This window comes from Thioalkalivibrio sp. AKL10, assembly GCF_000381845.1.
Classification (GTDB): Bacteria; Pseudomonadota; Gammaproteobacteria; order Ectothiorhodospirales; family Ectothiorhodospiraceae; genus Thioalkalivibrio; species Thioalkalivibrio versutus.
The window spans coordinates 112557-227272 of record NZ_KB907145.1 but is presented as its reverse complement, the minus strand read 5'-3'; the positions used below and the strand labels follow the sequence as shown (position 1 = coordinate 227272).

At 65.9% G+C, this 114716-nt stretch carries 107 protein-coding genes, 8 tRNA genes and 1 pseudogene (2 of these 116 cut by a window edge); 20 read left to right on the top strand and 96 right to left on the bottom strand.

Annotation, left to right across the window (positions count from 1 at the left end; translation table 11 throughout):
- From G333_RS0112150 to G333_RS0112125, 6 genes are all read right to left on the bottom strand, one after another.
- On the bottom strand, positions 1-966 hold the 5' portion of the coding sequence (locus G333_RS0112150) for a YhdP family protein (protein WP_038038361.1). The gene continues 2946 nt to the left of window position 1, outside the view; the window shows 966 of its 3912 coding nt (coding positions 1-966); its start codon is at positions 964-966; its stop codon lies off the left edge, out of view.
- A 146-nt stretch (positions 967-1112) separates the two neighbouring features.
- Positions 1113-2654: an Rne/Rng family ribonuclease gene (locus G333_RS0112145; RefSeq protein ID WP_018143931.1), complete on the bottom strand. Its 1542-nt coding sequence runs from the start codon at positions 2652-2654 to the stop codon at positions 1113-1115.
- A 77-nt stretch (positions 2655-2731) separates the two neighbouring features.
- Entirely contained in the window at positions 2732-3841 is a 1110-nt protein-coding gene (locus G333_RS0112140) for an AI-2E family transporter (RefSeq protein ID WP_018951100.1), read from the bottom strand.
- Positions 3838-4326 (bottom strand): hypothetical protein, encoded by a 489-nt coding sequence (locus G333_RS0112135; RefSeq protein WP_018951101.1) that lies wholly within the window; start codon positions 4324-4326, stop codon positions 3838-3840. Before G333_RS0112135 ends, G333_RS0112140 begins: the two co-directional genes overlap by 4 nt.
- Entirely contained in the window at positions 4323-5069 is a 747-nt protein-coding gene (locus tag G333_RS0112130) for a type 1 glutamine amidotransferase (protein WP_018143934.1), read from the bottom strand. The genes G333_RS0112135 and G333_RS0112130 overlap by 4 nt, the downstream gene beginning before the upstream one ends.
- Before the next feature lie 6 nt (positions 5070-5075).
- On the bottom strand, positions 5076-6008 hold the full coding sequence (locus G333_RS0112125) for a LysR substrate-binding domain-containing protein (protein WP_019628567.1): 933 nt from the start codon (positions 6006-6008) through the stop codon (positions 5076-5078).
- Positions 6009-6195: 187 nt separating this feature from the next.
- Here G333_RS0112125 and G333_RS0112120 point away from each other — a divergent pair, with 187 nt between their 5' ends.
- From G333_RS0112120 to rpmG, 3 genes are all read left to right on the top strand, one after another.
- Positions 6196-7941, top strand: coding sequence for a bifunctional diguanylate cyclase/phosphodiesterase (locus G333_RS0112120; RefSeq protein WP_019628566.1), 1746 nt, complete (start codon positions 6196-6198; stop codon positions 7939-7941).
- A gap of 169 nt (positions 7942-8110) precedes the next feature.
- Positions 8111-8347 (top strand): 50S ribosomal protein L28, encoded by a 237-nt coding sequence (gene rpmB, locus G333_RS0112115; protein WP_018143937.1) that lies wholly within the window; start codon positions 8111-8113, stop codon positions 8345-8347.
- A 12-nt stretch (positions 8348-8359) separates the two neighbouring features.
- Entirely contained in the window at positions 8360-8530 is a 171-nt protein-coding gene (rpmG, locus tag G333_RS0112110; RefSeq protein WP_017941410.1) for a 50S ribosomal protein L33, read from the top strand.
- 246 nt (positions 8531-8776) lie between these two features.
- Here the strand turns inward: rpmG and G333_RS0112105 are convergent, their stop codons facing one another.
- A complete protein-coding gene (locus G333_RS0112105; protein ID WP_018143938.1) occupies positions 8777-9007 on the bottom strand; it encodes a hypothetical protein in 231 nt (76 codons plus the stop codon).
- 374 nt (positions 9008-9381) lie between these two features.
- On the opposite strand from G333_RS0112105, the gene G333_RS0112100 reads away from it, so the two are divergent.
- The 3 genes from G333_RS0112100 to mutM are packed head-to-tail and all read left to right on the top strand — an operon-like array spanning position 9382 to position 12355.
- Positions 9382-10596 (top strand): EAL and HDOD domain-containing protein, encoded by a 1215-nt coding sequence (locus G333_RS0112100; protein WP_019628565.1) that lies wholly within the window; start codon positions 9382-9384, stop codon positions 10594-10596.
- Complete coding sequence (locus G333_RS0112095) at positions 10597-11547, top strand: hypothetical protein (protein WP_019628564.1); 951 nt, start codon at positions 10597-10599, stop codon at positions 11545-11547. It begins immediately after the preceding gene.
- Positions 11540-12355: a bifunctional DNA-formamidopyrimidine glycosylase/DNA-(apurinic or apyrimidinic site) lyase gene (gene mutM / locus G333_RS0112090; protein ID WP_019628563.1), complete on the top strand. Its 816-nt coding sequence runs from the start codon at positions 11540-11542 to the stop codon at positions 12353-12355. The genes G333_RS0112095 and mutM overlap by 8 nt, the downstream gene beginning before the upstream one ends.
- A 158-nt stretch (positions 12356-12513) precedes the next feature.
- On the opposite strand, the gene G333_RS0112085 is transcribed toward mutM, so the two are convergent.
- From G333_RS0112085 to G333_RS0112070, 4 genes are read right to left on the bottom strand one after another with little or no spacing between them, the layout of a single operon-like run.
- Positions 12514-14130 carry an ABC transporter ATP-binding protein gene (locus tag G333_RS0112085; protein WP_018951106.1) on the bottom strand — a complete coding sequence of 539 codons (1617 nt, stop codon included), beginning with the start codon at positions 14128-14130 and terminating at the stop codon, positions 12514-12516.
- Between the two features lie 2 nt (positions 14131-14132).
- Entirely contained in the window at positions 14133-15401 is a 1269-nt protein-coding gene (locus G333_RS0112080; protein ID WP_019628561.1) for an ABC transporter permease, read from the bottom strand.
- Positions 15394-16773: an ABC transporter permease gene (locus G333_RS0112075; RefSeq protein WP_018143944.1), complete on the bottom strand. Its 1380-nt coding sequence runs from the start codon at positions 16771-16773 to the stop codon at positions 15394-15396. Before G333_RS0112075 ends, G333_RS0112080 begins: the two co-directional genes overlap by 8 nt.
- Before the next feature lie 47 nt (positions 16774-16820).
- Positions 16821-18680, bottom strand: coding sequence for an ABC transporter substrate-binding protein (locus G333_RS0112070; RefSeq protein WP_019628560.1), 1860 nt, complete (start codon positions 18678-18680; stop codon positions 16821-16823).
- 253 nt (positions 18681-18933) lie between these two features.
- Here G333_RS0112070 and G333_RS0112065 point away from each other — a divergent pair, with 253 nt between their 5' ends.
- On the top strand, positions 18934-19734 hold the full coding sequence (locus tag G333_RS0112065; RefSeq protein WP_018938774.1) for an enoyl-ACP reductase: 801 nt from the start codon (positions 18934-18936) through the stop codon (positions 19732-19734).
- Positions 19735-19854: 120 nt separating this feature from the next.
- On the opposite strand, the gene G333_RS0112060 is transcribed toward G333_RS0112065, so the two are convergent.
- The 22 genes from G333_RS0112060 to prmB all read right to left on the bottom strand — a co-directional run bounded on the left by G333_RS0112060 (position 19855) and on the right by prmB (position 39839).
- A complete protein-coding gene (locus G333_RS0112060) occupies positions 19855-21744 on the bottom strand; it encodes a SurA N-terminal domain-containing protein (RefSeq protein WP_019628559.1) in 1890 nt (629 codons plus the stop codon).
- A 484-nt stretch (positions 21745-22228) separates the two neighbouring features.
- Positions 22229-22305, bottom strand: a tRNA-Asp gene (locus G333_RS0112055).
- 36 nt (positions 22306-22341) lie between these two features.
- Positions 22342-22417: transfer RNA gene (locus G333_RS0112050), tRNA-Val, on the bottom strand.
- Between the two features lie 11 nt (positions 22418-22428).
- A complete protein-coding gene (locus G333_RS0112045; protein ID WP_018143948.1) occupies positions 22429-22701 on the bottom strand; it encodes an HU family DNA-binding protein in 273 nt (90 codons plus the stop codon).
- Positions 22702-22961: 260 nt separating this feature from the next.
- A complete protein-coding gene (gene lon, locus G333_RS0112040; RefSeq protein WP_019628558.1) occupies positions 22962-25427 on the bottom strand; it encodes an endopeptidase La in 2466 nt (821 codons plus the stop codon).
- Between the two features lie 82 nt (positions 25428-25509).
- Positions 25510-26790, bottom strand: coding sequence for an ATP-dependent Clp protease ATP-binding subunit ClpX (gene clpX / locus G333_RS0112035; RefSeq protein ID WP_018143950.1), 1281 nt, complete (start codon positions 26788-26790; stop codon positions 25510-25512).
- A gap of 141 nt (positions 26791-26931) precedes the next feature.
- The gene (clpP, locus tag G333_RS0112030) at positions 26932-27570 is read right to left on the bottom strand and encodes an ATP-dependent Clp endopeptidase proteolytic subunit ClpP (RefSeq protein WP_018938883.1); all 639 of its coding nucleotides are present in this window, start codon (positions 27568-27570) and stop codon (positions 26932-26934) included.
- Positions 27567-28874 carry a trigger factor gene (gene tig / locus G333_RS0112025; RefSeq protein WP_018951111.1) on the bottom strand — a complete coding sequence of 436 codons (1308 nt, stop codon included), beginning with the start codon at positions 28872-28874 and terminating at the stop codon, positions 27567-27569. The genes clpP and tig overlap by 4 nt, the downstream gene beginning before the upstream one ends.
- Before the next feature lie 82 nt (positions 28875-28956).
- A tRNA-Leu gene (locus tag G333_RS0112020) sits at positions 28957-29043 on the bottom strand.
- Between the two features lie 392 nt (positions 29044-29435).
- Positions 29436-29511: transfer RNA gene (locus G333_RS0112015), tRNA-Lys, on the bottom strand.
- Between the two features lie 139 nt (positions 29512-29650).
- A complete protein-coding gene (locus G333_RS0112010) occupies positions 29651-30922 on the bottom strand; it encodes a YeeE/YedE family protein (protein ID WP_018951112.1) in 1272 nt (423 codons plus the stop codon).
- Between the two features lie 124 nt (positions 30923-31046).
- Positions 31047-31733, bottom strand: a complete 687-nt coding sequence (queC, locus tag G333_RS0112005) for a 7-cyano-7-deazaguanine synthase QueC (RefSeq protein ID WP_019628557.1) — start codon at positions 31731-31733, stop codon at positions 31047-31049.
- A 1-nt stretch (position 31734) separates the two neighbouring features.
- Positions 31735-32430 (bottom strand): 7-carboxy-7-deazaguanine synthase QueE, encoded by a 696-nt coding sequence (gene queE, locus G333_RS0112000; RefSeq protein WP_019628556.1) that lies wholly within the window; start codon positions 32428-32430, stop codon positions 31735-31737.
- Complete coding sequence (ybgF, locus tag G333_RS0111995; RefSeq protein ID WP_018951115.1) at positions 32427-33269, bottom strand: tol-pal system protein YbgF; 843 nt, start codon at positions 33267-33269, stop codon at positions 32427-32429. The genes queE and ybgF overlap by 4 nt, the downstream gene beginning before the upstream one ends.
- Positions 33270-33284: 15 nt before the next feature.
- A complete protein-coding gene (gene pal / locus G333_RS0111990; RefSeq protein ID WP_018168451.1) occupies positions 33285-33839 on the bottom strand; it encodes a peptidoglycan-associated lipoprotein Pal in 555 nt (184 codons plus the stop codon).
- A 46-nt stretch (positions 33840-33885) separates the two neighbouring features.
- Entirely contained in the window at positions 33886-35172 is a 1287-nt protein-coding gene (gene tolB / locus G333_RS0111985) for a Tol-Pal system beta propeller repeat protein TolB (RefSeq protein WP_019628555.1), read from the bottom strand.
- 34 nt (positions 35173-35206) lie between these two features.
- Positions 35207-36220, bottom strand: a complete 1014-nt coding sequence (gene tolA, locus G333_RS0111980; RefSeq protein ID WP_019628554.1) for a cell envelope integrity protein TolA — start codon at positions 36218-36220, stop codon at positions 35207-35209.
- Positions 36221-36231: 11 nt separating this feature from the next.
- Complete coding sequence (tolR, locus tag G333_RS0111975; protein ID WP_018143960.1) at positions 36232-36684, bottom strand: protein TolR; 453 nt, start codon at positions 36682-36684, stop codon at positions 36232-36234.
- 3 nt (positions 36685-36687) lie between these two features.
- On the bottom strand, positions 36688-37362 hold the full coding sequence (gene tolQ, locus G333_RS0111970; protein WP_018168448.1) for a protein TolQ: 675 nt from the start codon (positions 37360-37362) through the stop codon (positions 36688-36690).
- A gap of 32 nt (positions 37363-37394) precedes the next feature.
- Entirely contained in the window at positions 37395-37814 is a 420-nt protein-coding gene (ybgC, locus tag G333_RS0111965; RefSeq protein ID WP_019628553.1) for a tol-pal system-associated acyl-CoA thioesterase, read from the bottom strand.
- Positions 37811-38854, bottom strand: coding sequence for a Holliday junction branch migration DNA helicase RuvB (gene ruvB, locus G333_RS0111960; protein WP_038038349.1), 1044 nt, complete (start codon positions 38852-38854; stop codon positions 37811-37813). The genes ybgC and ruvB overlap by 4 nt, the downstream gene beginning before the upstream one ends.
- An 88-nt stretch (positions 38855-38942) precedes the next feature.
- Positions 38943-39839 carry a 50S ribosomal protein L3 N(5)-glutamine methyltransferase gene (prmB, locus tag G333_RS0111955; protein ID WP_018951118.1) on the bottom strand — a complete coding sequence of 299 codons (897 nt, stop codon included), beginning with the start codon at positions 39837-39839 and terminating at the stop codon, positions 38943-38945.
- A gap of 78 nt (positions 39840-39917) precedes the next feature.
- Here prmB and asd point away from each other — a divergent pair, with 78 nt between their 5' ends.
- A complete protein-coding gene (gene asd, locus G333_RS0111950; RefSeq protein WP_018938874.1) occupies positions 39918-40772 on the top strand; it encodes an archaetidylserine decarboxylase in 855 nt (284 codons plus the stop codon).
- A gap of 181 nt (positions 40773-40953) precedes the next feature.
- Here the strand turns inward: asd and G333_RS0111945 are convergent, their stop codons facing one another.
- Together G333_RS0111945 and recQ are read right to left on the bottom strand one after the other, a co-directional pair.
- A complete protein-coding gene (locus G333_RS0111945; protein ID WP_019563439.1) occupies positions 40954-41709 on the bottom strand; it encodes a DUF3581 family protein in 756 nt (251 codons plus the stop codon).
- Positions 41710-41752: 43 nt separating this feature from the next.
- Positions 41753-43642, bottom strand: coding sequence for a DNA helicase RecQ (gene recQ, locus G333_RS0111940; protein ID WP_019563440.1), 1890 nt, complete (start codon positions 43640-43642; stop codon positions 41753-41755).
- A 199-nt stretch (positions 43643-43841) separates the two neighbouring features.
- Here recQ and G333_RS0111935 point away from each other — a divergent pair, with 199 nt between their 5' ends.
- The 3 genes from G333_RS0111935 to G333_RS0111925 all read left to right on the top strand — a co-directional run bounded on the left by G333_RS0111935 (position 43842) and on the right by G333_RS0111925 (position 47299).
- A complete protein-coding gene (locus tag G333_RS0111935) occupies positions 43842-44303 on the top strand; it encodes a c-type cytochrome (RefSeq protein WP_019628552.1) in 462 nt (153 codons plus the stop codon).
- Between the two features lie 5 nt (positions 44304-44308).
- Positions 44309-45307, top strand: a complete 999-nt coding sequence (locus G333_RS0111930; protein ID WP_019628551.1) for a diguanylate cyclase — start codon at positions 44309-44311, stop codon at positions 45305-45307.
- 171 nt (positions 45308-45478) lie between these two features.
- Positions 45479-47299: an ABC transporter ATP-binding protein/permease gene (locus G333_RS0111925; RefSeq protein WP_019628550.1), complete on the top strand. Its 1821-nt coding sequence runs from the start codon at positions 45479-45481 to the stop codon at positions 47297-47299.
- 245 nt (positions 47300-47544) lie between these two features.
- On the opposite strand, the gene arfB is transcribed toward G333_RS0111925, so the two are convergent.
- The 17 genes from arfB to G333_RS0111840 form a co-directional block, all read right to left on the bottom strand.
- Positions 47545-47961: an alternative ribosome rescue aminoacyl-tRNA hydrolase ArfB gene (gene arfB / locus G333_RS0111920; RefSeq protein ID WP_018143971.1), complete on the bottom strand. Its 417-nt coding sequence runs from the start codon at positions 47959-47961 to the stop codon at positions 47545-47547.
- A 7-nt stretch (positions 47962-47968) separates the two neighbouring features.
- Entirely contained in the window at positions 47969-48283 is a 315-nt protein-coding gene (locus G333_RS0111915) for a hypothetical protein (RefSeq protein WP_018951125.1), read from the bottom strand.
- A 182-nt stretch (positions 48284-48465) separates the two neighbouring features.
- The gene (locus G333_RS0111910; protein WP_018143973.1) at positions 48466-50058 is read right to left on the bottom strand and encodes a peptide chain release factor 3; all 1593 of its coding nucleotides are present in this window, start codon (positions 50056-50058) and stop codon (positions 48466-48468) included.
- Between the two features lie 131 nt (positions 50059-50189).
- A complete protein-coding gene (locus G333_RS0111905; protein ID WP_038031762.1) occupies positions 50190-50996 on the bottom strand; it encodes a tetratricopeptide repeat protein in 807 nt (268 codons plus the stop codon).
- 174 nt (positions 50997-51170) lie between these two features.
- Positions 51171-51650 (bottom strand): ribosomal protein S18-alanine N-acetyltransferase, encoded by a 480-nt coding sequence (gene rimI / locus G333_RS0111900; RefSeq protein WP_018938867.1) that lies wholly within the window; start codon positions 51648-51650, stop codon positions 51171-51173.
- 91 nt (positions 51651-51741) lie between these two features.
- Positions 51742-52485, bottom strand: a complete 744-nt coding sequence (locus G333_RS0111895; protein ID WP_019628549.1) for a uracil-DNA glycosylase family protein — start codon at positions 52483-52485, stop codon at positions 51742-51744.
- 4 nt (positions 52486-52489) lie between these two features.
- Positions 52490-53320 carry a CDP-diacylglycerol--serine O-phosphatidyltransferase gene (gene pssA / locus G333_RS0111890; protein WP_018176075.1) on the bottom strand — a complete coding sequence of 277 codons (831 nt, stop codon included), beginning with the start codon at positions 53318-53320 and terminating at the stop codon, positions 52490-52492.
- Positions 53317-53991 (bottom strand): phosphatidylserine decarboxylase, encoded by a 675-nt coding sequence (locus tag G333_RS0111885; RefSeq protein WP_018938865.1) that lies wholly within the window; start codon positions 53989-53991, stop codon positions 53317-53319. Before G333_RS0111885 ends, pssA begins: the two co-directional genes overlap by 4 nt.
- 61 nt (positions 53992-54052) lie before the next feature.
- The gene (gene ilvC, locus G333_RS0111880; protein WP_018168432.1) at positions 54053-55069 is read right to left on the bottom strand and encodes a ketol-acid reductoisomerase; all 1017 of its coding nucleotides are present in this window, start codon (positions 55067-55069) and stop codon (positions 54053-54055) included.
- Positions 55070-55154: 85 nt separating this feature from the next.
- Entirely contained in the window at positions 55155-55649 is a 495-nt protein-coding gene (gene ilvN, locus G333_RS0111875) for an acetolactate synthase small subunit (protein ID WP_018143980.1), read from the bottom strand.
- A 22-nt stretch (positions 55650-55671) separates the two neighbouring features.
- Positions 55672-57390: a biosynthetic-type acetolactate synthase large subunit gene (gene ilvB, locus G333_RS0111870; RefSeq protein ID WP_018938863.1), complete on the bottom strand. Its 1719-nt coding sequence runs from the start codon at positions 57388-57390 to the stop codon at positions 55672-55674.
- A gap of 330 nt (positions 57391-57720) precedes the next feature.
- Positions 57721-59304, bottom strand: coding sequence for a DNA mismatch repair protein MutS (locus G333_RS0111865; protein WP_019628548.1), 1584 nt, complete (start codon positions 59302-59304; stop codon positions 57721-57723).
- A 193-nt stretch (positions 59305-59497) separates the two neighbouring features.
- On the bottom strand, positions 59498-60667 hold the full coding sequence (locus G333_RS0111860; RefSeq protein WP_019628547.1) for an aldo/keto reductase: 1170 nt from the start codon (positions 60665-60667) through the stop codon (positions 59498-59500).
- Positions 60668-60913: 246 nt separating this feature from the next.
- A complete protein-coding gene (locus G333_RS0111855; protein WP_019628546.1) occupies positions 60914-61804 on the bottom strand; it encodes a PEP-CTERM domain protein in 891 nt (296 codons plus the stop codon).
- Between the two features lie 303 nt (positions 61805-62107).
- Positions 62108-63325 carry an acetoin utilization protein AcuC gene (locus G333_RS0111850; protein ID WP_019628545.1) on the bottom strand — a complete coding sequence of 406 codons (1218 nt, stop codon included), beginning with the start codon at positions 63323-63325 and terminating at the stop codon, positions 62108-62110.
- Positions 63322-65877 carry a nitric oxide reductase activation protein NorD gene (locus G333_RS0111845; protein WP_019628544.1) on the bottom strand — a complete coding sequence of 852 codons (2556 nt, stop codon included), beginning with the start codon at positions 65875-65877 and terminating at the stop codon, positions 63322-63324. The genes G333_RS0111850 and G333_RS0111845 overlap by 4 nt, the downstream gene beginning before the upstream one ends.
- A complete protein-coding gene (locus G333_RS0111840; RefSeq protein ID WP_018168425.1) occupies positions 65874-66734 on the bottom strand; it encodes a CbbQ/NirQ/NorQ/GpvN family protein in 861 nt (286 codons plus the stop codon). The genes G333_RS0111845 and G333_RS0111840 overlap by 4 nt, the downstream gene beginning before the upstream one ends.
- Before the next feature lie 251 nt (positions 66735-66985).
- Here G333_RS0111840 and G333_RS0111835 point away from each other — a divergent pair, with 251 nt between their 5' ends.
- Positions 66986-67303: a hypothetical protein gene (locus G333_RS0111835; RefSeq protein WP_018143988.1), complete on the top strand. Its 318-nt coding sequence runs from the start codon at positions 66986-66988 to the stop codon at positions 67301-67303.
- A 578-nt stretch (positions 67304-67881) separates the two neighbouring features.
- Here G333_RS0111835 and G333_RS0111830 read toward each other — a convergent pair.
- From G333_RS0111830 to G333_RS0111720, 23 genes are all read right to left on the bottom strand, one after another.
- Positions 67882-68751: a glycine betaine ABC transporter substrate-binding protein gene (locus G333_RS0111830; protein WP_019628543.1), complete on the bottom strand. Its 870-nt coding sequence runs from the start codon at positions 68749-68751 to the stop codon at positions 67882-67884.
- A gap of 50 nt (positions 68752-68801) precedes the next feature.
- Entirely contained in the window at positions 68802-69644 is an 843-nt protein-coding gene (locus tag G333_RS0111825; protein ID WP_018143990.1) for a proline/glycine betaine ABC transporter permease, read from the bottom strand.
- A gap of 1 nt (position 69645) precedes the next feature.
- Complete coding sequence (gene proV / locus G333_RS0111820) at positions 69646-70851, bottom strand: glycine betaine/L-proline ABC transporter ATP-binding protein ProV (RefSeq protein ID WP_019628542.1); 1206 nt, start codon at positions 70849-70851, stop codon at positions 69646-69648.
- A 53-nt stretch (positions 70852-70904) separates the two neighbouring features.
- A complete protein-coding gene (locus tag G333_RS0111815; RefSeq protein ID WP_019628541.1) occupies positions 70905-71288 on the bottom strand; it encodes a hypothetical protein in 384 nt (127 codons plus the stop codon).
- Positions 71289-71327: 39 nt separating this feature from the next.
- Positions 71328-72371: a lipoate--protein ligase family protein gene (locus tag G333_RS0111810; RefSeq protein ID WP_018143993.1), complete on the bottom strand. Its 1044-nt coding sequence runs from the start codon at positions 72369-72371 to the stop codon at positions 71328-71330.
- 3 nt (positions 72372-72374) lie between these two features.
- Positions 72375-72803 (bottom strand): hypothetical protein, encoded by a 429-nt coding sequence (locus G333_RS0111805; protein WP_018143994.1) that lies wholly within the window; start codon positions 72801-72803, stop codon positions 72375-72377.
- Between the two features lie 154 nt (positions 72804-72957).
- Positions 72958-73914 (bottom strand): hypothetical protein, encoded by a 957-nt coding sequence (locus G333_RS0111800; protein WP_019628540.1) that lies wholly within the window; start codon positions 73912-73914, stop codon positions 72958-72960.
- 205 nt (positions 73915-74119) lie between these two features.
- On the bottom strand, positions 74120-75472 hold the full coding sequence (locus tag G333_RS0111795) for an OmpP1/FadL family transporter (RefSeq protein WP_019628539.1): 1353 nt from the start codon (positions 75470-75472) through the stop codon (positions 74120-74122).
- Positions 75473-75756: 284 nt separating this feature from the next.
- A complete protein-coding gene (locus G333_RS0111790) occupies positions 75757-76929 on the bottom strand; it encodes a radical SAM protein (RefSeq protein ID WP_019563458.1) in 1173 nt (390 codons plus the stop codon).
- A gap of 54 nt (positions 76930-76983) precedes the next feature.
- A complete protein-coding gene (locus tag G333_RS0111785; protein ID WP_019628538.1) occupies positions 76984-78066 on the bottom strand; it encodes an NAD(P)/FAD-dependent oxidoreductase in 1083 nt (360 codons plus the stop codon).
- A gap of 25 nt (positions 78067-78091) precedes the next feature.
- Positions 78092-79183: a biotin/lipoate A/B protein ligase family protein gene (locus G333_RS0111780; protein ID WP_019628537.1), complete on the bottom strand. Its 1092-nt coding sequence runs from the start codon at positions 79181-79183 to the stop codon at positions 78092-78094.
- Positions 79176-80357 (bottom strand): radical SAM protein, encoded by a 1182-nt coding sequence (locus G333_RS0111775; RefSeq protein ID WP_018144000.1) that lies wholly within the window; start codon positions 80355-80357, stop codon positions 79176-79178. The genes G333_RS0111780 and G333_RS0111775 overlap by 8 nt, the downstream gene beginning before the upstream one ends.
- A 105-nt stretch (positions 80358-80462) precedes the next feature.
- Positions 80463-80900 (bottom strand): glycine cleavage system protein H, encoded by a 438-nt coding sequence (locus tag G333_RS0111770; protein WP_077276997.1) that lies wholly within the window; start codon positions 80898-80900, stop codon positions 80463-80465.
- Positions 80901-80936: 36 nt separating this feature from the next.
- Positions 80937-81344 (bottom strand): DsrE family protein, encoded by a 408-nt coding sequence (locus G333_RS0111765; protein ID WP_026287984.1) that lies wholly within the window; start codon positions 81342-81344, stop codon positions 80937-80939.
- 8 nt (positions 81345-81352) lie between these two features.
- Positions 81353-81799, bottom strand: a complete 447-nt coding sequence (locus G333_RS0111760) for a glycine cleavage system protein H (protein WP_018168416.1) — start codon at positions 81797-81799, stop codon at positions 81353-81355.
- 111 nt (positions 81800-81910) lie between these two features.
- Positions 81911-82822 carry a CoB--CoM heterodisulfide reductase iron-sulfur subunit B family protein gene (locus tag G333_RS0111755; protein WP_018144004.1) on the bottom strand — a complete coding sequence of 304 codons (912 nt, stop codon included), beginning with the start codon at positions 82820-82822 and terminating at the stop codon, positions 81911-81913.
- Entirely contained in the window at positions 82815-83531 is a 717-nt protein-coding gene (locus G333_RS0111750) for a 4Fe-4S dicluster domain-containing protein (protein ID WP_018938848.1), read from the bottom strand. The genes G333_RS0111755 and G333_RS0111750 overlap by 8 nt, the downstream gene beginning before the upstream one ends.
- Before the next feature lie 49 nt (positions 83532-83580).
- A complete protein-coding gene (locus G333_RS0111745) occupies positions 83581-84453 on the bottom strand; it encodes a hypothetical protein (RefSeq protein ID WP_018938847.1) in 873 nt (290 codons plus the stop codon).
- A complete protein-coding gene (locus G333_RS0111740; protein WP_018168414.1) occupies positions 84392-85420 on the bottom strand; it encodes an FAD-dependent oxidoreductase in 1029 nt (342 codons plus the stop codon). The genes G333_RS0111745 and G333_RS0111740 overlap by 62 nt, the downstream gene beginning before the upstream one ends.
- Before the next feature lie 23 nt (positions 85421-85443).
- Positions 85444-86850 (bottom strand): heterodisulfide reductase-related iron-sulfur binding cluster, encoded by a 1407-nt coding sequence (locus G333_RS0111735; RefSeq protein ID WP_018938846.1) that lies wholly within the window; start codon positions 86848-86850, stop codon positions 85444-85446.
- A 43-nt stretch (positions 86851-86893) separates the two neighbouring features.
- The gene (locus G333_RS0111730; RefSeq protein ID WP_019628536.1) at positions 86894-87568 is read right to left on the bottom strand and encodes a 4Fe-4S dicluster domain-containing protein; all 675 of its coding nucleotides are present in this window, start codon (positions 87566-87568) and stop codon (positions 86894-86896) included.
- 187 nt (positions 87569-87755) lie between these two features.
- Positions 87756-87986 carry a sulfurtransferase TusA family protein gene (locus G333_RS0111725; protein ID WP_018144009.1) on the bottom strand — a complete coding sequence of 77 codons (231 nt, stop codon included), beginning with the start codon at positions 87984-87986 and terminating at the stop codon, positions 87756-87758.
- Between the two features lie 136 nt (positions 87987-88122).
- Positions 88123-88452 (bottom strand): rhodanese-like domain-containing protein, encoded by a 330-nt coding sequence (locus G333_RS0111720; RefSeq protein ID WP_019563460.1) that lies wholly within the window; start codon positions 88450-88452, stop codon positions 88123-88125.
- Between the two features lie 198 nt (positions 88453-88650).
- Here G333_RS0111720 and G333_RS0111715 point away from each other — a divergent pair, with 198 nt between their 5' ends.
- The 3 genes from G333_RS0111715 (at position 88651) to soxB (ending at position 92421) form a co-directional block, all read left to right on the top strand.
- Positions 88651-89004 carry a hypothetical protein gene (locus tag G333_RS0111715; RefSeq protein WP_018144011.1) on the top strand — a complete coding sequence of 118 codons (354 nt, stop codon included), beginning with the start codon at positions 88651-88653 and terminating at the stop codon, positions 89002-89004.
- A gap of 55 nt (positions 89005-89059) precedes the next feature.
- Positions 89060-90502 carry a M48 family metalloprotease gene (locus tag G333_RS0111710; protein WP_019571179.1) on the top strand — a complete coding sequence of 481 codons (1443 nt, stop codon included), beginning with the start codon at positions 89060-89062 and terminating at the stop codon, positions 90500-90502.
- A 110-nt stretch (positions 90503-90612) separates the two neighbouring features.
- On the top strand, positions 90613-92421 hold the full coding sequence (soxB, locus tag G333_RS0111705) for a thiosulfohydrolase SoxB (protein ID WP_026340959.1): 1809 nt from the start codon (positions 90613-90615) through the stop codon (positions 92419-92421).
- 126 nt (positions 92422-92547) lie between these two features.
- Here the strand turns inward: soxB and G333_RS0111700 are convergent, their stop codons facing one another.
- From G333_RS0111700 to G333_RS0111680, 5 genes are all read right to left on the bottom strand, one after another.
- Positions 92548-93003 carry an RT0821/Lpp0805 family surface protein gene (locus tag G333_RS0111700; RefSeq protein ID WP_038038336.1) on the bottom strand — a complete coding sequence of 152 codons (456 nt, stop codon included), beginning with the start codon at positions 93001-93003 and terminating at the stop codon, positions 92548-92550.
- Between the two features lie 170 nt (positions 93004-93173).
- A tRNA-Lys gene (locus tag G333_RS0111695) sits at positions 93174-93249 on the bottom strand.
- Between the two features lie 18 nt (positions 93250-93267).
- A tRNA-His gene (locus G333_RS0111690) sits at positions 93268-93343 on the bottom strand.
- A 40-nt stretch (positions 93344-93383) separates the two neighbouring features.
- A tRNA-Arg gene (locus tag G333_RS0111685) sits at positions 93384-93460 on the bottom strand.
- A gap of 67 nt (positions 93461-93527) precedes the next feature.
- Positions 93528-93604: transfer RNA gene (locus tag G333_RS0111680), tRNA-Pro, on the bottom strand.
- A 173-nt stretch (positions 93605-93777) separates the two neighbouring features.
- Here G333_RS0111680 and G333_RS0111675 point away from each other — a divergent pair.
- Together G333_RS0111675 and folD are read left to right on the top strand one after the other, a co-directional pair.
- Positions 93778-94653 carry a GGDEF domain-containing protein gene (locus G333_RS0111675; protein ID WP_018938842.1) on the top strand — a complete coding sequence of 292 codons (876 nt, stop codon included), beginning with the start codon at positions 93778-93780 and terminating at the stop codon, positions 94651-94653.
- A gap of 122 nt (positions 94654-94775) precedes the next feature.
- Positions 94776-95639 (top strand): bifunctional methylenetetrahydrofolate dehydrogenase/methenyltetrahydrofolate cyclohydrolase FolD, encoded by an 864-nt coding sequence (gene folD, locus G333_RS0111670; protein ID WP_018144036.1) that lies wholly within the window; start codon positions 94776-94778, stop codon positions 95637-95639.
- A gap of 50 nt (positions 95640-95689) precedes the next feature.
- Here folD and gltX read toward each other — a convergent pair whose 3' ends face one another.
- Positions 95690-97120, bottom strand: a complete 1431-nt coding sequence (gene gltX / locus G333_RS0111665; protein ID WP_019628533.1) for a glutamate--tRNA ligase — start codon at positions 97118-97120, stop codon at positions 95690-95692.
- 199 nt (positions 97121-97319) lie between these two features.
- On the opposite strand from gltX, the gene G333_RS0111660 reads away from it, so the two are divergent.
- The 3 genes and pseudogenes from G333_RS0111660 (at position 97320) to G333_RS15405 (ending at position 99301) form a co-directional block, all read left to right on the top strand.
- Positions 97320-97835, top strand: coding sequence for a peptidylprolyl isomerase (locus G333_RS0111660; RefSeq protein ID WP_026182001.1), 516 nt, complete (start codon positions 97320-97322; stop codon positions 97833-97835).
- Between the two features lie 7 nt (positions 97836-97842).
- Positions 97843-98598 (top strand): UDP-2,3-diacylglucosamine diphosphatase, encoded by a 756-nt coding sequence (locus G333_RS0111655; RefSeq protein WP_019628532.1) that lies wholly within the window; start codon positions 97843-97845, stop codon positions 98596-98598.
- Between the two features lie 447 nt (positions 98599-99045).
- Positions 99046-99301 (top strand): annotated as a pseudogene (locus G333_RS15405) (hypothetical protein).
- A gap of 294 nt (positions 99302-99595) precedes the next feature.
- On the opposite strand, the gene G333_RS0111645 reads toward G333_RS15405, so the two are convergent.
- The 15 genes from G333_RS0111645 to rnr form a co-directional block, all read right to left on the bottom strand.
- A complete protein-coding gene (locus tag G333_RS0111645) occupies positions 99596-100432 on the bottom strand; it encodes a ferritin-like domain-containing protein (RefSeq protein WP_019628530.1) in 837 nt (278 codons plus the stop codon).
- Between the two features lie 25 nt (positions 100433-100457).
- Positions 100458-102041: a multicopper oxidase family protein gene (locus G333_RS0111640; protein WP_019628529.1), complete on the bottom strand. Its 1584-nt coding sequence runs from the start codon at positions 102039-102041 to the stop codon at positions 100458-100460.
- Positions 102038-104557, bottom strand: a complete 2520-nt coding sequence (locus G333_RS0111635; RefSeq protein ID WP_019628528.1) for a heavy metal translocating P-type ATPase — start codon at positions 104555-104557, stop codon at positions 102038-102040. The genes G333_RS0111640 and G333_RS0111635 overlap by 4 nt, the downstream gene beginning before the upstream one ends.
- Positions 104558-104568: 11 nt before the next feature.
- A complete protein-coding gene (locus G333_RS15335; RefSeq protein WP_018949867.1) occupies positions 104569-104700 on the bottom strand; it encodes a hypothetical protein in 132 nt (43 codons plus the stop codon).
- A gap of 109 nt (positions 104701-104809) precedes the next feature.
- Entirely contained in the window at positions 104810-105166 is a 357-nt protein-coding gene (locus G333_RS15100; RefSeq protein WP_019628527.1) for a hypothetical protein, read from the bottom strand.
- Between the two features lie 91 nt (positions 105167-105257).
- Positions 105258-106730: a cardiolipin synthase gene (cls, locus tag G333_RS0111620; RefSeq protein ID WP_019628526.1), complete on the bottom strand. Its 1473-nt coding sequence runs from the start codon at positions 106728-106730 to the stop codon at positions 105258-105260.
- A 7-nt stretch (positions 106731-106737) separates the two neighbouring features.
- Complete coding sequence (locus G333_RS0111615) at positions 106738-107931, bottom strand: O-succinylhomoserine sulfhydrylase (protein WP_018952220.1); 1194 nt, start codon at positions 107929-107931, stop codon at positions 106738-106740.
- Positions 107932-107984: 53 nt separating this feature from the next.
- Positions 107985-109094: an alanine racemase gene (alr, locus tag G333_RS0111610; protein WP_026340958.1), complete on the bottom strand. Its 1110-nt coding sequence runs from the start codon at positions 109092-109094 to the stop codon at positions 107985-107987.
- Positions 109095-109101: 7 nt separating this feature from the next.
- Entirely contained in the window at positions 109102-110460 is a 1359-nt protein-coding gene (dnaB, locus tag G333_RS0111605) for a replicative DNA helicase (protein ID WP_018144046.1), read from the bottom strand.
- A gap of 79 nt (positions 110461-110539) precedes the next feature.
- Positions 110540-110989: a 50S ribosomal protein L9 gene (rplI, locus tag G333_RS0111600; protein ID WP_018144047.1), complete on the bottom strand. Its 450-nt coding sequence runs from the start codon at positions 110987-110989 to the stop codon at positions 110540-110542.
- Between the two features lie 68 nt (positions 110990-111057).
- Positions 111058-111993 carry a hypothetical protein gene (locus G333_RS0111595; protein ID WP_018176110.1) on the bottom strand — a complete coding sequence of 312 codons (936 nt, stop codon included), beginning with the start codon at positions 111991-111993 and terminating at the stop codon, positions 111058-111060.
- Between the two features lie 32 nt (positions 111994-112025).
- A complete protein-coding gene (gene rpsR / locus G333_RS0111590) occupies positions 112026-112250 on the bottom strand; it encodes a 30S ribosomal protein S18 (RefSeq protein ID WP_018144049.1) in 225 nt (74 codons plus the stop codon).
- Positions 112251-112292: 42 nt separating this feature from the next.
- On the bottom strand, positions 112293-112697 hold the full coding sequence (gene rpsF, locus G333_RS0111585; RefSeq protein WP_018168152.1) for a 30S ribosomal protein S6: 405 nt from the start codon (positions 112695-112697) through the stop codon (positions 112293-112295).
- Between the two features lie 171 nt (positions 112698-112868).
- Positions 112869-113645: a 23S rRNA (guanosine(2251)-2'-O)-methyltransferase RlmB gene (gene rlmB, locus G333_RS0111580; RefSeq protein WP_018176111.1), complete on the bottom strand. Its 777-nt coding sequence runs from the start codon at positions 113643-113645 to the stop codon at positions 112869-112871.
- A 106-nt stretch (positions 113646-113751) separates the two neighbouring features.
- A protein-coding gene (gene rnr, locus G333_RS0111575; protein ID WP_019628525.1) for a ribonuclease R crosses the window boundary here: on the bottom strand, positions 113752-114716 show its end. It continues 1924 nt past the right edge of the window; only the last 965 of its 2889 coding nucleotides appear in the window; its start codon lies beyond the right edge, outside the window; it ends in the stop codon at positions 113752-113754.

The following is a 114716-nucleotide window of genomic DNA, read 5'->3' as shown; positions in this document are numbered from 1 at the left end:
GTCCACCACCAGCCCCTCCGGCTTGCCCTCCAGGCGATAGGCGAGTCGCAGATCGCCGGAACCGGGCTGGGTCCCGCTCCAGGACGAGCGGTGGCGATCCTCCTGCACCCGCCAGTCGAAACGATGTCCGATGGCCGGGCCGACCGGTTCCCCGGCCAGGTTGAGGGTGGTTTCGTGCTCCCCGCGCAGCCAGGCCATGCGCCCGTCGTCGAGTCCGCCCCACAGACGCAGTGCGGCCGTGCCCTCGGGCGCGGGCCAGCCGAGGTAGGCCAGCCACGGCTGCCAGGCGGTCAGGTCGACCGCATCGGCCCGCAGGAAGAAGCGCGCATCACGCAAATCCGCAGCGGGGGCCTTCAGCCCCAATTCGAAGTGCCCGCCCGCGGCCTCGCCTTCCAGCACCCCTTCGAGGTGCATTCGCAGCGACCCGTCATGCGCCGTGCGCAGGGCGGCCCGGTCCAGTCGCGCATCGGACTCCAGGCCGGCGCTGCGATCGTCCCAGACCAACCGGATGGCCTCGGCCTCGACATCCGGCCACTGCTCCACGGGGAGCGTGAACAAGCGGCCCTCGCCCATGCCAAGCTCGCGACCGTGCAGGGAAAAGCGTCCGTCGGCGTGGCGTACCAAGCGCAGCTCGACGCCCCGAACATGCACTGTGAAGGATGGATGGCGACTACGCAGACTGGCCCCGACGCTCAGCGCGACCCCGAGGTGGTCGATGGCGACCGGTTCACCATCCGGCATCGCCACGCGGACATCGCGCGCCACCAGCGCCGGCGACCAGCCGGTCCAACCGAGCTCGATCCCTGCGGCCGTGACCTCGCGCTCGAGCTGCTCGCTGGCGGTATCCTCCACCCAGGCGTGCAGGCCATCCCAGTGCGGAAGCGCCAGGCGCAGCAGCACGATCACGATGATCAGCGCCAGGAGGGCGCCCAGCGCCACCCTCAGGAGTTGTGACAGGCGTCTCATTTCTCCACCGGGAAGGCGCAATCCGACCCGCCCGGCCGACCGGGACCCGTATCCGTGCTGGGTCCGCACTGGCGATTCATCTTCGCGCCTCTTCCTCCCTGACGGAGACGGGGACCGGGTGCCTGTCTACTTAATCTACTTGTAGATCAGACGAAGACCACGTCGAACTGTTCCTGGGTGTACAGCGTTTCCACCTGGAAGCGGATCGGGATGCCGACAAAGCTCTGCAGCTCGGCCAGGCTGGCGGATTCCTCGTCCAGCAACAGGTCGATCACGTTCTGCGAGGCCAGCACGCGCAGCTCGCGCGCATCGTACTGACGCACCTCGCGCAGGATCTCGCGGAACAGCTCGTAGCACACCGTCTCGGCCGACTTCAGATAGCCACGCCCGCTGCACACCTGGCAGGGCTCGCACATCTGGTGCTCCAGGCTCTCGCGGGTGCGCTTGCGGGTCATCTCCACCAGGCCCAGCGGCGACACGTCGCAGGTCTGGGTCTTCACATGATCGCGTTCCAGGGCCTTTTCCAGCGCGCGGATCACCTGGCGCTTGTGCTCGTCGTCCTGCATGTCGATGAAATCGATAATGATGATCCCGCCGAGATTGCGCAGGCGCAGCTGGCGACCGATCGCCTGCGCGGCCTCCAGATTGGTCTTGAAGATGGTCTCTTCGAGCTTGCGATGGCCGACGAAACCGCCGGTGTTGATGTCCACCGTGGTCATCGCCTCGGTCTGGTCGAAGATCAGGTAGCCACCGGATTTCAGTTCCACCTTGCGCTCCAGGGCACGGTGGATCTCCTCCTCGACGTTGAACAGGTCGAAGATCGGGCGCTCGCCCGGATAGTGTTCGATCCGGCCGATCAGCTCCGGCAGGTAGCGCTCGACGAAGCCGCAGACCTTCTGATAGGTCTCGCGCGAATCGATGCGGATACGCTCGATATCGCCCCCCACCATGTCGCGCAGGATGCGCTCCACCAGCGGCAGATCGGCGTAGACCTCGGTCCCCGGCGGGGCTCCGACAGCCTGCTCCTGCAGGGTATCCCAGACCTTCTTCAGGAACGCCGTGTCGTTATACATGGCCTCGTGGTCGGCCAGCTCTGCGGCCGTGCGCACGATAAAGCCGTGCTGCGGCGCCAGCTCGTCACGCAACTGCTCGATGGATGCACGCAGCCGTGCGCGCACGCCCTCGTCCTCGATGCGCGTACTCACACCGACATTGGACTGGTTCGGCATCAGCACCAGATTGCGCGACGGCAGGGTGATATAGGTGGTAAGCCGCGCGCCCTTGGAGCCCAGCGGGTCCTTGACTGCCTGCACCAGGACCTCCTGCCCCTCGCGCAGCAGCTCGCGGATACCCTCGCGCACCACCGGGGCCGGCGTGCCGGTGCCATTGCCGCCGGCCACGGGCGCCGCAGGGGCGTCGCTGGCAGACGGGCCGTTGCCATTGAGCTCCTCGCGCTCCACCGGGGCCACGTCGGAGGCATGCAGAAAGGCCGTGCGTTCCAGCCCGATATCGACGAAGGCCGCATCCATGCCCGGCAGTACCCGCACCACGCGGCCCTTGTAGATGTTCCCCACGATCCCGCGGCGGCGGGCGCGCTCCAGGTGCAGCTCGGTCAGGACGCCATTCTCCACCAGGGCCACTCGGCTCTCCTGGGGCGTCACGTTCATCAGGATCTCGGTTCCGGTCATGCGTTCTTCTTGTTCTTGATGTCACGGGCAGACCGCCGAACCCGCACACGGGCGGGCCGGCGATCAGGGATGTCGGGCTACTTGGTGGCGGCTTCGGCCGCGGCGGCCGCCGGCTCTCCAGAGGACTCCGGCGGCGGCCGCTGGGCGCGCGGCCAGGACTTGATCACCGCATGTACCAGCGTCGCCAGCGGGATGGCAAAGAATACCCCCCAAAGCCCCCAGATGCCGCCGAACACGAACACCGCGGCGATGATCGCCACCGGGTGCAGGTTGACGACCTCCGAAAACAGCAGCGGCACCAGCACGTTGCCGTCGATGAACTGGATCACCCCGTAGGCAATCAGTACCCAGGCGAACTCGGAGCTCAGACCGAACTGGAAGTATGCGACCGCCGCCACCGGGATGGTCACCACGGCCGCGCCGATGTACGGAATGATCACCGAGATGCCCACCATGAACGACAACAGCACGGCGTATTCCAGCCCGAACCAGTTGAAGGTAAGGAAGGTGACCGCCCAGACGATCACGATCTCGATGAATTTGCCGCGCACGTAGCTGGCGATCTTCAGGTTCACCTCGGTCCAGACCTCGCTGGCCAGGTGGGTGTCCTGGGGCATGAAGCCGCGGATCCAGTTCAGGATCAGATCGCGGTCCTTCAACATGAAGAACACCATCAGCGGGACCACGATCAGGTAGATCACCACGTCCACCAGGTGCCGTGCCGAGGACAGCGAGAACGACACCACGCGTTGCCCCAGCAGGGTCGCCTCGGCGCGAATGGCCCCCATCAGCTCGAACACCTGATCGTCACTGATCAGTTGCGGGTAACGCTCGGGCAACTGCAACAGCAGGTTCTGGCCCTCGGAGATCATCCCCGGCAGCTCGCGCACCAGCTGGGTCACCTGGGCCGACATCAGCGGGACCACGCTGAACAGCGCCGCCACCGTCAGCGCCAGGAAGGCCAACAGCACAAGGGTGACCGCGAGGATGCGCGGGATGTGCAAAAAGACCAGCTTGCGCACCGCCCCCTCCAGCAGGTAGGCAATGATTAGCGAAGCCAGCAGCGGCGCCAGGATGCGCCCGGCAAAGACGATGATCAGGAATCCCGCGAGCAGCAGAAACGCCAGGATCACCACCTGCGGGTCGGTGAAATGACGCTGGTACCACTGGCGCAGGATATCGATCATTGCGAGGCCCCTCCCGGCGCCTCGTCATGGTCGGCATCCGTCTGTCGGGTCGGATCCTGGACGACGGCCTTCTCGTAATGAGTCCGAAAGACCACCTCCAGCTCGTCGATCACCTCCACCGCCGGGCGCCCCTGCATCACGTGCTGGCCCATCAGGGCCGAGGTCTCGTTCAGCAGCTTGGAGCGATCCAGCATGGGATAGGTCGCCGAAAGCCGGCGCATCGCCTTGATGACGGACTCGCTCTCCGGACGCGGGATCGGCTCCGGCTCGGGGACCGGTTCCGGCGCGGGGGCCGGCGACTCCTGCTCCAGAAAACGGGCGAATTTCAGCAGGCTGGCCTGATCCTCGGTCGACAGCCGCGCGGCGATCTCGGCGATCGCCTTGGCCGGGTCCTCCCGGCCCTTCTTGCGCGCACCGCCGAGCACCGACCCGAGATCGCCCCCGGACAGGCCCCCCTCGTTGCCCATGCCCAGGGGTGGGATCATCCCTCGTCCTCGATCTTCAGGCTGAACACCGGCATCTTGCGGCGTTCCTGCATAAGGCCCAGCGTCTTCACCAGGGCCACCAGCACGTCCTCGGTCACCTTCTGCATCTCGCCCCATTCCATGCGCGCCTCGCCCAGGAGCTCGCCCATGTTCGGCGGCGGATTGTGCCGCGCCTCCATGATGATGTCCTCGAGCATCCCGGGCTTCACCTCGGGTCGGAACAGCATGCCATAGGTCAGCTCGTCCGGCCGGATCGCCAGCCAGTCGCCGTCGTCGTCCACCAGGATCGGCTGCACGTCCTCCGGCAGGTCGACGCGGCCGTTGACCAGCTGCAGCACCCGCCGGCCATCCAGGGCCTCGGCCAGTGCGTCGCCTTCCCCGGCCGCGGTCTTGTGCGCGGTCACGAAGCGGGCGCGGTACATCGGGTCCTCGTGCGCCGTGCCACCGGCCTGCTCGGCCACCAGCAGCCCGCCCATGCCGACGCCCACCACCGGACGCTTCGAGCGGCGGAAGATATCGATCAGCGACAGCTCGTCCGGGACCTGCGGATTCTCCTCGTGATCCGCCGTCGGCCAGGCGCCGCCCAGCAGCCACAGCCCGTCGAACTGGGCCGCGGAGCCCGGCAGGTCCTGACCCACGAACGGTCGGTAGTAGGAGAAGCCGATGTCGCGCTTCTCCAGCTGCGACTCGATCAGGCCGAGAAACTCGGAATAGGTATGCTGCACCACGCAGTAGTTCTTCATGTCACGTCAATCCTGTTTGAGTTCTGATGCGGGGGCGAGCGGACGCTGACCGGTGCAGTACCCGCGCAGGAACTGCATCAGCACCTCCAGCGTGGGTACGCGGAACTTCTGCCGCGCATGCACCAGCGAGATCGGCCGTTCCAGCGGCGGCGACAGCGGCAACGCCACCAGTTCGCCAAGGGCCAGTTCCTTGGCCACCACCGCCTCGGACAGCACCGAGACCCCCATGCCGGCCACCACCGCGCCCTTGATTGCCTCCGGGCTGCCCAGTTCCATGCAGCCGCGCAGACTGCTGCGGTCGTATCCGGCGCGCCCAAGGTACTCCATGATGACCTCGCGGGTCCCGGAACCCTCCTCGCGGCATATGAATGGGCGTTCGATGAAGTCGGCGACGGTCACCGTGTCGCGCCTGGCCAGCTCGTGTTCCGGCGGCACGATCAGCCGCAGCTGGTCCACCAGACAGGGCTGGACCTGCAGGCTGCGGTGGGTCACCGGGGCCTCGACGATGCCGAGATCGACACTGCCCTCCTCGACCATCACCACGACACTCTCGGTATTGCCCACCCGCAGGCGTATGCCGATATCCGGATGCTCGCGGCGGAATGCACCCAGCAGCGCCGGCAGCATGTATTCCGCCACCGTGGTACTGGCGCCGATCACCAGCGCCCCGCCGTCCGCGCCCTTCAGTTCGCGCAGCGCGGCCTCCATCTCGCCATAGGTATCAAAGATGCGTTCGGCATATCGTTGTACCAGCCGTCCGGCATCGGTCAGGGTGACTCGATTGTGGTTGCGGTCGAACAGTCGGGTATCCAGCTGTTCCTCCAACTGGCGCACCTGAAAGGTGACCGCGGGCTGCGTCATGTGCAGCACCTCGGCGGCGCGGGTGAAGGACAGCAACCGTGCCACCGTAAGAAAGACCTGCAAACGCCGATCGGCCATGCCGCTCCGCCAAGTAGAAGGTTCCAGACAATCAGGGAAACCCTGGTCGAGGAATGCTACCAAGCCCCCGCGACCGGCAACAGCGACCACTTCTCGCGACGCGGCGATTCCCGCCCCTGCACGCAAACCGGCCCACTACGTCGATAACCGTGGCGGCACCCGAATGGCACAAACCGAAGGAACCGGAATGGCGCCGACCCCGTTTTCCACCTGGTCACATGCCCGCTCACAGGGGATCCCCGGAGGCTGGCGACTCGCCGGGGCCGCTGCCGTCCCGCTCCTGATGGCGCTGGTCGCGCTGATCGTATACGAGACCGGCGGCACCTCCACTGCCTACCTCAACTTCATCCTCATCCCGGTGCTGCTGGGGGCCGCCCTGTTCGGGCTGTGGGGCGGGCTGGCCTTCGGGCTGCTGGCGGGGCTGCTCCTGGGGCCGCTCATGCCCCTGGATACCGCCACCGGGGCGGCTCAACCCGCATTGAACTGGCTCACGCGCACCGGCATCTACATCGTCCTCGGGGGATTCTCCGGCTGGCTGTTCGACACCTTGCGCCGCCACTCGGAACGGCTTCTGGAACAGGCCTACAACAATCCGGTTACCGGCCTGCCGAATCGCGAGTCACTGGAACAATACGCCCGGCAACTGATGCACCAGGCCGACGCCCCGCAAACCGCCGCCACCCGCGTGTTCGTCATCAGCCTGCAGATGGACAACTACCCGGACAGCATTGGCGCCCTGGGCTTCGCCGCCGAGCGTCCGCTGCTGCGATCCATTGCCGAGCGCCTGCAGGCAGTGGCCGAGCCCGCCGGGGCGACCGTGTTCCACATTCACGACGATCACTTTGCCCTGATCCTGCCGCACCGCAGCCGCAAAGAGACCCTCGCCGTCACACGCGCCGCGATCGAATGCCTGCAAACACCTTTCGAGGTCTTCGAGATCCCGGTCTACCTCGGGGCCCACGCGGGCGTCTCCTCCTTCCCCTTTCACGAACAGGATGAACCCTCCCGACTGCTGACCAAGGCCTGGATGGCGATGCACGAGGCCAGTCACTCGGGGCGCCGCTATCGCAGCTACAACCGCCGCAGCAACGAGCACAGCCTGTACACCGTGGAACTCCTGGGCGAGTTGCAAAGCGCACTGGACGACGGCCAGCTAAGCCTGCACTACCAGCCGAAGATCAATCTCGCGAGCGCTCAGGTGATGGGCCTGGAGGCCCTGCTACGCTGGGAACACCCGGTTCGCGGCCGCATCGCTCCCGACCGGTTCATCCCATCGGCCGAGCGCACCGGACTGATCCACAGCCTCACCGACCGGGTCCTTGATCTCGCACTGGCCGACATCGCCCGCCTGCGCGCCGAAGGCCTGGACATGCCCGTCAGCGTGAACATCTCGGCGCGCAACTTCCTCGACCCCGGATTTGCCGATCGTCTGCTGGAGAAGGTTCGCGTCTCGGGGCTTCCACCCTGCGCCCTGGAACTCGAGTTCACCGAGACCGCCCTGATGGCGGACCCGGACGAGGTGATCCGGGCCCTGCGTCGCCTGACCGAGGCCGGACTGGAACTCGCCATCGACGACTTCGGCACCGGTTATTCGTCGCTGGCCTACCTCAAACGTATGCCGGTGACGACTCTCAAGATCGATCAGGCCTTTGTACGGCAAATGCTGGAGCACCCGGTCGACGAGCAGATTACCCGCGCCAGCATCAGCCTGGCCCGGGACCTGGGCCTCAAGGTGGTCGCCGAGGGGGCCGAGGACGCGGCCACCCTGGCGCGGCTGCGCGACTACGGATGCAACGCGGCTCAGGGCTTCGGCATCGCCCGCCCGATGCCACTGGAGGCGATCATCGCCTGGGCCCACGACCGGGGCCTCGTACCCGGCCTGTGCCCGGAGACCGATGAGGGAGCGGCCCTCAAGCGAGCGAACAACCGCTAACCGGCTCGTTCACGTTCACACTCGAACCTATTGGCCTTTCGGGGCACGGCGTCCTGCCCCAAAACCGCCGCGAATGTTCCCGAATTGATCAGCGCCTCCCTTGCACCCGCCCCGGGGCTACGCTATAGTCCGCCGTCTTTCTGGTAGACCCAAATCCCGGAGTCCCCCGATGGCCCGAGTATGTCAGGTGACCGGCAAACGCCCGGCGACCGGTAACAACGTTTCTCACGCTCACCGCAAGACGCGGCGGCGCTTCCTGCCCAATCTGCATTTCCACCGTTTCTGGGTGGAGAGCGAGAACCGCTTCGTACGCCTGCGCCTTAGCTGCAAGGGCATGCGGATTATCGACAAGCGCGGCATCGACGCGGTCCTGGCGGACTGCCGTGCCCGCGGTGAAAAGGTCTAAGGAGGCTTCACGATGGCTGCCAAGTCCGCACGCGACAAGATCCGCCTGGTGTCCTCCGCCGGCACCGGGCACTTCTACACCACGTCCAAGAACAAGCGGAATATGCCCGAGAAGATGGAGATCAAGAAGTTTGATCCCGTCGTCCGCAAGCACGTGATGTACAAGGAAGCCAAGATCAAGTAATCGCGCCTATCGGCTCGATTGCCTGACAACAGGCGAAAAAAGGCCCGGCCCGCCTACGCGGTTCCGGGCCTTTTTGCGTTGGCGCGAGCGAGAAACGAACCGGCAAACGCATTCGCGTTAGCGCACCGTTTACCACTTGCCAATCGGCTCGCGGGGCTCGGGCACGCCTCGCTCAGCGCGCCCGGTCGGCGCTCGAGACCACCTCGAGCGCGTATGCATCCGGCCATATCCCCCGTTGATGCGGGCTCAGACCGGATCCGGCTGTCCACCATCCCCTGGCGTCGCGGCACCCTCGGCGGCGGTTTCCGCCCAGCGCGTCATCACGCGGCCCCAGCGGTGAGCCGTCGCCGGGTCCAGTTCGATCTTGGTATAACGCCCGCCATCGCGGATAATGACCCGCAGCAGCGGGACCCCCGAGTCGTGCAGGATCTGGCGCAACTCCACGACTTCTCCAAATGGCGCATCAATCGAATCCATGGTGCTTATGTCCCTCCCGAGCCGGCCTGCCGCACGCAGTCGTGGCCGCCCATCCGTTATTGACCAAGGGAAACACTGATTAATGTACACGCTCGCGTTGGTACCCCAGGTTTTCCGCGACCCGGCGCGTCGAGCAGCGGGGAGTGATTCCACCCGCAAGCGGCGCAACGCAGGATCGGGGAACCTGGGGCACCAACCCCGCAAGCGATTGAACACCGAAGCTGGCCCGCCCGTTGTTGACGAAAACGGGCGGACGCACAGCCTTGCGGCCCTCTTGTGCAGAGTGACTGCACGGCCATCACCGCGCCTTGTTCGCACGCCAAAGCGACTCGAGCGCGAGCGTGTACATTAATCAGTGTTTCCCTAGCGCAAGCATGCAACCAATTTTTGTCGGCCGGCAACCCATCTTTGACGATCAGGAGAATCTGGTCGGCTTCGAGCTCCTGTTTCGCGCCGGGCATCTGGATGCCGCTTCGGTCACCGACGGCGACCTCGCCACCTCCGATCTCCTGCGCAGCGCCTTCATCGACATCGGTCTCCAACACCTGGTCGGCGAACACCTGGCCTTCGTCAATCTCACCCGCGGCTTTCTCGAACACGAGGTCATCACCAGCCTGCCTCCGGAACAGGTCGTGCTGGAGATCCTCGAAGATATCGAGATCGACGCCGAGGTCATCGCCGCGGTACGCCGACTGAAGGCCCAGGGCTTTCGCATCGCGCTGGATGACTACCAGTTTCAGGAGAGCCATTCCGAACTGGTCGAACTGGCCGACCTGGTCAAGCTCGATGTGCTCGCCCTGGGCGGCCAGCGCCTGGAGCAGGAAGTCACCAGCCTGGGCGCCTTCGACGTGGAACTGCTGGCCGAGAAGGTCGAAACGGCCGAGGACTATGCTCGCTGCCAGGCCCTTGGCTTCAGCCTGTTCCAGGGCTTTCACCTGTCCTTCCCCCACGTGATCGAGGGACAGCGCCTGGAGAGCCTGGAAGTGGCCCTGCTGCGCCTCCTGCGCGCGCTACAGGCGCCGGATCCGACGCCGGCCGAGCTGGAGGAACTGATCGCCGCCGAGCCCGGGCTCGCGATCCAGCTGCTGCGCATCGCCAACAGCCCGGCCTATCGCGGCTCTCGCCCGACCGATTCGCTCTACAACGCGATCCTGCGCCTGGGCCAGGGGCGCATCAAACGCCTGGCGATGCTGATGGTACTGCGTGGTACCGGCAATCCCACCCACGGGCTCGAGCAGGTCATGATCCGTGCCCGTATGGGCATGCTGATGGCGCGCGCCCTGGGCCTCCACCCCGAGGAGTGCGAGCGCTACTTCACTCTCGGCATGCTCTCCGGGATGGATCGCGTGCTGGGGGTACCGCTGCGACACATCCTGGGCGAACTCCGCCTGTCCACCGAAATGGAACAGGCCCTGACGGAAGGCACAGGACCGCTGGCACCGCTGCTGGCGACCATCGCCGCCTTCGAAGGCCCGACACCCCCGCTGGACAACACGAATGCCCCGGTCCCGGCGCCGGTCTCCAGCCGCCTTTACCTGGAGGCCGTACGCTGGACCGAAGATTTGCTCGCCTCGCTGGCGGAGAACTAGATGCCCCCCCTTACCCTGCGCAGCCAGCTCATGCCGGAAGCCGCCGCCGGCCCCGAAACGGGAATGCACATCCGGCTGCGCGAACCCGCCGGAATCGACAGCGGGCCCGGCCACCTGGAGATCCGCCCGGGCCTGCACCCCCTGGCGCCGGATCACTATGTCGAGTACTGGACCGCCAGCGGCACGCCAACGCCGATCCACGAGGGGCCCGTCCGCCTGCTGGAACACGAGGACGTACTCTTCGCGACCTGGAGCGGACCGGATAACGGCCTCCGGGAACAGACCGAACACGCCTACCGCGCCCTGCTGGCCGCCTGCCGAGCGCGCGGCTTCGAGCATTTGGCACGCGTATGGAACTACTTTGGCGACATCCATGCCGAGGAGGACGGGCTGGAACGCTATCAGGCCTTCTGCATGGGCCGCGCCACCGCGCTTGAGACCCTGGAGATCCCGCTGGCCAGCATGCCGGCCGCCACGGCCATCGGGAGCGACCAGCGCCAGCTGGTCATCTACCTGATCGCCACTCGCACCCCGGCCGAGTCCCTGGAGAACCCGCGTCAGGTCAGCGCCTATCATTACCCGGCGCGCTACAGCCCGAAGAGCCCGACCTTCGCCCGCGCGACCCGGCTGGAAACCGCGGACGGCCCACTCATCCTGCTCTCTGGCACCGCCAGCATCGTCGGCCACGAGAGCCGTCACCCCGACGACGTCGTCGCCCAGACACGCGAGACCCTGGCCAACTTGCGGTCCCTGCATGACACCGCCGGCCACGAACTGCCACGCCCGGCCTGGCTGCGCGTCTACCTGCGACATCCGGAAGACCGGCCCAAGGTCGCCGCGGTCCTCGCCGAGCACTACCACGACGTCCATCCGGGGCCGATCGTCCAGTGGGTCCGCGGCGACGTCTGCCGGCGCGAGTTGCTGCTGGAAATCGAGGGCGTGCATGCCTGAACTGCCCGAGGTCGAGACCACCCGGCGCGGGCTCGCCCCCCTGCTGGCCGGGCGCCGCATCACGGCCTTCGAGGTCCGCGAGCCGCGCCTGCGCTGGCCGGTGCCGCCGGAGCTGGTGCAGCAACTGGCCGGCGCCCGGGTCCGCAGCCTGACCCGGCGCGCCAAGTACCTGTTGCTGGAGACCGATCGTACCGGCCTCCTGCTGCATCTCGGGATGTCCGGGAGCCTGCGCCACTGCACGCCCGAGACGCCTTTGCGCCGGCACGATCACCTGACCCTGCACCTGGACAACGGCTACCAGGTTCGCCTGCACGACCCGCGCCGCTTCGGCTGTTGCCTGCCGCTCCCCGAGGGCGCCGGACCCCACGCCTTGCTGGCCGGCCTCGGCCCGGAACCCCTGGACCCGGAATTCGATGGCGACTCCCTGTTCCGCCGCAGCCGCGGCCGCCGGGGCCCGGTCAAGGCCTTCATCATGGACCAGGCGATCGTGGTGGGAGTGGGCAACATCTACGCCACCGAGGCCCTGTTCCTCGCCGGCGTTCGGCCCGGGCGCGCGGCCGGACGCGTCACGCGCGCCGAATACGAGCGCCTGGCAAGCCACATCAAGGCGGTGTTGGCGGCGGCCATTGAACAGGGCGGGACCACCCTGCGCGACTTCCTGCACGAGGACGGCACCCACGGCTACTTCCGCCAGTCGCTGCGCGTCTACGGCCGCGCCGGCGAGCCTTGCCCGGTCTGCGCCGAGGTATTGCGCACGCGCCGCATCGGCCAGCGCGCCAGCAGCTACTGCCCCACCTGCCAGAAGTAGATCGACCCCACACGGGTCAGCAGAACCGAAAGGCCGTTGTTCACCGCACCGGCCACGGAACACACGCAGAGAACACCAGGAAAGGATCCGCCACGGTAAGCGACCCGCAACCGCCAGACGGCGGCCGTGCACCGCGCAGCGCGGGCGGGCGGGCGGGCTTACAGATAACGCGAGACGCGCGGCACGGCATCCAGCAGGTGGCGGGTGTAGTCGGCCTGCGGATTGGCCAGCACCTCGGCGGTGGCGCCGATCTCCTCCATGCGCCCGTCGTGCATCACCAGCATGCGGTCGGAGAAGTACTCGACCACACCCATGTCGTGGGTGATGAAGATCATCGCCAGACGTCGCTCCGCGCGTAGCCGGCCCAGGATCTGCAGCACCTCTGCCTGGACGGATACGTCCAGCGCGCTGGTCACCTCGTCGCAGATAATCACGTCCGGGTCCAGCACCAGGGCGCGCGCGATGGCGATACGCTGGCGCTGGCCACCGGAGAACTCGTGCGGATAGCGCCACAGGGTGTCCTCCGGCAACGCCACCTGATCCAGCACCCGGCCGGCCAGGGCAATCCGCTCGTCCTGATTGGCGCCGATGCCGTGCACCGCCATCGGCTCGGTCAGCAGCGTCAGTACGTTCAGGCGCGGGTTCAGCGACGAGGCCGGGTCCTGGAACACCACCTGCAGGTGCCGCCGCAGCCGGCGCAACGGCTTGCGTGCCATGTGGGTCAACGACTCGCCCCGGTAGCGGATCTCGCCACCGGTCGGCTCGATCAGGCGCAGGATCGCGCGGCCCAGGGTGGTCTTGCCACAGCCGGACTCCCCCACTACCGCCAGCACCTCGCCGTTCTCCAGCTCGAAACTGACGTCATCCACCGCCCGCACCACATCCACCTGGCGACGCATCAGGCCCTTCAGCACCGGGAAGTGCACCTGCAGGCCGGAGACCTGCAACAGTGCTTCGCGCCCCGCGCCCGGCACCGGCGGCAGCGGTGGCAGGTTCTCCGGCAGCGCCTGGATCAGCTTGCGGGTGTAGGCGTCCTGCGGAGCGCGCAACAGCGGCAGGCACTCCCCCTGCTCCACCAGGCGCCCCTGGCGCATCACCGCCACGCGATCAGCCACCGAGGCCACCACGCCGAAGTCGTGGGTGATCAGCAGGACCGCCATGCCATTCTTCTCGCGCAGGTGGTCGATCAGCTTCAGGATCTCGGCCTGAATGGTGACGTCCAGCGCGGTGGTCGGCTCGTCCGCGATCAGCAGATCCGGCTCGGCGACCAGGGCCATGGCAATCATCACCCGCTGGCGCTGGCCGCCGGAGAGCTTGTGCGGGTACTCGTCGCGGCGCTGTTCGGGGTTCGGCAACTGCACCTCGCTCAAGACCTCGAGGGTGCGCGCCGCTCGCTGCTCCGGACTCATCTGCGGGCGATGCAGGCGCAGCACCTCCTCGATCTGATCGCCCACCTTCAGCACCGGGTTCAGGGAGGTCATCGGCTCCTGGAAGATCATGCCGACGCGGTCGCCGCGCACATGCTGCATCACCGCGCTGGGAAGCCCCAGCAACTCCTGGCGGCCTTCGCGTCCGGCCAGCCAGGCCTCGCCCGAGGGCCTTTCGAAGCCCGCATCCAGCAGACGCATGATGGCCAGCGCCGTGATCGACTTGCCGGAGCCCGACTCCCCGACCAGGGCAAACAGCTCGCCCTCGCGGATGGCGAAGCTCACATCCTCCACCAGCGCCGCCTCGCCGTCGCGGTGGCGGATCTGCAGATTGCGCACCTCCAGCATGGTCAACGCACCCCGCCACTGGTGGCGCTGGTGGCACCGGCCGCCGGACGTGCACCATCATCGCGATTGGCGGTGCGCGCCGCGGAGCGGGCATGCGGGTCCACTGCGTCACGCAGGGCCTCGCCGATGAGGTTGTAGGCAAACACGGTCAGGAAGATCGCGCCCCCGGGGAAGGCGGCCATCCACCAGTTGAAGGTGGAGCTCTGTACCGCCTGGTTCAGCATCTGGCCCCAGGAGGGGTCATCCACCAGGCCGAGGCCGAGGAACGAGAGGGTCGCCTCGGCGAGGATCGCGGAGGCGACGCCAAAACTGGCCGCAACCAGGATCGGCGCGATGCCGTTCGGCAGCATATGCCGGAACAGGATGGACGGCAGCGACAACCCCGAGGCGATGGCCCCCTGCACGAAGTCCTGCTGGCGCAGGCGCAGGAACTCGGCACGCACATAACGGGCGTAGCCGGACCATGAGGTCAGGCCGATGATCAGCATCATCAGGTACAGCGAACGGCCGAAGAAGGCGACGAAGGTCAACAGCAGGAACAGCGTCGGGATGGCCTCGAAGATCTCCACCAGGCGCATCCCGATCATGTCCACGATCCCCGAGAAATAGCCCATCAGCCCACCCAGGATCACCCCGATCCCCAGCGCAATCCCGGTCGCGATGAAGCCAATGGAGAGCGCGATGCGCGTGGCGTGGATCATGCGCGAGAGCACGTCGGCGCCGGTATCGTCCGTACCGAACCAGTGCACCCGATCCGGGGACTCGCGCGGGGCCTCCAGCCCGGTATCGGCGTAATCGCGCAGGTAGTCGCGCGGCGAGTACGGGATCGGCGCGCGGATTACCCGCTGATACTCGCCCATCACCTCGGCCTCGCGGTACTGCTCGTGAATCACCAGCGACGGCGGCGACACCGTCTGCCAGGCCACCACGCCCAGCACCGCGCCCAGCACCGCCCAGAGACCGAAGCGCCGCCATGGCCGCCCGGGCAGACGCCAGAAGATCAGTGCCAGCACCAGCAAACCAAACAGGGTGACGTCCGCCGCCGTCAGGTAGCGCAGAAACGGCAGCGCCCACGCGCCGTCGGCGGTCTGCACCAGCAGCGGGTGGGAATTCGCCAGCACCGGCGCGAGGACCGCGACCAGGGTCAGCAGCGCGATCCAGCCAATCCCGAGGCGGGCACCCCAGCGCAGCAGGATCTCGCCCACCACGCGCCGGGCCCAGGAACGGCTGCGGCGATCCGCCTGCTGCGTGTTGTGCGCGGTCTCAGTCATAGCTCACCCGCGGGTCGACGATGGCGTAGGCCAGATCCGCTAGCAGATAGCCCACCAGGGTCAGCACGCCGGAGATCAGCGTGATCGACAACACCAGCTCGCGGTCGCGCGTCTGCACGGCCTCCACCGCCAGCTTGCCCATGCCATCAATGGAGAAGATCGCCTCCACGATCACCGAGCCGGCCAGCAGCGAGGGCAGCAGCGTGGCCGACACGGTGATCAGGGGCAGCAGGGAATTGCGGAACACGTGACGCCACAGCACGTCGTGCTCGGCCACCCCCTTGGCGCGCGCCGTACGCGCATAATCCGAGGTCAGGTTCTCCAGCACCGCCGAACGCGAAAGCTTGGCCAGGAATGCCAACCCGCCGTAGGACAGGCACAGCACTGGCAATACCAGGTGCCAGGCCCGGTCCAGCAGGAAGCCCGGCACCATATGGCCCGGCGCCAGACCCAGCGCCAGCGCCAGCCCGGCACCCAGCCCCAGGGTGCCCAGATAAAACCCGCGCAGGACGCCCCAGTCGCTGTGCGCCATCATCCAGCCCACCCCGCCCCCGAGAAGCACGGCCACTGCGGTACTGACCATCCCGGCCGGTGCCAGATCGCGGAACATCAGCCAGCCGCAGACGGCCCCGAGTGCCGCCCCGACCCCACCGCGGATACGGGCGGGCAGGTAGCGCGCAAGGTAGATCCCCAGCGCCACCCCCAGAAACGGCAGGATCAGCAACAACGGCAACGCCCAGACCACCTCCACCGTGGGCAGGAAGGTCATGTCCAGCGCCGCGCGCTGGCTGAGCCCCCCGGTGGGGAACCACTGCCAGAACTGGTCGGAGGCAAAGAAGCCGATCAGCAACACGCCGGCCAGCATGGTCGGCACCGACCACAGGGCCAGCAGCACGACGCCAGACTGCGAATCGAAGGCCTGGCCATGCTGGGTGGCCGCGCGCACCCCTACCGCGACCGCGACGATGTAGATCAGCGGGATAGAGAGTACGTTCAGCAGCAACGTGATCGGCAAGCGTTCGGCCACCAGATCGATCACCGGCCGGCCATAGCGGAAACTGGTGCCCAGATTGGGGACCTTGAAGTGTGGCCAGCCGGTCAGCGAGCCGTCCGCGTCCTGGGCAAATCCGATCGGCGAGATGTTGTTCAGCCAGCGCCCGAACTGCACCGGGGCCGGCTGATCCAGCCCGTAGAGCTGGTTGTAGTAGTCCTCCATCGCCTTCTGTGCCTGGGGCTCCAGGCCCTGCCCTTCGACCAGCGTCAGGGCGCTGATCCCACCGGGCGCGGCCGCCATCACCGCAAACACGACCACGGTGATCCCGAACAGGGTCGGCACCATCAGGAGCATGCGGCGCAGGATGTAGGTCAGCATCGCGTGCGGCGCTCCCCTGCCGCTTCAGCTTCCATGGGCATCGCCGGCTACTGCCCGTACCGCTGCGATTCGAACGGGACGTAGATCTCCAGCGGCACCGCCCCCAGGTTGAGCCCCAGCGCGGTCTGCTCCAGGTTCTGGATGCGCCGGTCGATGAAGGCCAGGGTCTGGCGCCGCATCAGGAAGGTATACGGCTGGTCCTCGTGCAGAATGCGCTCGGCCTCGCGCCAAAGCTCCATGCGCGCGGGCTCGTCCACCTCGCCACGCGCCGCCTCGATCACCGCATCCAGCTCGGGGTTCTGGTAGTGGATGAAGTTGTCGCCACCGGAAACCACCTGACTGGAGTGGAACATCTGGTAGATATCCACCTCCACACCGCTGGTCCAGCCCAGGGTGATGGCATCGAAATCCTGGCGGGTGATTTGTTCCAGCATCACCGACCACTCGGTCGGCGACGGGCGCATCTCGATCCCGGCCCGCGCAAAGAGGTCGCGCAGGAACAGCGCGATGCGGCGGGTGTCCTCGTTGTCCTGGAAATACGACAGCTCGAAGGAGAACGGCTCGCCGTCCTCGTTGACCAGCACGCCATCGCGATTGCGTTCGCGGAAGCCGGCCTCGGCCAGCAGTTCCAGGGCAAGCTCGACATCATAGGGGATCGGATCGAGATCCGGATTGTGCTGATCGCTGCGCGGCGAAAACGGAGAGATCGCGCGCTCGGCATACCCCAGCATGACCTCCTCGATCAGCCGGTCAACGTCGGTCAGGTAGCTCATCGCCTTGCGCACCCGCGGGTCGGCGAAACGCGTCGGCTCGCCATCGCGCTGCTGGTTCCAGGCAATGTAGGAATAGCCGGCCGTGGGGCTCATGTACTCGTGGGTATCCGCGCGCTCGCGCAGGGCCTCGTCGTCGCGCAGCCGGGCATATTCGCGTGGACGCGCCCCGTACACGTCAATATCGCGATTGCGGAAGGTGGTCAGGCGCGCACTGTCATTCTGGATCACCCGCCACACCAGACGATCCAGCGACGGCTCCACCGGCCCCCAGTAGCGCGGGTTGCGCTCCAGTTCGATACGGCCGGCATCCGGGGTCCAGCCGGTCGGATCCTCCATGCGGTAGGGTCCGGACCCCAGCAGGATGCCGCGCGACTCGTTGAAGGTCTCCGGATCCTCCAGGTAGCGCCCATAGAAGTGTTCCGGCAGGACATCCAGGCCGCCCGCCACCCGCATGGCGTCGAAGTATGGCTCCTCGAACACGAACCGCACCGTGCGCGCGTCGACGGCCTCGACCGCCTCGATCTTCTCCAGGAAGGCCCTCGCCCGCGGCACCGCGATGGCGTCGGTCATCAGGAAATCGAAGGTGAAGCGGATATCCTCGGCCGTCAGCGGCTCCCCATCGGAGAACTGCAGCCCCGGGCGCAGGCGGAAAGTCAGCTCGGTACCGGTATCGTCGAACTTCCAGGATTCGGCCAGCAACCCCTGCCACTCCAGCGTCTCCGGGTCGCGCACCACCAGCGACTCCAGCACGTAGTTCTGCACCTCGGAGGCATAGGCATCGGAGGAGACATACGGCGTGATGGTCGCCAGCCCCGTGCCAAAGGCCTGCACCAGCCAGTCACCCTCGGCGTAGTCCTCCTGCTCGGCCGCGCGCGCCGCTCGCCGGAACGCCGAGGGGACGTCGTCCGCCCGCGCGGCACGCTCGCCATCCATCCCGGCGAAACGCCCGGAGGCCAGGTCGGATTCCAGGCCCTGCAGGCTGCGCCGCAATGCACGGAGGTCCCGGGCCTGCTCGGTCATGGTGTTCTGCATGGAGGCCATGCGTTGCCACTGGCGGTCGATCTGGACCATCACCAGCAACAGCAGGATACCCAGCACGATCAGGGTCACGATCCAACCAAAATGACGACTCACAAGGCCTCCGGGTTGCTGCGGTGGCAGTCCGGCAGGCCCGATTCCGGGACGCCGGGTGGGCGGCCCTGAAGACCGCAAGTGTTCGCACTATAGCAAGCCATTCCCTCCGGCTCATCGGATGCTGGCCGCACTTGCGGCACATCGGTATGATCCCGAAGACAGTCGCGTCCGTCCCCGGTTCCGCTCGCGGTCGGGCGCCGTCGAGACGACCCGCCCGGGTGCGTCGGCACGGATCAGAATCAAGGAGTTTTACATGGGTTTTCTCAAGGGCAAACGCGCACTGATCGTCGGCGTGGCCAGCAACCGCTCCATCGCCTACGGCATTGCCGCGGCCATGCATCGCGAGGGCGCCGAACTCGCCTTCACCTACCAGAACGAACGCCTGCGCGATCGCGTCGAGAAGCTGGTTGCGGATTTCGACTCCGACATCCTCGTGCCCTGTAACGTCGAGGACGATCGCGAGATCGAACAGGTCTTCGAGCACCTGGACAATTACTGGGACGGGGTCGACATCCTGGTGCACTCGGTCGCTTTCGCGCCCAAGGAGCAGCTGGAGGGGGACTTCCTCGACAACATGACCCGCGACGGCTTCCGCATCGCGCACGATGTCAGCTCGTACAGCCTGGCCGCGCTGGCCAAGGCCGGGCGCGGCATGATGAAGGACCGCGACGCTTCCATCCTCACCCTCAGCTATCTGGGTGCCGAGCGCTCGATGCCCAACTACAACGTGATGGGCCTGGCCAAGGCGAGCCTGGAGGCCAATGTGCGTTACCTGGCATACACCCTGGGGCCGGAAAGCACCCGGGTGAACGCGATCTCCGCGGGCCCGATCCGCACCCTGGCGGCCTCCGGCATCGGCGACTTCAAGCGCATCCTGGATCACGTCCAGGCCAACGCACCGCTGCGCCGCAACGTCACCACGGATCAGGTCGGCAACGCCGGCGCCTTCCTCTGCTCCGATCTTGCCTCCGGGATCACCGGCGAAGTGATGTACGTCGACTCCGGCTACAACACGGTCGGCCTGGGCGCCGCCGAGATCGGCCTCGAAAAATAAGGCGACCCTGCGGCATCCGGGCGATTCCGGGTACCAGAAAAAAGCCCGGCACCGCGCAAGCGGGCCGGGCTTTTTCGTGGTCGGGAGCGCACCAAGCGCCCCCTCGCGGTTCTGCGGCGACTAGTCGAGCGCGTCGGGGAAGCGCTTGATCTCCGCCTGCTCTTCCAGCCATGCGAGATAGGACCGGAATTCGGCACTCCCGTAGGCGTTGCCAATCTGGTCGCGCGCCTGCTGGCGCGCCGCGGCATCCACCGCATCCTCGCCCATGCGTACGGCTTCCAGCACGGTCACCGCGAAGTCACCATCCCCGACCCGGGCGCCGGCAATCTCCACCGCGCCCTCGCCTGGCGCCGCCAGCCGGAACAGGTGGTCCTGCAACCCGGTTGGCAGATCGGCCGCCCGTTCACGGGTGATCTCGACCGACCGACTCCATTCTCCGTTCTCCCCGGCCTCGGCGGTCCAGTCATCGGCTTCGCGCAGTCGCTCGATCAGGGCCTCTCCCGCCTCACGCGCGGCATCCGCGGCGGCCTGACGCTGCAGGCGCTCGCGGATCTCGTCCTCCACCTCCGCCAGCGGGCGCACCTCGGCCGGCTCGTGCTCATCGACACGCAGGATCACGGTGGAACGGTCCTGCAGGTCGATCGCGTCGCTGTTGTTGCCGTCTTCCAGTACCCGCGGGTCAAACGCCGCATCGCGGATGGACCGATGGCGGGCGATGCCATCGCCCGAGCCGCGGGAGAACCAGTCGCTGGTCTGGACCTCCAGGCCCGTGGCGTCGGCGGCCGGCTCCAGAGTGTCCGGAAACTCGATTGCCAGTGCCATCAGGTCGTCCAGGGCGTCGATCTGCATCTGCTCGGCCGTCCGGTCGCGCAGATCCTGCTCGACCTCCTCGCGCACGTCTTCGAACGGCTGCGCCCGGGATTCCTGGATCGAGGTCACCTCAAGGATGAACCAGCCACGATCCGTTCGTACCGGCTGGCTGATGAGGTCCTTCGGCAGGGTGAAAATGACGGTCTCCAGGGTGGAATCCAGATCGCCCCGGGCGACCTCGCCCAGGCTGCCACCACGGTCGGCCGTCAGGCTGTCTTCGGAGTATTCCTCCGCCAGGTCGCCGAAGTTCTCGCCATCATCCAGGCGACTACGCAGTTCACGGATACGCGCCTCGCCGTCCTCGTCGGTATCCTGGATGCGGATCTGGCGCACCTCGCGCAGTTCCGGCTCTTCGTAGCGGCTGCGATTGACCCGGTAGTGTTCGCGCACCTGATCCTCGGTGACATCGACCCCGGCCTCCAGGCCTTCCGGGTCCAGGCGCAGATAGCTCACCCGCACCCGTTCCGTGGTCGTGAAGTCTTCCGGATTGGCGTCGTAGTAGTCGCGGATCGCGTCGTCATCCACCACATCCGGACGATCAAACTCGTCCGCGGCGAAGACCTTCCAGCTCGCAACCCGCGTCTGGTTGCGCAGACGGCTGTAATCCGCCACCAGGGCTTCCGGCACCACGCCCGTGGCCTGGATGCCACGCTGAATTTGCGACATCACAATACTGCGGGCGATGTCCTGCTCGAAGTCGGCCGGGCTGATGCGCTGGGCATTCAACAACTGGCTGTAGCGTTCGCGGCTGAAGCGGCCCTCCTCCTGAAACACCGGCATGCCGCGGATTTCGCGCAATACGCTGTCGCCCGCCGCCTTGAAGCCGGCGGAATCGGCCGCCTGGCGCAGCAGTTCCTGACGGATCAGGGTCTCCATCGCCTGCAGGCGGATGCCCTGCTCGTCCAGCACGTCATCCGGGATCTCGCCGCCAAACATGCGCGCCATCTCGTCGCGCTGGGCGCGGGCCTCCTGGTGCACGTCGCGCACCGCGATATCCGTGCCGTTCACCTCGGCGGCGACCAGCGGGCCCGCCCCGCCGAAATACTCGCCCAGGCCCCACAGGGCAAAGGGGATGGTGATCAGGCCAATGATCACATAGGCGAGCCAGCCGCTCGCCCGGTCACGAATCGCTTGCAACATGATGGTCTCTGCTCACTCCGGCAATTGGGAGGAAAACGGGAATCAGCGGCCGATGGTAGCAGGCACGCCCGCGCGCGTCTGCGCCTGGGCGGCGGTGTCTGCCACGCAGCGCGCGCTGACAAGAAGAAGGGCCCGACCAAGAGCGTCTACAGGCAGACGAGACGACTGGAAGGGAGGCGCGGCGAAAACCTGAGCTCCTGGACCGGTCTCCTCGCATGAAGCCTGGCCCACTCTCGTGCCGGCGCCGAACACTGGGGACATACCTCGGAACCGTCGGCCTGGAGGATCGGGCCTCGCATTCGATGCGCTCGCGCGATGACAGTGCCCGGCCCCGGACTCCCGAAAATGCATCTCGGGCTTGGTTCTGCCCTTCCCACATTGCGGTCGACTGCTATGGACCCAGGTCTGGCCCAAAGGTGTGGCTTCGAGCGCTTCGTGGTGGTCAACAAAGAAAAAGGCGCCACAAGGGCGCCTTTCTCAAAGATGGCGGAGCGGACGGGACTCGAACCCGCGACCCCCGGCGTGACAGGCCGGTATTCTAACCAGCTGAACTACCGCTCCGTATTCGTGCAGCGCAACCAGGGTCAGGGTTGCACTTGGTGGGTGCTGACGGGTTCGAACCGCCGACATTCGCCGTGTAAAGGCGACGCTCTACCAACTGAGCTAAGCACCCGATAAAGCGCGCTAGTTTACTCGATCCTTGAGCGCTTTACCAGCCTTGAACGAAGGCGTTTTCGACGCGGCAATCTGAATGCTCTCACCGGTACGCGGGTTACGGCCGGTGCGGGCTTCGCGCTCGCGCACCAGGAAGGTACCAAAGCCCACGAGGGAGACCTGGTCACCCTTGGCGAGGGTATCGCCGACCACACTCACCAAGGCATCCACGATGTTGCCGGCCTGGGCCTTGGGAACATCGGCTTCCGCCGCGATCGCGTCGATCAATTCGGATTTATTCATGAAGCGCTTCCTTATCTCAGTGGTGACTCAGGCTTTCTGCCGGACGGGGCCTAGCTTACACCAGCCGGGGACCTTTTCTCCATGGCCCCGCGACTGCCCTCGGCACGAAATCAGATGATGCGCATGGGGTTATAGCAAGCCCCCCGAAAAAGTGTCAAACGCCCGCCCGGCGGGGCCCTCGGGCTGGCTTGAACCAGCACACAAAAAACCGCGGGCGCCGAAGAATCCAGCGCCCGCGGTTTCGCTCCAATTACAGATGCTTAGTGATGCCGGACCCGACGGCGACCGGTTTCCTTGGCCGGTTTGACGACTTCCTCGACCTTCTCTGGCGTTTCCCCGGCCTTGCCTTCCGGCATGTGGGTCAGCGCGAGCTCGAGGACCTCGTCGATCCAGCGGACCGGACGAATATCCAGCTTCTGCTTGATGTTCTTCGGGATGTCGACCAGATCCTTCTCGTTCTCTTCCGGGATCAGGACGGTGCGAATCCCTCCGCGGTGGGCGGCCAGCAACTTCTCCTTCAGGCCCCCGATCGGCAGAACCTGACCACGCAGCGTAATCTCGCCGGTCATCGCGACATCCGCCCGCACCGGGATACCGGTCAGTGCCGAGACGATCGCGGTGCACATGCCGATGCCCGCGGACGGGCCATCCTTCGGCGTCGCGCCCTCCGGCACGTGGATGTGCAGGTCCTTCTTCTCGTGGAAGTTCTCCTCCAGGCCCAGGGCCTCGGCGCGCGAGCGAACCACGGTCAGGGCGGCGTGGATGGACTCCTGCATCACGTCGCCGAGCTTGCCGGTCTGCTGGGTCTTGCCCTTGCCCGGGACCACGCTGGCCTCGATGGTCAGCAACTCGCCGCCGACCTCGGTCCAGGCGAGGCCCGTGACCTGACCGACCTGGTCGTTTTCCTCGGCCAGGCCGAAGCGGAAGCGACGCACGCCGAGATATTTCTCCAGCGTCTTGGGCGTGACCGAGGTGGTGCGTGCCCGCTCCTTCTCGCTGGCCAGCAGACGCTGCTTGGCCACCTTGCGGCAGACCTTGGCGATCTCGCGCTCCAGCGAGCGCACGCCGGCCTCGCGGGTGTAGTACCGCACCATGTCGCGCACCGCCGAATCGGAGATCTGGATCTCGGCCGGCTTCAGGCCGTTGGCCTTGATCTGCTTGGTCAGCAGATAGTTGTGCGCGATGTGGACCTTTTCGTCCTCGGTGTAGCCGGACAGGCGGATGACCTCCATGCGGTCCAGCAACGGCCCGGGGATGTGCATGCTGTTGGCCGTGGCCACGAACATCACGTCCGACAGGTCGAAATCGACCTCCAGGTAGTGGTCGCTAAACGTGTGGTTCTGTTCCGGATCCAGCACCTCGAGCATCGCCGAGGCCGGGTCACCCCGGAAGTCCATCGCCATCTTGTCGATTTCGTCCAGCAGGAACAGCGGGTTGCGCACACCGACCTTGGCCAGGTTCTGGATGATCTTGCCCGGCAGCGAGCCGATGTAGGTCCGGCGATGGCCGCGGATCTCGGCCTCGTCGCGCACCCCGCCCAGCGCCATGCGCATGAACTTGCGATTGGTCGCACGCGCGATGGACTGCCCCAGCGAGGTCTTGCCAACCCCGGGCGGGCCGACCAGGCACAGGATCGGGCCCTTCAGCTTGCGCACGCGGGACTGCACCGCGAGATACTCGAGGATGCGTTCCTTGACCTCTTCCAGGCCGTAGTGGTCCTCGTTGAGGATCTTCTCGGCGCGCGTCAGGTCCTTGCTGACCCGGGTCTTTTTCTTCCACGGGACGTTGACCAGCCAGTCGATGTAGCTGCGCACGACCGTAGCCTCGGCCGACATCGGGGACATCATCTTCAGCTTGCTCAGCTCGGCGGTGGCCTTCTTCTTGGCCTCCTCCGGCATCCCCGCCTTCTCGATCTTGTCGGCCAGGTCTTCCTGCTCGTTCGGCGCGTCCTCGAGATCCCCCAGTTCCTTCTGAATGGCCTTCATCTGCTCATTCAGGTAGTACTCGCGCTGGGACTTCTCCATCTGCTGCTTAACGCGGCCACGGATCTTCTTCTCGATCTGCAGCACATCCATCTCGCCCTCGATCTTGGCGACCAGGTGCTCCAGGCGCGCGCGCACATTGGCGATCTCGAGGACTTCCTGCTTTTCCTCCAGCTTCAGCGACATGTGCGCGGCAATGGTGTCGGCCAGGCGCGAGGTGTCGTCGATCCCGGCCAGCGAGGTCAGGATCTCCGGCGGGACCTTCTTGTTCAGCTTAATGTACTGCTCGAACTGATTCAGCGCGGAGCGGCCGAGGATCTCCAGCTCCTTGTCCTCGGTGTCGTATTCCTCGTCGATCAGCCGGATGCCGGAGACGAAGTAGTCCTCTTCCTTCTCGACATTGCCGGTAGTGGAGATATCCATCACATGCGCGCGCTGGGCACCCTCCACCAGCACCTTGATGGTGCCGTCGGGCAGGCGCAGCAGCTGCAGGATATTGCCCAGGGTGCCAATCTGGTGCAGATCGCCGGCCTCCGGCTCGTCGACCTCCGCGCTCTTCTGCGCGACCAGCAGCACCTGCTTGTTCTCGGCCATGGCCGAATCCAGCGCCCGGATCGACTTCTCGCGACCCACGAACAGCGGGATGACCATGTGAGGATAAACCACGACATCGCGCAGCGGCAGGACCGCGACGCGCTTGACGGGGGAGTCCACCTCGTTCTGGGAGGAGTGGGTATCGGTCATGTTGCCCCCTAAGGACTGGACGAATGTACAGGAGGAAGTGGGGGCGGCGGCGCCCGTTTCAAGGGCGCCGCAACACTTCCGCTCAGGAATCCGCGGCAGCCTGCTTCTTCGCGAACGAGTCGTTCTCGTAGACCAGGTACGGCTCGGCATCGCCACGGATCACCGCCTCGTCGATCACCACCTTGCTGACCCCCTCCATGGAAGGCAGCTCGTACATGGTGTCGAGCAGGATGTTCTCCATGATGGTGCGCAGACCGCGCGCACCGGTCTTGCGGGCCATCGCCTTGTGGGCGATCGCGGACAGGGCATCGTCGCGGAACTCGAGCTCCACGCCCTCCATCTCGAACAGGCGCGCGTACTGCTTGATCAGGGCGTTCTTCGGCTGAGTCAGGATCGTGATCAGTGCGTCCTCGTCGAGCTCGTCCAGCGTCGCCTGCACCGGCAGACGACCAACGAACTCGGGGATCAGGCCATAGCGCACCAGGTCATCGGCCTCCAGCTGCTTCAACCACTGGCCACCGGACTTGGCCGCCTCGGTGGTGCGCAACTCGGCGCCAAAGCCGATCCCGCCCTTCTCGGCGCGCTGCTGGATCACCTTCTCCAGCCCGGAGAAGGCACCGCCACAGATGAACAGGATATTGCTGGTATCGACCTGCAGGAATTCCTGCTGCGGGTGCTTGCGCCCGCCCTGCGGCGGCACCGAGGCGGTGGTGCCCTCGATCAGCTTCAGCAGGGCCTGCTGCACGCCCTCGCCCGAGACGTCACGGGTGATGGACGGGTTGTCCGACTTGCGCGAGACCTTGTCGATCTCGTCGATGTAGACAATGCCGTTCTCGGCCTTCTCGACGTCGTAGTCACACTTCTGCAGCAGCTTCTGGATGATGTTCTCGACATCCTCGCCCACGTAGCCAGCCTCGGTCAGCGTGGTGGCATCGGCGATGGTGAACGGGACATTCAGTACCCGCGCCAGGGTCTCGGCCAGCAGCGTCTTGCCGGAGCCGGTGGGGCCGATCAGCATAATGTTCGACTTGGACAGCTCGACATCGTCCTTGCCGGCCCGGGCCTGCAAGCGCTTGTAGTGGTTGTACACCGCGACCGAAAGGATCTTCTTCGCGGAGTTCTGGCCGATCACGTAGTCGTCGAGGATCGCGCGGATCTCGTGCGGCGTCGGCAGGGAATCACGCTCGGCGTGCCCCGCTTCCTGCATCTCCTCGCGGATGATGTCGTTGCACAGTTCGACGCACTCGTCGCAGATGAATACGGATGGCCCGGCGATCAGCTTGCGCACCTCGTGCTGGCTCTTTCCGCAGAAAGAACAGTACAGGAGCTTGCCGTCGGCGGGGGGGGTGGTTTCGTCGCTCATCCGTTTGCCTCGGTTGCGATTTCAGTGTTCTTCAGAACATGCCCCGTTTGCCTGGCAGTTGCAAACGAGCCAAGCGGAAGTCCGGTATTGAAGCTGCGCCCCGCAGCGGTGCTCCGGGGCGCAGTTGCGAAGGACGCGGACTCAGCTCGCGGAGTCGCGGTGGGTCAGCACGTGGTCGACCAGGCCGTATTCCTTCGCCTCGGTCGCGGTCAGGAAACGGTCGCGATCGGTGTCCTCCGCGATCTTCTCCACCGGCTGGCCGGTGTGGTGGGCCAGCACATTGTTCAGTTCATCACGGATCTTCAGGATCTCGCGGGCGTGGATGTCGATATCCGAGGCCTGGCCCGAGAATCCGCCCAGCGGCTGATGGATCATCACCCGTGAATGCGGCAGGGTGTGCCGCTTGCCAGCGGCACCGCCCGCCAGCAGCACGGCGCCCATGCTCGCCGCCTGGCCGACGCACAGCGTGCTGACCTCGGGCTTGATGAACTGCATGGTGTCGTAGATCGCCATGCCAGCGGTGACCGCACCGCCCGGGGAATTGATGTACAGGCTGATTTCCTTGTCCGGATTTTCCGACTCGAGGAACAGCAGCTGGGCCACGATCACATTGGCCATGTAGTCCTCGACCGGACCCACGCAGAAGATCACTCGATCCTTCAGCAGGCGGGAGTAGATGTCGTAGGCGCGCTCGCCGCGGGCGGTCTGCTCGACCACCATCGGTACCAGGTTCAGCCCTTGGGCGTGTTGTGCGCCCTGGTCGGCCATATCGTGGCTCATTCAGTCGACTCCTTGTTCGGATTCATCACGTCCTGGAAGCTGGTTTCCTTCTCGGTGACCTTGCCCTGCTCGAGCACCCAGTCAACCACCTGATCTTCCAGCACCAGTGACTCCAGGTTGCTCTTCGCCTGGGGATTGGAGCGGTAGTACTGCTTCACCTCTTCCGGATCCTCGTAGGTTGCGGCCATCTCCTCGAGATCGCGCTCGACCCGCTCGGCGTCCACCTCGAACCCCTTCTGTTCGATGATGGCGCGCAGCGCCAGGCCCAGGCGCACGCGACGCTTGGCTTCTTCCTCGAACAGGCTGTCCGGCAGTGGCTGGGTCTGCTGCGCGCCGCCGAAACGCTTCTCGGCCTCTTCGCGCAGGCGGTTGACCTCCGACTTCACCAGGGCCTCCGGAAGATCGAAGTCGTGCTTGTCGACCACGGCCTCCAGCACCTGTTGCTTGACCCGACCCTTCAGGGCCTGACGCAGTTCCCGCTCCATATTGGACCGCACATCGGCGCGAAGTTTCTCGACCGAGCCGTCCTCGATGCCGAATTTCTTCGCAAATTCCTCATCGACCTCCGGCAGCTTGGGGCCTTCGACCTGCTTGATGGTCAGCGCGAACTGCGCGGTCTGGCCCTTCAGGTTCTCCGCCGGGTAGTCGTCGGGGAAGGTGACATCGATGGTCGGCTCCTCGCCGGTCTTCACGCCCTTGAGCTGTTTCTCGAAGTCCTCGATCAGGCGCCCGGCACCAAGCTCGATCTGGAAGTCGTCGGCCTTGCCGCCCTCGAACTCCTCGCCGTTCAGCGAGCCGACGAAGTCCAGCGTCACCCGGTCGCCTTTCTTCGCCTTGCGTTTGACCTCGGCCCACTCCTTGTTCTGCTCGCGCAGGGAGTCGATCACGCGATCGATGTCCTCGTCCCCGACCTCGGCCACCGGGCGCTCGATCTCGACGCCGGAGAAGTCGGCCACCTGCACTTCCGGGAACACCTGGAAGCTGGCGGTGAATTCGATCGCGTCGGTGCCTTCCAGATTGGTCGGCTCGATGCTCGGGTTACCGGCCGGCTCCAGGCCCTCCTGCTGAACCGCCTCGCGGTAGCTTTCCTGCAGGACCTCGCTCAGAACCTCCTGATACACACCGGTGCCGTAGCGCTGGCGCACGACCTTCAGCGGGACCTTGCCCGGGCGGAAGCCGTCCAGCTTGACCCGCTTGGCGAGGGACTTCAGGCGATTGTCGACCTCGGTATCGATCCGCTCGGAGGGGACCTGGATGGTCATCTTGCGTTCCAGGTTGCCGGTGGCTTCAACAGAAACTTGCATGGAGGGCCTCGTCATAGTTCGGTAATCGGTCATCCCTGCCGATCGCAGTGGTAACCTTCATGGCTGGTCGGAATGCAGACAGTGGTGCGAAAGGAGAGACTCGAACTCTCACGGGTTTTACCCCACTGGGACCTAAACCCAGCGCGTCTACCAGTTCCGCCACTTTCGCAATCTTGCAGAAAACTCTTGTTGCGTTCGCGCGTCAGGGAAACACTGAGCGATGTACACGTTCGCGCTCGAGTCGCTTTTGCGTGCGAACAAGGCGCGGTGCCTGCCGTGCAGTCATTCTGCACAAAGGAACCGCAACGCCGTGCGCGCGCAAAAGCGGCCGAGCCCCTTCGGGGTTGGCACCGCAGGTTCCCCGATCCTGCGTTGCGCCGCTTGCGGGTAGAACGACTACCTGCTGCACAGCGCGCCTTGTCTCGGAAAATCTGCGGTGCCAACGCGAACGTGTACATTGCTCAGTGTTTCCCTAGCCGCGCATTCTAGCGTGTTCCCCACCCACAAACACAAAGAGCCCGTATAGACGGGCCCTTGTGCCGGTGCGGGGACCGGAGAAAATGGTGGGTCGTGTAGGATTCGAACCTACGACCAATTGGTTAAAAGCCAACTGCTCTACCAACTGAGCTAACGACCCTTTTCGGTTTGGCCCGGAGCGAACATCTGAATCGCCCTGGCCGTTGCAAAGTCGAAGGCCCGGGATCGCCGGGCCTCCAGTGCCGCGTAGTTTACGGCGCGACGGGGAAAACGCAAGACGTGCCCCCGTCGCTATGCCATCAGATGGCTTCCAGCTTGCGCATGCCGCCCGGCAGCAGCTTCATGTCCACCAGCGAGGTGATCAGCGCCTTGCCGAAGCTGGCCTCGTCTTCGTAGACCATCTTGTAGTACTGGATCTTCATGGTCAGCGCAGAGCCGAACACGATGAAGGCGAAGGTGAAGAAGCCACCCAGTGCCAGCGCGGAGACCCCCGTCACCGCCTGACCAATGGTGCAGCCAAGCGCCAGGATGCCGCCAACGCCCATCAGGATGCCACCAACGAAGTGATTGGCGAAGTCGCGGAAGGACGAGAACCACTCGAAACGGAAGCTGCGCGACACCAGGGCCCAGAAGAACGAACCCAAGATAACGCCCGCCAGAGCCAACACGCCGAAGTACAGCAGGGTGCGGTCGAAGCCGCTGGACACATAGCCCACGCTCTGCCCCATCGGGTTAATGAAGGTAAACGATTGATTGGCCCAGGGCGCGGACAGCGCCGGACGCTCGCCATCATCCGCATCGGACACGAAATCCCATTCCTGGATGTATTCCTGGGTGCTGTACACGCCACCCATGCCGTCGTCGACCTGGATGTTGCTAGTCAACCACCAGGCACCGATCACGACCAGGCCGATCACCAGACCGCCCAGGATATTGTCAAAGCTGCGACGGAAGTCCGCGGCCTTGAAGATCAGGGCCAGCAGCAGCACGCCGATCACCAGACCCAGCACCAGGCGCGCAGTCAGCGCGTTCTCGCCGGCGATGATGGAACCCAGATCCTGGCCGTTTTCCATCTGGACGGCGACGCTGTCCATCCAGCCGAACAGCAGCTGGAACAGGGTCTGGCCCGTGCCAAAAACCGTCTCGCGGCTGGTCAGCCAGAAGGCAATCACGCCGATGATGATCATGACCATCACGGACTTGAGGTTACCGCCACCGACACGCACCAGCGTCTTGTTACCGCAGCCCGACGCATAGGTCATGCCGATCCCGAACAGGAAACCGCCCAGCACATGGCCCAGCCAGTTGAAGTTGGACCCACGGTAGGGAGGGAACGAGCCCTCGGCACTCAACACACCGAAGAATTCGAGCACCGCCACACCCAGCATGGCCACGGCAATGGCCAGCAACCAGGAGCGCATGCGCCCAGTATCCCCCATGTTTACCCAGTCGGAGACCGCACCCATGGTGCAGAAGTTGGTCTTGTTCGCGACCGCACCCATGATGAAGGCGAGAATGAACGTCCCGCCGAGGAACGCCAATGCGGCGGTTGAAAAGCTGGAGAATTCCATCGCGTATCCTCTCAATGAAAGATTTCAGGGCACGCCTGCACCCATGGGGTGCGCAGCATACATCGGACGCTAGACGAGATCGAGCCCGCTTTCATTCCTCCCCGCGGCATTCCGGGGCCACGGATCAGTCGGGGACATAGCGGGTCGGGTCGGGCACACCGGCGGCCGCGAAGCCCTCGCGGCGGATGCGGCAGCTGTCGCAGCGCCCGCATGCGCGGCCGGCGGCATCGGCCTGGTAGCAGCTGACCGTCTGGCTGTAGTCGACCCCGAGGCGGACCCCGGCCTGGATGATCTCGGCCTTGGACCAGTGCATCAGCGGCGCCCGCACCTCCCAGGGCGTGCCCTCCACCCCGCTGCGGGTCGCCACCCGGGCGAGGTCGCGGAAGGCCTCGATGAAGGTCGGACGACAATCCGGGTAGCCGGAGTAGTCCACCGCATTGGCCCCCACATACAGCAGGCGCGCGTCCAGGGTCTCGGCAAACCCCAGGGCGAGCGCCAGAAACACCGTGTTGCGTGCCGGCACGTAGGTCACGGGGATACCCTCGGTCGGTGCCGTGGGAACGGCGATCGCGGCGTCCGTCAGTGCGGACCCACCAATCGCGCTCAGATCCACCGCCACTACGCGGTGATCGGTCACGCCCTGGGCGGCGGCTACGCGCCGCGCAGCGTCCAGCTCCGTGTGATGGCGCTGACCGTAGTCGATCGACAGGGCGTGACAGTCCAGCCCCTCGGCGCGGGCCATGGCCAGGCAAGTCGCCGAGTCGAGCCCGCCCGAGAGCAGCACCACGGCCTTCTCCGCGCGCTCACTCATCTCAACGGCCCGGCTGATCGCCCCAGAGGAGCTTGTGCAGTTGCATCTGAAAGCGAACCGGGAGGCGTTCCGCGATGATCCAGTCGGCCAGGGCCCTCGGTTCCAGTTCGCCATACACCGGCGAGAACAGGACCTCGACCTCCGGGGCCAGCCCCAGACGCTCCAGCTCGGCTCGCGCCCAGTCAAAGTCCTCGCGCCCGGCCAGCACGAACTTCAGCTGGTCGCCGGCCTTCAGCCGGGGGGTATTTTCAGGGCGATTACGAGCGGACTCCTGCGAGGCCGGCGCCTTCCAGTCCATCACGATGGCCACCCGCGGATCGACACCCACGATCTCCATCGCCCCGCTGGTCTCCAGCGACACGCTGAAACCGGCATCGCACAGGCCCTCCAGCAGCGGCAGGCAGCCCGGCTGCGCGAGCGGCTCGCCACCCGTCACGCAGACATGCTGGACCCCGGCGCGCCCGACCCAGTCAAGGATCGTCGCCAGCATCAGGGCCTCGCCCCCCTCGAAGGCGTATTCGCTGTCACACCAGCGACAGCGCAGCGGGCAACCGGTCAGGCGCACGAAGGCGGTGGGCCAGCCCACCTGCGCCGCCTCCCCCTGCAGGGAGACGAACATCTCGGTGATCCTCAGCCGCACCGCGGCCGGGTCGATCACCCCGGCGCCCCGGGCATCGCGCAGCGTGTCCGTGGTCATTGGCTGTCTTCGATCCGCCGCAGGCGCTCACGGGCCAGGCGATCCAGGGTGGTCCCGCCGTAGTCGGCCCGAACCGCCTCCAGGGCCTCGCGCGCCGCGTCGAAGTTCTGCAGTTCGTAGTGGGCGTAGCCGATCTTCAGCAGGGCATCCCCACCCTTGTCGCTTTCGGGGAAATCCTCTCGCAGACGTTCGAAATCCTCCAGCGCTGCTTCGAACTCGCCGCTGGCGTATTTCGCCTCGGCCAGCCAGTACCAGGCATTGGCGGTGAAGTTGCCCTCGGGGTAGTCCTCGATGAACTGCTCGAGCTTGCGCATGGCCGTGGTGTAATCCCCGGCCATCAGGTCGTCAAACGCCGCCTGATAGGCGGCCTGCTCGTCCGCTTCCGGCAGGTCCAGTTCGACCACTTCCTCCCGCGGAGCGGCATCCGTGGCTAACGCCCCGCTCTCGAACGCGCCCACCCGCTCATCCAGATGACGGAACTGATCGCGCTGGCGGGTGCTGAGACGGTTCATCTCGTGGCGCAGGGTTTCCACCTCGCCACGCAGTTCGCGCAGGTCCCGACTCAGCGATTCCGAGACCTGCAGCAGTTCGTTCATCGCACTGGAATCCAGCACCCGCTCGACCCGCTCGAGGCGGCGTTCGAGCTGGCGGATCTGCGACTGGGTGGCGAACACCGTATCGTCCTGGGCCCCGGCCGTGCCCGGCACCAGGGCCAGCGGGGCCAGGGCAAAGGTTACGGCCAGAATGACACCAGAAAGAAGGCCCGGACGTCCCGGGCACCGAAACAGAAATGCCCCCGAGGGGGCATTTCCGCAAGACTTGTCGAGCTTTGATTGCATCTGGCTTCCCGTCGCTTAGCGCCGGGATTCGTAGACCAGCTCGACCCGGCGATTCTTGGCCCAGGCCTCCTCGTTCTGCTGGAAGGCCACCGGCATCTCTTCACCATAACTGATGACCTCGAGCTGGTCATCCGAGGCGCCGTTCAGATTCAGCACCCGGCGCACCGACTGCGCCCGGCGTTCGCCCAGAGCCAGGTTGTACTCGCGCGTGCCGCGCTCGTCGGTATGCCCTTCCAGACGCAGGCGCGCACCCGAATTCTGCGAGAGATAGGCGGCATGCGCCTCCAGCATCGGCATGTATTCGGACTTGACCTCGTCGCGGTCGAACTCGAAATACACCAGGCGTTCGGCCAGCGGGCTTTCCGGGTCGTCCAGGGCCGCCGCGTCGAAATCGCGATCTCGACCCAGGCCGCGGGCCTCGGCGGCCTCGCGTTCGGCACGCGCCTGTTCGGCGGCCGCCTCGCGCTCGGCGGCACGTTCGGCATCCTCGGCATCGCGCGTGGGTGTGGCACAGGCCGACAGGGCCGCAATGACGACAGCCGCAAGGGCCAGGCGAAACAGGTTATTCATGGCTTTCGTTTCCTCGAAAAAGGGATAGTAAATAGGTCTGGGGACATCAGTTCAGGGGCGACCAGGCAGGTTCGCGCACCTCGCCTTCGCGGGCGGCCAACCGCTGGTGCACCTGGCCGTCGCGACTGACCGAGCCGAGCACGCCTCGCCCCCCATCCGTCATGGCATACAGGATCATGCTGCCATTGGGTGCAAAGCTTGGCGACTCTGCATCGCGCCCGTCCGTGAGGCGCGTCACACGGCGATCATCCAGATCGAGACGCGCCAGCTGAAATCCGCCATCGCCCCCATGGACGTACACCAATGAGCGACCATCCGGGGAAATCGTGGCCGCCGCCGCGTAGCCGCTCTCGAAGGTAAGACGGCGCGCATTGCCACCGCTGGCCGGCTGGGCATAGATTTGCGGCGCGCCCGCACGATCCGAGGTGAAGTAGATGGTGTCGCCGTCGGGCGACCAGACCGGCTCGGTCTCGATCGCGCTGGAGCGCGTCAGTTGACGCAGATCGCCTGAGGCCAGATCCATCACGTAGATATTCGGCGAGCCGTCGCGCGAAAGGCTCAGCGCCAGCTGGCGGCCGTCCGGGGACCAGGCCGGGGCGCTGTTAATGCCGGTAAAACTCGCGATCCGGTTGCGCTCGCCGGTCTCCACATTCTGACGGAACACCTCGGAGCGGCGATTCTCGAAGGAGACGTAGACCAGCTCACGACCGTCCGGCGACCAGTCCGGCGACATGATCGGATCCCGCGACCGGAACAGGGTACGCGGATTAGCGCCGTCGGAGTCCGCGACCTCCAGGCGAAACTCGCGCGAGTCGTTGCGGCGCTCGACGCTGACAAACGCGATACGCGCACTGAAGGCACCCGGGTCTCCGGTGATCTGCTCGTAGACGATATCCGACACGCGATGCGCGCCGCGGCGCAGCATGTCCGCCGGCACCGGGATACGCCAGCCACCCAGGCGTTCCTCGGCCAGCACGTCGAACACGTGGAACTCGACCATCACGTTGTCGCCGTCGGGGCGCATGGAGCCGACCACCAGGTACTCCAGACCCGCCTCGGCCCAGGGCTGGGCAAGGAAGTCGGCTGGGCCCGAGGGTGCTTGGGGCAAACCGTCGCGTTCGACGTCAAACAGCCCGCTCCGGGTCAGGTTCGCGGCCAGGATCTGGTCCACATCCTCGCCCGGACGCCCGTCGCCGTCCCAGGTGAACGGAGCCACGGCCACCGGGATCGCACCCGTCACCCCCTCGGTTACCGTCACTTCCAGTACCGCCTGGGCCTGCGCCGACCAAAGCAGCGCCAACCCCAGCAGCATCGTATGAATCATTCGTTGCATGTGTTTCCTCGTGGACCGGCTTGCGCCGGCCCGGTCAGTCGGGCTCGAAGCGGATGAGCACCCCACCGCGCACGGCATCCGCATCCGGCGGGCGCGGCAGCGACGACAGGCGATCCATGGTCTGACGGACCGAGTCGCAGAAGGCGGGCCCGCCGGAGCAGCTCTCGATGTCGAAATTGATGATACGCCCGGTCTCGTTGACGCGCACGAGAACGATGGCACGATCCGAGGCATCCAGCCCCGATGGCTGGCGCCAGCGTCGCTGCACCACCGACTGCACCTGCGCGCGCCATTCGTTCAGCTCGCGATCCGCCTGTGCCTGGCGTTCCGCGGCCTCGCGCCGGGCCTGCGCCTCGGCCATGCGCTCCTGGTCGCGCTCCATCGCCTCGCGGCGGCGCTGCTCTTCCAGTTCGCGCTCCTGCTCGGCGCGGCGCTCGGCCTCTTCCCGTTCGCGGCGTTCGGCCGCCTCGCGCTCGCGGCGCTCCGCCTCTTCCTGCGCCTGACGCTCCGCTTCCTCGCGCTCCCGCCGTTCCGCCGCCTCACGCTCGCGCGCCTCCTCGGCCTCACGCCGGGCCTGTTCCGCAGCCTCGCGCTCCTGGCGGATACGCTCGCGTTCGGCCTCGGCCTCCTCGCGCGCCTGGCGACGCTCCTCCTCGGCCTCGCGGCGGGCCTGTTCGGCATCCTCCAGGGCCTGCTGGCGCGCGCGCTCCTGTTCCTCGCGGCGGCGTTGCTCCTCGGCCTGGCGGCGCTCTTCCTCGCGCCGGGCCTGTTCCTCGGCGCGGCGGCGTTCCTCTTCGGCGCGCAGCTGTTCGGCGACCTGCTCCTGCTCGGCGACTTCGCGCTGGTGTTCGATGCGATCGAAGGTCTCGGCATCCACCGCGACCGCGTCGATCACCTCGATATCCTCCTGCACCGCGATCTCGACAGCGGCACGGGTGGAGGTCGGCGAGACGAGGCTGACATTCAGCAACAACGCCGCAAACAACACGCCATGCAGAAGCAGGACGAGGACCAGGCTCAAGGGATGACGACGCAGGAGCTCGAACACGGCGGGGCGGCTCAGTCCTGGTTGTCGCGCGGCGGCTCGGTGATCAGCCCGACGCGGCCGCCTCCGGCACGCTGCAGGGCAACCATGGCATCGATCACGCGGCCGTAATCGACATTGCGGTCACCGCGCACGAAGGTCTGGGTACCCGGATTCTCGGCGAGGAACTCGCGCACGATCTCGGTCATCTCCTGCGGCGCCAGCGGCTCGTTCACATAGGGCCCCTGATTCAGGCTCATGGCGCCGCCAGCATCCACCGTGACCACCAGCGGCTCGGCCGCCTGCGGGTCCTCTTCCATGGCCTCGGCATCGGCCTCCGGGAGGTCGACCTCCACGCCCTGCTGCAGCATGGGCGCGGTGATCATGAAGATGATCAGCAGAACGAGCATCACGTCGATGAACGGCACGACGTTGATCTGCGACATGGGCCGCCGCAGGCGGCGACTGTTGCGACGCGACTCGGCCATGGCTTAGGCCGGCGCCCCGGCGGCACCCTCGGCAGGCTTGCCCGCCCCCTGGCGATTCAGCAGGGCCACGAACTCGTCGCCGAAGTTCTCCAGGCGCGAGGCCACGCGGTCAACATCCCCGGCGAAGCGATTGTAGGCGATCACCGCCGGGATGGCGGCGAACAGACCAAGCGCGGTCGCGATCAGGGCCTCGGCAATCCCGGGGGCCACCATCGCCAGCGTGGCCTGCTGCACCCCGGACAGCCCCAGGAAGGCATGCATGATGCCCCACACCGTCCCGAACAGGCCGATGTACGGGCTGGTCGAACCGACCGTGGCGAGGAACTGCAGGTAGCGCTCCATCTCGTCGGTCTCGCGCGCGATGGCCACGCGCATCGCGCGGTGCGCGGGCTCGCCGGGCGCCATGCCGTGCTGGCGGGCCCGCAGGAATTCCTTGAAGCCCGAGGAGAAGACATGCTCCATGCCGGACATCTCCGACTTGCGCCGCACCCCCTCGTACAGATGCGACAGATCGGCGCCGGACCAGAAGCGCTCCTCGAATTCATCGCTGGCGCGGTGGGCCGCGTTGAGGGAACGCGCCTTGATGATAATCACCAGCCAGGAGAGCACCGAGGCGACCACCAGGATCACCATGACCAGCTGTACGATCAGACTCGCGTCCATGATCAGCTGGTACATTGAAAAGTCGACTGTCACTTGTCCATCTCCCGTTATGCCTTTGTTCCATCCGCCGCACGCAGCGCGTGCGTCACTTCATCGGGGATTGCCACCGGCGCCTGCCGGGCCACGTCCACACAGGCAATGCCGACCTCGCCGGTCACCAGCACCGTCGCGTCACGCTGCACCGCCTGCGCGAATTCGATGCTGGCGCGGCGCAGACGCTGCACCCGGCAGGTCACCGTCAGGGCCTCGTTGAAATGGGCGGGACGCTGCATCTCCACAGACAGACGCCGCACGGCGAACACAATTCCGTACTCGGCGCGCAGCCGGTCCTGCTCGAAGCCCAGCGCACGCAGCCATTCGGTCCGCGCGCGCTCCATGAATTTCAGATAATTCGCGTGGTAGACCACGCCACCGGCATCGGTGTCCTCGTAATACACCCGCACCGGCCATTCGAAATCCGTCGTCATGGCTGGCGCGCGCCCTCGGCCATCGGCGTCAGCAGGTCACCCTCCTCCGTGCGCGCCAGACCAAACATGGCCAGCGTGCGGCGGGTCGCCTGGCGCCCGCGCGGGGTGCGCTGCAGATAGCCCTGCTGGATCAGGAACGGCTCGACCACATCCTCCAGCGTGCCGCGGTCCTCGTTCATCGCGGTGGCCAGACTCTCGACCCCGACCGGGCCACCATCAAACTTCTCCACCAGCACCTCCAGCAGACGGCGGTCCTGGGCATCCAGCCCCGAGGCATCGATCGCCAGCAGGTCCAGCGCCTGCGCAGCCACATCGAGCGTCACCACGCCGTCGGCTCGCACCTGGGCGAAATCGCGCACCCGCCGCAACAGACGATTGGCCAGACGCGGCGTGCCGCGCCCGCGACGCGCGATCTCGGTCGCGCCCTCGGCCTCGACCCCCACGCCCAGCAAGCCGGCGGCGCGATTCACGATATGCGCGAGATCGGGGACAGTGTAATGATCGAGGCGCTGGACGATACCGAACCGGTCACGTAACGGGGCCGAGAGCAGCCCGGCGCGGGTGGTGGCCCCCACCAGCGTGAACGGCGGCAGGTCCACCTTGATCGAACGCGCGGCCGGACCCTCGCCGATCACGATATCCAGCTGGCCATCCTCCAGAGCGGGATACAGGATCTCTTCCACCACCGTCGGCAGGCGGTGGATTTCGTCAACGAACAGGACATCGCGCGGCTCCAGCGCGGTGAGGATCGCCGCCAGGTCGCCGGCGCGCTCCAGCACCGGGCCGGAGGTCTGACGCAGGCCCACCCCCAGTTCGTTGGCAATGATATGCGCGAGGGTCGTCTTGCCCAGCCCGGGCGGGCCGGCGACCAGCGTATGGTCCAGGGCCTCGTCACGCCCGCGGGCGGCCTCGATGAACAGCCCCAGCTGCTCGACCACGCGCGGCTGACCGGTGTAGTCCGCGAGCCGTTTCGGGCGCAGGCTGACCTCCGCCCGCTCTTCCTCGGACCGACTCTGCATATCCACCAGACGTGATTCCATAGCCTCGCAGTATGCATCGCCACCGGCGCCGTTTACAGGGCCTTCTGCCGGGTTTTCGGACCGGGGTCCGGGCGCGGGTCCGCGTGGGTCAGGCTCCGGCGGGCAAGTCGCGGGCGTAGACCAGGAACACGCCATGCCCGCCGGCCTCGAACTCCAGCCAGATCATTGGCAGGTCCGGGAAGGCCGCCTCCACCGCGGCCTGGCTGTTGCCGACCTCCACGATCAGCGCGCCGTCCCCGGTCAGGTGCTCGCGGGCCCCGTCCAGGATGCGGCGCACGATATCCAGCCCGTCGCCCCCGGCAGCCAGTCCCAATGCCGGCTCGTGGCGGTACTCCTCCGGCAAGGCCGCCATATCCTCGGCATCCACGTACGGCGGATTGGACACGATCAGGTCATAGCGGTCACCGGCTTGCAGCCCATCGAACACGTCGGACTGCAATGCGCGGACTTGTTCGCCCATCTGGTGGCGCTCGATGTTGATCCGAGCCACCGCCAGCGCATCCGGCGAGACATCCGCCAGGTCCACCTGCGCCTGCGGCAGGGCCAGCGCCATCGCGATACCGATGCAGCCACCCCCGGTGCAAAGATCCAGGGCCCGAGTCACCCCATCGGGATCCAGCCACGGCTCGAAGCCCGCGGCGATCAACTCCGCCAGGGGCGAGCGCGGCACCAGCACGCGCTCGTCGACATAGAACGGCAACCCGGCAAACCAGGCCTCGCGGGTCAGGTACGCCGCCGGCTTGCGGGTGGCGATGCGCTCGCGCAACACCGCCACGACTCGCGTGCGCTCGGCCTCGCTCAGGCGCGAATCCCACCACGACTCGGGTAGATCCAGCGGCAGGTGCAGGGTGTGCAGCACCAGCCAGGCCGCCTCGTCAAAGGCGTTGTCGGTGCCATGGCCGAAGGTCAGCCCGGCGCCGCGAAACTGGCTGGCGCCGAAGCGAATGAAGTCGCGCAAGGTGCGCAATCCGGTGGTTGAATCCATGCCCGGTCTTTCCGTTGCGTGCGGGGGCGGTCATCATACCGCCTCGATGTCACTGTGTACGCCCGAACGAGATCCCGCATGAGCAAGATCGACCCCTGGCTGGCGCGCCTATCGCACCTGCTGCCACAGCACGCCCTGTCGCGCGTGGTGCATCGTCTGGCGCGCATCGAGTCGCCGCAGCTGCAACCGCTGCTGCGCGCCTTCGTGCGCCGCTTCGGCCTGAACATGGACGAGGCCGCGGAACCGGACCTGACCACCTACCCCAGCTTCAACGCGCTGTTCACCCGCGCCCTGCGCGAGGACGCACGGCCACTGGAGGGGGACGCGAATACCCTGGTCAGCCCGGCCGATTCCCGGGTCAGCGCCGCCGGGCGCATCGAGGGCGGACAGATCTTCCAGGCCAAGGGGCATCACTACACGGTCCGGGAACTGCTGGGCGGGGAGGACGAGCTCGCGGAGGCCTTCCGCCACGGGCACTTCGTGACCCTGTACCTGTCGCCGCGTCACTACCACCGACTGCACATGCCGCTGACCGGCACCCTGACCCACATGATCCATGTGCCCGGACGGCTGTTCTCGGTCGCCCCGCGCATCGTGCGTCATGTGCCGCGGCTGTACGCCCGCAACGAACGTGTGGTGACCTGCTTCGACACCCCGGTAGGACCGATGGCCATGGCCTTGATCGGTGCGCAGAACGTCGGTTCCATCGAGACCGTGTGGGCCGGCGAGGTCACCCCGCCCCATGGCCGCGAGATCAGCGTCAGCGAGTATCCGGACCGTGCCGTCACCCTGGAGCGCGGCGCGGAGATGGGTCGCTTCAACCTGGGCTCGTCGGTCGTGCTGCTACTGCCCGATCACCCGCTAAAACTCGCGGAACACCTCACGCCCGAGACCGAAGTCCGGGTCCGCTCGACGCTTGGCCAGTTCTACTGAGCCTTCACCACGAAGCCCACAAAGAGCTGCTAGTTCCTTGATGGGATTCGCTGCGCTCATCCCATCCTACGACCTACTGAGTTTTCACCACCAAGCAAGCGACCGAAGAAAGGCCAGGTCAAGGGCGGATTGACCTGGCCTTTCTTCGGGCCTTCGTGTGCTTCGTGGTGACTCCTGAAGTTCAAGCGTGGGCGCGGGTCCCGGCCGGCTGATTGAAATAGGCGGCCTTCCAGCTTTCGTAGTCGGCGACGAGCCGCTCGACATCGGCGGCATCGAACGCGCGCAGCCCGCTCAGCACCAGGTGCTTGCTGCCGTCGGCAACCACCGACTGGTCGATGACCAGTTCGTAGTCCAGACGAATCTCTCCGCGCTTGCCATTGACCGTCATCACTGCATCCTTCAGACGGGGCTCCGGCACCCCTGCGCTGGCTGCCAGCGGCTCGGGCAGATGAAAACCCATGCGCTCGTACATCACCAGCGGCCGCTTGGGGTTCACCATCACGCCGTGCTCCTCCATCAGCGGCACCAGCACGTGCGGGAAGTTCTGCCCGGAAAAGCCGACATAGCTGCGGATCAGGGATCCGATCGCACTAGGCTCGTCGATCACCGCCCCCGAACGCTCGACCTCGATTACGCTCTTGCCACTCTCGTCGGTAATGGCAAAGGCCGCGCCCGGGTTTTCCGGAAAGACCAGGGGCACATTGCCTCCCACCATGCCGGTGAAACGGAAAAGCATGTCCGCGCTCGCGCCGTAGGTGTCCAGCACCAGGGCAAACAGTAGATCCCCCGGGACGCAGAAGCGCCGGTTGTCGGCATCGTGGATCGGATTGAAGTCGCCCGCGAGGGTCTTGGCGAAGTCGCTGCCCTGCTCCGGGGTTACGACCAGCTGACCGTCGCGAAGGCGGTAGAAATCCTCAAGGAAGCGGGTATCGGTCACGCGGTCTCCCCGAACGCATCATTTGGTGTGGTTTTTCGCACCACTATAGCCCGAAATGCCCCTCGATGGCCTTGATAAAGGCATCGCCGTAGCGTTCCAGCTTGTGCTGCCCGACCCCGGAGATCCCGGCCATCTCGTCATGGGTGCGCGGCGCGGCCGCCACCATCTCCAGCAATGTGGCATCGCTGAAGATCACGTAGGGCGGCACCCCCTGATCCCGCGCCAGCTCGGTACGCAGGCCCCTCAGCGCCTCCCAGAGGGAGCGATCCTCGGTGTCCATCGCCGCGACTGTACGGGCCGTATCACGCCGTGCCGGGCTGGCGGTACGTGCCCCCTTCTCCGGACGGGCCGCCTCCTCGCGCAGGTGAATCCCCTCCTCTCCGCGCAGAACCGGGCGACAGGCCGGATCCAGCTTCAGTCCGCCGTAGCCCTCGTCATCCAGGCGCAGCAGCCCACGCGCCAGCAACTGCCGGACCACGCCGCGCCACTGCGCCTTGTCGAGTTCCTTGCCAATGCCGAAGGTGCTCAGACGATCGTGCCCCAGACGGGTCAGGCGCTCACTGGCCGAGCCGCGCAGCACGTCGATCACATGCCCGGCGCCGAAGCGCTCGCCGGTTCGATAGATGCAGGACAGGAGCTTTTGCACCGGCACGCTGGCATCCCAGGTCGCCGGCGGCTCCAGACAGTTGTCGCAGGCCCCGCAGGGTTCCGGCATGTGCTCGTCGAAATATCCCAGCAGGGCCTGGCGGCGGCAGCTGGTGATCTCGCAGAAGCCCAGCATGGCCTCCAGCTTTTGCTGTTCGACGCGCTGACGCTCGGCCCCGGCCTGCGACCCCTCCAGCATCTGGCGCAGGGTCACGACATCCTGCAACCCAAAGACCATCCAGGCATTGGCCGGCAGGCCATCGCGGCCGGCGCGGCCAGTCTCCTGATAGTAGCCCTCCAGACTCTTCGGCAGGTTCAGGTGGGCGACAAAGCGCACATTCGGCTTGTCGATGCCCATGCCGAAGGCGATGGTGGCGACCATCACCACCCCCTCCTCGCGCAGGAAGCGGGTCTGGTTCGCCGCGCGGGTCGCGGCCGGCAGGCCGGCGTGATACGGCAGGGCGGTGACACCCTGCTCCGCCAGCCATTCGGCCACGGCGTCCACCTTCTTGCGCGACAGGCAGTAGACGATCCCCGCCTCTCCGGCGTGTTCCTCGCGGATGAAGCGCAGCAGCCGATCGCGTGCCGAGCCGCCGCGGCCGCCGTCCGCCTGGGCGATGCGGTAGCGGATATTGGGGCGGTCGAAGGAACTGACGAAGGCGCGCGCCTGTTCGAGGCACAGCCGTTCGCGGATCTCCTGGCGGGTCGGGCCGTCGGCGGTCGCAGTCAGGGCCAGGCGCGGCACCTGCGGAAAACGCTCGGCCAGCACCGCCAGTTGACTGTATTCGGGGCGGAAGTCATGCCCCCACTGCGAGACGCAGTGCGCCTCGTCGATCGCGAACAGGGCGAGGTCGATGCCTTCCAGGCGTTCCAGCATGCCCGAGGCAAACAGCCGCTCTGGCGACATGTACAGGAGATCCAGTTCGCCGGCGTGCAGGGCCGCCAGCACGGAACGCGCCTCGTCCGCCTTCTGGCCGGAGTCCAGGCTGGCCGCGGCCACGCCGTTCTGGCGCAGGGCGGCGACCTGGTCCTGCATCAGCGCGATCAGCGGCGAGATCACGATGCCGCAGCCGGATCGAGCCAGCGCCGGGATCTGGTAGCAGAGCGACTTGCCGCCGCCGGTGGGCATCAGCACCACCGCGTCGCCACCACCGGTCACGTGCTCAACGATCGCCTGCTGCTGGCCGCGAAATTCCGTATAGCCGAAGGTCTCGCGCAGGATCTCCAGTAGCGCCGCCGCCGGAGCGCTTCCCTGCGCTTCTCCAGCTGCAAGACCCGAGGGTTCCAATGGATACACTCCAAACAAGATGACAGGCGGGCAAGACTGCCGAATGCCCGGCACCGCTGCAAGCGACAGGCGTCGGAATCACCCTGCGCCGCCCGCAACCGACACTTTCAAGAAGGCGCTGATTCGGTTTTTTGCGCCTTTCCGCGATAACACCCGCCACGCTAGACTGCCAACCCAGCCCCTCTTCTCCGGAGTTCCAATGCCGACCCCCGTCCGCCTCCTGCCCGTTGTCTGTCTCGCGCTATTGACGCTCGCCGCCTGCTCCGAGGCCCCGGATTCGGACACCGGCGACGCGGCCGCGCAGGCACCCGCCAGCGAGTCGAACGCGGCCTCGGGCTCCACGGCGCAGCTCGACTACAGCCTGCCGCCGGAGGATTTCGCCGCCGACCCCGAGGCCGGCCGCTCGCTGTTCCGGTCCAACTGCATGCAGTGCCACGGGGAGGAGGCGCGCGGCACCGACCAGGGGCCGCCGCTGATCCACCGGATCTACGAACCCTCGCACCACCCGGATATCACCTTCCATCGTGCCGTGGCCCTGGGCGGGCACCAGCACCACTGGGAATTTGGCGAGATGCCTCCGGTGGCCGGCGTGTCCGGCGAGGACACCGCCCACATCATCGCGTGGATCCGCCAGGAGCAGCGCGCCGTCGGCATCGACTGATCTCGATGCCCTCCAACGGCAAGGCCGCCATCCGCCAGGTCGTTCACGGTTACCTCGACGCCTGGCTGCGTGAGCGCGACCTCGCACGCGTACTCGGGTGGCACGCACCACAGGTCAGTGGCTTCGGAACCGGAGGCGACGAAGCGGCCTTCACACCCGAGGACGTGGAGCGCGTCGTCGGACGCGACATCGAACAGGTCCCGGAACCCTTCGACTACGAGATACACCGCGAAGACGTCCGCCTCGTCACGGATGAGGTCGCCCTGGTGATGCTGGTATTCGACATGCTGCTCGACACCCGCGGACAACGGGTGCGACTGAACGGGCTGCGGGCCAGCCTCTTGCTGCACCGGACCGGCGACGGCTGGCACCTGGAACACCTGCACGGTTCCTTCCCCGCCAGCGTCCACGATGCCGACGAGCCGTACCCGGTCAAGGAGCTGGAGGAGCGCGCGCATGTGCTCGAACGCCTGGTCCAGGAGCGAACACACTCCCTGGAGGCGGCCCAGAGACGCCTGGAACGTCTCGCCACCACCGACCCGCTGACGGGCCTGCACAACCGCATGAAGGCGAGCGAGATGCTGGCCGACGAAATCCGGCGGGCCGAACGTCACGGGGGCCTGCTTGGCGCGATCATGATGGATCTGGACCACTTCAAGCCGATCAACGACACCCTGGGGCACGGTCGCGGCGATGCCGTACTCACCGAGGTCGGTCGCCTGATCGCCGCCCGCATCCGCGAAACCGACCGGGCCGCCCGCTGGGGTGGCGAGGAATTCCTCATCCTGTGCCCGCAGGGCGATGTCGTGGCCACGAGCCAACTGGCCGAGGATCTGCGCCGCACCCTTGAGGCCACCGACTTCGACACCGGACACACGCTGACCGCCAGCTTCGGCGTGGCCCAGCTGACCCCAGGCGAGAGCGCGGAGGCCCTGGTCGATCGCGCCGACCGCGCCCTGTACGCCGCCAAGAATGCCGGGCGCAACCAGGTACAGGGCACGTGAACTCGATCCGGCGTCTGCGGGTCGACCTGGAACAGGACCGGGGCGAGGGCTACCGCATCCACCGCTGACCTTCCGCGGACGCAGGGATGAGCCGCTACTGAACGCGCGCCCATGTGCGAATTCCGCCGCGCCTCTCTAAAGTAAGCGACCTACCCAGCCCCGGACTCCCCCATGCGCGGTCATTCCAGCGTGCACGATGCGCCCGACGAGGCGATCAACTGGCGCATCGTTCGCTCCCTGTTCCCCTATCTCGCGGAGTTCCGCGGGCGGCTGTTCCTCGCCCTCGGGCTGATGGGCCTGGCCAAGCTCGCGACCGTGCTGGTCCCGCTGGCACTGAAATACATCGTCGATCACTTCGAGGATTCCGGCACCGACGCGCTGGTGACAGTACCGGTGGCACTGGTGGTGGCCTACGGCCTGTTGCGCTTTGGCGGCACCCTGTTCGGGGAACTGCGCGACGCGGTCTTCGTGCGGGTGGCCGAGCGCGCAATGCGGCGGGCGGCCCTGCGCGTGTTCGAACATCTGCATCGGCTGGAGCTGAGCTTTCATCTGGCGCGCGAGACCGGCGGGCTGGCCCGTGACATCGAACGCGGCACCAGCGGCATCAGCTTCCTGCTGCGCTTCATGGTCTTCAACATCCTGCCGACGATCATCGAGATCGCCATGGTCGCGGTCATCCTGCTGGTCGCGGTGGGCCCGGTATTCACCCTGACGGTGATCATCGCGGTGGCGGCCTACATCGCCTGGTCGGTGTGGATTACCGAGTGGCGCACCCGCTTCGTGCGCGAGGCGAATCAGCGCGACAACGAATCCAACACCCGCGCGATTGACAGCCTGCTGAACTACGAGACGGTGAAGTATTTCGGCAACGAGGGCTTCGAGGCCCGGCGCTACGACGAGGGCCTGGCCACCTGGGAACAGGCGCGTACCAAGAACGTGCTGTCGCTGGTGCTGTTGAACTCCGGTCAGGCCCTGATCATCGCCGGCGCGATCACCGTGATGATGCTGCTGGCCGCCAGCCGCGTGGCCTCGGGGCAGATGTCGCTGGGCGACCTGGTGATGGTCAACGCCTACATGATCCAGCTGTTCATGCCGTTGAACTTCCTCGGCTTCGTCTATCGCGAGATCCGCCAGTCGCTGGCGAACATCGAGCGCCTGTTCGGGCTGCTGGAAAAGCCCGTGCAGGTCGAGGACCGGCCGGACGCACCGGATCTCGAGGTCACCAGCGGGCAGGTGCGCTTCGAACAGGTCGCCTTCCACTACCAGCCGGAGCGCCCGATCCTCGCGGACGTCTCGCTCGAGATCCCCGCCGGGCACAAGCTCGCGGTGGTCGGGCCCAGCGGGGCCGGCAAGTCCACGCTCGCGCGTTTGCTGTTCCGCTTCTTTGACGTGACCGACGGGCGCATCACCATCGACGGACAGGACATCCGCGAGGTGACCCAGCAGAGCCTGCGCCGCGCGATCGGCGTGGTCCCGCAGGACACCGTGCTGTTCAACTCCAGCATTCGCTACAACATCGCCTACGGCGACCCGGAAGCGTCCGAAGAGGCGATCTTGCGCGCGGTACACCTGGCGCACCTGGACGATTTCATCGAACGCCTGCCCGACGGTCTGGACACGGTGGTCGGCGAACGCGGGCTCAAGGTCTCCGGCGGCGAGAAACAGCGCATCGCCATCGCCCGCATGCTGCTGAAGGACCCGCCGATCCTGGTATTCGACGAGGCCACCTCGTCACTGGACTCGGGCTCGGAGAAGGCCATCCTGCAGGCCCTGAACGAGGTCTCGGCGCGGCGCACCACGCTGGTCATTGCCCACCGCCTGTCCACCGTGAAGGACGCCGAGCAGATCGTGGTGCTGGACCAGGGCCGCGTGGTCGAACGCGGCACCCATCGCGAACTCCTCGCCAGGAACGGCGCCTACGCCCGCCTGTGGCAACACCAGCAGGAACACGAACCCACCACCGCCAACGCAAGCCCGAACGCCGGGGACTAAACCCTTGTTCACCACGGAGGGGACAGAGAAAACAGCGAAGTGGAAGTGGAAGTGAGATACGGGTATTGATTGCAGCCTGGGTTACTGCCGGTTAACCGCCGCTGCTGCGTGCGCTTGGCGGCACCCCGCACCCTTGACGGATCACGCACATCAGAGCCTTTCGAATTTCTCCTTGTCCTCCGTGCTGAATACGCCCTTGAATTCCTCCATTGCTTCGTGCGCTTCGTGGTGAACCGAGAAGTGAATCAGTCCGGGTCGACGCGGCCGCGCAGGGCCTTCTTGCGGCCGCGCTGGGTCTTGCCCTCCAGGCGGCGCAGCTTGGATGCGCGGGTCGGCCGCGTGGCCTTGCGCGCCTTGATCGGGCGGCCCGCCTCGCGCAGCAGCTCCGCCAGGCGTTCGAGCGCGTCCTCGCGATTGGCCTCCTGGGTACGGTACTGCTGCGCCTTGATGACGATCACGCCCTCCTTGCTGATGCGCTGATCGCGGCGGCGCAGCAGGCGTTCCTTGTAGACATCGGGCAGGCCGGAGGCGCGGATATCGAAGCGCAGGTGAATGGCCGAAGCGACCTTGTTGACGTTCTGGCCGCCAGCCCCCTGGGCACGGATCGGAATCAGCTCGATCTCGTGCTCGGGGACGCTCACGCTGTTGGAGATTTGCAGCATCGCGGGATCAGCGAAACTCGCCGCCACGGATCCGGCCGTCGTCGTCCAGATCGGCGAAGAACCGACTGTGATCGGTGCGGTATTCCTGGGTCACGATGTCGCCGGGCAGCACCAGCATCACGTCGGGGTAGACGCGCCCGAATTCCGCGGGTGTCGGGCGGCTCTCGAGAAAATGCAGGAACGGGTTCATCTGCTCGACCGTGCCCGGACGCGGCTCGGGCCCGTCACCCCGGGTCTCGGTCTTGTGCACCGAACAGGCACCAACGCCCAGCGCCAGCACTACAACCACCAGGGCCGGGGTCCATCGGAAATTCAACGCCATGCAAACCTCCTGCGCAGGCCAGATGCAACGTCATTGCGAGGCGCCGAAGGCGCCGCGGCACCCTCCAGAAGCTCGCACCCCAGCTAGATCCGATAGCCCACGGGAGATTGCTTCGTCGCTTCGCTCCTCGCAATGACGGGCCAATGTCCCGCGCGCCGAGGGAGTAGTTAGGAGCGCGGAGGTTACTCCGTCGGCTGGCCGTGCTCGCGGGTCGACTGGAAGCGGATCTCCGGCCACTTCTCCTGCGCCATCTGCAGGTTGACCCGGGTCGGGGCGATATAGACCAGATCGCCGCCGTGGTCGATGGCCAGGTTGGTCGCCGCCTTCTCCTTGAACTCGTCGAATTTCTTCGGATCATCGCTTTCGACCCAGCGCGCCGTCTGGACGTTCACGTTCTCGAACTGTGCCTCCACCTTGTACTCGGTGCGCAGGCGTTCGGCGACCACCTCGAACTGCAGCACGCCGACCGCCCCCAGGATCAGGTCGTTGTTGGTCAACGGGCGATAGAGCTGGGTCGCACCCTCCTCGCACAGCTCCTGCAGCCCCTTGGCGAGCTGCTTCATCTTCAGCGGGTCCTTCAACTGCGCGCGGCGGAACAGCTCCGGGGCGAAGTTCGGCACACCGGTGAAGGTCAGGTCCTCGCCCTGGGTGAAGGTATCCCCGATGCGGATGGTGCCGTGGTTGTGGATGCCGATGATGTCGCCGGGATAGGCGGTCTCCACGTGCTCGCGGTCGGAGGCCAGGAAGGTCAGCGCGTCCGGGATCTTCACGTCGCGCCCGATGCGCACGTGGCGCAACTTGGCGCCCTTGTCGAAGGTGCCCGAGCAGATGCGCATGAACGCGATGCGGTCGCGGTGGTTCGGGTCCATGTTCGCCTGGATCTTGAACACGAAGCCGGTGAACTTCTCCTCGGTCGGCTCTACCTTGCGCGAGTGGGTCGGGCGCGGCAACGGGCCCGGAGCATACTCGACGAAGTCGTCCAGCAGCTCCTCGATCCCGAAGTTGTTGATCGCCGAGCCGAAGAACACCGGGGTCTGCGCGCCGCTCAGGTAGGCCTCCGGGTCAAATGCGTGCGAGGCGCCCTGCACCAGTTCCAGTTCCTCGCGCAGCTCCCCGGCCTGCGGCCCCAGCACCTCGTCCAGGCGCGGGTTGTCCAGGCCCTCGATGATCTCGCCGGTGGACTTCTTGCCGCCCTCTTCGGGGTCGTACAGATGCACCGCGTCGCGGCGGAGGTGATAGACGCCACGGAAGCGCTTTCCCGAGCCGATCGGCCAGGTGATCGGGGCGCACTGGATCTTCAGCACTTCCTCGACCTCGTCCAGCAACTCGATCGGATCGCGGCCCTCGCGGTCCATCTTGTTCACAAAGGTCATGATCGGCGTATCGCGCAGCCGGCAGACCTCCATCAGCTTGATGGTCCGTTCCTCGACACCCTTGGCGGCGTCGATCACCATCAGCGCGGAGTCCACTGCGGTCAGCGTGCGATAGGTGTCCTCGGAGAAGTCCGCGTGTCCCGGGGTGTCCAGCAGGTTCACCATGCGGCCCTTGTACGGGTACTGCATGACGGAAGAGGTGACCGAGATGCCACGCGATTTCTCCATCTCCATCCAGTCGGAGGTGGCATGGCGCGCTGACTTGCGCCCCTTGACCGTACCGGCGAGCTGGATCGCGCCGCCGTACAGCAGGAGCTTTTCGGTCATGGTGGTCTTGCCGGCGTCCGGGTGCGAAATGATCGCGAAGGTCCGGCGTCGGCGGGTTTCCTCGATAAAGGACATGAATACGGGCCGCTTGAATCAAGCCCGTCAGTTTAACGCGAAAGCGCGGGCCCGGTTCATCTTTCCGGGGGCCCAACATGCAAACGGCCCCGAAAAACGGGGCCGTTTGCATGGGTTCCGGCGCTGCCCGATCAGCGCGCCGAGGCCGCCTGAAGCGCGGCGTTCTGTTCCTTGAGGCGCCCCTGGGCAGTCACCAGGTCACGGTTGTTCATGCGAGTCTCCAGCGAGGCCAGGCGTTCCCGGTCGTCCGCCATGCTGTACCAGACATGCGCCTGCACCAGATCACGTTCGACCCCGCGACCGTTCTGGTGCAGGCGACCCAGCCCGATCTGGGCATGCCGGTAGCCCTGCTCCGCTGCAGCGGTATACCAGCGCGCGGCGGCGGCCGGATCACGCGAGGTGCCCTGACCATTCTCGTGCATCAGCCCCACATAATACTGCGCGGCAGGCAGTCCCTGATCTGCCGCCTTGCCCAACCACTCGAGTGCGGCGGTCGGATCCTGCTCGCCATTGGCCAGATGGCTGCCCAGCCAGTACTGGGCATCGGCATGACCCAGTTCTGCCGCGCGGGAGTAGTGTTCGTGACTGCGTTCGGCGTCGGCCGCGGTGCCCTTGCCAGTCGCGAAGAGGTAACCCAGATAGTAATGCGCACTGGCGTGGTCGGCATCCGCAGCGCGAGCAAACCAGCGCAGGGCCTGATCGTAATCCACCGCCGTGCCGCGCCCGGCGTAGTTCGCCATGCCCACGTCGAACATCGCCGCCGTATTGCCCTTCTGTGCGTTGCTTTCACGGATCTCGTACCAGACTTCCAGCAGCTCCTGCTGGCGCTCGGCCTCGTCGTAGCCGAAGGCCTGCTGGGCATGGGCAAGCCCTCCGGTAGCCAGGAGCGGCAGCGCCAGGGGGAGCGAAACAAACAATGCACGTAGGGATCGGGACATGGGTTACCTCATCCGGAGTCGGGGCCAATACCGAGTTCGATCATAGACCCGGGGGGTGACCGTCACAACGCGGAGGTCCCGGGACGAGAACCCAAGGCGGCAAAACCCGACCGGGTTACGGATTTTGCACCCGACGCTGTGACTGACTTCACACTCCGGCGCCGAACCGACACATCATGCCCCGGCGGGTGCGGCGCAGCGACGCGTCAGCACCCAGGCATCCTCGCGGCCGCTGGGGAGCGGGTAATAGCGCGGACGGGTACCGATATGCTCAAAGCCCTCGGAGCGGTAGAGCTGCACCGCCGCCACATTGGATGGGCGCACCTCGAGGAACAACGCCTCTGCATCCTGACTGCAGACATAGTCAAACAGGCGACGGACCATGAAACGGCCAAGCCCGTTGCCCTGCCAGCGCGGGTCCACCGTAAGGTTGAGCAGGTGGGCCTCGCCGGCGGCCACCGTCAGTACACTATGCCCCACCTGGCGACCATCCACCGCCAGCACCCAGCAGTCGTAACCCACCCGAAGACAGTCCTCGAAGATGCGGGCGGTCCAGGGGTACGCATAGGCCTCGCGCTCCACGCGCATCACGCCTTCCACATCCGCCACCTGCATGCGGCGCAACTCGGGCTGGACGCGGGGTTCGGCACTCATGACGCAGGCTTCTCCAGCAGCAGTGAAGGAAAGGACGGGGCGAGGTATCGTTGGTTCGGAACCCTGCGACTCGGTCAAGGTTCCCAATCCCTCAATCAGTGAGCGGTTTTGACAGACAGGTCCGGGCGCGCTGCAGGTCCTGCCAGGCACGGGCCTTGTCGCCCGGCTTTCGCAGCAGGTAGGCCGGGTGGTAGGTCACGACCAGAGGAACGCCCTGGTAGCGCTGCTCCGTGCCACGCAGCCGACCGAGAGGCTCGTCCGTCGCCAGCAAGGCGTGGGCCGCTACACGCCCCAGCGCCACAATGACCTCTGGCTGGATCAGTTCGATCTGGCGATCGAGAAACCCGCGGCAGGCCGCGGACTCCTGGGGGTTCGGGTCACGGTTCCCGGGCGGGCGGCACTTCAACACGTTGGCGATAAACACGTCGCGGCTCCGGTCCAGGCCCAGCGCCCGCAGCATGTTGTCCAGCAGCTGCCCCGCACGACCCACAAAGGGCTCGCCACGGCGGTCCTCTTCCGCACCCGGGGCCTCGCCAACGAACAGCCAGCGCGCGCGCGGGTCGCCCACCCCGAACACGGTCTGCGTGCGTTCGCGGGCCAGCTCGGCGCAGGCATGGCAGCCGCGCACCCGCGCCTCCAGGGCCTCCCAGTCCAGGGTATCGACCGCGGCGTCCGGCGCCTTGGCATCCACGACCTCGGCGTGCTCGCCCGCCACAAAGGTGGATTCCGCCGGAGGCGCCGCAGCCTCGGTCTTGTCCTCCAGCGCGATGCGCGAGCGCCACACCGGAATGCCCATGTCCGCGAGGATGCGGCGCTGGCGCACCGACAGCGACACGCGGTTACTCCCCCGACGGCGCCCGGCGACGATGCCGGCGCCAGCGCTCCAGGGTCAGTAGCGGCCCGGACAGGGCATAGATGACGAAGGCCGCCAGCAGGACCTTGGGCGGATCCAGGGCCAGCAGCATCAGCGCCAGCACCACCCCGACGATCGCCAGGAAAGGCACCCGATGCTTGAAGTCCATGTCCTTGAAGCTGAAGTAGGTCAGGTTGCTGACCATCGCCGCCCCGGCGAGCACGGTGACCACCAAGATGCCCACCAGATAGGGGTCGGCCAGCTCCGCCGGGATGCCCCAGTCCTCCAGCACCCAGACCATGCCCACCAGGATCGCGGCGCTGGCGGGGCTTGGCAGCCCCTGGAAAAAGCGCTTGTCGCTGACCGCGAGCCGGCTGTTGAAGCGCGCCAGGCGCAGGGCCGCGGCGGTGGCAAAGAAGAACGCCGCCACCCAGCCGAAGTTGCCGAGGTCGTGCAGTTGCCAGAGGTAGACCACCAGCGCCGGGGCCACACCGAAGGACACCAGATCCGACAGCGAGTCGTACTGCGCGCCGAACTCGCTCTGGGTATCGGTCATGCGCGCGACGCGGCCGTCCAGGGTGTCCAGCACCATGGCCACGAAGATCGCGATGGCGGCGGTGATGTATTCGCCATTGATTGCGGACACGATGGCGAAGAATCCGGAGAACAGCACCCCGGTGGTGAACAGGTTGGGCAGCAGATACACCCCGCGCCGGCGCCGGCGATGGGGCGGCTGGTCGTCGGCGACGGTATCCTCGCCCTCGATGTAGTCCGGCTCGGGATCCGTCCGTCGGTCGCCTTCGTCCCCTGCACTCATTGCAGCACCTCCGCCGCGCTCTCGTCGTCCCCGGTCGCCTCGGATTCGGGTAACCCGCCGAGCAAGGCCGAACCCGCCAGGACCCGCTGCCCCGGCTCGACCATCACCTGCGCGCCGACCGGCAGCCAGACCTCGAAGGTACCACCAAAGCCGGCGAAGCCCATGCGCTTGCCGCGTCCCAGGCGGTTGCCGGGGACGTTGTTCTGCATGCGCACCATGCGGGGCCAGTGATCGACGCTGAGTGCCAGGGTCAGCCGGGTGCCCTCGTCGGTCTCCAGCGCATAGGCCAGACGCCCCTCCAGCTGGGCATCCGGCACCTCGTCGGTCTCCTTGCCGGGCCAGACCCGTTCGCGAATCTCGGCCTCCTGCGGGGCGTGCACGTTGTATTCGCCCAGGCGGCGCTGACGCAGGCGGATGCAGACCGCCGGCTTTTTCGTAAACGGATCCCGGGTCTCGGTAATCGACTCGATCGTGCCATCGGCCGGAGCGATCACGCCCAGGGCCGGTGCCGGGGCCTTGCGCCGCACGTTCCGGAACAGCCCCATCAGGGCCACGGTGAGGATCACCATGAACAGGCCCAGCTCCGCCTCCCCGACCAGCAGCGTAATCACCGTCATCCACGCGGCGATGATGACGAACAGACGGCCTTCGGGAGCTAGCGGAAACAGCATCGGGTGCTCGAGAGAGAGGACGCCCTGCGACAGACCGGAATGTCCATCGCAGGGCCTCGCATCAGTTGCGGGACTTGTCGACCAGCTGGTTGGCCGTGATCCACGGCATCATGGACCGCAGACGCTCGCCGACCTGCTCGATCTCGTGGGCGGCGTTCAGGCGTCGGTTGGCGGTCATCGACGGGTAGTTCATCGCGCCTTCCAGGATGAACTGCTTGGCGTACTCGCCGTTCTGGATGTTGCGCAGGGCCTCGCGCATGGCCCAGCGCGACTCTTCGTTGATCACCTTCGGGCCGGTCACGTACTCGCCGTACTCGGCATTGTTGGAGATCGAGTAGTTCATGTTGGCGATGCCGCCCTCGTACATCAGGTCGACGATCAGCTTGAGCTCGTGCAGGCACTCGAAGTAGGCCATCTCCGGTGCATACCCCGCCTCGGTCAGGGTCTCGAAGCCCGCCTTGACCAGTTCCACGGCACCCCCACACAGCACGGCCTGCTCGCCGAACAGGTCGGTTTCGGTCTCGTCCTTGAAGCTGGTCTCGATGATGCCAGTACGCCCGCCGCCGATCGCCGAGGCGTAGGACATCGCGATATCGCGCGCCTTGCCGGAGGCGTCCTGCTGGATGGCGATCAGATCGGGGATGCCACCGCCACGCACGAACTCGGAACGCACGGTGTGGCCCGGGGCCTTGGGCGCGATCATGATCACGTCCAGGTCCTTGCGCGGCTCGATCTGGTTGTAGTGGATCGCGAAGCCGTGGGCGAAGGCCAGGGTCGCGCCCTGCTTCAGGTTCGGCTCCAGCACATCGCGGTACAGCGCGGCCTGGTACTCGTCCGGGGCCAGCACCATGATCAGGTCGGCGCCGGCGGTCGCGGCATCGACATCGGCCACCGTCAGGCCGGCCTCTTCGGCCTTGGCGCGCGAGCTGGAGCCTTCGCGCAGGCCGACGGTCACGTCCACGCCGGAGTCCTTCAGGTTGTTCGCATGGGCGTGGCCCTGCGAACCGTAGCCGATGATGGCCACCTTCATGCCCTTGATGATGGAGAGATCGGCGTCTTTGTCGTAGTAAAGATTCATCGCAATTTCCTTGATATCAGCCCCCAGCGGGGCCCATGGCAAACAAACGAGCCCCGCCCCCGCAACGGGGGCCGGGCCCGGGGATTCAGATTTGCAGGGCGACGTCGCCCCGGGCGATGCCCATCACGCCGGAGCGCACGACCTCCAGGACAGTAAACGCGTCGAGGGCCACGAGGAAGGCGTCCAGCTTGGAGCCCTCGCCGGTGATCTCGATCACGTAGCTGTCATGGGCCACGTCGATGATCCGGCCGCGGAAGATATCCGCCAGGCGCTTGACCTCCTCGCGCTCGGCGGCCTCCGGCACACGCACCTTGACCAGCGCCATCTCGCGCTCGATGTGCGGATAGGCGGTCATGTCCAGCAGCTTGATCACGTCGATCAGCTTGTTCAGCTGCTTGGTGATCTGCTCGACGATCTCGTCGGAACCGCTGGTGACGATGGTCATGCGCGACAGCGACGGGTCGTCGGTCGGCGCGACAGTCAGTGACTCGATGTTGTAACCCCGTGCGGAGAACAGCCCGGCCACCCGCGAGAGGGCACCGGATTCGTTTTCCAGCAGGACACTAATGATATGACGCATACGGCTCTTCCCTGTACCCGGCTCAGACCAGGATCATTTCGTTCTGGCCGGCACCGGCCGGGATCATCGGATACACGTTCTCGGACTGGTCGGTAATGAAGTCCATGAACACCAGGCGGTCCTTCTGCGCCAGGGCCTCCTTGATCGCGCCCTCGACGTCGCCCGGCTGGGTGATCTGGATACCGACGTGGCCATAGGCCTCGGCCAGCTTCACGAAGTCCGGCAGCGCATCCATGTAGGACATGGCGTAGCGGCCCTGATAGAAGAACTCCTGCCACTGCCGGACCATGCCCAGGTAGCGGTTGTTCAGGTTCAGGATCTTCAGCGGCAGCTGGTACTGGAAGCAGGTCGACAGCTCCTGGATACACATCTGGATGCTGGCCTCGCCGGTAATGCAGCCCACCGTCGCCTCCGGATGCGCGAACTGCACGCCCATCGCAAACGGCAGACCCACGCCCATCGTGCCCAGGCCACCGGAGTTGATCCAGCGATTGGGCTTGTCGAAACCATAGAACTGCGCCGCCCACATCTGGTGCTGACCGACATCGGAGGTCACGTAGGCATCGCCCTCGGTCAGTTCCCAGAACTTTTGCACCACGTACTGCGGCTTGATCAGCCCGGAGGTCTGGTCGTACTTCAGGCAGTCCTGCGCCTGCCATTCCGCGATCTGTTTCCACCAGGTGGCCAGGGCCTCGGCGTCCGGCTTGCCGCCGGCCTCGTTCAGGCCCTTGATCAGTTCGCGCAGCACCGGCTCTACCTCGCCGACGATCGGCACGTCCACCTTCACGTTCTTGGAGATGGAGGACGGATCGACATCCACGTGCACGATCTTCGCATGCGGACAGAACTTCTCGATGTTGCCGGTCACGCGGTCATCGAAGCGCGCGCCAATGGCGATCAGCACATCCGCGTGGTGCATGGCCATGTTGGCCTCGTAGGTGCCGTGCATGCCCAGCATGCCCAGGAACTGCTTGTCCGACGCCGGATAGCCACCCAGCCCCATCAGGGTGTTGGTGATCGGATAGCCCAGCTGGCGGGTGAACTCGGTCAGGGCCTCGGAGCCACGCCCCAGGATCACGCCGCCGCCGGTGTAGATCATCGGCTGCTTGGCCGACAGGATCAGGTCCACCGCCTTGCGGATCTGGCCGGTATGCCCCTTCGTGGTCGGGTTGTAGGAGCGCATGTGGATGCTCTCCGGGTACTCGAACACGCAGGTATCGGCGGTCACGTCCTTCGGGATATCGACCACCACCGGGCCGGGACGCCCGGTGGTCGCCACGTAGAAGGCCTTCTTGATCGTGGACGCCAGGTCCTTCACGTCCTTGACCAGGAAGTTGTGCTTCACGCAGGGACGCGTGATCCCCACGGTATCCACTTCCTGGAAGGCGTCGTTGCCGATCATGCTGGTCGGCACCTGGCCGGTGAACACCACCAGCGGCACCGAATCCATGTAGGCATCGGCAATCCCGGTAATCGCGTTGGTCGCGCCGGGGCCCGAGGTGACCAGGGCTACGCCCGGCTTGTCGGAGGACTTGGCATAGCCCTCGGCCGCGTGCACCGCACCCTGCTCGTGGCGCACCAGCACATGGGAGACCTTGTCCTGCCGGTACAGCGCATCATAGATGTGCAGTACCGCACCACCGGGATACCCGAATACGACTTCGACGCCCTCGGCCTGGAGGCTGCGACAGAAGATTTCGGCGCCGGTGATGGCGGTGGCGGAGCTTGCGGACTCGGACATGGTGGTCGACTTCCTTACCGGGGGCTTGTGCACGATCGTCGGGCGATCACGCACCACAAATCAAAATAGCCCACCATTCTAATATGAAATCGCCCCCATTTCACGCCATAAAGCGGATGGGCACGCGGCAGACGTCGCGAGGAGCCAGCGATGTAGCCACCTGCAAACGGGGCTGGCTGACCTCGCCGGCCTGCCGGTCCCGCGAGATTGCCACGGCCCCTGGCGGGGCCTCTCAATGACGGGGTTGCGAGCACCGTCATCGCGAGGAGCGCAGCGACGTGGCGATCTTTTTGGGCGGCCCCGACGTCAAACCGAGCGGGCGCGGCAAGGTCAGCTGTGCTCGCCCCCGGCCTGCGCGGTGGGCAGCTCGGCGAAATGCTCGCGGGCCCGCGCCACCAGCTGCGGTGGCAGGCCGTTCTTCTCGGCGATGGTCAACCCGAAGGAGACCCCCGGCTCGCCGATCAGCAGCCGGTAGGTGGGCGACAGGGTGTCCGCATCGAACTGCATCGAGGCATTCACGATGCCCGCATGCTGCGCCGCGTAGTCCTTCAGCGGTGCCAGGTGGGTATTCACGATCCCGCGCGTACCGCGGGCGCGCAGCTCGTCCAGCATCGCCATGGCGAGGGCTGCACCTTCATCGGGGTCGGTACCGGTACCCAGCTCGTCCAGCAGGATCAGGCTTTCGGAACCCGCATGGTCGAGGATCCGCTTGAGCACCTCCACATGTCCGGCGAAGGTCGACAGATGGTGGAACAGGCTCTGGTGATCACCGACATCGACCATGACCCGATCAAAACGGCCGATGCGACAGTCCTGCTCGGCCGGGATATGCAGCCCGCACCAGGCCATGGTGACCAGCAGGCCCAGGGTCTTCAGCGCGACCGTCTTGCCGCCGGTGTTCGGGCCGGTAATCAGCAACAGCGGCTGCTCGCCATCCAGGCGAATCGACAGGGGAACCGGCTGCGGGCCGTTCCCCTCGGCGAACTGCAACAGCAGCAGCGGGTGGTAGGCCTCGATCAGCTCCACGCCGGCCTCGGGCTCCAGCCTCGGGGCATGGGCATTCATCTGCGCCGAAAGCTGTGCGGCGGCCGAGGCCAGATCAATCCAGGTCAGCGCGGTCAGCATCAGGTCCAACGGCTCGCCATGCTGGCGCACCCCATCGGTCAGCTCGCGCAACAGACGCTGCTGTTCGGTGTTGATCTGACTGTTGACCGTATCGAGCTGGTTGTTCAACGGGACCGCCTCGATCGGCTCCACGATCTGGTCACGCCCCCCCATCGCGGTGCCCCGACGCACACCCTTGACCGCCCCGGCCGCGTCGCCGCGCAGCACCATCACCGCGCGCTCCTGGTGCCACTGCACCTTCAGCGCATCCTCGCCCTTCTGCGCAAGATCGGAGTCCGCCAGGCGCTTTTTCACCACCGCCTCGACCTCGTCACGCAGCCGCCCGCGCTGCCCGAAGGCCTCGACCAGCTCGGCGCTGGCATCTTCGCGCAGCGAGCCGCCAGGGTTGAGGCAGGCAGCCAGGCGTTGTTCCAGTGCCTCGGGTGGGTACAGCTTGTTCAGATCCGCCGGATAGATCTCCGGGGTGTCGGCCAACTGATCCGCCAGTTCACGGGCCTGGCGCATGATGACCTGGAGATTGTGCAGGGCCTGTACCGGCAAGGCCGAACCGGGGTTGGCCGCCTGGCGCAGCGCGGCACGCACATCCGGCAGCTGGCCCAGCCGGGGCAGCGTGCCGGCATCCAGACGCTGGCGTGCGACGGTCACCGCCTTTTGCAGCGCCCGCGCCGCATCCAGATTCGGCGCCGGTTCCAGCCCGCGCGCGGCGTCGGCGCCATAGGGCGTGGCAGTCAGTCGCTCCAGCAGACGCTGGATCGCGGGGAATTCGAGGGCCTTCAGATCAACCTGCATGGGCTCGGACCTTGTGGATTTCGATTCAATACGGAACAAATTCGAAGTCGCCCGTCATTGCGAGGAGCGCAGCGACGAAGCAATCTCCTGAAGCTTGCAGCGCGCCCGCAATCCAGAATCCGGTGGTTCCGGACGGAGGTTGCTTCGTCGCTGCGCTCCTCGCAATGACAGGAGGTAAAAGATGGCGCCGGGGTTATTCCTCCTCGGCCTTCTTGAACATGCCGAGATAGGCCTTCTTGTCCATCATCGGCTCGCGCATCACCGCCAGCATGTCGTCCAGATGCTCCGGCGTGCTCATGCCGACCAGCGAGGTGCCCAGACCCGGCGTGGAGCGGTTGAACTGCAACGCGCGCTGCGCCGGGTTGGGCAGGCCCGCCAGTTGCTGCTCGACCACCTCCACCGACTGCTTCGCCAGATGCCCCTTCAGCATGGAGTGCGAGGCGATCATGTACACCTCCAGCTGGTGAGCGGCCTGCAGCGGGCTGGCCACATTGCCCTGCCCGGTCGCGGTGTTGAAGCGGGTAAAGCCTTCCAGCATCACCTGGTTGAACGGCAGCATGGCGATCTTGAAGTGGTGCCGCGCATGGTCGTCGCCGGTCACCGTCTGCGCGGCGCGTTCGGCCAGGCCCTGCATGGAGGTGAGCGACTGGAACACCACCGCGTCGGTCTCCTCGCGGAAGCCCTCGAAGGTGGAGATGCCGTAGGTGCGGATCTTCTTTTCGAGTACCGCCCGCTCCAGCATCTCGAACACGGGCTCCAGCTTGCGGTTGGTCGGCTCCTTGCCGATCTCGTGGATGTGCACCTCGGGCTGGTCGATCAGGAACGCGTCCAGCGTCTCCACCCCCATCAGCGAGCGTGACAGCTCCATCTGGTAGTGGAGGTATTCCGGCGTCAGCAGATGCGCGCCCTTGGCCAGATCATCCTTCGTGCCCATGCCCTGGGCCTCGATCTCGCGCTGGAACCAGGCCTCCATATCGTCCGGAGGCCCACCGCGCAGGGTCAGGAAGCCGCCCTTGGAGATCAGGAACATCGCCTCGCGCGCAACCCCGGCCTCCAGCGCGGTATGCACGCCGGCCCCCACCGCGGCTAGCGACCGGCCGTAGCGGTAGTGCGCGCCGGTATCGACCACGTTGACGCCCTCGGCCAGGCCACGCGCAACGATCGCGGAGATCTGCGCGTCGACCTCGGCGGTGGCTGCCCCGCCGAAGGTGCCGATCCCGAGGCTCGACAGGCGCATCTTCGCGCGCGAGAACTCGCTGTAATGCCCCTCGGCGGCCTTGCCCTCGGACACGAACTGCTCTGCGTAACGACGCGTCGCCTTGGCATTGGCGTATCCGGGTATCAGTTTCTGCACGGGCTGCATGCGTCTCCTCGATTGGTCGCGGGCCCCAGGTGACGGATTCCGGGATGCCCCGAACCCTCACCCACCCGATGTGGGGGAGAATCGTACGTCAGCGGACGGGATTTGCGAAAACCCGCAACGCGAGCGGGCCACTACCGGCGGCATTGTACGGCCGCACAAACAGCCGCGCCCTGGCATGTGCCAGGGCGCGGGGCAGAGGCCGACCCGAGCCGGAAGCCAGGGGGCGGCAGAGGAAAGCAGCGGAGGCTACAGGCCCGGGGCCGAATGCCGATAGCGGCGGAAGGCCCCCAGCATCACGAGCCCAAGCCCGATCAACCAGACCGGCCCAGGGAGCGGAACCTCGGTCGTGGTGGCGAACCGACCGCTGAGATAGAGCTCCTCGAAGCCATTGTTCAGGTCGTCCATAAAGAAATCGATCCCGAACAGATAGCCTTCGCCGGAGAACAGGCCGAGATCCATGGTCGGGGCAAACACGATGTAGTCCAGCTTGCCGCTTCCCTTGTTGGCATCGGCCTCGTACACCTCGCCCGAATCGCCAACCACCTGGACGTCGCCGGGCGAGAGAACCGGGCCGCCATTGCCGTCGTCAAAGATCCAGCGAGCCACGCGTTCCCCGGTGACGGGGTCGTAGATAAAGACCTCGGCCTGGACCCACAGATCGGGGGCTGAGCCTGTCTGGTTGTGATCGAAGATGAACGTGGGGATTGTGGCCCCCGGGTTAATCGCATCCAGGTACGCCAGGAGGTTGTCCACCAGCACAGGCCCGTTGGCCTGGGTGCCCAGCCCCCAGTCACCAGTGAAGTCGGTCGTACCGCCACCCGGCAAGGGCATGGGGTCCTCGAAATTGTAGCTGCCGTCGGGCCCGATACCCTGATTGTTCTGACCACCCGCACCCGTGCCCACAATCAGGTCCAGCGTGCCGGTGCCCTGCCCGGTGTAGTTGGCCTGCGACAGGAAGCCCCACTGGTTCAGCAACGAGCCGGAGTAAGAATAGAAATCGTTGTACTGAATGGCGACCGGGATCCCGTCATAGGTCTCGTCGACGTCCGGAAGCTCGATAATGGCCGCGTTCGCCACCGAGCCTGCGAGCATTACGCCCGCTAGCACCACCACCTGCTTACTCCACCACTTGCGCATCACACTCACCTCCGGCTCCCGGCCTTTTGGCCGCTCAGGGCGCCTTTCGCCCTCTCGAGCAACTACGAAGCAAGACACACGCCAAAGCCGATAAGACCCTGTTTGATCGGGATTTCTTCTCAAACCCGATTCACCGTGAAGGGCCTCGTGTAAACCATTCCGACATTTTTCGGGAAAACGGCCCGAAACCCCGTCGGAAAGCTTTACACCCGATGGGCGCCCCAGGAGACGCGGAGCCGCAATCCAGGCTCGGTATCGTGTGTGCCCGCAGTCACGGGCCGGTGATGGGTCAGCGTCTCTTCACTACCCGCGCAACAGCGGGTGTGTATGGAAAAGCCGCTCCAGGCGGTCCTCGAGTTCGGGACGCACGGGGCCGGAACGGTCGGCGTCCAGGCGGGAGACGAACAGGTTCGCGTACCACGCCTCTTCCTCGTCCATGTCCCAGTCGACCTCGCGCAGCAAGGCCTGGCCGGCCGCGGGGATCGCGGCGGGGAGTTCGCGACCGGTCAGCAGGGCCCAGACGCCGGTCCAGCAGCGGGCGAGCGCGAGGGGGTGATAACCGCCACCACCGAGGACCAGCAGCTTCGGCGTGCCATCCGCATGGCGCGGGCTGGTCTCGATCACGTCGTCGATGCAGGCGAGGAAACACTGCGTGGAGATGCCGAACTTGCCGAGCGGATCCGGCAGCAGGGCATCGGTGCCGGCCTGGACGACAATCACGTCCGACCGCCAGCGATCAAGCACCGCGCCCCAGACCCGGGTGAAGGCGGCGCGGAATTCGCTGTCGTTGGTCTCCTTCGGCAGCGGCACGTTCACGGCGTTGCCGAGCGGACCGGTGTCCTCGATGCGGCCGCCCTCGAAGGGATAGCCGTATTCGGTGTCCATGTGCAGGGAGACGGTGAGGACATCCGGGTCATCGATGAACGCGGCCTCGACGCCGTCGCCGTGGTGGGCATCGATGTCTAGATAGAGCACACGCTGACCGGCCTGGCGCAGGCGCAGGATCGCGAGCGCGGGGTCGTTGAAGTAGCAGAAACCGCGCGCCTGGTCGGGGGCGGCGTGGTGCATGCCGCCGGCCGGGTTGAAGGCCATCTGCCCGCCCAGCACGACCTCGGCGCCCTGGATGGAACCGAAGGTGGCAGTGGCCGGGGTGGCGAAGAAGCCGACGAAGAACGGGTTTTCGAAGTTGCCGATGTTGTGGCGGTCGCGGTAGCGCTGGAAGACCTTGCCCAGGGCCTCGGCCCGCTGCATCGCGGAGACGTACTCGCGGGTGTGGAACCACTCGAGCTCGGCCGGCTGCGCCTTGCGCGTAACGGCCATCTCCCCGGGAGTGATCGCATCATAGGCCTCGATCAGGTCGAGGGTCAGCGAGACGCGCGGGATACCCAGCGGGTGGTTGTCGCCGTAGCTGTGCCCGCGATAGCGCGGCGCATGCAGCAGGGTCGCGTGGCGCCGGGCCGGAGCGCGCTCCGACCCCGGGGCTGTGGCGTCCTGATCGATGGCTTCGGGGGTGGCATTCACTGGCGCAGCCTCAGGTAGATCTCGGGCAGACGGCGCGGCAGCTCGTCCACGTGGTCGATGATGGTGTAGTGCCCGGGGCCGAAGATGGCCGGCAGGTACTCGGACCCGGACGGGTCCAGGGTGATGCAGAAGGGGTGAATACCGGCATCCACCGCCTCCTTCATCGCCATGCGGGTGTCTTCGTGCAGATAGCGCTGGTCACCGCCGTCGTCATAGTCAGCCGGGCGCCCGTCGGTGAGGATCAGCAACAGGCGGCGCTGGCTGGAGTTGCGCTTGAACGCCTCCAGCGAGTGACGGATGCCCGCCCCCATGCGCGAGGCCAGGCGCCCGGACACCCCGGCGATGCGGGCGCGCACGGTGTCGTTCAAGTCCTCGTTGAAATCCTTCAACCAGTAGTAGTTGACCTGGTCACGCTGCTTGGAGGCAAAGCCGGCGAGCGCGTAGGGATCGCCGACCTTCTCGATCGCCTCGGCGAACAGCATCATCCCCTCGCGGATGCGGTCGACGATCTTGCCCTGCCCACTCGGGTGGCGCGCCATGATGGAGGTGGACATGTCCGCCAGCATCAGCACCGAGGTGTCGCGGTGCTGCACCGCGCGGCGGCGGTAGATGAAGGCCTTGGGCGAGAGCCCGGCCTTCTTGTCGGCGATGTAGTCGATCACCGCCTCGGTATCCAGCTCGTCGCCGTCCAGCTGCTTGCGCTGTGGCGCCAGGCGCATCGGGCGCTGCATCTCCAGGCCGCGGGTCAGACGCTTCAGGGTGTCGGCGTTCTCCGACAGGATGGTCGCCGCCAGCTCCGGGTTCTCGTCGTCCAGCACGCGCTCGTAGAGGTTCACCCAGTCGGAGATGTAGCGTTGTTCGCGGTAGTCCCACTCGGGATACGGGATGCCGTCCTTCCGTGGCGTATAGGGTACGCCGCGCTTGGCCACCTGGGCCGGCTGCGGTATGCCGGTGCCGATGCGCCCGCCAGTACCGGAAGTCTCCTGCTGCGGGGTCTGGATATCCGCGTCCGGGTCCTTCTGCGCCTGTTCCGGGGCCTGCTGCGGCTGTTCTTCCTGTTTCTGGTGCTCGAGCTTGTGCTCGTCGTGGGCCTCGTGATCGCGGAAGTCGGCCAGGCTGCCATCGCGCTTGCGCTGCGGGTAGACCGGCAGCGACTGGTTCAGCGACAACCCCGGCAGGTAGGCCTCGGCACGCTCCTCAATCGTGATGTCCGGGAAGGTATCGTCGGCGAACAGTTCCTCGCCCACGGCCCACGCAGTGACGATATCGGCGTCCGGCTCCAGCATGCGCGCCAGGCGCGGGTCCTGGGGTTCGCCGCGCAGCAGGGCCTCGTGGGCGCGCAGGGCGAAGTCGTAATAGATGCCGGCCGCACCCTCCGGACGCTCGTGGGCCCGGGCAAGCTCCACCAGGCGCGACAGGAAGTTCGGGATGCGCGGGGCCAGGCGCGTGTTCACGCGCAGATCCTCGGCCAGGTCAAACAGGACCTGGAAGCTGAACATGCGCGCCTCGAACTGAGCGAACAACGGGCGCCAGGTGATGCGCGACTTGTCGTCCAGCGGCGGATGCTCGGCGCCGGCGCGCTCGAACAGGCGCTCGACGTCGGGTTGCGCGTAGGTATCAAAGGCGAGATGCGCGGCCGCGTGCTGGGTGGCGACGATCGCCTCCTCGCGGGAGTCCATCACGGCCGGCATGAACAGGCGGCGCCCGTCGGTCTCGAGCATCGGGCGGCCCTCGCCCGGCTTCCAGCTGGAGTCGGCCAGCGGGATGTCGGCATCCAGCCAGGCCATCAGCACCAGGCGCAGGAAGCGCCCGTTCATCCGCGGGCGGAAGCCCGGCAGCGCCTCCAGCAGGAGCTTCAGACTCTCGTCGCTCTCCAGGCGGAAATAGGCCTCGCCGCGCGAGCGCCCGGCCTTCAGCAAGTCCGCCCCGCGCCGCGCCCAGGAAAGCAGCCCCGCGTCACCGACCAGGTTGCGCGCGATCGGGGCACCCTCGAGGTAGGCGTCCAGGGTCAGACCACGCTCGTCGAACAGCTTTTCGGCCGGCTCGATCAGGGCGCGCAGGCCCTCGATGCCGCGCCCGCCCGAGAGCTTGTCGAATGGGGCCTCAAAATAGGCCCGGGCATCCGGCAGGCTGCGCGCGCACCAGCGCAGGCCGATCTCGGCCCACTCGCGCTCACCGGCCTCGCCCCACTCCGCGTACACCCGGTCGGCCTGCGCCATGAAGCCTTCCAGGGCGTAATTGGAGTTCACCCACTCCTGAAAGCGCGCAGCCTGCTCCAGCCACAGCTCCACCGTCTGCATGTGCTCGGCAAGTCGGGCCGAATGGCGCATGAAGCTCTTGCCGGCCTCGCGGTCATGGAAGAACAGGTCGCGCGCGGTCTCGATCCAGCGCCGCGCGATGGTCGCCCCGAACGGACGGATTGCCGGCAGGGCCTCCTTCGTATCGCGGTGCGCGACGAAGCTGATGTCCTCCAGGTGCTGGAGGATCTCCTCGATCTCGACGAGTTCTTCCGCCTCCGGTTTCGCGCCGCCTTGAGTCGCGGGGTCACTCACGCGGCTTCGGACTCGGGGAAGTGGGCGTCGAAGATCTCCTCCAGTGCCTGGATCAGCTCGGGGTCATCGGTGATCGGGGCGATCATCGCGGCGCGGCAGGCGACACGCGGGCTCAAACCCGCCTGCATCAGTTCGCCGGCATAGGCCAGCGCACGGGTGGAGGTGGCCTCTTCCAGACCGTGGTCCTTCAGCGCGCGCGCCTTGCGCCCGGCGGCGACCAGCTTCTCCACGCGATCGGCGTCCAGGCCACCGGATTCCTTGGCCACGATCTCGCGCTCGACATCCTCCTCCGGGTAGTCGAAGTGGATACCGACGAAGCGCTGCTTGGTGGAGGGCTTCAGGTCCTTCAATACGGTCTGATAGCCCGGGTTGTAGGAGATCACCAGCATGAAGTCTTCATGCGCATCGATGATCTGCGACTTCTTGTCCAGCGGAAGCTGGCGGCGGTGGTCAGTCAGCGGGTGGATCACCACGGTGGTGTCGGTACGCGCCTCGACGATTTCGTCGAGGTAGCAGATCGCACCCTCCTTGACCGAGCGCGTCAGCGGGCCGTCCTGCCAGACGGTTTCCTCGCCCTCCAGCAGGAAGCGACCGACCAGGTCGGAGCTGGTCAGGTCCTCGTGGCAGGACACCGTCACCAGCGGCTGGCCCAGGACGTGGGCGATGTGCTCCAGGAAGCGGGTCTTGCCGCAACCGGTCGGCCCCTTGAGCATCACCGGCAGGCGCTTCGAGTAAGCCGCCTTGAAGATCTCGATCTCGTCGCGCTGGGGCTTGTAGAACGGGGCGTCGCCCGCGTCCCCCGGTTTCTCGATGACGTCGCGTTCCACACCGCGGATGCGGTTGATCAGGTTCTTCATGGGATCTCCGATGTCGACCGCGCGGTCGGGACTGACCGCGGGGCCGGGACTGGTGTATGCGCGGGGGCGGCGTTACCCTGCTGCGCGTTGGGCGGGCCGCCAATCGTGTTCCCGCAGGCTTTGTTGTATCATTCTCTGTTTCTATTCTATCGAACCTGCGCACTTGCATGAACCAAACGCCCCACGGCTGCGGGGTTGGTCTTGCGGATGCGCCCGTCACTCGGATTCAGCGCTTCAATAGAGGACCCGGTATGAAACTTGTCAAGCTCGTCAAGCTGAACAACCTGCAGTACAACCCGAACCGCGACCCGAACTTCTACCGTCGTCCGGTCAACGAGGAATTCCGGCTGCAGGCCGTGCTGAACGGCTCCGGCAGCGCCCAGTGCTCGTTCTCCGTGGAAGGCGAGACCCTGTGCGAGGGCAGCGTGTCCCTGCCGGGCACCTTCGACTGCAAGTTCAGCTACGACACCGCCGGCACCCGCATTGGCGACCTGGTGATCGAGGGCAATGGCGAGACCTTCCACGAGAAGGTCCGCATCGACGTGCTGGAACACGCCTGGATCGGCTGATCCAGTCCGGCTAGCGCGGCCCCGCTCCATCGGGGACGGCAACAGCGAAAGGCCCCGCGGCAACCTGCCCGGGGCCTTTCGCGTTTCGGGTCCAGCCACAACCGTCCCTTGCCATCTCCTGCCACACGCCCCCGCCATCCCCGGCCAAATACCCCCTCGTTATCCCCGGCCTCATACTCCCTCGTCATCCCGGCCGCACGCCCCTCATCATCCCCGGCCGCATACCCTCTCGTCATCCCGGCCGCAGCGAAGCGGAGAGCCGGGATCTCCCGGGCGAGCCCCCGGACGTCCGGGTGATCTCCAGCAGTGGCGATCCCGGATAACCGCTGCGCGGTTTCCGGGATGCCGAGGGAGGGGCGTCTTCATGGTGATCGGAGAATGCCGACAAGGTGTTCCGAATGACCCGTCGCCCGCCCCCGAATCGGGCTTCTGCGTGCGGTTCATGTCCTCCGTGGTGCAACCGCCTTGGCCCTTCTTGTTATTTTCGTGCGCTTCGTGGTTAACAATGGAGTCGGGGCCCCAGACGAAGAAAGCCCCGCCGGAGCGGGGCTTTCGGGCATGGCCATGGCCTGCGGTGATCAGTCGATCACGCCGGTCACCCAGTACTGCACGTACTTCGGGTTGTCCTCGATAAAGCGATCCACGGCCTCCGCGTAGGAGTTTTCCTGGGCGTAGAACATCGCGTCTTCCAGGACCTCGAGATCCAGGTGCATACGCGAGATCATCATCGCCACGTCGTGGTACTCCTCGGCGAAGCCTTCACGCGCCAGGGCATGGATCCGTTCGAAGCTGCCCAGGGCCCCTTCCGGGTCTTCGAGGTAACGCAGATCATGGGCGCCGAATTTCCAGTGCGGGCTCCAGCCGGTCACCACGATCCACTCGTCACGACGGATGGCGCGTTCCAGCGCGGAGGTCATGCCCGCCCCGGAGGAGATCTGCAGGTTGTAGCCATCCAGGCCGTAGGTCTCCATGGCCTCTTCCGACAGCCGCGTCAGGCCCGCGCCCGGGTCGATCCCGGTGATGCGGCCATTCAGCTTGTCCCGCACGGAGTCCTTCTTCAGGTCCTCGATGGAACCGAGCTCGTCCTCGGGGATATAGTCCGGCACCACCCAGCCAAGGCGGGCGTTTCCGTACAGCGGCCCAAGATTCACCACGTCCTGCCCCACGCGTTCCATGTAGTCGGCGTGGGTCCCTGGCAGCCAGGCCATCAGCATCATGTCGATGTCGCCGGAGGCCAGGCCCTGGTATTGCGGGGCGATATCGGTCTGAATCAGATCGACCGAGTAGCCCATCTCGTCCTCGATGACGCGTTCCGCCAGCCGGGTCACGAACTCGGCGTCGGACCACGCGGTCCAGCCAATCTGGAGATCGTCAGCCTGGACCGTGGAGAGCCCCATGGAGGCGGCCAGCACGCCGCCCAGCAGGGTTGAAGTCAGTGTCTTGTTCATCGTGCTACTCCTTCCTTCGAGTGAAACGGATAGCGCGACGCGAGGGCCGGTCAACTGCTCGCCTTGCGCCGCAGTCCTACGCTCTGAGTGATCCGGTCGAGCAGGATGGCGAGGATCACGACCCCCAGGCCGCCCTCGAACCCCAGCCCGACATCGAGCCGCTGGATACCGGTGAGCACGGTGTTGCCAAGCCCGCCGGCACCGATCATCGACGCGATCACCACCATGGAGAGCGCCAGCATGATGGTCTGGTTGATGCCGGCCATGATCGACGGCATCGCCAGAGGCAACTGAATCTTGGTCAGGAGTTGGCGCCGATTGCAACCGAAGGCCAGCCCGGCCTCGATCTGCTCGCGGTTTACCTGGCGGATGCCGAGATTGGTCAGACGCACCACCGGCGGCATGCAGAACACCACCGTGGCGATCGCGCCGGGCACCGTGCCCAGCCCGAAAAAGATTGCGGCGGGGATCAGGTAGACGAAGGGCGGCATGGTCTGCATCAGATCCAGCACCGGGCGGATGGAGGCCTCGAGCCAGTCGCTGCGCGCCATCGCGACCCCGACCGGCATACCGATCGCCAGCGCCACGGCGGTGGCCGCCAGCACCAGCGACAACGTCTTGATGGTGGGCTCCCACAGGTCCATCCCGAGGATCAGGCCCAGCGCCACGATGGCGAAGATGCCGAAGCGCCAGCTGACCCGCCACCAGCTAAGCCCCACCAGCACCAGCACCAGCAGCCAGGCGGGGATCGCGAGCAAGGCCCCCTCGAAGGAATTGGTCAGCAGCCCCAGGAACCAGGCAATACCGTCCAGCGCCGGCTCCAGGTTATCGAGGATCCAGTCGACTCCGCTCTCGATCCAGTCGCCCACCGGGATATTGATGCGCCCCTCCATGTCAGTAATCTCCGTTCGCGGCGGCCGCGTTGCGGCTGCGGTCCAGGGCCTCGACCAGGCGCTGCAGGGTTACCAGGCCGCGGAACCGGCCCTCGCCATCCACCACCGGGATGGATACCGGGCTCTGCGCAGCACGCCGCGGCAGGTCGGCCAACGCCGTATCCTCGGGGACCGCCTCCACCTCCACCGCGACCTCGCTGGCGGCGCGATCCAGGGTAAGCTCGCCCAGACGCTTGGCCTGGACGACGGACTGGAAGCGCCCGCCGGCATCGACGATCACGGCCTCGTTACCCGGCACGTGGGCAATGCGGTTGCGCGCCTCACCGGCCGTGGTATCGGCATCCAGTACCGGGATGTTCTCGCTGTCCATGATGTCGCAGGCCTGGAATACCTGGGTGATGTCCACGCCGTGGAAGAACGAGCGCACGTATTCGTTGGCTGGGTGCGTGATGATTTCCTTCGGCGTACCGACCTGCACCACCTCGCCCCCCTGCATGATGGCGATGCGATCCCCGATCCGGATCGCCTCGTCGAGATCGTGGGAGATGAACACGACCGTACGTCGGTGTTCGCGCTGCAGGTCCAGCAGGCGGTCCTGCATTTCGGTGCGGATCAACGGATCCAGCGCCGAGAAGGCCTCGTCCATCAGCATGATCGAGGGGTCGGTGGCCAGCGCACGGGCCAGGCCCACGCGCTGCTGCATGCCGCCGGAAAGTTCATCCGGATAACTGCGGGCATGGGCCTTGAGACCCACCTGGTCCAGGGCCTCCTGGGCGCGTTCACGGCGCCGGGTGCGGCCGACCCCGGCGATCTCCAGACCCAGCGCGGCGTTGTCGATCACGGTCTTGTGCGGCATCAGGGCGAAAGACTGGAACACCATCGCCAGATCCTCGCTGCGCAACCGGATCAGATCGCGCTGGCTCATACGCGTGACGTCACGCCCACGGACCTCCACGGTGCCCGCAGTGGGCTCGATCAGGCGGTTAAGCAGGCGCACCAGGGTGGACTTGCCCGATCCGGACAGCCCCATCACCACGAAGATCTCGCCCTCGGCGATATCGAGGTTGCAGTCCTTCACGCCCACCGTGTTGCCGGTGCGCTCGAAGATGGTGTCCTTGTCCAGCCCGTCCTCGATCAGGCGCAGGCCTTCCTGCGGGTTCGGCCCGAAGACCTTGTACAGCTCGCGCACCCGGATGATGGGTTCCATGCCACGATCTCCCTGTAACGCTGCGTCCGACCCTCGGGCCGGACCGGGGCCCGTTACCAGTCGTACTGGCGAATGAACTCGGGAAGCTTGTCGATCATTTCTTCGCGCCCGAAGAAACGATCGGCGCGGGCCAGGCGCATCTCGTCCTGGATGTCCTGATCCCCGCCGAAGCAGAATACCGGAAGATTGATCTGGTATTCCATGCGCAGCATCCGGATCACGTCCAGCGGGTCGAAGGCCTCGATCTCGTCCAGATCCAGCAGCAGGAAGCGATACAGCAGGATCTCGTTCCACGGACCGAGCTCATCCAGGTCGGTCACCCGGTGCAACTGCCAGCCCTGCGGCAGTTGGGCCTGCATGCGCTCGGTCAAGCCGGCATCCTGCGTCATCAGGATGACGCGTTTCTCCAGGCGGCGTTCGATCGTCGGTTCGGACATACGGCATCTCCGGCGTTCGTGGGTAACGGAATGGGCGGGTCAGGCCGCCGCGATTCCGCGATAGAGCCCGTCGATGCGGGCACTGATCTCGTCGACCATGCGGGCGTCGAGCTGGCCGTTCAGGCGCGAGCGCACGCGCAAGCGCTCCGGGGACTCGCCAATCAGGTGCTCCTCGAGGATGGCGGTGGTCGCCGGGTCCTCGCACCAGACCCGTGCGATGTGCGAGCCCTCGACGTGCAGGCGCAGGCGCCCACAGGCCCCGCGGGTCTCGAACACGTGGTTGTCGCGGTTCACCCGAATCCCGTCGCGCACTGCAGGCGATCCCTGCCCGTCGGCCAGATCCTCGAGCTCCTCGCGCCCGGCCGCCAGCCACTGTTCGATGGTGTCTTGGTCCGGCTCGATCACCCGCACCGGCACGCCGAAACGGCGCTCCAGGACCGCGCGCAGGGCGGCCTCGACCTGCGCGGGCTCGGGCGGCTCCGGGCACTGACGGGCGCAATCCGTCATGCCGGTCTCCAGCGCCGGGCGCAGCCAGTCGCGGTAGCCCTCGCTAGGGGCATGGACACAGGCGAGAAAACGCTCGACCGGGAAGTGCCGCAGGAAGCTGGCCCCGAAAACGCAGCCCTCGTCGAGCGTGGCCGCGCCGGTGCCCATGATCTTGCGCCCCTGGACCCAGACATCCTGACCCCGCGCCTCCACGCCCTCCAGCCCAAGCTCGCGCAGGACATCCATCGCAATGCCCAGGCCCATGGCGAACAAGTGGCGATGCCCCCGAGCGAGGACATGACGCGGCTGGATCAGGAAGAAACAGGCCTGATCGGCATCCACCCAGACCGAGCCACCGCCCAGCGGGCGCCGCACCACCGGGACGCCCTGCTCCGCACAGGCCGCAAGGTCCAGATCGGACGCAGCATCCTGGCTGGCGCCGACCGAAATATGTGGCTCGCGGGCGTGCGTCCAGAGTACGCGCGGGGGGGCGTCCGGCGAGGTCATGCTCGCCAGCCCCGCATACAGCGCGTGGAGTTCCTCGGCGGAGCGAGCCCCGGCATCGATCCACTCCGGGGTCACCGTCGATGCGACCAAGTGTCAGCCCTCGGTCTTGTCCTGGCCGGCAGCGGGATCGTCCGCCTTGTCCTCCTGGCCGGGCTGGTAGAAGTAACGGAAATAGAAGTCACTGCGCGAGAGATCCTCGTACAGCTTGGCACGCTCCTCGACCCCACTGCGCATGATCTCGACCATGGCCATGGCCTGCTCGCCATCGATGATATGGATGCCGCCGGACAGCTCCTGATCGGTGTCGAGAAAGTGCGCGGCCAGCTCTTCCGGCTCCTGGATGTAGACCAGGAAGGACTTGCACTCGGCATCCTCCAGATCCAGCGGCTGCATCACGATCTTGCCGAGCCAGGCCAGGCGCGCGACCTGGTTGAACTGATGGATATCGAGTTTCTTGCCCTTCTTGTACTTGTTGAGTTCGTTGCGGATCTCGCCAATATTGGCGATCTTCATCGATTTCATGGATGTGCATCCTGCCGCGAGTGTTGCGGGAGCATAAAACAACTGCGTGCCCGGGCCGTAAAAAAACCCCGGCAGACCGGGGTTCTTGAGTGGGGTACGCGGGAATTCCGCCACCCCTTGCGCCATTCCATGGCGCGAACGGATTATAGCGGGGTTACCACTCGAATCCGCTATCTTCCTGCTCCTGGTGGCCGGCGACCGCCTTCAGGGTCTCCTCCAGCGCGCCGGGCGAGCTGCGCAGACGCATGAAGCTGTTGTCCCCCAGCATCCGCAGATCCGGGAAATGCAGCGCCTTGCGGAAGCGCATGTGCAGCGCCTCCACCTCGCCCCCGCGGACCATGATCTCCAGCGGCACGGTCGCGGTATGGCGGAACTCGCCCACATCCACGATGCCGAGCTGGTGCAGGTCGGCCGAGTCCTGGTCGGCCCCGTCGGCCTCGCGCACGGCCACGCCGATCACGGTGACGTCCTGCCCCGGGATATCCACCCGGTAGACCTCGCTGACCCCGGCGACCCGGGACGCGAGATTGCCATCCAGCTCGCTCAGCGCCGCCCGCCGGGAGCCATGACTCGCCAGCTCGTACGGGGCATCAAAGCGCTCCATGCCAAAGGTATAGCGATAGCGGCTGAGATCACGTTCGCTCAGCCCGTCCTCGGAACCGTACTCGCGTTCGGCACCCAGAGTGCTGGACAGGCGGTTGGCGACACCCGTGACCGGACGATCCAGGCGATAGGCGTGACGGAAGTACTCCAGGTTGTTGTAGCTCACCTGCAGCTCGCCATCGACCGCGGTTACGGCCACGCGGATCGGGGCGATATAGCCACCCCGCTCCTCCGAGCCGGCGACGGACAGCAGGTCATCGTGGGTGACCACAACCACGTGTCGGTCATTGCTGACGGGGTATTCGCCCAGAAACCGGAAATCGGCCCCCTCCAGGCGTTCCCGCACACTGGCAGCCTCGCCGGAGACATCGGTCCCCGATTCGGTGTAGGCCAGTACAAACGGGCGATAGGTATCGGCCGCCACGGTCTGGCTCGCCGCGAACAGCGCAACCGCCGCGACCATACCGACCGCACGGACGCTCCCGCGCAAGGCGTGGATTGCTCGCATGGCATCCTCCTTTGAATTCACTAATAGGTTCGAGCGGAATGCTCGGCAGAAAGAAGGGCCCGGGCCGCACCCCCCGGTGCGTCACGGACCTCGGCGTCACCCGCCTGCCATGGCGGACCCGGCCTTCCCGTCAAGACCGGTGCGCCCTCCCGGGCACACGACACCGAAGTCCGCGGCGGTCAGGCGACCGCCCCGGGCCTCCCGATCAGAACCGGTACGCGTACCCGATCTCGAGCTCGTACTGGCGCATCTCGATCTCGATATCCTGGCCGGCCATCCCAGTAACATCCTGGCCGCGAACACGCTGGGTCGGTGCATACATACCCGCGAAGTTGATCTCGTGCTGCCCGAACTCGCGCGTAAAGCCGAAGGTATAGTGATCCGTCATCACCGCCGGCGCGAGCATGTTGAGCATCACATCCTCGGAGCTAATCGGATTCTCCCCGCGGTTGTAACCCACACGCCAAATCCAGCCATTGCCACGATCGATCTGAGCGCCGAATTTGAAGACGTTCACGTCATCCCAACCGAAGCCCGGACCGTTCGCCCCCCCGAAACGGGCTTCCGGATCCCCATTTGGATTCATGGGGCTAGGGGCATTCATAATATTGGCACTGGGATTCGAAATCGCGTCGATCTCCGAGTAGCGGATCTTCTGGTAATCCGCAGACAGCGTGACACTTGGCGTCACATCAACCGAGAAACCCAGCCCATAGGTCGATGGGATATCGAAGCTACCGCCATCGGCAAAAAGGCCGCTGTAGTCGTCGAAGTCCCCGTTACGGATCTTGGAGCGATAGCTGCCGCCTACGCGCGCCCCTTCGGCGAGTTCTGCCTGGAATCCGATTTGGGCACCGTAACCCCAGGTCGAGTCGGTACGACCAGACGTAAGGTTGTCTCCGTCGACAGAGGCCTCCCGAAAAGTGTCCAGCCCCTCAGCACTAAAGCGCTGGTAGCTGATGATGGGGCTAAACCCAACGCTCACGCGCCCATCCGCAAACTTTTGTGCGTAAGTTGGAATAATCGCGATTTGTTCCAGATTCACTCCGGCCGTTCCGCTACAGAAGGCCCCACCTTGATCACCCTGCCCCATCATTTCGCATTGCTCGCGGCCATAAGCCGGATAATCTGTATTCATTCCACCATTACCGAGCATGGCGATACCCCACGAACGGCTCTCGTCGATTTGCTGGACAAACGCGATCGAGGGAATGAAGAAGTTCTCGCTGTTGCTATCGACACTACCCGGATTAACTGCCGGCGCACCGCCCTGAACGGCAGCGGGATTACTAGGCATACCTGCCTCGAATGAGCGCTCGGGACGGAAGTAGGTGATGGATCCATCAAAACGGGTTTCCATGCCGGCGATGCCAGCCGGATTGATGCCCGGGGCGTAGGCGTCCTGCGAGATCGCCATGCCGACGCCCCCCATGCCCTTGGCCTTGGTGCCGTAGCCGTGGGCGAAGTAGCCGTTGGTGGCGTGCGCGACGCCGGCGGACCCCATGGCCAGGCCGACCGCGATCGTCACCACGCTGCGGCGAATGATGCGTGCTTCCATTTTGTATCTCCTTTGGTGGTCTTCTTGTTGTGTTGTGCGAACACCCCGGTTCCGTGCGGCCCCCTTGTATCGCCGCCGGTCCGGTCTTGGTGGTGTTCCCACGGCCCGCGCCACGGTGACCGACCGTGGCGCGGGTTTTTCGGCAGGTGTGTTCAAGGGCACTCTGACGAATGGCCTTGATAACCCTGCTCGAAACCTGAATATTCAAAAAGTCTTATTGATCCCCTGACGTGCGAAAGCCCCGGGGGTTCCGGGGCTTTCGCTGGATACTACCACTATCGATTTCAGGCTGTCTTCTCGTCTTCCGCCTCGTCGGCGTCGAAATCGAAGGTGCCGACATCCTCCCCGGCCATCTGCCGCTGGACGAAGCCGACATCGGTCGAGTTGAGCGCAAACGGGAAGGACAGGATGTCCGTCGGGCTGGAATCGCCATACGGACGGTTGCAGGCCGAGACCTCCTCGTCCGACTTGCCGGGGCAGCCGGAGGTCTGGAACGGCTTGCCGGAGGCAATCAGTTCTTCCACCTCGGCCTGCGGCAGACCGAAGTCCACGACCTGGCCTTCAGCATTGAACTTCATGTCGTCGATACGGCCACCGGCGTAGTCGATGACGAAGCGACCCAGCTGCACGCGGCGCCACTGGTCACGCGGGACCGGGTTCCAGTCTTCCATCAGCGAGCCCTCTTCCGGGAAGAAGGCAAACATGTGGTTGTGGCCACCCAGGTCACGAATGCGCTGGCAGACCTGCAGGATCTCTTCCTCGGTCTCGCCCATGCCGCAGATCAGGTGCGCGCCAAATTTCTCCGGCCCGAAGATCTCGGCGGCCCACTCGATGGACTGCCAGTACTTGTCCCAGCTATGCGGGCTCTCGACCGCCTTGCCACGGGTGCGCTCGAAGATCTCCGGGGTCACCGCGTCCAGTGCGACGGTGAAGATGTCCGCACCCTTGTCGCGCAGGAGCTGGAGGTCTTCATAGCTCATCGTGGTCGGGTTGGACAGGATCGACACCGGGATATGGTTGACCTCGGCGACCCAGCGCTCCAGCAGCTCGACGGTGTCGGCATCGGAATTCGGGTGCGTGATCATGGAGATGCACATGCGCTCGAACTGGCCGGCGTCGGCGTGGTTCTTCACGCGTTCGATCACCTCGTCGTACTTGGCGGTCGGCCAGTCGACGCGGATGAAGTTGCGGTCGGCGTAATCCCGCGATTCCTCGCGGTGGCGGGCCAGGCCGCAGTAGGAGCAGTTGGCACGGCAGCCTTCCGGGTACGTGACCAGGAGGTTCAGGCAGTGCGTGCAGGACGTGCGATGCATGGTGCCCGGCACCAGGCCCAGCGTGATCGCGGCCGCGGTGGACATCTGCACGTACTCCGGCGAACGCATGTCCGGGGTCTTGATGTGATAGTCGGGCCGATAAAAGTTGATCGGCGCGACCATCTCCTCTGCACTTGCACTCATGGAATTCCTCCAGCGTTGTCTCGGGGATGCCAGGCATCCGTCGACCGGGGCCGATTACGCGGCCCGGTCACCATCGTTGAAATACTCGGAAAATGCAATCCATCCGCGGCGCTGAGTGGCATCTTCCTGCGCCCGCGGGGTTCGCCAGTGTTCGTTGAGGAAGGCGCGCCGCTCGCAGGCGCGATCCAGCGCCGGCCCGTACTGGTCGCGCATGTCCTCGTCGTAGTCGGCCAGGGCCTCGGCGTCGCCTTCCAGGTGGCCGATCGCGGCCTCGCCGGCGGCCTCGCCCGAAACCACCGCGGCGGCAATACCGGCCCCGGTAATCGGGTGCGTCAGGCCACCCGCGTCGCCGACGAACAGCACGTCGCCGGCCACCAGCGACTCCCGCAGGCCGCCGACCGGGATCGCCCCACCGGTGCGGTAGCGGATCTCCTCGCCCAGCAGGCCCTGATCGACCAGCTGGGCATGCAGGGACTCCAGCGGCGCCTTGAGGTCACCGGCAATGCGCTTGTCCGCGCCCAGGCCAAGATTGGCCCATTGGCCCTTGGGGAACAGCCAGGCGTAGCCGCCCGGGTAGTCATCGGACAACCAGACATCGGTGGCGGTGTAGGGCTTGTTCAGCGGCACGGTGTACTGGCGGGTCTGCACCGTCGGCAGGGCCGGCAGGCCCAGCGATTCGGCGACCGGCGAATGCGGCCCATCGGCCGCGATCAGCACGCGGTAGCCGATCTCGTGTTCGGCACCGGAGTGTTTCACCCGGGCGGTATGACGTTCCGCGTCCACCGCCACCAGCGGAGTCGAGGTCACCAGCTGCGCCCCGTTCGCCTCGGCGGCACGGATGATGGCGCGATCAAACTCGCCGCGATCCACCATCAGGCCCGGGAAGTCGGAATGTTCCACCGCGCCGGAGGGCAGGAAGCTCTGCATCGCGTCGATCCGCTGCAGCAACACGCCGTCGGGCTGCGCGTACGCGCCCATCGGGTTGGGGATGAACTCGGCGCACTGCACCGGCTCGCCGAAGGCCTTGTTACGCTCGACCGCGAGCACCGACAACCCGGCCTCGGCACACACACGCGCGGCCGAGGCCCCGCCCGGGCCCAGACCAACGACCAGCACATCCACCGCGGCGGGCAGCATTAGCGAAAACCTCGTGTTCCGTTCATCATTCCGCGACCGCTTCGACCTCGGCCTGCGCCAGCGCCGACTGGATCGCGGCGATGAAGTCATCCGCGCTCAGCTGGAGCATCTCGACGTCGCGCTCGGCGAAGAAGGCGCGCACGCGCTCTTCCATCTCCGCCTGCGGCGTATCCCGCAGGGCCGCCTCGAGATCGGCGATCGTGCGGGCCGGTTTCACGAAGATGTCTCCGGTAATCCACAGCTGCTTCAGACGCTTGCGCTCGGGATCCAGCGCCACGCCCACCCGCATCAGCCCGCCATCGGACTTGGAGATGCTCTCGAACATCGGGGCATCGGTCGCCGGACGGTTGCGCTGATACACCCACTCTTCGGAATCGATGTCGGCCAGCGCCTCGTCGAAGGCGCGGCGCTCTTCCGGGAGCAGGTCGGCGGCTTCGGTGCGCACCCCGAACTCCTCGGCGAAGGCGCGCGCAATGGCCTCCTTGACCACGTCCAGTGCGGGCATCTCGTCGAGCAGCGTGGCGAGGTTCACTACCCGGTCGCGCGCGGACTCGATTGCCTTGTTGGAAAGCTTCTCCGCCGGGATGCGCAGGATGCGCAGCATGTCCTCGACATCGAACTCGATCAGCAACGTGCCCTGGTACATGATCGAATCGCCGTCAAAGGCGCCGCCGGTACCGGAGATCTTGCGACCATCCACTTCGATATCGTTGCGCGGGCGGAACTGCGCGTCCACGCCCAACGAACGCATCCCGGCCGCCGCTGCGTTACAGATGCGCGCGGCAATCTGACCCATGTCGGCCGAACCGAGAAAGCGTTTGTCCAGATACAGTTCCCAACCGAGCTGGGTGGCATCGAAATAGATCGCACCACCGCCGGTGATGCGGCGCTGGATGGCGATGCCGTTCTCCTGGCAGTACTCGGTGTTGATCTCCTGGTCCACGTTCTGGTGGAACCCCACCAGGGCACAGGGCTGGAACTGCAAAAAGCGCAGGGTATGCGGCGATGCACCTTCCTGATGACATTCCAGCAGGGCGCGGTTGAACGCCATGTTCTCGGCGGCCGGGCGCAGCCCGGTATCGAGGATGCGCAGGGTCGTCTGGTCGCGCTCAGGCATGACAACCACCTCCGGCTGCAACCTCGCCCCCCTCGGTGACGATGCGAATGCCGCCCAGCCCCTGGCGCGCCTTGCGCTCCTGCTCGCGACGGCGGGCTTCCTCGGCCACGATGGTGTCCAGGTCCAGTTCGACGCCACTGGCGGCTCCGGCGTCTTCGGCCATCACCTCGTCCCCGACAGCGATCGAGCAACAGGCCGGAGTCACGCGCACCTTCTTGCCCAGGCGCGCGGCGAGTTCCACCACCCCTTCCGCCGGGTGGGCGATCCCGGACAGGCCCGCCATCACGGCGTAGCTGTCGATCTGGCTCTTGGCCTCGCCCGGTGGACGGGCGCAGCCCAGCAGCAGCGAGGTATCACCCAGGCGCGCGCGGGCGTCGTGGAAGAAGCGTCCCACCGCATGCACATCCGGGGTCTCGAACGGGCGACTGGCCGGCGCGTAGAACGGCATGACCACCACCAGCACCACGGCATCCGGCAGGTGGCGCGCCAGCATCTCGAGCGCATTCCATTCGCCCAGCAGCTTGCCGTAGTGCAAGCCGATCACGATATGCGGGACCACCTTCATGTTGGTGTTCACCAGGCTCTCGAGCGTGCGCTCGAAGTCGTCCACGCTGCGCCGCAGGTGATAGACCTGCGTGATGGTGTCCTGGGCACCGATGACGTCCATCATCGCCGCATCGATTCCCGCCTGCTCCATGGACAGCGCAATGTCGTCGTCCACCAGTGCGGTATGCATGGCAATGCGGAATTCGGGGAACTCGTCCTTGATGCGCCGGATGGTGGAGTAATACGGGTCGTATTCCACCTCGTTGCGATGATTCGAGCCACCGGTCAGGAGCATGCCCTGGGCGCCGGACTCGATCACACCATTCACCTGGCGCCAGAGATCCTCCGGGGTGCGGACGGGGATCATCGGGTCCAGGATCTTCGCCTTGCAGTGGTCACAGGCCAGCTTGCAATCACCACCGGTGATGGACATCGCAGGCCATGCACTCTTGCCACAATCGGCCAGCTCGCTGGACTGGTAGGACTTGAAGGTCGGGGTATAAAAGTGCACCGAACCCGGATCCCCGGCGTGTTGCAGGCTATGCTGGAGGTCATCAACCAGCAACGGATCGACGGGGACGTCCTCGAGGGGCTCTACCCGCTGGATTACATCGTTCCAGCTTGTCATCGGCGGTCTCCGGGTCGGCGCATTTCTTGAAGGTTTTACTCGGGTATTACCGAAAAAAAGAGGCCGCCAACCACAACGGGTCAGCGGCCCGGACCGGATCGGGGCTTAGCAGCCGCCGAAACCGTCCGCTTCCATCTTGGCTTCGAAGGCCGCATGGGCGTCGGAACCGGTCTTCAGGTCGCCGATTTCGCCATCCCAGTCTTCCGGCTTCAGCTTGATCAGCCAGCCTTCGCCGTAGGGATCTTCGTTGATCAGGCCCGGGTTACCCGCAACCTTGTCGTTGGTCTCGGTGACTTCACCGGTGACCGGGGTCTTCGCCGGACCCACCCACTTGCCGGATTCGACGGTGGTGCAGGACTTGTCCTTCTTGACCGTCTTGCCGACCTTCTTCGGGGTGTAGGACACAATCGTGCCCGCCAGCGAACAGGCGTAGGACGTCAGACCGACGGTGGCGGTACCGTCGCTTTCCTTGCGCACCCAAACGTTGTTTTCAACGTTGTACATCAGATCTTCCGGAATATCACAACCCCGAACTGCACCCATGTCTTCCTCCAGGAATATTCAAATAAAGCGGGAAAATTAAAACGTTATCGTTTTATCACTGCGTAGTATCAGGTCGGCTAACTCGCTCGCCCGATTCACTTCATCGACATCGTCGATGAGATCCGAAGACGCGTCGATTCTATACCCCGGCAGAGCGGGCTGGCAAACGTGCAAGCGCACGCCTGCGCGTTTTGCGTCCTGGATAAAGTCCTTGATCAACTTGCCGTCTTCCATGGCCCGCAGATCATCCGCTACACCCTGCTCCATCAGGCGCACGCCCTCCATGGTGAAGAAGATGTGCACGTCCACATCCATCGAGGCCATGACCGCGCCGAGATAGAACGGCGTGGCGCAACGGCCGGGCGTCGACGGGCCCGAGGTCATGATGATCACGACCGTCTGCTCGTCGTTGTCCAGGTAATAATCGTCGTCGATATCAGCCATGGTCCCGCTCACCGCAGCTTTCGCTGGCACTGGATGTCATCGTCCTTGGCCCGCTTGCAGTAGCCTTCCTCGGCCTTGTCCCCGGTCAGGAACACCTCCAGCGCGGCCTCGATCCCGTTGGTGGGCTCGACTCGGGCAATCCAGGCATTGTAGGGATCCGAATTCAGCAGCACCGGGTTCTCCAGCACCTCCTCGTTCCCCTCCACGATCTTGCAGTCGATGAAGTTGGGGATCGGACCCGCCCACTTTCCACTTTCGATCGTGGCAACCGGCTTGCCCGGCGGTCGCCGCGTACCCGGCCGCCGCACCCGCACGTGGATGATCTTGCCCGCAATCGTCTGCGACAGGTCGGTCATGCCCACGGTCAGGGTGTCGTCGTCCTCGCGCCGAAGCCAGATCTGGAATTCGTCGTCGTAGAACAGTTCAGGGTGAAACTCGCAGCCGTTGCAATCCATGTTTCGCCTCATTCCCGGGACCGCGGGGACCCGTGCCTACACAAAAAAACGGGCGCCAGGCGCCCGTCTTCCAAAGTCATCGATGGGCCATGCCGGGCATGGGTCCAGGGATCAAATGACCCCCTTCTCCTTCAGCAGGCCAATCGAGTCACTCACGTTCTCGTGAATGCCCAGTTTCCGCGCGGACAGGCCCATGGCCAGACCCAGCAACTGGGTGAAGTACAGCACCTTCACATCGGTCTTGATGCCGAACTCGGTCTCGGCACGAACCTGGTGCATCTCCAGACCGGAGTGACAGGTCGGGCACTCGGTGGCGATCACTTCCGCACCGGAGTCTTCCGCCGACTGCAGCAGGTTCAGCACCAGCTGGGTCGAGGTATCGGAATCGGACAACGTGTGCGCACCACCGCAGCAGGACGTCTTCAACGGATATTCGACGTTCACGGCACCCGCGGCGCCCAGAAGGTCATCCATGAAGTGCGGCTGATAGCTGGAGTCGGAGCCCGGGCCATTGTCCTTCTCCGGGAAGATCTGGCGCGGACGGGTGTACATGCAGCCGTAGTAGTTCGCGACCTTGATGCCGTTCAGGCTCTTGGTCATCTTCTGCTTGATGCCTTCCGGACCGAGTTCTTCCATCAGCCACTCGAGCAGATGCAGGGTGCGAACGTCGCCGCTGTAGACCGGGTCATCCGACTGACGCGCAAGATCCTGCACGGTGTTCATCGCGTCTTCCGACGTGGCAGTTTCGAACTCGGCTTTCTTCAGGTTGTGATAGCAGCCGTTACAGGGGGCCATCACGGTGTCCATGCCCATCTGCTCGGAGGCGATCGCCATGTTCCGTGCGGACAGGTAGGTCTGCAGCATGGGGTGAACGTTCTTCACCTCCATCGCGCCACAGCAGTTCCAGTCGCGCAGGTTCTCCATCTCGAGCCCCAGCGCCTTCACCAGCACGCGGGTGGAGCGATCGTACGGCCCACCGGAGCCCTCAAGTGCGCAACCCGGATAGTAAGCAACCTTAGCCATGAGCGGCCTCCTTCTGTTCGCGCACGTAACTCTTCAGCACGTCCCCGGTCTTGCCCCAGGACTTGGTGCGCGGCGTATGAATCGTGTTGAAGCCCATCGCCATCAGGTGCTTCACCGGGAGGTGCTTCATCATGCGGAAGACGAACACCTTCAGCCATTCCTGCAGAAGCGGCTGGCCGGTCTTCTTGAAGAAGTTCTGCATGACCTTGCCGTCTTCGATGCGGCCGGTCTTGTAGATCTGATCGGCGAACTCTTCATCGAAGATGCTGGACGGGGTCTTTTCGGTGATCCCTTCCTCTTCCATCCAGTGCGCCAGCGCCTTCATCACGCCTTCCGGCTTCACGTCCTTCGGGCAGATGTTCGTGCATTTGTTGCAAGAAACGCACTGCCAGATGATGTCCTTGTCCTTGACCAGCTCTTCCTTCATGCCAAGCCGGGTCAGGTAGATCCAGTAGCGCGGATTGAACTGCACATTCTGCGCGTACATCGTGCAGGAGTTGGTGCAGGACCCGCACTGCCAGCAGCGGTGCACGTTCTCCGCACCCGTGTAGGTCTGGATCTTCGCCTCGAAATCGTCGTCGTAATCGCGAACCGTGCGCGGGGCAATCATGGTGTTCCAGTGACCGGAAACATCCACCCCGTCGACCACCAGCTCGTCGTGCTGCTGGAGTCGTTCGTCCTCGATCAGTGCTTTTTCATGTATTGCCATGACGTCTCTCCGAAAACCTGTCTTGCCAGGCTCAAGTTCGTTCCGTTATTCAATGCAGCGACGCATCGGTTCCTTTCAGGCGACCTTCCGGGGAATCGATCCCCAGCATCTTCACCGCCAGCTCGAGCGGATCCTGCTTACCACCAAACTGGTTGTCGATCATCCCTAAACTCATCGACAGCGATCGGGCGTAGTCCGAATAGGCCTGGACCCAGACCAAATCCGTTACAAACGGCAGGTCACGGTAAAAGCCCTCTTCCGCCAGCGCCTCGTAAAACCAGCGCCGTGCCCCCTCGATCGCACCGACTGACTCCCCGATCGGGATTGACCGAAGCGTGTCGTTGGCGCGAATGAACTCGCGCAACGACCCAGTCGTGGTCGACGTATCCCAGACCCAGCGGCAAGCCAGTGGCACAGCCTCGGGATCTGCAAAATGCAGGATCTCGGCACCGAAGTCCCAGATCGCCCGGCGCAGCTTCTTGTCATCTGCCGCCAGGTCCGCGAATGCGGCGAGGCGGTCGTTGACATCAACATCCGGGTGGACCAGGGCACGCACCCCGTCCACCAGGGCCCCTTGCCGTTCCGCCATCAGGGTGACCAGCTTCCGGCGAACCGAAAAGACCAGCCCCCCAAGGGCCCGAACATCCTCTGCATCGATCTCGTCGCCCTTGGCCACGATCGCCGCAAAGACTTCGTGCTTCGAACGCAAGGCCTCGATGAACGTCTCCAACCCATCGACACCGCCCGCTTCGGCGATAGCCCCTTTCAGGGTGGAGAGCTTGGACGCGAGGATCTCCTTGTCAAAGGTAACCTCAAGCGGCTCCGGGGCGAGCCCCGAAGCCGCCTCGTCGCTGACGACCTCAGCCGGCTTTCTGAACCAGCGCATGCAGATCCGCAACCGCGCGGCCACCGGCGGCGGCACCCTGGGCGATCGAGTCGTCGATCGTCTCGGGACCGTAGGCCGCACCGCAGGAGTAGATTCCCTTGCGGGTGGTGCCACAGGTGTTGGTGTACTGCTCGGCCTTCTCGATGAAGCCGTGCTTCTCGAGGCCGATACCGAACACCTGGGAAAGCTCGGGGTTATCGGCGTTCGGATCCATGCCAATGGCATGCACGACAATATCGAACGGGATGATGATCGGGCGCTTGACCAGGGTATCTTCACCCTTGACCAGCAGGCGACCGTCGCCCGAGGCCGTCACTTCCGCGATACGGGCCTTGACGAACTTGGTTTTGAACTCTTCCTGGGACTTCCAGTAGAACTTGTCTTCGTACAGGCCGAAGGTCCGGATGTCCATGTAGTAGATGAACACGTCGGTTTCCGGCGAGATCTCCTTGATCTCCATCGCCAGGTTGGCGGAGACGGTGCAGCAGATCTTGGAGCACCATTCGCGACCGATCTGACGGTCGCGGGAGCCCACGCACAGCAGGATGCAGACACGCTCCGGCACACGGCCGTCGGACGGGCAGGCAATCTTGCCACTGCCCACCATCTGCTCCATCTGGGTGGTGGTCAGCACGTCTTCATACGTGCCAAAACCCCACTCCGGCTTGTTGATGGAGTCAAAATGGGTGAAGCCGGTTGCCAGGACCACGGCGCCCGCCTGGACGGATTCGCCGTTGGTCAGCGTGGCGGTGAAGTTACCCGCCTCGCCTTCCAGCTTCTCGACCTTGGCGCTCTTGTGCACGGTCGAGTTGGCGTCGTCTTCCACGCGCTTGACCATGCGACCAATGGCGTCCTTGGCCCACTCGCCGGAAGGCACCAGCTTGGCGTAACCCGACAGGATCGGGGCGCCGCCGAGGACGTCTTCCTTCTCGACCACCACGGCCTTGTAGCCGGCCGAGTTGACATTGGCGGCAGCGGCCAGACCGGCCGGCCCACCACCCACTACTAGAACGGTATCTTGCTGCATCAGACCTTGCCCCCGTAAGCGAGTTCAGGATTGTAGAGGTATTCGATATTGCCGGCTTCGACTTCCTTCAGGTACTCCTGGAAGGTCTTCTTGGCCTCGGACCAGGACATGCCCATCTTCTCGACCAGGTCCTCGCAGGGCGACGCGTGCCACTGCAGCTGGACGATCTTGAACGGGTCCGCACCGCAGGCCAGGGCCGCGAACTGGACTTCCGCCATGATCGGGATCTGGAAGTTCTGGTTATGTGCCTTGCCGATCCACTGGTTCTTGTCCATGGTCGTGACACAGCCGGTATCGTTGGCCAGCATCACGTCGGCGTTGGCTTCCTCGCGGGCCACGCGGATCTTGCGATCCATCGTGAACGAGCGAGTGAATTCGCGCTCGGAGATGATGTGGCGGAAGCCAAAGCCGCAGCAGTCGTACCAGGTCGAATAGTCAATCACCTGCGCACCCAGAGCCTGGGCGGTGGAGGTAATGATCGCGGTACGGTTGCCGCCCAGCACGGTGGGATCGTACACCGCGTCCTCGTGGACCATCTTGTAGTAATGGCACGCCACGTGGGCGGTGGTGCGGATGTTGGAGACGTCGATGGTCTGCAGCTCGGAAGCGATACGGTTACGCATCACGTGCACCCACTCGGAGTAGTGGATGATCTCTTCCGGGATGACCAGCTTGCCGTCGACCAGGCGACCCAGCTTGCCGAGGATCTTGGTGACCTTCTCGCGCAGTTCGGCGGACTCGACCAGATACTTGCGGATCTCCTTGTAGTTACCGAAGGAGGTGCCGCAATGGACCAGCGGGTAGAAATGACCCAGCTCGTGGCCGTGCTGCTTGCCGGAGACGTAGGCCTGGTGGAAGTTGCGCAGGAACACCGCAGCGAGCGACTCAACGTTCCCGATACCGGAGCCGTGGTAGTTCCACGCGGTGCAGGAGGTCTGGTCGGTTTCGTCGAGGTAGTCCTTGCCCGGCTCGAAGCCGAACTTGTTCATGAACCACAGCAGCGAGGTCGGGTAGCCAGGGATGTTCCCGCACTGGCCACAGGACTTGTGGTGCCACAGCTGCTTGGTCGGGACCTTCTTGTCCCAGCCGAACAGGGTCTTCACCGACATCGGCTCGTGTTCATCGTTGATGCGATGAATGATGATCTGGCCGTCCTTCTCGAGCTCGTACATGTGCTCGCGGACGTCGTCCATACGGTCGCCAAGGTCGACGGTGCGGCGGTCAACGTGCTTGCGCACCCAGTCGGTGGCCTTGACTGCGTCTTCCTTCGACAGGTCGGTCGACTGGAAGAACGAACCGTGACCGGCGATGCCCTGCCCGTCGGTGTTGTGGGAACCGGGCTTCATGGTGCCGGCGCCAGCGCCTTCACCATTCTGGTTGTGATTGCCTGGGGTCTGTTCACTCATAACGCTTCTCCTGATGTCTTGGATGCGGGAATCGGTGGACGACTTACTCGTCGTCTTCCTCTTCCTGCTCCTCGAGCCAGTCTTCGTAGTCCTCGCGCTTCTCGTCGATGAAGTCTTCGATCACGTCGAAGAGGTTCTCGTCCATCAGCTCGAGGGACTTCAGGACTCCGGTCATTTCCCAGATGGTGTACATCTCCACCGAGGTCTTCAGGGACACTTCCCAGGCGGTCTCGACCGTCTGCAGCGTCTTCACCGGAATCGCCTTGCGCAGGATGCGCAGATCACCTTCCACCTTCTGGATGTTGGGGCCCCAGTCAGGGAAGTGATCGGGCTGGATCATATCGGGAGACAGCTGGTTCCCCGTGGTGATCAGCTTGAGCATGACGCGGCCGAACGGACGAAGCACGTCCTTGGCGGACTGCATCTCGTGCTTGATGGCCACTTCGCGCATGATCGCGACCAGGCCACCGGGGGAGTTCTTGAACGGGCAGCGCGCCGCACAGGTCATGCACTGGGCGCAGGCCCAGATCTTTTCCTGCATCGCGTCGTAGATCTGCTCGACGTTCTCGGTCCAGAGCAGCTGCACGATCTCGCGCGGCGAGTAATCGTAGAACTGGGCGGACGGACACGTGGCCGTGCAGATGCCGCAGTTCAGGCAGCCGTTAAGATCGTGGTCGTAGCGAAAATCTCCACGAATATCGTCGAAGATTTGCTGCATCTCAGCGTATGTCGCCATATCTCACACCTCTTCGCTTTAGGCGATGCAGGTTTCTTGTGAACCTTGCGCAGCCAGCCTAGACCTCGTCCAGGCACCAATCCAGTTACCGCATGGCAACCATCGTTATTCAGGATTCGGGGCGGCAACCCTTGCGAATTGCCACCCCGAATCAAGCACTTGAAGCGCCTTAGCCCTTCTTGATCAGGAAGTAGAACTTGCCGCCTTCTTCCTTGTGCTCCATCAGCTCGTTACCGGTCTGCTTGGAAAACGCCTGGAAGTCCTTCACGGCGCCCGGGTCGGTCGCGATGATGTGCAGAACCTGGCCGGCGTCCATCGCGGCCAGCGCCTTCTTGGCGCGCAGGATCGGCAGCGGGCAGTTCAGGCCGGAAGCATCGAGTTCTTGGTCAAAGTTGGCCATCGTTTCTCTCCTTTGAGTGCGTTTTATCAGTCGTGTACTGCGGTCCGGTTGGGCCCTGTGCGCTGCAGCCATTACCGAACGGTAATCAACCGAATTCCCCCTTATAGGCGAATCGGCATCGGAATACAACCGAATTCTAATCCGGGCTTACCACCGGTTTTCCGGTCTGAGCCCACCCGACAATGCCGCCGCGCAGGCTGCTTGCACAGTCCACCCCCTGTTGGGCGAGAAAGGCGCAGGCCTGGGCGGAACGCGCCCCACTCTGACAGTAAATGACAACCGGCGCATCACTACCGGTGAACTCGTCCTTGCGCAGCGGCAAGGTGGCCAGCGGGACAAGCTCGGCCCCCGGGATAATGCCGCGACCGGTCTCGCCCGGCGAGCGCACATCCAGCAAACGAAAGCTCTTGCCCTCGTTGCGCCACTGCTCCAGTTCGTCCGGGGTGATCTCGGTAAATCCGTACACGCTGCGCTCCGGGTCGTTCACTTGCGGGGGATGTCCTACTCGTCGCGTGAGCTCTGGCCGGCGGCCGCTCTACGCAAGGAGTGGGCGCGGAGCATAGCGAAACCGACCGGAAATGCAAACAAGACCAAGCGAGGAGAGGTGGATGGTCGCCCGGGACGAAAAGTTCTGCTATCGTCGCCCACGCTTAAGAAAACGCTGATGCAGACACATCAGCTTCATTGCTTCGCGGAGGATATCCCGGTGGACAAGAGCGAATTCCAGGTCGACGGCCACTATGCCGTCACGCTGAAAGACGAAAACGGCAAGCTGCGCCCTGCCAACATCTACGTGCACGACATGCAGGACAACTACATGATCGCGCGGCGTACCTCCGGCGGCGACGTGGGCCTGCTGTTCAAGATGGACTATGACGACGTCATCAAGCTCGTCCGCACCCACAAGGTGCTGGACCGCAAGAAGTTCATGGTGCCTGCGGCGATGCTCAAGCCGAAGCTGTGGGAAACCCGCGACAGCATGCGCACCTATTCGTCGGCCCCGGGGCTTGGCAAGTAACGACCGCCCCCGGCATGCCCACACCAGAGGGCCGGCGCCCGCCGGCCCTCGCGGCATGCCTTCTATTGTCCATTTCCTGCTCGCCGCCCTTCTGGTGGTGGCGAGCCTGGCGGTACCACCCGCCCACTCCAGTGGCGTTTCCCTGCCCGACTTGGGCGAGGCCTCCGGCGGCGTACTGACCCCGGCGGAAGAACGCGAGCTCGGCCGCTCCCTGCTGCGCGAGGTCCGCCGCAGCGCCCCCCTGGTGACCGATCCCGAGATCGTCTTTTATGTCGACTCCCTGGGACGCCAGTTGTTGGCCAACGCACCCAGCGCCGATGGGCCGTTCTACTTCCTGACCATCGACAACAGCCAGGTGAACGCCTTCGCGATGCCCGGGGGCATTATCGGCATCCATGCGGGTCTGATGCTGGAGGTCCGCGACGAGGCCGAACTGGCCGCCGTGGTCGCACACGAAATCGCCCACGTTACCCAACGGCACCTCGCGCGCATGTTCGCGCGCGGACGCGACGTCAATTTCACCACCGGCCTCGCCATCCTGGCGGGCATCCTTGCCTCGGCGGTGGACCCCACCCTGGGCTCGGCCATCATTACCGGGGGTGTGGCCGGCGGCATCCAGCAACAGATCAATTTCACCCGCGCAAACGAGGCCGAGGCGGATCGGGCCGGGATGCAGATCCTGCAAGGCACCGGCTTCGACCCCAATGCGATGGCCGATTTCTTCGAGCGCCTGCAAGAGCTCTCGCGCGGGGTCGGCGACCAGGTGCCGGAGTACCTGCGCACGCACCCGGTCACCCTCGACCGGATCACCGACGCCCGCAACCGCGCAAACCAGATGGCTGCCAGCGACACCCGCAACCGCGGCCCCGAATTCCAGTGGATGCAGGCGCGCATGCAGGCGCTGCAGGATCCCCGGCGAACCCTGGAACGCTTCCGCGCAACGGACACCCCTTCGCCCCAGCAGCGCTACGGGGCGGCGGTCGCCTATCTCGAACGCGGAGAACCCGGCCGCGCCCGCGAACAGCTCGAACGCCTCGATGCGGCGGACGCCCCCGGACTCACCCTCGAACTCGCGTTCGCAGCACTGCTGCGCGAGGAAGGCGAACACAGCGCGGCGCTGGAACGGCTGGAAGATCTGGACGCGGTGTATCCCGGCCACCCGGTGATCCGCGAACGCCTGGCCCGGGTCCACCGCGACCTCGGGCAGCCCGACCGCGCCATTCGCATCCTGTCCGACATGATCCGCCGCGAGGCGGCCCCCAATCCGGAGCTCCTGCGCCTGCAGGCGGACATCGCGGACGCGGCCGGGTATATTGCAATCAGCCGCGAGGCCATGGCCGAATACTTCTTTCATCGCGCCCAGTATGAGGAGGCCGTGCGCCAGTTCGAGGCGGGAATGGACGCCTCGGATGCCAGCGAGCGCGACCGTCAACGCATCGAAGACAAGCGCGACACGGCCCGAGAGACCGCACGCGAGGCGCGCGAGGACCGGCGATAGAAACCGCGTACGCGGGGAATGTTCCCGCAGGACCATTCGTCTACCGACAGTCATAGAACTGCCCGAAAACCCACCACCAATACACCCGGACAAGAGAGGTAGAACTCCTCATGCACATCTCACGCCGAGAATTCATGCAGTTACTGGCCGCCGCCAGCGCCGCCGGTTTCCCCCTGGGCACCGCCGCCTGCAGCAACAACAAGGGCGGCACTGCGGGTGATCCCTACGACACCCTGGATCGCTTCGGCAATGTGCACCTGCTGCACTACACCGACTGCCACGCCCAGCTGAAGCCGGTGTACTTCCGCGAGCCAAACGTCAACCTCGGCGTGGCGGACATGCGTAACCGTCCGCCGCACATCGTGAGCGAGCACTTCCTCAAGCATTACGACATCGAACGCGACAGCATCTACGCCCACGCCTATACCAACCTGAACTTCATGGAAGCGGCCGAACAGTACGGTCGAGTAGGCGGCTTTGCGCATCTGAAGACGCTGATCAACAAGCTGCGTGACTCGCGACCCAACGCCCTCCTGCTGGACGGCGGCGACACCTGGGGCGGCGGCTCCGGCTCCGCGCTGTGGACCAACGCGCAGGACATGGTCGATGCACAGAAACTGCTGGGCATCGACGTCATGACCGGTCACTGGGAATTCACCTACGGCGCCGACCGCGTGGAAGAGGTCGTGAACGGCGACTTCGCCGATGCCGGCATCGACTTCGTCGCCCAGAACGTGCGCGACGTGGACTGGGGTGACCGCATCTTCAAGCCCTACGTGATCCGCGAGATGAACGGCGTGAACGTGGCGGTGGTGGGCCAGGCCTTCCCCTACACCCCGATCGCCAACCCGCGCTGGATGGTCGAGCAGTGGTCCTTCGGCATCCGTCCGGACGACATGCAGGAGACCGTCAACGACGCGCGTGCCGAAGGCGCCGAGATCGTCGTTGCCCTGTCGCACAACGGCATGGACGTGGACATCAAGATGGCCGGCATGGTCGAGGGCCTGGACGCCATCATGGGCGGCCATACCCATGACGCCGTGCCGCAGCCGATGCCAATCGAGCGCCCCGACGGCGGAACCTGCCTGGTCACCAATGCCGGCTCCAACGCCAAGTTCGTCGGCGTGCTGGACTTCGACTTCCGCGACGGCGCAATCAAGGACTGGGAATACCGCCTGGTGCCGGTGTTCGCCGAGATGCTGCCGGAAGACCCGGCAATGGCGACCTACATCCACAACATGCGCAACAGCGAGGTCACCTGGAAGGGCGAGACCTTCAACATGGAGGAGAAGCTGTCCGAGGAACTGGCAGTCACCGAGGACCTGCTGTTCCGCCGCGGCAACTTCAACGGTACCTTCGACCAGCTGATCTGCGATGGCCTGATTGAATACAACGATGCGCAGATCTCGTTCTCCCCGGGCTTCCGCTGGGGCACCACCGTGCTGCCAGGCATGCCGATCACCTTCGAGCACGTGATGGACCAGACCGGTCTCACCTACCCGGAGATGACCCGCAACGCCTTTACCGGGGCCCAGATCAAGGAGATCCTGGAAGACGTGGCCGACAACCTGTACAACGCCGATCCGTTCTACCAGCAGGGCGGCGACATGGTCCGTGTCGGCGGCCTGAAGTACGCCATCGACCCGAGCGCCAGTGCCGGCAACCGGATCTCCGAAATGGAACTGGACGGCAGGAAGCTGGACGCCGACAAGGAATACGTCGTCGCCGGCTGGGCCAGCGTGCAGCAGAGCGTGCCCGGCGGTGTCGGGGTCGACATCTGGGACGGCGTCGCCGACTACCTGCGCAGCCAGGACGGCAATGTGCGCATCAGCGACCTCAACGAACCGAAGGTCAAGGGCATCGGCGAGGACAACCTCGGCTACGTCCCGACCACCGAGGACATGTACCGCAGGTCCTGATCGGTTCGCGCCCCCTTCCGGGGGCAACCCCGGAACGAGAAAGCCCCGCTCATGCGGGGCTTTTTTGTGGCCGTCTTCCTGGTGACCCGTCTCCGGACAAGGTCGCCCTGGGCACCGGGGTTCTCTCTAAACATCCACCCAGCGCCCGCTGGCATCACGGCAGGCCGTGCCGTTAATCGTTTCGGGGTAGCCGTCCATGGTGGCCTGCACCTGGTACTCGCGGCAGTCCTGCCCCGAGGAGCGGTAGGTCCGGGTCGGTGTAGCGTGGTACTGATGCCCGGTATTCGGGTTGCGCCAGGTCGAGCTCTGGCGATCCGGGACCGTCTCCAGCGTACGCGACACGCGCATCCGGTCCACGTCATCCATGCTCCGCCCCACCGAACCGCCAACGGCCGCACCCGCCAGGGTCCCGGCAATAATCGCCGCAGTACGCCCGCGCCCGCCGCCGATCTGACTGCCGATGACACCGCCGGCCGCACCCCCGATCAGGGCCCCGGTCTGCTGCTTGCTCACCGTCTGGCACCCCGCCAGGAGGGCCACCAAACCCGCCAGCATCAGGATCATTAAAATTCTGCCTGTCATCTTTCCAGCCTCCCGACGGCACAAACCGCACTGATACACGAACACGCAAACAGACTACGCCCGCGCATCTGAACGGAAGGTGAAAGAACTGGAGATATGCCGCCCCATCCTTCGCCACACCGAAAACGGCAAAGGGTGTAGTGGTCAATCGGGAAAAGCGGGAAAGAAAATGGTGGGCCGTGTAGGAATCGAACCTACAACCAATGGATTAAGAGTCCACTGCTCTACCAATTGAGCTAACGGCCCCCTGAACAAAAAAGGGGGTGGGGTGACCGATGGGACTCGAACCCACGACAACCGGAGTCACAATCCGGGACTCTACCAACTGAGCTACGGTCACCACCGTGTCACTGTACAGCTACTTGCGCGAAGGGCGGCGCTGGCGCGCCCGGCAGGACTCGAACCTGCAACCGTCGGCTTAGAAGGCCGATGCTCTATCCGGTTGAGCTACGAGCGCGTTACCGCCGAGCATTGAGGCCATGGCGCCTGATCCGAGCCTGCCGGAAAACCGTGGCCGGGAGCCATGGTCGGGGTAGAGGGATTCGAACCCCCGACATCCTGCTCCCAAAGCAGGCGCGCTACCAGACTGCGCTATACCCCGTCGAGCCGTCCCCGCTAAAGGGCCTACACAGCGAGCGCAGGATGGTAGCCCCGCGAGGGGTTCGCGGTCAACATTCATCAACAGATTCCGCCTGCAATGCCCTCCCCTCGGGCGCGGCCCCGTGCTAACGTCGGCTCGGGACGTTCGCAGGGTCGCGAGCGCGGAGGGGACGGATGCTCGACTGGGTAGCCAACACAGCCATTGTATTGGGGGCAAGCGGCCTCCTGTATGCCCAATGGACACTCGCCCGGCTGCTGCGCGAGCTCCCCGAGAGCCGGGTCCGCACCGGCTGGAAGATGATGTTCTTTCTGGTCCCGGTCTTTATCCTCGGCTATTTCGGCTACATCCCGCTGAACTGGGGGCTCTACGAGGGCCTGCCCGACCTCCTGGTGCCAGCCATCTTCCTCCTCGGGGGCTGTTTCGTCTGCACCGTGGTCGGTCTGACCCATAGCTCGGTGGAGAAGATCCGCCACATTACGCGGCTGGAACACGAATCCATCACCGACCCGCTGACCGGCCTGTTCAACCGCCGGCACATGGATCGCCGGCTGGACGAGGAAGTATCCCGCGCCCGGCGCTACGGCCAGCCATTGTCCGTCGTGATGCTGGATATCGACCAGTTCAAGCCGATCAATGACCGCCTGGGCCACCTGATCGGGGACTACATCCTGACGACCCTGGCCGAACGCATGCAGCAAGTCCTGCGGCGCTCCGACCTTGCCGCGCGCTTCGGCGGGGAGGAGTTCGTCGTCGTCGCCCCGCATACCGACCTCAAGGCAGCCATGGCGCTGGGCGAGAAGCTGCGCGAAGCCATATCCGGCCACCCGATCACCCTGACCGGGCACCAGGCCGCCCCGCCCTGCGCACCGGATACCCTGACGGTCACGGTCAGCGTCGGCATCGCCAGCCTCGACGCGAACCCGAAATCCAGGGACACCGCCGAGACCCTGATTGCCCGTGCCGACGACGCGCTCTATCGCGCCAAACAGGACGGGCGCAACCGCTGCGAGGCCAGCGCGCCCGCAAGCGGCCTCTCGGCGGCCCTGTAGCCAGGCACCTCTGCTGGCCGAGGCATCCGCCTCGCCCCCATGCAGATTCCGCCCGGCAAATCGCTTGAGCCCCCGCGCCCGCCATGGGAAGATCGCGGGCGTTCCCCCGGAGGCGAGACCCCATGACGGCCCAGATCATCGATGGACGCGCGATTGGCCAGACCCACCGCGCAAGAATCGCGACCGAGATCGAATCCATGACCGCCCGCGACCTGCGTCCGCCGGGCCTCGCCGTGGTGCTGGTCGGGACCAACCCGGCCTCCGAGGTCTATGTGCGCAACAAGCGCAAGGCCTGCGAACAGGTCGGTGTGGTCTCGCACTCCTATGACCTGCCCGCGGGCACGCCGCAGACCGATCTGCTGGCGCTGATCGACCAGCTCAATGCCGACCGCACCATCGACGGCATCCTGGTCCAGCTGCCGCTGCCGGATCACATTGACCCCGAGACGGTGATCGAGCGCATCTCCCCGGCCAAGGACGTGGACGGCTTCCATCCGTACAACGTCGGCCGCCTGGTGGCGCGCGTGCCGCGCCTGCGCCCCTGCACCCCCTGGGGCGTCATCCAGCTGCTGCGGCATATCGAGGAACCGTTCAAGGGCCGCACGGCCTGCGTGATCGGCGCCTCCAATATCGTCGGCCGACCCATGGCCCTGGAACTGCTGCTGGCCGGTGCGACCCCGACCATCTGCCATCGCTTCACCCCGGATACCGCCGCCATTGCACGGCACTCCGACATCGTGGTCGCCGCGGTCGGCAAGCCCGGCCTGGTCAAGGGTGACTGGATCAAGCCCGGCGCCACGGTGATCGACATCGGCATCAACCGCCGCGACGACGGTACCCTGACCGGCGACGTGGAGTTCGACGCCGCCGCCGAGAAGGCCGCCTGGATCACGCCCGTGCCGGGCGGGGTCGGCCCGATGACCGTGGCGATGCTGCTGGACAACACCCTGCGCGCCCGCGCCTTCGGGACCCACGAAGCGGCCTGAACGATGGCGTCCAGCGCCCGCCTGCGGGCGGGCGCTTGCTTCTCGCGGGTTCAGCCCGCTGCGTGACGACGCGCGGCTTCCAGGCGCAAACGCACGCGCTCGCGCCCCAGATACTCCCAGATACGCGGCAGCTCCGGCCCAAAGGTCTGCCCGGACAACGCCGCCCGCAACGGCATGAACAGCTTGCGCCCCTTGCGCTCGGTGGCCTGCCCCACCGCCTTGGCCAGGGCGGGAAAATCCTCGGCCGCATCCAGCGCCTCCAGCCCCGCGCTAAAGAACTCCGCGCCGGCGGCCGTCAGTTCCTCGCGCGCGGCCGCGCTGTACGGCGCCGGATCGGCGGCGAACGCCGCGACCCACAGTGGCGCCTCCTCGGCGCGGGTGATGTTGTCGCGCAGCAGCCGCGCCAACGCCGGGCGCTGCTCGGCGGCCACCGCCTCCAGCACCCCCGCCGCCTCCAGGTAGGCCTGCATCTCGGCATCCGAAAGGCTGCGCAGGGCCTCTGACTGCCAGTGATCCAGCTGCTGCGGATCATGCCGCGCCGCGCTGTGACCAATACGCTCGGGGCTGAATCCGGCCGCCAGCTCCGTGGGCGACAGCAGGGCATCGCTCTCGTAGCGATGCCCCAGGCGCGCCAGGTGGTTCAGGATCGCAACCGGCAGATAGCCCTTCGTCCGCAACTCCTCGACGCTCGCGGAACCATTGCGCTTGGACAGCGGCGCCCCGTCCTGCCCCATCACCAGCGGCAGGTGGTGATAGGCCGGCGCGCCCAGCCCCAGGGCCTCCAGCAACATCATCTGCCGCGGGGTGTTGGCGATATGGTCCTCGCCGCGCACCACGTCGGTCACACCCATCAGGGCATCGTCGATCGCGTTGGAGAAGAAGAAGGCCGGCGTGCCATCGGAGCGACGGATCACGAAATCGCCGATCTCGTCGGTACGGAAGCTGACCGGCCCACGCACCCCGTCCTTGAAGCGGATGGTCCGGCCCAGTGGCACACGAAAACGCAGCGTGGGCTTTTGCCCCTCGGCCTCGCGCCGGCCGACCTCCTCCGCACTCAGATGGGCGCAGGTCCCGGGATAGCGCGGCGGCTTGCCCTGGGCACGCATGCGCTTGCGTCCGCGTTCCAGTTCTGCCGGCGAGCAGAAACAGGGATAGGCGAGCCCCTGATCGATCAGCTGGCGGTAATAGCCCGCGTAGAGTTCGCCGCGCTCGGACTGCGCGTAGGGGCCGGCATCGCCCCCGGCACCAAAGCCTTCGTCCCAGTCCAGCCCGAGCCAGCGCAGATCGCGCTGCAGCGCGTCGACGAACTCCGTGCGCGAGCGCTCGGCGTCGGTGTCCTCGATGCGCAGCAGGAAATGCCCTCCGCGCGAACGGGCCCGCAGCGCGCTGAACAGCGCCGTGCGTACATTGCCCAGGTGCAACAGGCCGGTGGGACTGGGGGCGAAGCGGGTGCGGATTATCGAGTTCGTCATCGCGCGCATGGTAGCGGAGCGTCCACCGGCTCACCAGCGCCTCGCCCTCACGCCCACACACACTTCCGGCATGCTGGCAGGCCTTGCCAGTGGCGGGTACCATTGCCGGTCTTATCTTCCGGAGGTCAGTCCAATGCAACGCATCCGCACCCGGCTCGGCGTCGTGCTGGCCACCCTGCTGATCACCCTCTTCACATCAGGAGCCCTCATGGCCGACACCCATCCGCAGGTCGCAATCGAAACCAACCACGGCCGCATCGTGCTGGAACTCAACGCCGAAGCCGCCCCGGAGACGGTCGCCAACTTCCTCTCCTACGTGGATGACGGCTTCTTCGACGGCACGATCTTTCACCGCGTGATCCCGGGCTTCATGGTCCAGGGCGGCGGCTTCGACAAGGACATGAACCAGAAGTCCGCGGGCGAGCCGATCCGCAACGAAGCGGACAACGGCCTGAAGAACGAGGTCGGTGCGATCTCCATGGCGCGTACCCAGGACCCGCATTCCGCCACCGCCCAGTTCTTCATCAACGTGAACGACAACGACTTCCTGAACCACACGGCCCCGAACGCGCAGGGCTGGGGCTATGCCGTGTTCGGCAAGGTCTCCGAGGGCATGGACGTGGTGCGCAAGATCGAGGCCCTTCCCACCGGCCGCGCCGGCATGCACCAGGACGTACCGCAGGAGCCGGTCGTGATGGAAAGCGTCAAGCGCGTCGAGGACTAACCTCTTCGTGAGCGCCCGCGCGCCGGCCCTGGTCATCTCCGACCTGCATCTGGATCGCAAACCCGGCCCCCTGCTCGAGGCCACGCTCGCCTTCCTCGAAGGGCCGGCGCGCGCGGCCTCCTCTCTGTACATCCTGGGCGACCTGTTCGAATACTGGGTCGGCGACGACGCCGGCTTTCCCGCTGCCGAACGGCTCGCCGCAGGCCTGAAGACACTGGACATCCCGGTGGCCTTTATCCATGGCAATCGGGATTTTCTCGTGGGCGAGGCATACGCCGCGCGCGCGGGGATGCAGCTGGCTCCCGACCCCCTGCATGCGGCACTGCCCTGCGGCCCCGCCGTGCTCCTGCACGGTGACTCCCTGTGCACCGACGACACCGAGCACATGGCGTTTCGTCAGCAAGTACGCAGTGGCGAATGGCAACGGGCGTTTCTCGCCCATCCGCTGGAAGAACGCATCCGCCAGGCCGAGGCCATGCGCTCCGCCAGCCGCGACAGCGGCCAGATGAAGGCCGCCGCGATCATGGACGTCAATGCCGAGGCGGTCGCCGACACCTTCCGCGACGCCGACGTCCCGCTGATGATCCACGGCCACACCCATCGCCCGGCGATCCACAAGCTGACCGTCGACGGCCAGCCACGCCAGCGCTGCGTCCTGCCCGCCTGGGACGAACACCCCGGCTACCTGGAGATCAGCGCGGCCGGCCCCGTCCTGCGCCAACTCGACGGCTCGCCCTACCCCGAGCACCTCCTCTGCACCTAAGCGAATCCGCCACAGCGAGTGTTGTGGGAGCGGGCTTGCCCGCGAACGCCCCCACCAAGCCCTAATAGACAGTCCACAGGGTCCCGAATCGTATCCGTACGAAGATAGCCTTTTACGTCGAGGCTAGGCCTGGTTCGGCATCCGGTGTTTACGTGCCTCCGGTCCGCCGCCTGCCAGGCGCTGTCTCGCCAGCGCGCCGCGAGGTACTTCTTTGCTCGTGCAAAGAAGTACCCAAGAAACACGCCCGACTGCCGCGACCCCGGCCCGCTGCGCGGGCCGGGGTTTCCCTCGCTCCGAGGCTTTTCGCGGACGGCGCTGAACTCGCTGCGCCTTCGGCTCCGCTCAGACATCCAGCGCCTTGAATCCCGCGAAAAGCCTCTCCACTCGGCGCGACGACAACGGGGAGGAAGGTCAAGACAACAGCGGTCCCGACCATATTGCTCATGGATGGAGGCTAGGTCTTCGAACATCTCGGGCACGCTCGGCCTTTGGCCATGGCGTGCCGCACCCGCGAAGCGGGTGCCGGGGGCGTAGGATGTGATGAGCGCAGCGAATCGCATCCGTGTTTCGCACGGCGCGGGGAATGGTGCGTTTCGCTGCGCTCAACCGCACCCTACGGGATACCGTCTGTTTTGACCTTCTCCCCCGTATGGAGCCCCTCGCGGAGGGCGTGATGGGCCGGGAGAAGGCGCTGGATGTCTGAGCGAAGCCGAAGGCGTAGCGAGTTCAGCGCCGCCGGCCCAGCGCGTCCGGAGCGAGGTTCCCGGGCGGAATCCGGGAGCCCTTCTTTGGGTACTTTCTTGGGCAAGCAAGAAAGTACCTCGGGGCGCGCTGGCGAGTCAGCGCCTGGCAGGCGGCCGGACCGAAGGCACCGTAAACACCAGAGGACGAACCAGGACCAGCCACAGAAAAGCAGGCGGCCGGGCGAAGGCACCGAGAACACGAAAGCAGGTGAAAGCCCTGACCACACAACAGCGCAGAGCCGGTCCGGTCGAGTCTATTGCGACGGTTCTGTGGTGGCCTGGGCCTTCAGTTGCTCCATCTCCGAGTCGGTGAAGCCGGCGGCGCGGCGTGCCGCGTGCGCGAATGGTGGGCGCACGCGGCCGGGCATGTATTCGGCCAGCAGGTCGAGGAACAGCGGTTCGGGATCGAGACCGCGTGCCCGAGCCAGTTCGCGGAACCAGTGCGTACCGATCGCCACGTGCGCGACCTCCTCGCGCTGGATGATCTCCAGGAGGGCCACGGTGTCGGTATCGCCCGCCGCTTCCAGCCGCTGGATCATGCCCGGAGTCACGTCCAAGCCGCGTGCCTCCAGCACCCGCGGCACCAGCGCCATGCGCACCATCACGTCGTGGTCGGTCGCCAGCGCCGCCTCCCACAAGCCATTGTGGGCCGCCAGATCCCCGTAGTCCGCGCCCAGCTCGAGGAGACGCGCCCGCAGCAGCCGGAAGTGCCGCGCCTCCTCCGCCGCGACCTGCAGCCAGTCGCTGACGAACGGCGCCGGCATGTCGCGGAAGCGGTACACGGCATCCAGCGCCAGGTTGATCGCATTGAACTCGATGTGCGCCACCGCATGCACCAGCGCGACCCGACCGGCAGTGGTATGCAGCCCTCGCCGCGGCAGTTCCTTCGGATGCACAAGGATGGGCTGCCCGGGCCGTCCCGGCACCTCCATGCGTTGCGGCGCGGGGGCATCCGCACCCTCCAGCTCATCCGCCCACCAGGCGCGCGCCAGTTCCAGCACACGCTCGCACTTGCGCTCCGGGTCGCGCTCTCGCAGCGCGACCTCGGCCTCACGGTAGACGGCCGGGTGCGGCCGCGGTCTTTCGCTCATGGCATCCCTCTGTCGCTACGCACGGTCAGGCCCGGACGCGCACGTTCACCATCATGTTGTTGTCCTCGTGCTCCAGATTATGACAGTGGAACACGTAGAGCTGATCACCAGCGTAGTGATGGGTGAAGTCGATCGCGATGCGCACGGTCTCGCCCGGCCACAGCAGGACCGTGTCCTTCCAGCCCAGGTCCGTGACGGTCAGGCCTTCATCGTTCACGGCCTGCTGGCGCACAAAGTCCGGACCGCCCGAACGTGACAGCACCTGGAACGAGAAGCCATGGATATGCATCGGGTGCGGCATGCTGCGGTCCGCATTGCGGATCGTCCAGACCTCCCGCGTGTTGGCATCCACCTCGATCGGCACCCGGTCAGGAGCGTACGTCTCTCCGTTGATGCGCCACTGCATCGGTGCCATGTCCAGACGGATATCCCGCTGGCCGGCATCCGTCACGTCGATGGGCTCGATCCGCGACAAGCGCTCGGGCACCTCGGCGGTGACCGCCTCGCCCTCCTGGACCACGAACTCGAGCAATGCGAGCGGATCGCCGTCGTGCATGCCGCCACCCATCATGCGACCCATGCCGCCGCCCATGCCACGCCCCATCATCCCGCCGCCCATGCCGCCACCGGCCATTGGGTCGAATTCCAGGCTGTGCAGCTCGACCCGGTCGCCTCCGGCAAACGCGGCGAAGTCGACCAGGACCTCCAGGCGTTCTCCCGGCGACAGGAAGGCCTCGTGGGCCTCCCGGGGCGAGTCCAGCAGGCCCGCGTCCGTGCCAATCACCCGGAACGGGACCGCCTCGCCGTCCACTCGCAGGGCCAGGCGGTAGATCCGGGCAGTAGAGCCGTTCAGCAGGCGCAGGCGATGGATACGCCGCTCCACCTCGTGCGTCGCGGCCGGCGTCATATTCACCAGCACCTCGTCGCCGAGATAGCCCATCATCCGCTGCATCGGGTTCGGCCGGTACACCAGATGGCCGAGCCGGTCGAAGCGCTTGTCCTGCAGTACCAGCGGCAGGTCGGTCTTGCCCAGCTCCAGCCCCAACGCCTCGTTCAGCGCCTCGTTGTCGTCGTCGCTCACCAGCAGGAAGCTCGCCAGCCCCTGGTGGGCCTGGCGCGCGGTCCGGTGATGGGCATGGGTGTGATACCAGTAGGTACCGCCACGGTTGGTCACTTTGAAGCGGTATTCGTACTGCTCACCGGGGTCGACCGTCTGCATCGGATGCCCGTCCACCCGGCCCGGAACATGCAGGCCATGCCAGTGGATGATCGTGCCTTCGTCGAGCTGGTTGTCCAGGGTCACGTCCAGTTCATCGCCAGTGCGCAGCAAGAGGATCGGATTCTGGTAGTCATGGCCGTTCATCTGCGTCCGGTACCAGAGGAACGGGGTTTCCTCGCGCCCCGGCACCGGCAGCCACCCCTGCTCCGCGACCAGGGTGAACGGCTTGTTGGGTGCGAACACGGCAAACGGGCCGTCCGCGCCGGGCAGAAACAGGGCGTTGTCGAAACGGGGGGCGGACACTGCATGGTTGAACAGGCTCCAACCGCCGAATGTGGTGATCACGGGAAGCGCCGCGGCCAGCCCCAGAAACTGACGTCGTTTCATCATTGCTTTTCTCCAGTACCGGCTGCCGGCATGCTCCGGCGCAGCAGAATGGAATTGCCGATCACCGAGAGCGAACTGGCGGTCATCGCGACCACACCGATCATCGGGTGCAGCAGCCCGGCCGCAGCGATCGGGATCGCGGCGCTGTTGTAGCCCCAGGCCCAGAACAGGTTCTGCACGATCTTGCGGAAGGTCAGCCGCGACAGCTGGACGGCCTCGACGACCTTGGTCAGCTCGCCGCGCACCAGGGTCACATCCGCCGCCTCGATCGCGACGTCGGCGCCGGCCCCGATCGCGATCCCGACGTTCGCCTGCTGCAGGGCCGGGGCGTCGTTGATGCCGTCGCCGACCATCGCCACGTGCTCGCCGTACGCCTTTTGCAACTCGCGGATGGCCTCGACCTTGCCCTCCGGCAGCACGCCGGCGCGCACCTCGTCGATCCCTACCTGAGCGGCCACGGCATTCGCGGTGCGCTCGTTGTCGCCGGTGACCATCACGCAGCGGATGCCGAGATCATGCAGTTGTTCGATCGCGGCCTGCGACTCTTCCTTGAGCGTGTCGGCGACCGCGACAATGCCGGCCGGCCGGTCGCCGATGGCCACCAGCATCGCGGTCTTGCCGGCATCCTCCAGTTCCCGCAGGGAATCCAGCAGGGCCGATGGATCCAGGCCCTGCTCCTCCAGCAGGCGCTGGCTTCCCACCAGCACCCGTTCCCCGTCCAGGCGGGCCTCCACTCCACGTGCGGTATGCGACTGGAACTGCTCGACCTCGGCGACCTCCAGGCCCCTGTCGCGCGCCCCTTGCACGATGGCATCGGCCAGCGGGTGTGCGGAACCGGCCTCGACGGCCGCCGCCGCCCGCAGCACCCGGGACTCGTCAAAGCCTTCGGCCGGGAGGACGTCGGTCAATGCCGGCTTCCCCCGGGTAATGGTGCCGGTCTTGTCGAGCACGATCACCGCAATGTCCTTCAGGGTCTGGATCGCGGAGCCGGAGCGGATCAGCACGCCACGCTCGGCCCCCATGCCGGACCCGACCATCAGCGCGGTGGGCGTGGCCAATCCCAGCGCACAGGGACAGGCGATGACCAGCACGGCGATCGCCGCCAGGATCGCCAGCACCAGCGGCGGGCGCTCGGAATCGACCCAGGGCAGGAAGCCCTCGCCCCAGACCAGGATCGGCTGCAACGCCCCGGAGAACGCCAGCCAGGCCGCGAAAGCGGCCAGGGCGATGACCAGCACCGCCGGCACGAAGCGCGCGGTAATCCGGTCCGCCAGCTCCTGCACCGGCACGCGCGAGCCCTGCGCCTCGTTGACCAGGCGGATTACCTGCGAAAGGAAGGTATCGGCGCCGACGCGGGTGGCGCGCACCTTCAATCGCCCCTGTTGGTTCAGGGTGGCGCCAAGCACGGTGTCGCCCTCGCCTTTGTCCACCGGGACCGACTCGCCGGTGGCAATGGACTCGTCCACGGTGCTCTCGCCCGCCACCACCTCGCCATCGGTCGGCACCTTCTCGCCCGGGCGCACGATCATCACGTCGCCCACCTGGAGCGACTTGACCGACACCTCGACCTCCTCGCCATCACGCTCGACCCGGGCGGTCTTCGCACCCAGATCCAGCAGCTTGCGGATCGCCGAGGAGGCCTCACCCTTCGCGCGATACTCCAGATAGCGCCCGAGCATATGGAAGGCCATGATGGTCGCCGCCATCTCGATGAACGAGGTCATCGGATAGACGAAACCAACCAGCCCGATCAGGTAGGGCGGCAGCGAGCCCATGGAGATCAGCACGTCCATGTTCAGGTTGCCGCTCTTCAGCGAACGCCAGGCGGAACGATGCGTGGCCGCGCCTCCCGCGAGGAACACCACCGGGAAGGCCAGCAACGCAATGATCAGCAGATAGCCGGGGATCGGCTGCCAGAACATGTGCGGCATCATCAGGACCATGGTCGCGATGGTCGGCACCATCGCGAACCACAGACGGTTCCAGGCCTGCTTCACGTAGGCGGCGTCGATCGCCGAGTCATCCGCCTCGCTGGCGGCATCGTCGGTCTCCACCGCCGCCACGTCATAGCCGGCCCCCTCCACTGCCGCTCGCAGGACCTCGCCATCGGGCCCGTCCGCCGCCACCTCCACTGTGACCCGATGGTCGGAGATGTTGGTGCGTATGGATTCGATCCCGTCGAGCTTCTCGATCGCCGCGCGCACGATGCCGGCGCAGTGATCCGAGCCCATGCCCGGCACCACCAGCCGCACCGAACCGGAACCCCCGGCCTCGCCCTCGACCTGCGCGACGTCGTAGCCGGCGCCCTCCACCGCGGCGCGCAGGCCCTGCGGGTCGACCTGGTCGGGGTCATACCCCACCGTCACCCGGTGCCGGGCGATATTGGTCCCCACCGAGGTCACCCCCGGGGTCTTTTCCAGCGCCGAGCGCACGATGCCCCCGCAGTGGTCCGACCCCATGCCGGGGACGATGACCACCGCCTCGCGGGCGGTCGCCGGCTTCGTTTCTGACGTCGTCATCGCGTGACTCCTTACCGGCCACCGAACAGATACTTGATCAGCGCGGCGATCCCGAGGATCAGCAGCACCAGGACCAGAAGCCCGATCAGGCCTCCGCCCAGACCCATGCCGCCCATCCAGCCAAAACCTTGTTCATTCATCATGTTGTAGTCCTCCCGGGGACGTAGATACAACGGCGATGCGCACATCGGCGCACCGAAGGGGCAACTGGCGCGTCGCCCGGAGCCGGACGGCTGCCCGGCCGGGGAGGATTCAGAGAGGGGGGCGCAGGTCCGGACCCGCGCGGGCATCGGGGGCCATGGCCACGACACCCGGAACGGGACTGGAGGGTTCGGCGGTGACCGGCAGGGCCCCGCTGGAGGGCAGGGCCGAAACCGCGCAGATGCCACAAACCGCGCACGGCATCTCGCAGCCCGAGAAGTCCGCCTGAACCGCGGGGTCCAAAGGCAGGGGTTCCGAGGGCGAGGTGGCGCCTTGATCCGGACAGTGGCCCGGCGTGGCGATTGCCGCCCCGTGATCCCCATGCATCATGCCCGCACCGGCGATCGGCGCCAGCAACAGCGCGGCGGCAATCAGCAGAGTCAGCAGATGGGACAGGGCTCGCGACACGGGCAGGCCTCGAAAGAGCATTCTTTTTACAAGTCTAGCAGCGTCGCGGACCGTTCACATGAGATAGATCAAGCAGGGAAGCACAAGAACATTACAGCACCGGCGCCAGCAGGTAGGCGGCACGCGCGGCCACGCGGCGCCAGAGCGGAAGATCGTTCACGTCCTGCGGAGTCATCTCGCGGGAACGGGCAAAGTCGGCCTCGAACATGCGCGCCGTCTCGCGCGCGAAGGCCGGGTCCAGCACCAGTGCCGTGACCTCGAAGTTCAGCCGGAAGGAACGGTTGTCCAGGTTCACGGTACCCACGGCCGCGCCCATGTCGTCCACCACGAACGCCTTGCCGTGCAGGAAGCCTTCCTCGTAACGATAGATGCGCACGCCGGCGTCCAGCAGCGGCCCGAGGAAGGCGTAGGCCGCATGCGTGGTCAGCGGGTTGTCGGTGACCTCGGGGATTAGCACGCGCACGTCGACGCCGCTCAAGGCGGCCAGCTTGAGCATGCCCTGCACGCCCTCGTCGGGCACGAAGTACGGGCTGGCGATCCAGATGCGCCGGTCCGCCGCGTGGATCGCCTGCTGCATCATCAGGCTGGCGGTCTCGAATTCATCGGCCGGACCGGAGGGAAGGATCAGTACCGGGACCCCGTCCTCCGCCATGGTCGCCGGCTTCCATTCCAGCTCCGGGATCGCCTCGGTGGCCCAGTGCCAGTCCTCCAGGAACACCGACTGCAACGCGAGGGCGGACGGCCCCGCAATACGCAGGTGGGTGTCGCGCCAGGCACCGATTGCCGGATCGCAGCCCAGGTACTCGTCCCCTACATTAAGCCCGCCGAGCCAGGCCTGTTCGCCATCGGCGACCACGATCTTGCGATGGTTGCGGAAGTTCAGCTGGAAACGATTGCCGCGTCCGCGGGTGGAATGAAAGTGCTGCACATGGACGCCCGCCTCCCGCAGGGTGTCCAGGTAGCTCCCGGACAGGCGGTAGCTCCCGATCTCGTCATACAGGAAATAGACCTCGATACCGGCCTCGGCACGCTCCACCAGCCGGCGCTGGAGTTCGCGCCCGATCGCGTCGTCACGCACGATATAGAACTGCACCAGCAGGTAGCGTTCGGCCTGCTCGATCCCCCGGAAGATGCTGTCGAAGGTCGCCTCGCCGTCCACCAGCAGCTCGACCTCGTTGCCGTGGAGAAACGGCCAGCGGGCGAGCTGCTGGACGCCGTCCAGGTGCTTGCTGGGTTCCTCTGCGAGGTACTGGTGCGACCACAGCTCCTCGGTCTTCGGCTGCAGCGCGCGGGCCAGGCTGGAGTCCTCGTCGCGGCGCGCCACGACATAGCCGCGAAACTCGCTGGCGCCGAACACCCAGTAGGCCGGGACAGCCGCATACGGCACGGTGTTGAGTGAAACGATCCAGGCCACCGCGCCCTGCGATGTGCGGGTGGACATCAGCGCATCCAGCGAGGACAGGAAGCCCAGCAGGTGGAACGCAATGACCACAGTCAGCAGGACGCGCCAGCGCGGGCGCCGCCGGCGCGGCTGCGAACGGGCCTCCCCGCTGGAAGCCGACATACCCGTCTCAGCCCAGGGCGTCGAGGCCGCGCGCCAGATCGCGCTGGATATCGGCGACGGCCTCGAGCCCGACCGCGACCCGCACCAGGGCCTCGGTAATACCCTGGGCCTCGCGCTTCTCCGGGTCCACGCGACCGTGGGTGGTGGTGGCCGGATGGGTAATGGTGGTCTTGGCATCCCCCAGGTTCGCGGTGATCGACAGGAACTGCGTGGCGTCGATCACCGACCAGGCGGCGTCGCGCCCGCCGGCGACCTCGAAGCTCAGCACCCCGCCGAAGCCGCTTTGTTGCTGCTTCGCGATCGCGTGCTGCGGGTGATCTTCGAGGCCGGGGTAATGCACGGCCGTGACTGCGGGGTGGGATTGGAGCCACTGCGCCAGATTGAGCGCGTTATCGCTGTGCGCGCGCATGCGCAGGGGCAGCGTCTCCAACCCCTTCAGGAACACCCAGGCGTTGAACGGCGACAACGTCGGACCCGCGGTGCGCAGGAAGCCGTAGACCTCCTTGCCCACCCGCTCGGCGTCGCCCACCACGGCACCGCCGAGGCAGCGGCCCTGGCCATCAAGGAACTTGGTCGCCGAGTGGATAATGATATCGGCGCCCAGATCCAGCGGGCGCTGCAGGATCGGCGTGCAGAAGCAGTTGTCCACCGCGAGCAGCACGTCGTGGCGATGGGCGATGTCGGCCAGCGCACGGATGTCCACCACCTCGCCCAGCGGGTTGGATGGCGTCTCGCAGAAGTACAGCCGCGTGTTCGACTGCGTCGCCTGTTCCCAGGCCTCGAGGTTCGACAGCTCGACGTAGGTCACCTCGACGCCGAAACGCGCCAGGTAGTTGTTGAACAGCACGGTGGTGGTCCCGAACACCGAGCGCGAACAGACCACGTGATCGCCCGCCTTCAGCAGGCCCATCATGGTCGCCAGGATCGCGGACATCCCGGAGGCGGTCGCCACGCAAGCCTCGCCGCCTTCCAGCGCGGCCAGGCGGTCCTGGAAGGTGCGCACGGTGGGGTTGGTGAAGCGCGAATAGATATTGCCCGGGACCTCGCCACCGAAGCGCGCGGCGGCCTCCGCGGCCGAGCCGAACACGAAGCTCGAGGTCGGGAAGATCGCCTCGGAGTGCTCGCCCTCGGGCGTGCGCTGGTAGCCATAGCGGATGGCGACGGTCTGCGGGTCGTATTCGCTGGGATCGAAATCGGTCATTGGGGTCTCTCGGGCCACGGATTGCTGACCGGACAGTGTACCCGGCGTTTTCGTCAGTTTCCGGGCTGCAGCCGGTCCGCCACGCGCGTGAGCACGTCGTAGCTGATGGTGCCCGCCGCGCGGGCGACCCGCTCCACCGGCAGGCCCTCGCCCCACAACGTCGCCATGGCACCGACCTGCACCTCCGGCAACCCGGACAGGTCCACCGCCAGCATGTCCATGGAGACACGCCCGATCAACGGGCAGAGCCGGTCCTGCACAAGGATCGGCGTGCCCGACGGGGCATGCCGCGGGTAGCCATCGGCATATCCCATTGCCACGATCCCGGCACGGCCCGGAGCGGCGGCGGTCCAGGTCGCGCCATAGCCCACCGTACTGCCAGGCTCGAGAGGCTGGGTGGCGATGATCGGGGCGCGCACGGTCATCGCCGGGCGCAGATCACCGTCCGGACCCTCCGGGAGGTGCTCGACGGGGACCGAGGCCGGATGCGCGCCGTAGAGCATGATGCCGGGGCGTGCCCAGTAGTCGCCGGGCGCCGCCGACGCCCCGCCCTTGCCCCAGCCGGCGAACAGGGCCGCCGAATTGGCCACGCTACGGAGCCCCGGAAAAGCGGAAACCGTCGCGCCGAATTGTTCCAGCTGGCAAGCATTCTGCGGATGCCCGGGCTCGTCGGCGCACGCCAGGTGCGTCATCCAGTGCAGGCCACCGCACCCGTGTCCGGCGGCCTGCAAACGCGTGGCGACGCGCTTTGCCACCTGCGGCGCGAAACCCAGGCGATTCATGCCGGTGTTGAGTTTGACCCAGACCACGGGAAGCACCACGCCAGCGGCGTCGAGATGGTCAAGCTGCGTCGCGTCGTGCAGCACGGGCTGCAGGTCGAACTCGGTACAGGCACGCGCTTCGGAGACTTCGCGCGGGCCCTGCAACACGAGGAGTGGGCCGCCGAAGCCGGCAGCGCGCAAGGCGCGGGCCTCGCCGATCTGAGAGACCGCCAAACCATCGCTCGTCTGCGCAAGGGCCTCGGCCGCCCACAGCAGACCATGGCCGTAGCCCTCGGCCTTGATGACCGACCACATCGGAACGCCCGGCGCCAAGCGGCGCGCCACACCCAGGTTGTGTCGGAGCGCCTCGGGATGAAGGTGGATGCAGGCCGCGCGTCTCACGTCGTGCCTAGTGGCCGATCTCGCCGTAGACGTCGGGGGCGTAGTTCTCGAAACGGGTGAACTGCCCGTGGAAGGTCAGGCGCACGGTCCCGATGGGACCATTACGCTGCTTGGCGATAATGATCTCCGCCGTGCCCTTGTCGGGCGACTCGTCGTTGTAGACCTCGTCGCGATAAACGAAGGCGATGATGTCCGCATCCTGTTCAATGGCCCCGGACTCGCGCAGGTCGGACATCACCGGGCGCTTGTTCGGACGCTGTTCCAGCGAACGGTTGAGCTGCGACAACGCGATCATCGGCACACTCAGCTCCTTCGCCAGGGCCTTCAAGCCACGCGAGATATCCGAGATCTCGTTGGCGCGATTCTCGCTGCTGCCGGGGGATTGCATCAGCTGCAGGTAGTCGACCACGATCAGGCCCAGGCCCTTGTGTTCGCGCATCAACCGCCGGGTCCGTGCTCGCAGCTCGGTGGGCGAGAGCGCCGGCGTATCGTCGATGTACAGCGGGGCCTCGGACAGCATCTGCACCGCGCTGGTCAGGCGCGGCCAGTCGCCATCCTCCAAGCGTCCGGAGCGCAGTTTCTGCTGGTTGATCCGCCCCATCGAGGACAGCAGGCGAATGGCCAGCTGCTCACCCGGCATCTCCATGGAGAAAATCGCGACCGGCTCGGAGTTCTTCATCGCCACATACTCGGCAATGTTCATCGCGAACGAGGTCTTCCCCATCGAAGGCCGCCCGGCCACGATCACCAGATCGCCCGGATTCAGCCCCGAGGTCAGGGCATCCAGATCCTGGTAACCGGTGGCAATCCCGGTGATCGGATTCTGGCTTTCGTAGAGATACTCGATCTGGTCCACCGCCGCCGTCAGCAGTGGCTTCATCCCGCGAAAGCCCTGAGCCCCGCGCGCACCCTGCTCGGCGATGCGGAAGACCTTCTGCTCCGCCACGTCCAGCAGCTCCTTGGAACCGCGGCCGTCCGGGGTATAGGCGGAATCGGCAATCTCGGTACCTACCGAGATCAGCGAACGCAGGATAGAGCGCTCGCGGACGATATCCGCATAGGCCACGATGTTGGCCGCACTCGGCGTCTCGGCGGCCAGCCGTCCGAGATAGGCCATGCCCCCGGCCGATTCCAGCTCGGTCGTGCGATCCAGCTGCTCCGACACGGTGACCATGTCGAACGGGGCATTACGATCCGCCAACGCGGACACCGCCCGGAAGATCAGGCGGTGATCATGACGGTAGAAGTCGTCTGCAGTGATGCGGTCCGCCACCCGGTCCCAGGCAGCGTTATCCAGCATCAGCCCTCCGAGGACCGCCTGCTCGGCCTCCTCGGAATGCGGGGGGACCCGCGGGTTCGGGATCATGGGCGAGTTCATGCGACGAACCCGCCCATGTGCCGGGTATCAGCGACCCGGTGGGGCCACCCTCCCGACATCCGGCGGATCACTCTTCGCCGATCACGACGACGCGGATGTCGACGTCCACGTCCGAGTGCAGGTGCAGGCCGATCTCGAATTCACCGGTGGTGCGCAGCGGACCTTCCGGCATGCGCACTTCGCGCTTTTCGACTTCGGTACCCTTGGCGGTCAGCGCGTCGGCGATGTCCGCCGGGCCGATGGAGCCGAACAGCTTGCCTTCGCCACCGGACTTCGCGGTGATCTCGAGCACGGTTGCGTCCAGCTTTTCCTTGCGGGCCTCGGCCGCAGCCAGGGCCTCGGCCGCCGCCTTTTCCAGTTCGGCGCGGCGCGCCTCGAATTCGGCGATGTTCTCGGCGGTGGCAAACTTGGCCTTGCCCTGCGGCAGCAGGAAGTTGCGCGCAAAGCCCGGACGCACGTTGACGCGGTCGCCCAGGGTGCCCAGGTTATCGATCTTTTCCAGCAGAATGACTTCCATCTTTGGTATTCCTGTAACGTTTGATCAGCCCCCGAAGGGGCGCATTCTACACCGGTCTCGGACCGGTCTCACGGATTGTTGTCACTGTCCTGCCCGCCCTGCGCGGAACCGGGGCCCAGTCGCGAGCGGATATCCGCCCAGGCGTCGATCACCCCGATGGTGGCCAGCAGCAGAAACATCTGCGGCATGGCCAGGGCCAGGAGCACGTACATCCCCACCAGCCAGAAACTGCTCATCCCCTGCCGGAAGGTCAGCGCGTGCATCAGCGCGATCCCCTGCAGGAAGAACAGCACCGCCAGGATGAACGCCAACTCGGTGGCCACCGGGACCGGGCCCAGATGCCCGATACCGGCCAGCAGCAGCGTGACGGCACTCAGCATCCGCCCGAACTGCAGGCCCCGGAACTCCTCGCCGAACGCCCCCGGGTTGTACAGCAGTGCCTGCCAGTAGCGACCCAGCAGCACGGCCAGCGTCAAGCTCAGCAGCAGGATCCCGGCCAAGAGCCCGGTCAGGTACGGCGCCGCGCGGCGCAGCCCCGCCTCCAACTCCTGTGGCCCGGTGTCGCTGCCCTCGACCAGAGGCCCCAGCAGGGCCATGCCCACCTCGGCCCAGGTGGACTCGAGATCCGGCACCAGCAGGTGCACAGCCAGCACGCCGACCCCGGCGACCGCGGCGGCGACCTGCAGCGTCATGCGCCACGAGATCGTGCGCCGCAGCAGCTCGGCGAGCAGCGCCACTGGCGCCCACTGCACCACCCCGGCAACCACCCCCGCGAACAGCGGGGCTTCCGGGATCAGGACAAACATCGCCACCCCGAGCACCACTGCGGACAGCACCATCACCAGGAGTGCCTGGCGCAGGCCGATGCGCAGCCCCACGAGGGCGATCAGCGCACTGCTGAGCAGCGCCACCGGAGGCAGGAACAGGCCCGCCACGCCAAAGCCGGAAACCGCGCCTACGGCGCGGCTCCGGCTTTTCATCGCAAATTCGGCCAGCACGCGCATATGGCGACGGCCCCGGCGAACCGGTGCGGGACTTAGTGGTTATCGCTGTACGGCAGCAGGGCCAGGAAGCGCGCACGCTTCACCGCCGTGGCCAGCTGGCGCTGATACTTCGCGCTGGTGCCGGTGACACGGCTGGGCACGATCTTGCCGGTCTCGGTCACAAAACCCTTCAACAGATTCAGGTCCTTGTAATCGATGTACTCGATGCCTTCGGCGGTGAACTTGCAATACTTGCGGCGACGCGGAAAACGGGCCATGTCAGATCTCCTTCAATGATTCGGTCAACGAACGGGCGGGATTTACTCGGCGGAAGCCGAGTCGTCGGAGGCGCCTTCGCCACCCTCGTCGTCACGCTCGCGGCGACGGCCCTTGCCACTCTCCTCTTCCTGGCCCTTGGCCAGCGGGGAGATCTCGGTCACGGCCTCTTCCATGCGCATTGCCAGGTGGCGCAGCACGGCATCGTTGAACCGGAAGGCACTGGCGAGCTCTTCCATCGCCTCTTCCGAGGCCTCGATGTTCATGAGCACGTAGTGGGCCTTCACCAGCTTCTGGATCGGGTAGGCCAGCTGACGGCGGCCCCAGTCTTCCAGGCGGTGGATCTTGCCTTCATGACCTTCGACCAGGCCCTTGTAGCGCTCGATCATCGCCGGGACCTGCTCGCTCTGGTCCGGGTGGACCAGGAATACAACTTCGTAATGACGCATCGGGAACTCCTTGCGGGTATCAGCCTCCCGTCAAATGCGGTGAGGCAAGGGTTCGACCCAGCGGACGCAGCCGCAGGGCAGAAAGGCGCGACACGATAACCGAAGCGGGCGCCAACAACAAGCAGGGAGCCGGCGCAACAGGGGTTTGCACCGCCCCCGGAAGGCTACCGGCTACGCAGAACCAGCCGGCGGACCTTCGCGGCGCTGACGGACCGCCTCGAACAGGGTGACGCCGGTGGCGACGGAGACGTTGAGGCTTTCTACCGCGCCCTGCATCGGCAGGGCCGCGAGGTGGTCACAGGCCTCCCGGGTCAGACGCCGCAGGCCCTCGCCCTCGGCCCCCATGACGATCGCGGTCGGCGGGCGCAGGTCCAGGTCATAGAGGCTCTCACCCCCCTCCCCAGCGAGGCCTACGGTCCACATCCCGGCATCCTTCAGGGCTGCCAGCGTCCGCGCGAGATTGCCGACCGTCACCACCGGCACGGTCTCGGCGGCCCCGGACGCCACCTTGATGGCGGCGGGGGTCAATGCGGCGCTGTGATGGCGCGGCATGACCACCGCCCCGGCCCCGGCCGCATCCGCGGTCCGCAGGCAGGCCCCGAGATTGTGCGGGTCGGTCACCCCATCGAGCACCAGCAGCAGATCCAGGCCATCGCGCACCCGGGTGATCAGGGCCTTTTCGTCCAGCAGCGGGCGCGGCGTGCAGTGCACGACCACACCCTGGTTCTGGAACCCCGGAAGCTGTTGATCGAGCCGCTCGCGGCCTACCCGCTCGATCGAGATACCCCGCGACTGCGCCAGCGCTCGCAGGCGCTCCAGGGCGGGTTCGATGGGGTCGGGCGCCAGCTGCAGTCGCTTGACCCGCTCCGGGGCCCGCTGCAACACGGCGGCCACTGCGTGGATGCCACCAAAGGTCTCGGCGCGGCTACCCTTGCCCCCCTTGCTCATCGCGGACCTCCGCCACGGCGATCCCGCCACGGGTCAACGCCCCGGCGGACACCGTCTGAGCAGCCCCCGAGCAAGCGAGGGAACAGACGCGGGTTCACCCGGCGCCTCAGGACGAGGACGGACGTCGACGACGGCTGCGGCCACGTCCGGACCCAGAGGATTCCTTGGCCTTGGCCGGGCGATCCGCACTCGGCTCGACAATGGTATTTCCGTCCTTGTCGGCCTCGGGGCGCGGCGGCGGAACCGCCTCGTTGCCCGGTTCCGGGGCATCGCTGTTGCCTTCATCCGGCGCGTTCCGCGGGCGGCGTGCGTTGCCCCGGCCACGTCCGCTGCCCCGGGTCCGTTCATTCCCCGGGCTTGCTTCATTCCCCGGGCTTGCTTCATTCCCTGGGCTCGCCTCATTCCCTGGGCTCGCCTCATTCCCTGGGCTCGCCTCATTCCCTGGGCTCGCCTCATTCCCTGGGCTCGCCTCATTCCCCGGGCTCGCCTCATTCCCCGGGCTCGCCTCATTCCCTGGGCTCGGCTCTTTCTCCGAGCTCGGTTCTTTCGCCGGGCTCGGCTCGGCAGCAGGGCTCGTGTCGCCACCGGCGGCCCCACGGCGGCGGCCACCACGACGGCGGCGCTTCTTCTTCGGCGCCGGGGCATCATCGTCGGCCGCGGGCGCCTCCGGCCCGGCTGCTGTGGGTTTTGCCTCAGGCTCGGGCGCTGCTGCGGTTGGTTCGGCGGCGGCCTCGACCGGCGCCGCATCGGCATCCTTGCGGCGCTTGCTACGACGGCTGCGCTTTTTCGGCGGAGGAGCGGCGGGACTCGGCTGGCCCGCTTCCTGGGCCAGGGCCAGATCGATCTTGCGATCATCCAGGCTCACCCGGGCCACCTGCACCTGGAGCTCGTCGCCGATACGGAACACCCGGCCACCGCGTTCGCCGGTCAGGCTGTGGCGTGCCGGGTCAAAGTGGTAGAAGTCGTTGTCGAGGCTGGTCACGTGCACCAGGCCCTCGATGTAGACGTCCTTGATCTCCACGAACAGACCGAACCCGGTGACTCCGGAGACCACGCCGGGGAAGGTCTCGC

Bases quoted from the DNA above. Each gene is read 5' to 3' on its own strand.
- G333_RS0111805 (WP_018143994.1), bottom strand. From the start codon at position 72,803: ATGAAATCGATGAAGATCGCCAATATTGGCGAGATCCGCAACGAACTC.
- G333_RS0111780 (WP_019628537.1), bottom strand. From the start codon at position 79,183: ATGCCTGAGCGCGACCAGACGACCCTGCGCATCCTCGATACCGGGCTG.
- G333_RS15335 (WP_018949867.1), bottom strand. From the start codon at position 104,700: ATGATGAATGAACAAGGTTTTGGCTGGATGGGCGGCATGGGTCTGGGC.
- G333_RS0111755 (WP_018144004.1), bottom strand. From the start codon at position 82,822: ATGGCTAAGGTTGCTTACTATCCGGGTTGCGCACTTGAGGGCTCCGGT.
- G333_RS0111765 (WP_026287984.1), bottom strand. From the start codon at position 81,344: ATGGCTGATATCGACGACGATTATTACCTGGACAACGACGAGCAGACG.
- queC (WP_019628557.1), bottom strand. From the start codon at position 31,733: ATGAGTGAGCGCGCGGAGAAGGCCGTGGTGCTGCTCTCGGGCGGGCTC.
- rpmB (WP_018143937.1), top strand. From the start codon at position 8,111: ATGGCCCGAGTATGTCAGGTGACCGGCAAACGCCCGGCGACCGGTAAC.
- rlmB (WP_018176111.1), bottom strand. From the start codon at position 113,645: ATGAGCAAGGGGGGCAAGGGTAGCCGCGCCGAGACCTTTGGTGGCATC.
- G333_RS0111725 (WP_018144009.1), bottom strand. From the start codon at position 87,986: ATGGCCAACTTTGACCAAGAACTCGATGCTTCCGGCCTGAACTGCCCG.
- G333_RS0111730 (WP_019628536.1), bottom strand. From the start codon at position 87,568: ATGCAGCAAATCTTCGACGATATTCGTGGAGATTTTCGCTACGACCAC.
- G333_RS0111770 (WP_077276997.1), bottom strand. From the start codon at position 80,900: ATGGGTGCAGTTCGGGGTTGTGATATTCCGGAAGATCTGATGTACAAC.
- dnaB (WP_018144046.1), bottom strand. From the start codon at position 110,460: ATGATCCCGAACCCGCGGGTCCCCCCGCATTCCGAGGAGGCCGAGCAG.
- G333_RS0111885 (WP_018938865.1), bottom strand. From the start codon at position 53,991: ATGCTGTTTCCGCTAGCTCCCGAAGGCCGTCTGTTCGTCATCATCGCC.
- G333_RS0111840 (WP_018168425.1), bottom strand. From the start codon at position 66,734: ATGAAGAACCTGATCAACCGCATCCGCGGTGTGGAACGCGACGTCATC.
- G333_RS0111930 (WP_019628551.1), top strand. From the start codon at position 44,309: ATGCCCTCCAACGGCAAGGCCGCCATCCGCCAGGTCGTTCACGGTTAC.
- G333_RS0112075 (WP_018143944.1), bottom strand. From the start codon at position 16,773: ATGCTGACCTACATCCTGCGCCGCATGCTCCTGATGGTGCCGACCCTG.
- G333_RS0112065 (WP_018938774.1), top strand. From the start codon at position 18,934: ATGGGTTTTCTCAAGGGCAAACGCGCACTGATCGTCGGCGTGGCCAGC.
- soxB (WP_026340959.1), top strand. From the start codon at position 90,613: ATGCACATCTCACGCCGAGAATTCATGCAGTTACTGGCCGCCGCCAGC.
- cls (WP_019628526.1), bottom strand. From the start codon at position 106,730: ATGTCGGCTTCCAGCGGGGAGGCCCGTTCGCAGCCGCGCCGGCGGCGC.
- pssA (WP_018176075.1), bottom strand. From the start codon at position 53,320: ATGAGTGCAGGGGACGAAGGCGACCGACGGACGGATCCCGAGCCGGAC.
- folD (WP_018144036.1), top strand. From the start codon at position 94,776: ATGACGGCCCAGATCATCGATGGACGCGCGATTGGCCAGACCCACCGC.
- arfB (WP_018143971.1), bottom strand. From the start codon at position 47,961: ATGCTGCAAATCTCCAACAGCGTGAGCGTCCCCGAGCACGAGATCGAG.
- G333_RS0111925 (WP_019628550.1), top strand. From the start codon at position 45,479: ATGCGCGGTCATTCCAGCGTGCACGATGCGCCCGACGAGGCGATCAAC.
- G333_RS0111595 (WP_018176110.1), bottom strand. From the start codon at position 111,993: ATGCGCGTGCTGGCCGAATTTGCGATGAAAAGCCGGAGCCGCGCCGTA.
- G333_RS0112120 (WP_019628566.1), top strand. From the start codon at position 6,196: ATGGCGCCGACCCCGTTTTCCACCTGGTCACATGCCCGCTCACAGGGG.
- mutM (WP_019628563.1), top strand. From the start codon at position 11,540: ATGCCTGAACTGCCCGAGGTCGAGACCACCCGGCGCGGGCTCGCCCCC.
- G333_RS0112010 (WP_018951112.1), bottom strand. From the start codon at position 30,922: ATGGAATTCTCCAGCTTTTCAACCGCCGCATTGGCGTTCCTCGGCGGG.
- G333_RS0112085 (WP_018951106.1), bottom strand. From the start codon at position 14,130: ATGCTGGAGGTGCGCAATCTGCAGATCCGCCACCGCGACGGCGAGGCG.
- queE (WP_019628556.1), bottom strand. From the start codon at position 32,430: ATGACCACGGACACGCTGCGCGATGCCCGGGGCGCCGGGGTGATCGAC.
- tig (WP_018951111.1), bottom strand. From the start codon at position 28,874: ATGCAAGTTTCTGTTGAAGCCACCGGCAACCTGGAACGCAAGATGACC.
- ybgC (WP_019628553.1), bottom strand. From the start codon at position 37,814: ATGACGACGGATTTCGAATGGCCGGTGCGGGTGTATTACGAGGACACC.
- G333_RS0111735 (WP_018938846.1), bottom strand. From the start codon at position 86,850: ATGAGTGAACAGACCCCAGGCAATCACAACCAGAATGGTGAAGGCGCT.
- G333_RS0112125 (WP_019628567.1), bottom strand. From the start codon at position 6,008: ATGGCCGATCGGCGTTTGCAGGTCTTTCTTACGGTGGCACGGTTGCTG.
- G333_RS0112080 (WP_019628561.1), bottom strand. From the start codon at position 15,401: ATGACTGAGACCGCGCACAACACGCAGCAGGCGGATCGCCGCAGCCGT.
- G333_RS0111775 (WP_018144000.1), bottom strand. From the start codon at position 80,357: ATGACAAGCTGGAACGATGTAATCCAGCGGGTAGAGCCCCTCGAGGAC.
- clpP (WP_018938883.1), bottom strand. From the start codon at position 27,570: ATGAGCCACGATATGGCCGACCAGGGCGCACAACACGCCCAAGGGCTG.
- G333_RS0111635 (WP_019628528.1), bottom strand. From the start codon at position 104,557: ATGACGACGTCAGAAACGAAGCCGGCGACCGCCCGCGAGGCGGTGGTC.
- G333_RS0111835 (WP_018143988.1), top strand. From the start codon at position 66,986: ATGAAACTTGTCAAGCTCGTCAAGCTGAACAACCTGCAGTACAACCCG.
- G333_RS0111865 (WP_019628548.1), bottom strand. From the start codon at position 59,304: ATGCAGGTTGATCTGAAGGCCCTCGAATTCCCCGCGATCCAGCGTCTG.
- G333_RS0111855 (WP_019628546.1), bottom strand. From the start codon at position 61,804: ATGCGCAAGTGGTGGAGTAAGCAGGTGGTGGTGCTAGCGGGCGTAATG.
- G333_RS0112060 (WP_019628559.1), bottom strand. From the start codon at position 21,744: ATGTTGCAAGCGATTCGTGACCGGGCGAGCGGCTGGCTCGCCTATGTG.
- G333_RS0112095 (WP_019628564.1), top strand. From the start codon at position 10,597: ATGCCCCCCCTTACCCTGCGCAGCCAGCTCATGCCGGAAGCCGCCGCC.
- G333_RS0111675 (WP_018938842.1), top strand. From the start codon at position 93,778: ATGCTCGACTGGGTAGCCAACACAGCCATTGTATTGGGGGCAAGCGGC.
- G333_RS0111795 (WP_019628539.1), bottom strand. From the start codon at position 75,472: ATGGAAGCACGCATCATTCGCCGCAGCGTGGTGACGATCGCGGTCGGC.
- G333_RS0111815 (WP_019628541.1), bottom strand. From the start codon at position 71,288: ATGTCCGAACCGACGATCGAACGCCGCCTGGAGAAACGCGTCATCCTG.
- G333_RS0111860 (WP_019628547.1), bottom strand. From the start codon at position 60,667: ATGCAGCCCGTGCAGAAACTGATACCCGGATACGCCAATGCCAAGGCG.
- tolR (WP_018143960.1), bottom strand. From the start codon at position 36,684: ATGGCCGAGTCGCGTCGCAACAGTCGCCGCCTGCGGCGGCCCATGTCG.
- G333_RS0111760 (WP_018168416.1), bottom strand. From the start codon at position 81,799: ATGGATTGCAACGGCTGCGAGTTTCACCCTGAACTGTTCTACGACGAC.
- rpsF (WP_018168152.1), bottom strand. From the start codon at position 112,697: ATGCGTCATTACGAAGTTGTATTCCTGGTCCACCCGGACCAGAGCGAG.
- ilvC (WP_018168432.1), bottom strand. From the start codon at position 55,069: ATGAATCTTTACTACGACAAAGACGCCGATCTCTCCATCATCAAGGGC.
- G333_RS0111615 (WP_018952220.1), bottom strand. From the start codon at position 107,931: ATGACCGATTTCGATCCCAGCGAATACGACCCGCAGACCGTCGCCATC.
- G333_RS0111640 (WP_019628529.1), bottom strand. From the start codon at position 102,041: ATGATGAAACGACGTCAGTTTCTGGGGCTGGCCGCGGCGCTTCCCGTG.
- G333_RS0111915 (WP_018951125.1), bottom strand. From the start codon at position 48,283: ATGGCGTTGAATTTCCGATGGACCCCGGCCCTGGTGGTTGTAGTGCTG.
- G333_RS0112105 (WP_018143938.1), bottom strand. From the start codon at position 9,007: ATGGATTCGATTGATGCGCCATTTGGAGAAGTCGTGGAGTTGCGCCAG.
- tolQ (WP_018168448.1), bottom strand. From the start codon at position 37,362: ATGTACCAGCTGATCATGGACGCGAGTCTGATCGTACAGCTGGTCATG.
- G333_RS0112135 (WP_018951101.1), bottom strand. From the start codon at position 4,326: ATGATCCCACCCCTGGGCATGGGCAACGAGGGGGGCCTGTCCGGGGGC.
- prmB (WP_018951118.1), bottom strand. From the start codon at position 39,839: ATGGATTCAACCACCGGATTGCGCACCTTGCGCGACTTCATTCGCTTC.
- pal (WP_018168451.1), bottom strand. From the start codon at position 33,839: ATGAATAACCTGTTTCGCCTGGCCCTTGCGGCTGTCGTCATTGCGGCC.
- ilvB (WP_018938863.1), bottom strand. From the start codon at position 57,390: ATGTCCGAGTCCGCAAGCTCCGCCACCGCCATCACCGGCGCCGAAATC.
- G333_RS0111910 (WP_018143973.1), bottom strand. From the start codon at position 50,058: ATGTCCTTTATCGAGGAAACCCGCCGACGCCGGACCTTCGCGATCATT.
- ybgF (WP_018951115.1), bottom strand. From the start codon at position 33,269: ATGCAATCAAAGCTCGACAAGTCTTGCGGAAATGCCCCCTCGGGGGCA.
- rimI (WP_018938867.1), bottom strand. From the start codon at position 51,650: ATGAGTGCCGAACCCCGCGTCCAGCCCGAGTTGCGCCGCATGCAGGTG.
- G333_RS0111645 (WP_019628530.1), bottom strand. From the start codon at position 100,432: ATGAGCGAAAGACCGCGGCCGCACCCGGCCGTCTACCGTGAGGCCGAG.
- G333_RS0111715 (WP_018144011.1), top strand. From the start codon at position 88,651: ATGCAGACACATCAGCTTCATTGCTTCGCGGAGGATATCCCGGTGGAC.
- tolB (WP_019628555.1), bottom strand. From the start codon at position 35,172: ATGCAACGAATGATTCATACGATGCTGCTGGGGTTGGCGCTGCTTTGG.
- G333_RS0111700 (WP_038038336.1), bottom strand. From the start codon at position 93,003: ATGACAGGCAGAATTTTAATGATCCTGATGCTGGCGGGTTTGGTGGCC.
- asd (WP_018938874.1), top strand. From the start codon at position 39,918: ATGAGCAAGATCGACCCCTGGCTGGCGCGCCTATCGCACCTGCTGCCA.
- G333_RS0112145 (WP_018143931.1), bottom strand. From the start codon at position 2,654: ATGACCGGAACCGAGATCCTGATGAACGTGACGCCCCAGGAGAGCCGA.
- G333_RS0111790 (WP_019563458.1), bottom strand. From the start codon at position 76,929: ATGAGTGCAAGTGCAGAGGAGATGGTCGCGCCGATCAACTTTTATCGG.
- rplI (WP_018144047.1), bottom strand. From the start codon at position 110,989: ATGGAAGTCATTCTGCTGGAAAAGATCGATAACCTGGGCACCCTGGGC.
- ruvB (WP_038038349.1), bottom strand. From the start codon at position 38,854: ATGGAATCACGTCTGGTGGATATGCAGAGTCGGTCCGAGGAAGAGCGG.
- G333_RS0111935 (WP_019628552.1), top strand. From the start codon at position 43,842: ATGCCGACCCCCGTCCGCCTCCTGCCCGTTGTCTGTCTCGCGCTATTG.
- G333_RS0111825 (WP_018143990.1), bottom strand. From the start codon at position 69,644: ATGGAGGGGCGCATCAATATCCCGGTGGGCGACTGGATCGAGAGCGGA.
- lon (WP_019628558.1), bottom strand. From the start codon at position 25,427: ATGACCGATACCCACTCCTCCCAGAACGAGGTGGACTCCCCCGTCAAG.
- G333_RS0111905 (WP_038031762.1), bottom strand. From the start codon at position 50,996: ATGTCCCGATCCCTACGTGCATTGTTTGTTTCGCTCCCCCTGGCGCTG.
- ilvN (WP_018143980.1), bottom strand. From the start codon at position 55,649: ATGCGTCATATCATTAGTGTCCTGCTGGAAAACGAATCCGGTGCCCTC.
- proV (WP_019628542.1), bottom strand. From the start codon at position 70,851: ATGGAACCCATCATCCGGGTGCGCGAGCTGTACAAGGTCTTCGGGCCG.
- rpmG (WP_017941410.1), top strand. From the start codon at position 8,360: ATGGCTGCCAAGTCCGCACGCGACAAGATCCGCCTGGTGTCCTCCGCC.
- clpX (WP_018143950.1), bottom strand. From the start codon at position 26,790: ATGAGCGACGAAACCACCCCCCCCGCCGACGGCAAGCTCCTGTACTGT.
- G333_RS0112045 (WP_018143948.1), bottom strand. From the start codon at position 22,701: ATGAATAAATCCGAATTGATCGACGCGATCGCGGCGGAAGCCGATGTT.
- G333_RS0112140 (WP_018951100.1), bottom strand. From the start codon at position 3,841: ATGATCGATATCCTGCGCCAGTGGTACCAGCGTCATTTCACCGACCCG.
- G333_RS0111710 (WP_019571179.1), top strand. From the start codon at position 89,060: ATGCCTTCTATTGTCCATTTCCTGCTCGCCGCCCTTCTGGTGGTGGCG.
- G333_RS0111750 (WP_018938848.1), bottom strand. From the start codon at position 83,531: ATGGCAATACATGAAAAAGCACTGATCGAGGACGAACGACTCCAGCAG.
- G333_RS0112100 (WP_019628565.1), top strand. From the start codon at position 9,382: ATGCAACCAATTTTTGTCGGCCGGCAACCCATCTTTGACGATCAGGAG.
- G333_RS0112130 (WP_018143934.1), bottom strand. From the start codon at position 5,069: ATGAAGAACTACTGCGTGGTGCAGCATACCTATTCCGAGTTTCTCGGC.
- rpsR (WP_018144049.1), bottom strand. From the start codon at position 112,250: ATGGCCCGTTTTCCGCGTCGCCGCAAGTATTGCAAGTTCACCGCCGAA.
- G333_RS0111785 (WP_019628538.1), bottom strand. From the start codon at position 78,066: ATGCTGCCCGCCGCGGTGGATGTGCTGGTCGTTGGTCTGGGCCCGGGC.
- G333_RS0111660 (WP_026182001.1), top strand. From the start codon at position 97,320: ATGGCCGACACCCATCCGCAGGTCGCAATCGAAACCAACCACGGCCGC.
- G333_RS0111800 (WP_019628540.1), bottom strand. From the start codon at position 73,914: ATGCGAGCAATCCACGCCTTGCGCGGGAGCGTCCGTGCGGTCGGTATG.
- gltX (WP_019628533.1), bottom strand. From the start codon at position 97,120: ATGCGCGCGATGACGAACTCGATAATCCGCACCCGCTTCGCCCCCAGT.
- G333_RS0111830 (WP_019628543.1), bottom strand. From the start codon at position 68,751: ATGAACAAGACACTGACTTCAACCCTGCTGGGCGGCGTGCTGGCCGCC.